The following is a 113,486-nucleotide window of genomic DNA, read 5'->3' as shown; positions in this document are numbered from 1 at the left end:
TCGTTGGTCACGATGAGGGTCTTGTGCATCGCGACCGACCCTATCCAAAGGCCCCGCACACCGGCCCCGACCCGCCCCTTCACCCGCCCGGGCCGCCGCCCGCTCAGGCCGCCCGCGCCTCCACCCGCTCAGGCGGCCCGCCCCTCCGCCCTCGCCAACGCCCCGGCGGCCTCTTCCCGGCGGCGGGGCCATGTCCGGCGCAGCGCCGCCCCGACCGCCAGGCTCTGCACGCCCATCGAGAGCGCCAGCGCCAGACAGATCCCCGGCAGCCCTAGCGCCGACAGCGCGTACGCCAGCGGCAGCTGGACGGCCGTGCCCAGCAGGGTCACCCGCAGCAGCGCCGGCGCTCCCCCGCCACCCTCGAAGACGCCGCCCACGGCGATGAACCCGGCCATGAGCAGCAGATACGGCCCGATGCAGCGCAGGAACAGCGTCCCCTCGCGCGCGACGGCGGGCCCGGCGCCGAAGGCGGTCATGATCCAGGGGGCCGCGGCGCACAGCAGCAGGGCGGCCGCCGCGGCGACCGCCCCGGAGAGGAGCACGGCCTGCCGTCCGATCGCCCGGCGCTCCTCCCGGCCCTGGCCCCGGGTGTGCGCGGTGTGGATGGCGGCGGCCTGACGGACCGCGTAGAAGGCCATCGTCGCCACGTACATGACCTTGTAGGCGATCGCGTACGCGGCGACCGCCGTCACCCCGAGCCGCGCCACCACCGCGACCAGGGCGAGCGCCCCGCCCTGGCGCAGGGTGAAGTCGGCGGACATCGGCAGTCCGGTCGCCAGCGTGCGCCGCAGGGACGCCGGGGCGGTGAGCGTGGGTGCCGCCCGGACCGCCGTCCGCAGTACGGGGTCGCGGCGCAGGGCGGCCAGCCCGGCGACCAGGGCCACGCCCCGGCACAGCACCGTGGAGGCGGCGGCCCCCGGCACGCCGTGGAGGTGGATGAACAACGGGTCGACGACCAGGATCAGACCGTTGGCGAGCAGGGCCAGGCGCATCGGCGTCCGGGTGTCGCCCATGCCCTTGAGGATGCCGTCGACGAGCTGCTGGGCGAAGAAGACGGCGACGCCCGGCATCGAGATCGCGAAGTACGAGACGGCGAGGGGCAGGGCCGCACCGCCGTGGCCGCCGAGCACCAGGCGGGCCAGCGGGCCGCGCAGCAGGAAGCCGCCGGCCGCGATCACCGGCGCGAGCACCGCGCACAGCGCCCAGCCGCCGCGCACCGCCGCCCGCATCGCGCCGGGATCCCGCGCGCCCCGGGCGTGGGCCACCAGCACGGTCGTCCCCGAGGCGAACACCAGCGCCACGCCGAGCAGCACGTTCTCGGCGTTGGTGGCGACCGCGACGGCGGCCACCGCGGGCCCGCCCAGCCGGGACACCCACAGGGTGTTGACGATCCCGGCGGCCACGGAGGCCAGGAGCGAGAAGTACACCGGACGGGCGAGCGCCGCCAGCTGTCCGCGATGACCGTCCACGACGCGTCCCCCTGGGAAGAACGGCACGCCTCCGGCCGGCGTGCCTGCTGACCGGCGCCCTTCGTTCCGGGTCCGCCGTGCCTGTGGTCGAGCTACCTCTTGTCGAGTTACCTCTAATCGAGGTAACTCGACAAGAGGTAGCATGCGGAGGGGACCACCGCAAGGGAGGACCATGCTGGAACTGTCGATCCTCGGCTTCCTCGCCGAGGAGCCACTGCACGGGTACGAGCTGAAGGAGCGCATCACCGCCCTGACCGGCCATGTCCGCCCGGTCAGCGACGGCGCGCTGTACCCCGCCATCACCCGTCTGGTCACCGCGGGCAAGCTCGACCAGCACACCGAGGACGGCGCCGGCGCGGCTCCCCGCCGGGTGCTGACCCTCACCGCCCAAGGGCGCGCGGACCTGCTGGAACGCCTCCGCCGACCGAAGCAGGCCGAGATCACGGACCACGTCCGTTTCAACACCGTCCTGGCGTTCCTGCGCCATCTTCCCGACCCCGCCGAGCAGCGGGCCGTCCTCCAGCGGCGCCTGGACTTCCTCGAGACGCCCGCGAGCTTCTTCTACGCCGACGGCGAGCCGGTGCGCGCGGAGCGGGCCGGCGACCTCTTCCGGCGGGGCATGCTGCGGGTCGCACGGGCCACGGGCGAGGCGGAGCGCGCCTGGCTGCGCGAGGCGATCGAGGAGCTGACGGCGCCGGGCGGGGCCGGGGCGACCGACGCGTCGTGACCGCGCCGGACGGGGGCGTCAGCCGAGCCGGCTCCTCAGGTAGGCCTGCCAGTCGGCCGTGAACCGCGGGAGCGACGTGTGCAGGACGTCCTTCAGCGCGCCCTCCACCGCCCCCGGCCGCTCCTCGTGCTCCCCGACGGCCCGGTAGAACGCGTCGAGCCGCGGCTCTCCCCAGCGCTCGGCGATCATCCGGCAGGCCAGCCAGCCGCCCTCGTACGCCTCGGCCAGCCGGCTCGCGTCGCCGGAGAACGCGAAGTCGCCGTCCGCGGGCAGCGCCGACGGGACGCTCCCGGTCATGACGGAGTGCTGGAGTTCCGGCGCGACCTCGGGCGGCGTGCGCCCGGTGCCGCGGTACCCGACCCAGTCGGCGTACCCCTCGGACAGCCACAGCGGGGTCGCGGCGCCGGTGTGGGCCCGGGTGGCGACATGGGTCGTCTCGTGGGTGAGGACCACCTGCCGTCCGACCCGGCCGAGCATGCCGTACGCGTCGGGGTTGACGACGACCCGGTCCGCTGGCGTCCTCGCCCGCCCGCCCGTCTCGCCCGTCGTCACCGCGGCGATCCCCCGGTAGGCGGCGGCCGGCGAGCCGAGCAGCCCCGCCATGCCCGCCAGCGACCTGGGCACCAGGACGACGACGCGGCCCGCCCAGGCCGTGTCCCAGGCCGCCGACACCGCGGGGACGGCGTCGTCGGCCAGTTCCGCGAAGGACCGCAGCCGCCCCCCGGACTGCCCGACGCCCAGCACCAGGCTGTGCTCCCCCCGCACGACGTTCACCGTGCCCTGGTCCCACAGCTGCTGGCCGGTCTCCTTCGCCGGCTTCTCCGACGTCACCGACCACCGGCCGCCCGCGCCCAGGGCCAGGCGCACGGTGCGCTTCACGACCACCGGGGCCCGGTCGTAGTCCGCCACCCGGTAGCTCAGCTCGGCGTCCGCGGTCGCGGTGTCCTGGCCGCGCCGCAGCGCCGTCACCCGGTAGGACCAGGCCGCGAGCGGGACGGCCCGCACGGCGGCGAACCCGGCGGCGTCGCCGGTGGCCGCGTAGGCGCGCGCATCATGGTCGAGGACGGCGGCGGCCCGCCGGTCGAGCAGCTTCTGCACCTCGGCCCGCGCGCCGTCGGCCGGGGCCCGGCCGCCGCAGGCGACCAGGGAGGCGAGGAGCGCGACGACCACCGGCCAGGGCCCCACGGCCCGGCACGCGCGCACCCGCCCTCGACCGGTCATCCACCCGATCGTACGGCGGCCGGGGCGTGCGCGGCGCGGGTCAGGGCCTGGTGACGGACGAGACCGGCATCATGCCGACCGGGTCGTAGCGCACCGGCGCGCCCGGATAGGGGGCGTGGATGACCTGCCCGTTGCCGACGTACATGCCGACATGGCTGGCGTCGGAGCGGTAGGTGACGATGTCGCCGGGCCGGGCCTGAGAGAGCGGGACCCGCCGGCCGGCGTGCGCCTGGGCCTGCGAGGTGCGCGGCAGCGAGACGCCGGCCTGCGCGTACGACCACTGCATGAGGCCCGAACAGTCGAAGCCGGAGGGCCCGTTGGCGCCCCAGACGTAGGGCTTGCCCAGCGCGGAGCGGACGGCGGCCAGTGCGGCGGCCGCCCGGCCGGACGCCGGGACCTCGCCCGAGAGGGCGGGCAGGCCCTCGCGGCCGGAGCGGGAGGCACGGTCGTAGGCGGCGCGTTCCCCGAGCGACAGGGAGTCGAGCAGCTTCCTGGCCCGGGCGAGTTTCTGCTCCACGGCCCGCTTGTGGCCGACCACCGCCTTGCGGCTCCTCTCCAGGTCGGCGAGCTTGCGGGCGGCCTCCGAGCGCTCCTGGTCCAGCTCGCGCAACGCGCCCTGAAGTTCCCTCAGTTCACCGGCCTGATGGGAGGTGATGCGGTCCAGCACGGACGCTCTGGCGAGGTACTCCTCCGGGTCGTCGGAGAGCAGCAGCGCCAGGGACGGGTCGAGTCCGCCGGAGCGGTACTGGGCGCCGGCCAGCGAACCCAGCCGCTCGCGCAGGCCGTTGACGCGCTCCTGCTGCCGGGCGATGCGGTCCTGGGCGTCCGTGACCTGCCTGCGCAGGGCGTCGGCGCTCTCGTCGGCCTTGTTGTAGGCCTCGGTGGCCTTCTCGGCCTCCTCGTAGAGACGGTCCACCTCGGCACGGGTGCCGTCGTGCGGTGCGGCCGTGGCCGGTACGGCGGACACGGCGCCGAGGGCGGCGGCCGCGACGGACAGCACGCTCAGGGCGCTGCTCGCGCCCCGGTCGAACCCGGACTGTGCAAGGCGGCGATGGGACCCCACGAGAAGCCGCGCTCCTTCCACCGGTGGACAGGGAAACGCGGCAGACAGTAGCCCCGCGACAGGGGGTCGGCCAAAGACCCCGGCGGGCACGCACAGTGACGCCCCGCCGCTGACGCAGGTCACCGGCGGGGCGTGGGGTCACTCCTCGTCGTCATGATTCGCCCGTTCGGGCGGCGTGGCGTCCTGATCCGGAAGCCGGACCGGACCCCGCTGCGGCGTCGGTCAGACGCGGACGCCGAACATGAACGGGCCGCCGATCGTGCCCATCGACTCGTAGCGCACGACGGTTCCGGTGCGCGGCGCGTGGATGATCTGGCCGTTGCCCGCGTACAGACCGACGTGGTGCAGGTCGTTGAAGAAGAACACCAGGTCGCCGACCTTGAGGTCGCTCTGCGAGTAGATGCGCGTGCCGTAGTTGGCCTGCGCCTCCGAGGTCCGCGGGATGCCGACGCCGGCCTGTCCGTAGGCCCAGGAGGTGAGGCCCGAGCAGTCGTACATGGCGGTGCCGGTGGAGCCGTAGTGGTACGGCTTGCCGAGCTGGCTCTGTGCGGCCTGGAAGGCGGCCATGGCCCGGCCGGAGCCGGTGGGGGCGTCGCCGAGGTCGACGCGCTGTCCGGCGTCCCGGCTGGCGCGGGTGTCGGCGGCGGCGAGGGCCGCCTTCTCCTTGGCCGTCAGTGTGTTGAGGAGCTTGCGCGCCTCGGCGAGCTTGGCCTGGACTTCCTTCTTCTTCTTGCCCAGTTCGGTGCGGGTGGTGGCGAGGTCCTTGAGCTTGCCGGTGGCCTCGGTGCGCTGCTGGGCGAGCTCGCGCTGCTTCTCCTGGATCTTCTTGAGCGCCGCGACCTGCTGGGCGCTCAGCTGGTCGGCGGTCGACGCCTTGTCCAGGAAGTCGTCCGGGTCCGAGGAGAGAAGGAGCTGGAGGGAGGGGTCCATGGACCCGGTGCGGTACTGGGCGGCGGCCGCGAGCCCCATGGAGTCGCGCAGCTCGTTGAGGTCCGCCTGACCGCGGGCCACGTTGTCCTGGATGGTGGAGATCTCCTTCTGGAGCTTCTCCTGCTTCTCCTGGGCCCCGTTGAACGTCTCGGTGGCCTGCTCCGCCTCTTCGTAGAGCTTGTCGACCTTGCTCTTGACCTCGTCCTTGCTGAGCTTCTCGCTGGGCGCCGCGTTGGCGGCCTGGGAGCTGAGCACGACGGCAGCGGCGGCTGCGGTGGTCAGGACGGTCACGCGTGCGCGACTCGGCTGCTTCGGTCGACGGTGGGACGCCACGGAGACGGGCTCCTTCTTTTGAGTGATCACCCGTGTGGAGGTTCGAGGCCTGACCTTAGTGACCTCGCTGTGATCAGTTCAAATCCTCAGAAGAAAAAAACCCATCACGCAACGCAGTTTTTTCACTCAACTCACGAGCAGTAGTGCGTGGTTGACACTACGTTGCGTGACGATTGCGTCAATACGGGCATTAAACCTGCGAACGTCGACCTTCAGGACAGGCGCTTCAGAAGCACCGCCGAAGCCACCGGCCGGGCGCCCACCTTGGCCACCCCGTCGGCCACCTCACGGTCGGTCGAGGCCACGATGACCGGGCGGCCGGAGGGCTCGGCACGCACCAGCTGGCGGATCAGCTCGTCGGCCGTGACGCCCGGCTTGGAGAACAGCACCCGCACCCCGCGCGGCGGCGCGAGCAGCACCGGAGCGGCCAGTTCGGCCCCGTCGAAGACACAGGTGACCTCGGCGCCGGTCTGCGCGGCGAGCTGCGAGAGCTGCCCCAGCAGGCGCAACCGCTGCTTCTCCAGCGGCATCTGCGGATAGCCGGTCTTGGTGACGTTGTAGCCGTCGACGACGAGGTGCGCCTGCGGCAGCGCGAGCAACTGGTCGAGAATGGCCGGATCGTGCTCCGACAGGGCCCGGGCGGCGATGTCCTTGGGCGTCATCCGGCCCGGCTCGACCGCGTCGACGGTCTCCGCCGGCCGCACCGACACAGGAGGCAGCGCCAGTTCCCGGCGCAGCCCCTGGGCCGCGTCCAGCACGGTGTCCAGCAGCAGCCGCACCCGCATGTCCTCCACGCTGCGGCCCTCGCGCGCCGCCCGCCGGGTGGCCTCAAGGGCCGCCTCCGCCTCGCCCAGCCGCGACTTCAGCCGCCGGGTCTCGCTCTCGGCGGCGGACACCTGGGCGTGCGCCTCGGCGCGCGCGGTCTCCGTCTCGGCCTGCACCCTGCGCAGCGCGGCCTCGCCCCGCTTGACGTCGCTGAGGGCCGAACGCAGCTTGCGGTGCAGCGACTCGGCCTCCTTCTTCGCCGCGTCCAGCTCGGCGCGCAGCCGCTCGGTGTCTGCGCGGGTCTGCTCCCGGGCCCGGTCCAGCTCCTCGCGCAGCCGTTCCAGTTCGGCCCGGCTCTCCTCGTCGGCCCGTTCCGCGTCGGCCCGCTGGGCCTCCTCGCCGGCCGCGGTGACCAGCTTCACCCAGCCGGCGGGCCGCAGCACGTAGGCCGCGGCCGCCACGTCGAGCGGGTCCGCGGCCGGGGTCGGCGAGCCGGAGTCGAGGGCGCCGGACAGCTCCGGCTGGGCCTCTCTGTACTTCTCGGCGATGCGCTGTCTGAACAGCGGATCGGTCTCCAACGCGGCCGCCATCGCGGTCCCCGCGAACTTGGCCCGTCGATTGGGGGCGAACCGGGCGTACTGCCGCAACTGCGCGGGCAGTTCGCCGACCGTCAGCCCGCCGAAGCCGTCGGAGACGATCGTGACGACCCTGCGCCGCACGCCGTCCGGCAGCGGACGGTCGAGCATCTCGGCGGCGCCGTCGCCCGGCCCCCCGCCTGCGCTCTCCACCATCCGTCACACCCCAATATCCGTGCGGGCCCTCCCCCGCTCTCGCCGTCGCTCGAGCGGGGGGACCCCACCGTCAGGAACCGGCGCCCGGCCGGTCCACGAGTTCCACCTGGTCCACGGCGTTGCACCAGCGGCACCGCACCGACTCGATGGTCTCACTGACCACGTCGCGCTCCTCGACCTTCGGCTCACCGGCGAGGTCGAGGTGCACGTACTCGACGACCTTCGACGAGCGCGTCACGTCGAACCTCGTGAGGTTGCCGCAGAGCGTGCAGCGCCACCGTGTCGTGGCGGTCGGCAGGGGAACCGTCATCGTGACTTTCCGCTCCTTCTAGTGTCCCGCTTCTGGCGCCGGGGTCGGGCCGGAGGCTCCCCCGTGCGTGTGGCTCGTAACCCTACGGCCTGGCGGGTACTCGCCGCCCGTCCGTCCACGGGGGCCGTCCGGCGGCGAGGCGGCCCGCGGGAGTGCGTCCCGTTACGTCATGCTTTGTAGCCATGACCAGCAACTGGAGCGGGCCGGTCCGCAGGGCGCTCCGCACCTCCCCGGCGCCGGTGACCCACGGCCTGATCGCCCTGTGCTGTCTGATCTTCGTGATCGGCCCCGCCTCGGGCCTCAACCCGGCGTACGGCGCGGGCGGCGGGCTGCCGGCCGCGCAGCGCGCCTACTTCCGCCGCTGGGGCGTGGTGCCCGCCGAACTCTTCGACGGCGTTCCCGGCGCCGTCCTGAGCCCGGCCACCGCCCTCTTCGTGCACGGCAGCTGGGTGCACCTGCTGGGCAACATGCTCTTCCTCTTCGTCTTCGGGGCCATGACCGAGCGCCGGATGGGCCGCGTGCAGTTCACGCTCTTCTACACCTGCTGCGGCTCCCTCGCCCTGCTGGGCTACGCGGCCGCCAACGCCGAGTCGTCGCAGTCCCTGGTGGGCGCCTCGGGCGCGATCTCGGCGGTGCTCGGAGCGTTCCTGTACCTGTTCCCGCGGGCGCGGGTGACCAGTCTCCTGCCGTTCCTGTTCTTCCTGCCGCTGCGCTTCCCGGCCTGGGTCGTGCTGCCCTTCTGGGCGGGCCTGCAGTGGGTGGGGGCGGGGCGGGCCCCGCACGGGCCCGGGGTGGCGTACCTGGCGCACCTGGTCGGGTTCGGCCTGGGGCTCCTCTACGCGTGGGCCCGCTTCGGCGAGCGCCGCGGCACCGGGGACGGCCCCGGAAGGGCGGCGGGGGGAGACGGGCGGGCGACTAGAGTGAAGCCCGCCCCAGCTCCGGCCCCCGAGGGAGAGAACCAGCCGTGATCACCGCGATCGTCCTCATCAAGACCAGCGTGGACCGGATCCCCGAGATCGCCGAGCGGATCGCCTCGCTGGACAGCGTCAGCGAGGTCTTCTCCGTCACCGGGACGTACGACCTCATCGCGATGGTCCGGGTGAAGCAGCACGAGGACCTCGCCGAGGTCATCCCCGGCAGCATCAGCAAGATCCCCGGGGTGGAGGGGACGGACACGCACGTGGCGTTCCGCACGTACTCGCAGCACGACCTGGAGGCGGCGTTCGCCATCGGGCTGGACTCGTAGGCGAGGTCTCGCTCCGCGGGTCCGGGGGGTCGAGCGCGCAGTTCCCCGGGCCCCTGAGAGGGGACGACCCCCACGTCGGGGTCATCTCGGCCTTGCTGTCGGCCCAGCCGCCGGGGTGGTCGCCGAGCGGCTGCGGCCGCGGGTCCGTGGGGGGGGGCGAGTGCGCAGTTCCCCGCGCCCCTGAGAGGGGACGACCCCCACGTCGGGGTCACCTCGGCCTCGCTGTCGGCGCACTGCCGCCGGGGCCATGCCGTACGGGAGCGACCGCGGGTCCGTGGGGGGGGGCGGGGCGCGCAGTTCCCCGCCCCCCTGGAGGGGGTGACCCCCACGTCGGGCGTCTGTTCAGTTCACCGACGGGACGCAGCGGCCGTTCTCCGTGTGGTACTGCCACTTCGCGCCCTCGGTGACCAGCTCGCGGACCGCCGTCACGAAGCGGTCCACGTGCTCCTCGGGGGTGCCCGCGCCGAAGCTCACGCGGATGGCGTTGAGGGACTTCTCCCCCGGGGCCGCCTCGGGGGCGCCGCACTCGCCCTGGGTCTGCGGGTCGCCGCCCAGGAGGGTGCGGACCAGGGGGTGGGCGCAGAAGAGGCCGTCGCGGACGCCGATGCCGTACTCGGCGGAGAGGGCGGCGGCGAAGTGGGAGCTGTTCCAGCCCTCGACGACGAAGGACAGCACGCCGACCCGGGGGGCGTCGTCACCGAAGAGGGACAGGATCCGCACCTCGGGGACGTCCGCCAGTCCCGCCCGCACCGTGGCGATCAGGTGCTCCTCGCGGGCGACCAGGGCGTCGAAGCCCGCCTCGGTCAGCGCCTTGCAGGCGGAGGCGATGGAGTACGCGCCGATCACGTTCGGGGAGCCGGCCTCGTGGCGGGCGGCGCTCTCGTGCCACTCCACGTCCACTCCCCCGTCCTCGCGCCGGGTCACCTTGCGGCTGGCGCCGCCGCCCGCGAGGTAGGGGTCGGCCAGGGTGAGCCAGTCGGCGCGGCCGGCCAGGACGCCGCTGCCGAAGGGCGCGTACAGCTTGTGGCCGGAGAAGGCGACCCAGTCCACGTCGAGGTCACGGACCGACACCGGGTGATGGGGGGCCAGCTGGGCGGCGTCCAGGACGATCCGGGCGCCGTGGGCGTGCGCGGCCGCCGTCAGCTCGCGCACCGGCCACAGCTCGCCGGTGACGTTCGAGGCGCCGGTGACGCAGACCAGGGCCGGGCCGTGCGGGTCGCGCGCGGCGAGGGCGCGCTCCAGGGTGTCGACGGCCTGGCGCGGGCTGCGCGGGGCGTCGAGGTAGGTGACGTGGGCGTTCTTCCAGGGCAGCAGCGAGGCGTGGTGCTCGGTCTCGAAGACGAAGACCTGGCAGCCGGCGGGGAGCGCGGAGGCGAGCAGGTTGAGGGAGTCCGTCGTCGAGCGGGTGAAGACCAGCTGGTCGTCCGGGCGGCAGTCGAGGAACTCGGTCACGGTGCGGCGGGCGTTCTCGAAGAGGTCCGTGGACAGCTGCGAGAGGTAGCCGGCGCCGCGGTGGACGCTGCCGTAGTAGGGGGCGTAGGCCGCCACGTCGTCCCAGACGCGCTGGAGGGCGGGGGCGCTGGCCGCGTAGTCGAGTGCCGCGTAGGCGACCTCGCCGCCGGTCACGAGGGGAACGGTGACGTCCCGGCCCAGAACGGGCAGCGGGGCACAAAGGGTGCGGGCGGCGGCAAGGGTGGAGACGGACATGGCGAACTCCCGTGAGAGGCAGGGGGAACCGCCGTGCGGGCGGACAGGGCTCCGGCACGGAGGAAGGGGAAAAGAGGTGCAGGGGATGCGGGGCGGGGCTCTGCGCCCTAGCGCATTCGCTTGCTCACGGGAGACTCCCTCGAACGACCCAGGACCCCTGGTTTCGCGAGGGGTCCGCGCTTGCCGTGGACCTTGCTGTCCACGGCCTGGTCTTCACCCGGGGCACCCCGCCACGGACGGAGGGTTGCCGGACAGTCGGCCGGGGCCTCATGACTGTCACTCATGACCTGGTACAGGAAACTACGTCAGGTGATCGTCGTCCCGCAACCCGTGTCCGGATCGCGGGACGCCCGCCGCCGCCGGCGTCACGCGTTGCTGGCCGCCACCCAGCGCTCCAGCGCCCGCTTGGCCGCGCCGGAGTCGATGGACTCGGCCGCCCGGTCCATGCCGGCCCGCAGCTGCCCGGCCAGCGGCCCGGCGCCCGGTTCCAGCGCCACCAGGGCCGCCGCCGAGTTCAGCAGGACGGCGTCGCGCACCGGGCCCGTCTCGCCCTCCAGCAGCCGGCGGGCCACCTCCGCGTTGTACGAGGGGTCGCCGCCGCGCAGCGCCTCGACCGGGACGAGGGCGAGGCCCACGTCGCGCGGGTCGAAACTCTCCTCGGTGACCTTGCCGTCGCGCACGACCCACACGCGCGAGGTGGCCGTGGTGGTCAACTCGTCGAGACCGTCGTCGCCGCGGAAGACCAGCGAGGAGTTGCCTCGCTCGGCGAAGACGCCGGCGACGACCGGCGCCATGCGGGGGTCGGCGACGCCGACGGCCTGGGCGGCCACCCTGGCCGGGTTGGTCAGCGGACCGAGCACGTTGAACACCGTGCGGATGCCGAGCTGCCCGCGCGCGGCACCCACATGGCGCAGCGCCGGATGGAACTTGACCGCGAAGCAGAAGGTGATCCCGGCCTCCTGGGCGACCTCCTCCACCCGCTTCGGGGTCAGCTCCAGATTGACGCCGAGCTTCTCCAGGACGTCCGAGGCGCCGGACGCGGAGGACGCGGCCCGGTTGCCGTGCTTGACGACCGTGGCGCCCGCGCCGGCGACGACGATCGCCGACATCGTGGAGATGTTGACGGTCTTCGCGCCGTCGCCGCCCGTGCCGACGATGTCGACGGTCGGGCCCGGCACCTCGATCAGGTTGGCGTGCTCGTACATCGCGCGGACCAGCCCGTTGATCTCGGCGACGGTCTCGCCCTTGGCGCGCAGCGCCACCACGAACCCGGCGATCTGGGCGTCGGTCGCCTCTCCGCGCATGATCCGGTCCAGCGCCCAGAACGTGGCGTCCGCGTCCTGGTCGCGGCCGTACAGCAGGCCGTTCAGCACCTCGGGCCAGGAACGGCCCGCCGCGGTGTCGCCTCCAGCGGGGGTCACAGCGCTCATAGCCGCTCCTGCGTGTGTCGTCGTGAGTCGTGCGTCATACGTCGTGCGTCGTGCTTCATACGTGGTGCGTCGTGCGTCGCCGGCCGGTGGGCGGCGCGAACCCCACCCTATCCAGCCGCGGGCACGGCACAGGGCCCCGTCCGACAACCGGACGGGGCCCTGTGCGTGGCGTGGCGACGCCCCGGGCGATCAGTGGTGGCCGTGGCCGCTCGTGATCTCCTTGTACTCCTCGACGGTGGGCTTCGGGATCTGCTGGTCCTCGCCGAAGTACGCTTCGCTGATCTTGGCGCGGAGCTTCTCCTTGCCCGTGACCTTGCGCTCGACGCCGTTGTCGTCGACGGTGGCGCCGATCGCGGCCGGCGCGTACTGCTCGTGCGCGGTCAGGGTGTGCAGCTGCTCCTGGCTGAGCGGCTCGTGGATCTCGATGAACTCACCGTGCGGCAGGCGCTTGATGGTGCCGGTCTCGCGACCGTGCAGCACCTTGTCCTTGTCGCGACGCTGGAGGCCGAGGCAGATCCGCTTGGTGGCGATGTACGCGATGGCCGGTCCGGCGAAGAAGAAGATCCGGACGAACCAGGTGATCGCGTTGATCGACAGGTGGAAGTGGGTGGCCCAGAGGTCGTTGCCACCGCCCACCAGCATGATCATGTACATCGTGACCCAGGCGACGCCCAGCGCCGTACGGGTCGGGGCGTTGCGCGGGCGGTCCAGGATGTGGTGCTCGCGCTTGTCGCCGGTGATCCACGCCTCGATGAAGGGGTAGAGCGCCAGCAGGGCGAGCAGGACGCCGAACAGCACCAGCGGGATGAACACGCCCAGGACCAGGGTGTGGCCCCAGAAGTTGATCTCCCAGCCCGGCATGAAGCGGATCAGGCCCTCGGCGAAGCCCATGTACCAGTCGGGCTGGGCGCCGGTCGACACCTGGTCCGGACGGTAGGGGCCCATGGCCCAGATCGGGTTGATCTGCGCCACGGCCGCGATGGCCGCGATCACGCCGAAGACCAGGAAGAAGAAGCCTCCGGCCTTGGCCATGTACACCGGCAGCAGCGGCATGCCCACGACGTTCTTGTTGCTCTTGCCGGGGCCCGCGAACTGCGTGTGCTTGTGGTAGAAGACCAGGATCAGGTGGCCCACCATCAGGCCCAGCATGATGCCCGGCAGCAGCAGGATGTGGATCGAGTAGAACCGCGCCACGAAGTCGTGGCCGGGGAACTCGCCGCCGAACAGGAACATCGAGATGTACGTGCCGACGATCGGCGTCGACAGGATCGCGCCCTGCGTGAAGCGCACACCGGTGCCGGAGAGCAGGTCGTCCGGGAGCGAGTAACCGGTGAAGCCGGTGAACATGCCCAGGACGAACAGCAGGAAGCCGAACAGCCAGTTGACCTCACGCGGCTTGCGGAACGCACCCGTGAAGAACACGCGCATCATGTGCACGAACATGCCGGCGAGGAAGATCAGCGCCGCCCAGTGGTGGATCTGCCGGATGAGCAGACCGCCGCGCACGTCGAAGGAGATGTGCAGGGTCGAGCTGAACGCCTCGGACATCAGCTGTCCCTGGAGCGGGACGTAGCTGCCGTGGTACTCCACCTCGTTCATCGACGGGTGGAAGAACAGCGTCAGATACACACCCGTCAGGATGATGATGATGAAGCTGTACATGCACACTTCGCCCAACATGAACGACCAGTGGTCGGGGAAGATCTTGCGCATGTTCGCCTTGGCGAGGGAGTAGATCCCCAGCCGGCCGTCGGCCCAGTCGGCGATGCGCTCGCCGGCCGGGGCCTTCCCGCGTTCGCGGGTCACGGCGCTGTCGTGGTTCTCTGTCGTGCTCATCCGCGCTCCCAGAAGGCAGGACCGACGGGCTCTTCGAAGTCGCCGAGCGCCTGAAGGTAGCCCTCGTCGTTCACGCCGATGCGCAGCTGCGGCAGGGCGTGACCGGCGGGGCCGAAGATCACTCGGGCACCGTCGGAGAGGTCGAAGGTGGACTGGTGGCAGGGGCACAGCACGTGGTGCGTCTGCTGCTCGTACAGGGAGATCGGGCAACCGACGTGGGTGCAGATCTTCGAGTACGCCACGATGCCCTCGTGCGACCACTCGAGTTCGCGCTTGTCCTTGATGTTGTCCGGCTGGAGCCGGACGATCATCAGGGCCGCCTTGGCGATCTCGTTCTGGAAGTCCTCGTCGTGCTCCTCCAGGCCCTCGGGCTTGGCGAAGGTGAGAGAACCGACGGCCACGTCCGACGGACGCAGCGGCTCGTTCGTGTTCATGTTGACGAGCAGCTTGCCCTTGGCCCACAGCGTGTGCCGCAGCTTGTCCTCGGGCAGCGGGCCGAGGTCGCGCAGCAGCATGACACCGGACAGCGGCACGAGGGCGACGGCGCCGAACAGCGTGTTGCGGATCAGCTTGCGCCGGCCCATCGCCGATTCCTTGGCGCCCTGCTTGAAGTCCGCGTGGACCTTCGCACGGACCTCGGGGTCGGCGGCGATCGGGTGGCGCTCGTCGGCGACCTCGACGTCCGACATCAGGGTGCGGGCCCAGTGGACCGCGCCGGCGCCGATGGTGAACAGCGCCGTGCCCAGGGTCAGGCCCAGCGCGAAGTTCAGCGCGCTGAGGTGGCCGATCGGGAACACGAAGATCGACTTGTCGGCGGGGATCGCCACGTAGGAGGCGATGAACCCGACCGTGGCCAGCATCGACAGCGTGAACAGGAAGGCGACCGCACGCTCGGACCGCTTGGCGGCCCGCTCGTCGATGTCCTGGACGCGGTGCTCGTGGGGCGGCAGGCCGGGGTCCGCGAACGGGTTCTTCTCGTCCGCGACGCCTACCGCGCCGTGCTCGTGGTGTCCTGCGGACTGCTCGGCAGGCAGGTTCTCTTCTGGAATGTCTTGGCTACTCATGACTTCTTGGCCTTTGCGGTCCGAGCGGCGACCCAGACGGCGACCGCGATCAGTGCGCCGAGACCGAAGATCCAGGCGAACAGGCCCTCACTGACCGGCCCGAGACCGCCCAGCTCCAGACCACCGGGGTTGTCGGTGTCGCTGCTGTTGACCGCGTGCAGGTACGCGATGATGTCCTTCTTGTTCTGCTCCGACAGCGTGGTGTCGGGGAAGGAGGGCATGTTCTGCGGGCCGGTCTGCATGGCCTCGTAGAGGTGCTTCGGGTCCACGTCCTCCAGGGTCGGAGCGAACTTGCCCTTGGTGAGGGCGCCGCCCTTTCCGGTGAAGTTGTGGCACTGCGCGCAGTTGGTGCGGAACAGTTCGCCGCCCTTGGCGATGTCCGCGCCCTCCGGACCGTACTCGGCCTTGGTGGGAACGGCCGGGCCGGAGCCGAGGGAGGCGATGTACGCGGCGAGCTGGTCGATCTCGGCCTGCGTGTAGATGTTCTTCTTCTTCACCACCTGCGGGCCCTGGGAGGTCGCCGCCGGCATGCGGCCGGTGCCGACCTGGAAGTCGACGGCCGCGGCGCCCACGCCGACCAGGCTCGGACCGTCGGAGGTGCCCTGACCGCCGGTGCCGTGGCAGCTGGCGCAGCCGACGGCGTAGAGCTTCTTGCCCTCGTCGATCGTGAGGGACTGGGCGCTGTCGTCTGCCTGCGCCTTGCTCGCGGGCGCGAACGCGGCGTACAGCCCCCCTGTGCATGCCAGCGCGAGGAGTAGGACGACGAGCGCCGCCAGCGGATGGCGTCGTCGTGCGGAGAGCTTTTTCACGGATTACCCCGGTGTCAGGATCTTCTGCGTCGATGCTTGTGGAGGTGCGGGAGCGGGCCCCGGCTACTTGATCAGGTAGATCGTGGCGAAGAGGCCGATCCAGACGACATCGACGAAGTGCCAGTAGTAGGACACGACGATGGCCGCGGTCGCCTGCTCGTGGGTGAACCTCTTGGCCGCGTAGGTGCGCCCGAGGACGAACAGGAAGGCGATGAGGCCGCCCGTCACGTGCATGCCGTGGAAGCCGGTGGTCAGGTAGAACACCGAGCCGTACGGATCCGAGGAGAGCGAGAGCCCGTCCTTCTTCACCAGCTCGGTGTACTCGTAGATCTGACCGCCGATGAAGATCGCACCCATGATGAAGGTGACGATGAACCACATCCGCAGCTTCTTCACGTCACCGCGCTCGGCGGCGAAGACGCCGAGCTGGCAGGTGAGCGAGGAGAGCACCAGGATCGTGGTGTTGGTGGCCGAGAACGGGAGGTTCAGGGCCTCGGCCATCTCCTTCCAGTGATCAGGACCCGTCACCGATCGCAGGGTGAAGTACATCGCGAAGAGGGCCGCGAAGAACATCAGCTCGGAACTCAGCCAGATGATGGTTCCGACGCTGGTGAGGTTCGGTCGATTGACCGACGGGTGCGCGTGCCCGGTGTCTACTGTCGTTGCTGTCGCCACGACCGACATTATGTCGGTCCCTTATCCCGCCCTCACTCCGGGGGGTGCCGTTCGGAGTGTTCGCACCGTGTGTACTGCCCGTATGGCCCATCGAAGCCGTGTTCCAAGCGGTGTTGGGGCGGTGGGTGAGGGAGTAGCATCCGCGGCATCGGTTCTGTCCGTACGACACTGATGTCACGGAGGAAGCATGCAGGCGACCGCCACGGTGCTGGTCTACAGCGACGACTCCAACACGCGGGAGCAGGTACGGCTCGCGACCGGCCGCAGGCCCGCGCCGGATGTCCCCGTGGTGGAGTTCCTGGAGTGCGCGACGCCCGCCGCCGTGCAGCGGGAGCTGGACCGGGGCGGCATCGACGTCGTCGTCCTGGACGGCGAGGCCGCTCCCATGGGGGGCATGGGGCTGTGCCGTCAGCTCAAGGACGAGGTGTTCCGGTGCCCGCCGGTGCTGCTGCTGATCGGGCGGCCCCAGGACGCCTGGCTCGCCACCTGGAGCCGGGCCGACGCGGCCGTGACGCTGCCTGTGGAGCCCGTGGAGTTCGCCCAGGCCCTCGCGTCCCTGCTGCGGACGAAGAGGCTCCAGCAGAGCGCGTAGCGCCTGCGGGGCGGGACACGGCGGCGGTGCGGACCGGGGTCCGGGGCCGTCCGCCGCGTCCGCCCGCGCAGCCGTGCCGGTCACGGCCCCGCGTCCCCGGCGGCGCGTGCACGGCGCCTACACGGCCGCCGGGCTCAGCCGCGCCGTCTCCTGGCCGGTTCGCTGCTTGCCGCCGGTCAGCGCGCTGCCGGTGGTCCACTTCTTCCAGTCCAGGTTCCAGTCGCCGAAGCCGTTGCCGAACGTCTCCATCGTGTCGCCGTTGCTGTTGACGACCTGGACGACGTCGCCCTGGCGGATGTGGTCGAAGAACCACTGCGCGTTGGACGTGCTCATGCCCGTGCAGCCGTGGCTGACGTTCTCGTAGCCCTGGGAGCCCACGGACCAGGGGGCGGCGTGGACGTACTCGCCGCTCCAGGTGACGCGGGTGGCGTAGTAGACGGGCAGGTCGTAGGAGTCCGCGGAGCCCTCCGCGATGCCGACGGTGGTCCCGCGCATCCGTACGAAGTACTCCTTGCCCAGGACGACCTTGACGCCGTTGCGGGTCTCGAAGCCGGGCTTGCCGGTGGTGACGGGGATCTGCTGGATCTCCTGGTTGTTCTTGAACACCGACAGGGAGTGCGCCGCGGCGTCCGTCACGGCGATGACCCGGTCTCCGATGGTGAGTTTCAGCTCCTTGGCCGGGCCGCCCCACAGCCGGTCGCTGATCTTGATGCCGTCCAGGTTGCTGCGCACGCGGACGGTGGCGTGGGCGGGCCAGTAGTCCTTGGGCCGGTAGTGGAGTTCCTTGTCGTCCACCCAGTACCAGGCGCCCTGCACGGACGGCGACGAGGTGACCTTGAGGCCGCGTTCGACCACGGCCCGCTGGGCGGGGTCCTTCACGGGCTGGTCGAGCTTGGCGGTGACGGGCTGGCCGACGCCGTACTCGCCGGCGTCGGGGCCGAACTGGACCGCCAGCCGCTTCTTGCTGGTGGGCTTGCCGGTGTCGAAGGCGAGGACCCGGCGGCCGGGCGCGCCGTCGTCGTCCTCGGTGCTCACCCGGACGGTGTAGTGGGCTCCTGCGGCCAGCGGCTCGGTGCTGTGCCAGCGACTGCCGTCGGCTGCGAGTTCGCCCGCGAGGTAGCGGCCTGTGGCGTCCACGGCGGTGACGTCCGTGATGCGGTCGTCGTCCTCGGCGGTGATCTGCAGGGGCTTGTCCGGGTCGGCCTTCTCGCCGTCCCCGTCGGGGGTGTTGAAGGAGATCTGGTCCGTCGCGTCGTAGGGGCGCGCGGAGAGCGGGTCGTCGTCCGAGCCGCAGGCGCTTGCGACCGCGCCCAGGGCGATCACCAGCAGGGTGCAGCCGACGACGGTGCGAGGGCGTGGTTGGTGGCTCATGGCTTCACGCTAGGGAGCCGGGTCGGCGGCGGCGCGCTGAGTGACACGGACGGCGGACCCCCGGTACGGCAAAAGCGTGAGCCCGGACCCTCCTGACGGAGTGTCCGGGCTCACGTGGGGTGGTGCGCGTGTTACTGGGTGCGGTTCTCACCGCGGTAGTACTCGAAGACCCAGCCCCACAGACCGATCATGATCACCGGGACGGAGAAGTAGAGCACCCACCAGCCGACCGCGACACCGAGGAAGGCCAGGGCGCCGCCGACGGCGAGTGACAGCGGCTGCCAGCTGTGCGGGCTGAAGAAGCCCACCTCGCCGGCGTCGTCCGCGACGTCCGCCTCCTTGTTGTCCTGCGCGCCCGCGTCGACCCGCCGGGCGGTGAAGCCCAGGTAGAAGCCGATCATGATGCACAGGCCGAAGGCCAGGAAGAGGGCCGTGGTACCGGCCGGCTCCTTCGACCACACGCCATAGACGACCGCCATGGCGAGGACGAAGACGCTCAGCCAGACGAACATCTTGCCCTGGATCTTCACTTGCCGGCCTCCTTGCTGCCCGCGATGGCGCTGGCGCCGTGGCCGCTGTGCTCCAGCTGCTCGAGCGCGGCGATCTCCGGGTGGTGCAGGTCGAACGCCGGGGATTCACTGCGGATCCGCGGCAGGGTGATGAAGTTGTGGCGCGGCGGCGGGCAGGAGGTGGCCCACTCCAGGGAGCGGCCGTAGCCCCACGGGTCGTCGACGCCGACCGGCTTGCCGTACTTGGCGGTCTTCCACACGTTGTAGAAGAACGGCAGGACGGACAGGCCGAGGACGAACGAGCTGATCGTCGAGATCGTGTTCAGGGCGGTGAACCCGTCGGCGGCGAGGTAGTCCGCGTAACGGCGCGGCATGCCCTCGGCGCCCAGCCAGTGCTGGACCAGGAAGGTGCCGTGGAAGCCGACGAACAGCGTCCAGAAGGTGATCTTGCCGAGGCGCTCGTCGAGCATCTTGCCGGTCATCTTCGGCCACCAGAAGTGGAAGCCGGAGAACATCGCGAAGACGACGGTGCCGAAGACGACGTAGTGGAAGTGCGCCACCACGAAGTACGAGTCCGACACGTGGAAGTCCATCGGCGGCGAGGCCAGGATGACGCCGGTCAGACCGCCGAAGGTGAAGGTGATCAGGAAGCCCGTCGCCCACAGCATCGGCGTCTCGAAGGACAGGGAGCCCTTCCACATGGTGCCGATCCAGTTGAAGAACTTCACGCCGGTCGGCACGGCGATGAGGAACGTCATGAAGGAGAAGAACGGCAGCAGCACGCCTCCGGTGACGTACATGTGGTGCGCCCACACCGTCACGGAGAGACCGGCGATCGAGATCGTCGCGGCGACCAGGCCCATGTAGCCGAACATCGGCTTGCGGGAGAAGACCGGGATGACCTCGGAGATGATGCCGAAGAACGGCAGGGCGATGATGTACACCTCTGGATGGCCGAAGAACCAGAAGAGGTGCTGCCAGAGCAACGCGCCGCCGTTGGCCGGGTCGAAGACGTGTGCCCCGAATTTCCGATCCGCCTCCAGCGCGAACAGCGCGGCGGCGAGGACGGGGAAGGCGAGCAGGACCAGGACGGCCGTCAGCAGCACGTTCCACACGAAGATCGGCATGCGGAACATCGTCATGCCGGGAGCGCGCATGCAGATGATCGTGGTGATGAAGTTGACCGCGCCGAGGATGGTGCCGAAGCCGGAGAAGGCCAGGCCCATGATCCACAGGTCGGCGCCGATGCCCGGCGAGCGGACCGCGTCCGACAGCGGGCTGTAGGCGAACCAGCCGAAGTCGGCGGCGCCCTGCGGGGTGAGGAAGCCGCCCACGGCGATCGTCGAGCCGAACAGGTAGAGCCAGTAGGCGAACATGTTCAGCCGCGGGAACGCCACGTCGGGCGCGCCGATCTGAAGCGGCATGATCCAGTTGGTGAAGCCGGCGAACAGCGGCGTCGCGAACATCAGCAGCATGATCGTGCCGTGCATCGTGAACGCCTGGTTGAACTGCTCGTTCGACATGATCTGCAGGCCCGGACGGGCCAGCTCGGCGCGCATGAGGAGCGCCATGACGCCGCCGATGCAGAAGAACGCGAACGACGTGACCAGGTACAACGTACCGATGGTCTTGTGGTCGGTGGTCGTCAGCCACTTCACCACGACGTTGCCGGGCTGCTTGCGCCTGACCGGCAGCTCGTTCTCGTACGAGTCCTCAGCTGCGGAGGCACCCTGGGGTTCGTTGAGGATGCTCACAGGACGTTCGACTCCCGGTTCTTCTCGGGGCCAGTTTGCTCGATGCCGGCCGGAACGTAACCGGTCTGCCCGTTCTTGGCGAGGTCCTTCAGGTGCTGCTCGTAACGCTCCGGAGAGACGACCTTCACGTTGAAGAGCATCCGGGAGTGGTCGACGCCGCACAGCTCGGCACACTTGCCCAGGAAGGTGCCCTCGCGGTTGGGGGTGACCTGGAACGAGTTGGTGTGACCCGGGATGACGTCCTGCTTCATGAGGAACGGCACCACCCAGAAGGAGTGGATGACGTCACGCGAGGTGAGGACGAAGCGGACCGTCTTGCCCTTGGGGAGCCAGAGGGTCGGACCCGGGTTGTTGGTCTGCGGGTTCCGCTCACCGGGGGTGCCGCAGGTGTAGACGCCGCCCGCGTCGGACGGGAAGTCCTTCTTGTACCGGTCCGGGATCGCGGCCAGGTTCGCGTCGGTCTTCGCGTTCCCCTGGGAACCGTCGACCTTCTCGATGTAGTTGAAGCACCAGCTCCACTGGAAGCCGACCACGTTGACCGTGACGTCGGGCTTCTTTTCGAGGCTCAGCAGCTTCGACTCGTCCCGGGCGGTGAAGTAGAACAGCACCGAGACGATGATGATCGGCACGACCGTGTACAGCGCCTCGATGGGCATGTTGTACCGGGTCTGCGGAGGGATTTCGACCTTTGTGCGGCTGCGCCGGTGGAAGAAAGCACTCCACAGGATCAGGCCCCACACCAGCACGCCGGTGGCCAGCGCGGCGGCCCACGAGCCCTGCCACAGGGAGAGGATCCGCGGAGCCTCTTCTGTGACCGGGGTGGGCATGCCAAGGCGGGGGAAGTCCTTGTATGTGCAACCGGTGGCGGTCGCCAGGACCAGGCCCGCGGTCATTGCCTGCAGCAGCTTCCGCCGCATCGGGCGCCGCGGCGAGCGGTCGGAGCCGTTGGGACTCACGTAGCGCCTTCCCGAGAGTCTCGCCCGCGCGGTTGGCTGCGGCCTGCCTTCTCGCTGGTCGGTCGCCGCCCTGCGTCGGGCAGGGGTTTGGATGTTTATGCGGACCAAACCCTAGCCGACGCCCTCCGGGGGGTCGCGGGGAGGGTGGCATACGCGCCGCGGGTCACCCCGAAGGGGTGGGAAGAGGGCCCGCCGGCGCCTAATAGCTCGTCAATGCGGCTTGTGCGGCGGTTGCGCGACGACGGCGGCCGCCGCCCCGGGCGGTGCCGGGGTGCGGACCGGAGCCGCCCGCGCCCCGGTCCGGCCGCCGCACGTTCTACGGTGGCGGTGTGTCCTACTTCGACGCCGCATCCGCCGCCCCCCTGCATCCCGTCGCCCGTCAGGCGCTGTTGGCCTCGCTCGACGAGGGGTGGGCAGACCCCGCACGGCTGTACAGAGAGGGGAGGCGGGCGCGGCTGCTGCTGGACGCGGCGCGCGAGGCGACGGCCGAGGCGGTGGGCTGCCGGCCGGACGAACTGACCTTCACGTCCTCCGGAACCCGGGCCGCGCACACCGCGGTCGCGGGCGCGACGGCCGGACGGCGACGGGTCGGACGTCACCTGATCGTGTCAGCCGTCGAACACTCCTCGGTACTGCATTCGGCCGAGGCGTTCGAGGCCGCGGGCGGCGAGGTGACCCGGGCGCCGGTGACCAGGACCGGCGCGGTCGCCGTCGAGTCGTACGTCGAGGCCCTGCGGTCCGACACCGCGCTGGCCTGTCTGCAGTCGGCCAACCACGAGGTGGGCACCGAGCAGCCGGTGGCGGCGGTGGCCGAGGCGTGCCGGGAGGCGGGCGTGCCGCTGCTGGTGGACGCGGCGCAGTCGCTGGCGTGGGGGGCGGTGGAGGGGCCCTGGTCGCTGCTGACCGGCAGTGCCCACAAGTGGGGCGGGCCGTCGGGGGTGGGGCTGCTCGCGGTCCGCAAGGGGACGCGGTTCGCCGCTCAGGGGCCGGTGGACGAGCGGGAGTGGGGGCGGGCGGCCGGGTTCGAGAACCTTCCGGCGATCGTGGCCGCGGCGGCGTCGCTGCGGGCGGTGCGGGCGCAGGCGGCGGCCGAGGCGGCGCGGCTGCGGGACCTGACGGCACGGATCAGGGAGCGGGTGGCGGACGTCGTCCCGGACGTGGAGGTGGTCGGGGACCCGATCCGGCGGCTGCCCGGGATCGTCACGTTCTCCTGCCTCTACGTCGACGGGGAGGCCCTGCTGCACGAGTTGGACCGGGCCGGCTTCTCCGTCTCGTCCGGTTCGTCGTGCACCAGCAGCACGCTGACGCCCAGCCATGTGCTGCGCGCGATGGGGGTGCTGAGTGAGGGGAATGTGCGGGTTTCCCTGCCGTGGGGAGCCGCCGGGGAGGACGTGGAGAGATTCCTCGCGGTGCTGCCGGATGCGGTGGCGGGGGTGCGGGACAAACTCGGGGCGCCGGCGCCCGCCCCCGCGTCGGCCGCGGCGGCGGACCCGGAGGGCGCGGGACGCGAGGGGCTCGTCGTGGACGCGCTGGGCAGGCGCTGCCCGATCCCCGTCATCGAGCTGGCGAAGGTCATCGGGGACGTGCCCGTCGGCGGCACGGTGCGGGTGCTGTCCGACGACGAGGCGGCCCGGCTCGACATCCCCGCCTGGTGCGAGATGCGCGGGCAGGAGTACCTGGGCGAGGAGCCGGCGGACCGCGGCACCGTCTACACGGTCCGCCGGACGTCCTGAGTCAGGCCAGGTGCTTGCGGACCTCGGAGGCGGCCTCGTCGCCGTAGGCGGCCGCGAAGCGGTCCATGAAGTGGCCGCGGCGCAGCTGGTACTCCTGGGTGCCGACGGTCTCGATGACGAGGGTGGCGAGCATGCAGCCGATCTGGGCGGCGCGCTCCAGGGAGACGCCCCAGGCCAGACCGGAGAGGAAGCCGGCGCGGAAGGCGTCGCCGACGCCGGTGGGCTCTGCCTTGCGCTCCTCCTGCGGGCAGCCGACCTCGATCGGGTCCTCGCCGTCGCGCTCGACGCGCACGCCGCGCGCACCGAGGGTGGTGACGCGGTGGCCGACCTTGGCGAGGATCTCGGCGTCCGACCAGCCGGTCTTGGACTCGATGAGGCCCTTCTCGTACTCGTTGGAGAACAGGTACGTCGCGCCCTCCAGCAGTATCCGGATCTCCTCGCCGCCCATCCGGGCGATCTGCTGCGAGAAGTCGGCGGCGAAGGGGATCGAGCGGGAGCGGCACTCCTCGGTGTGGCGGAGCATCGCCTCCGGGTCGTCGGCGCCGATCAGGACCAGGTCCAGGCCGCCCACCCGGTCGGCGACGGTCTTCAGCTCGATGAGCCGGGCCTCGCTCATCGCGCCCGTGTAGAAGGAGCCGATCTGGTTGTGGTCGGCGTCGGTGGTGCACACGAAGCGGGCCGTGTGCAGGGTCTCGGAGATGCGGACCGACGCGGTGTCGACGCCGTGCCGGTCCAGCCAGGCCCGGTATTCGTCGAAGTCCGCGCCCGCGGCGCCGACGAGGATCGGACGGGTGCCCAGCTGCCCCATGCCGAAGGCGACGTTCGCTCCCACGCCGCCCCGGCGCACGTCCAGGTTGTCGACCAGGAAGGAGAGCGAGACCGTGTGCAACTGGTCCGCGACGAGCTGGTCGGCGAAGCGGCCGGGGAACGTCATGAGGTGGTCGGTCGCGATGGAGCCGGTGACTGCGATGCGCACGGCGTGGACTCTCCTGAGGGGAGGGGGATTGACAGTTCACGCTACCCGCTCCGCTCGCGCCACTGAAGCACACGAAACTACCCGATAGTAGATCTTTCTTCGCAGGCCGCACGTGCATACGGTTCGGTTATGACGAACCTCGAGGTCCACGCTCCCCGGCCGGCCGAGTCCGACGGCGACCTGGCGTCGCTGCGCGGCGACTGCGCCCGGACGGCGCTGCACTGGGCGGCCCCGGAGAAGATCCTTTCCCGTCCGGTCTCCCCCTCACTCATCCACGGCGTGAACGTTCCCGCGACGTCCGCACGGCTGCTGGAGGCCATGCCCGACTACGGCAACTAGGGGAACCGCCCCGGCGGCCCCTTCCAACGCTCCGCTTCCCCTCCCGCTCCCCCGAGCCCTCCGTTTCTGCGGCACGGCGCTCGGAAGGGAACCGTGCGCTCCCCCGCCACGTCCCATCGGCATCCCCCGTCGAGGGGATGCCGGGTACGACAGCAGGGCAGCCGAAGGAGCGATGCGGTGAACACCGAGCGACCCGAGAACGACGACGCCGCGCGCGAGCCGGGAACGACGGGCTCCGAGCGGGCGACGGGCGGGACGGATCCGGACACGACGGATGCGGCCGGGACCCGTGCGCCCGGTGCGGACGGGACCGGTGCGGACGAGACCGCTGCGGAGCGGGCCGTGGCAGGGGGGGATACGACGCGGAACGACCGCGCCGGGGAGGCCGCCGCCGGAGAGCCGGCGGTGGAACTCACCAAGGGCGCCGTACCACCCGCGGAGCGGGACGCCCCGGGCGCGGACGCCCGGCCCCGGCCCGCCGACGAGCCGCCCGCCGCCCCTTCCGAGGCCGCCGCCCCCGGGAGCGCCGGGCCGGCCGGCGAGAACGCCGAGAGCGCCGACGGGACGGCCGACGAGCCCGTGGTGTCGCACCCCGTGGCTTCTCACGCCGGCGACGGCGAGTCCTCCGGCGGCTCCCGGCGCCGCTCCCCCGTGCTCATCGCCGCCGTCGCGGCCGCCGTGCTGCTGGTGGGCGGGGGCGGGGCCTATCTCACCTCCGACGCCCTCGGCGGCTCGGACGGAGGGTCCGGCGCCGGGGCCACCTCCGGTGACGGCAAGCCCTCCGCGCTCGCTCTGGACGACTACTCACGGGGTACGGGTATCCCCGAGAACGGCACCGGCGGGGCCGCCAACGGCATCGCGCCCGGTGAGCCGAACCCCTACGGGGTGACGTACAAGGCCGCCGGTCCCCTGCCCGACGGTCCCGGGTCCGCGCCCGTGTACTGGGCGCGGGGCGAGGTCGCCGCGAAGGACGTGGCCGCGCTGGCGAAGGCGCTCGGCGTCGAGGGGACCCCGGTCGCCGACGGGACGGGGTGGAAGGTCGGCGCCGGGAACGACGGCTCCGGTCCGGTCGTGCGGGTGAACCGGCAGGCGCCGGGCATGTGGACGTTCACCCGGTACGCCCCCGGCAGCGACAACTGCGTGCGCGGCAAGGTCACCTGCCCCCCGACACCGGTGGCCCCGGGGGACACCGCCCCGGTGAGCGAGGCGGCGGCGAAGAAGGCGGCGGCCCCCGTGCTCAAGGCGGTGGGCCAGGAGGGCGCCGAGGTCGACGCGAGCCAGGTGATGGGCGCCCTGCGGGTGGTGAACGCCGAGCCGGTGATCGGCGGCCTGCCCTCCTCCGGCTGGACGACCGGGGTCCAGGTCAGCGCCCAGGGCGAGATCGTCGCCGGGAACGGGCAGCTCAAGGCGCCGGTCAAGGGCGCCGCGTACCCCCTGCTGAGCGCCCGGGAGGCGCTGGACGCGCTGAACGCGGCGCCCGGCGGCGGCCACCGGATGGGCATCGGCGGCTGTGCGAGCCCGGTGCCGCTGAAGGACCGGCTGGAGAGCCCGTGCAAGACGCCGAAGGCCCCGGCGCGGCAGACCGCGACGGTCGAGGACGCGGTGCTCGGACTGGCCCCGCACACCTCCGGCGGACGCCAGGTGCTCGTGCCGTCCTGGCTGTTCGAGGTGAAGGCGGCGGGGACCGAGGCCGCCTACACGGTGACGCAGCCGGCCGTCGAGCCCGCGTACCTGAAGCCGGCGACCACGCCCCCGCCCGCTCCGACGCCGAGCGGCTCGTCCGGGGCGTCCGGTGAGCGGACCGTGCGCGTGACCGGCTACACCGTCGAGGGCAGGGAGCTGACCGTCGGCTTCAGCGGCGGGGTGTGCGCCGACTACAAGGCGACGGCGGTGGAGAGCGCGGGTGAGGTGAAGGTCACCGTGACGCAGACGCCGTGGCCGGACAAGGTCTGCATCATGATCGCCAAGGAGTACCACCAGGTGGTGCAGCTGGACGAGGCACCGGGCAGTCGCAAGGTGGTCGGCTCGGACGGCAGGGCGATCCCGCTGGAGAAGGCGGGGGCCCGGCTGCCGCAGGCCCGGTAGCGCCGGCCGCGGCGCCCGCGAACCGGCTACGGCGGTGCAACGCGAAGGCGGCGGTCCCCCTCGGAGGGGGACCGCCGCCTTCGCGTCGTCCGGCCGGCCGTCGTGCGGCGGGCGGGCCGGCCTAGTTGAAGGAGTCGCCGCAGGCGCAGGAGCCCGTCGCGTTCGGGTTGTCGATCGTGAAGCCCTGCTTCTCGATCGTGTCGACGAAGTCGATCGACGCGCCGCCCAGGTACGGGGCGCTCATGCGGTCGGTGACGACCTTGACGCCGTCGAAGTCCTTGACGACGTCCCCGTCGAGGGAACGCTCGTCGAAGAAGAGCTGGTAGCGCAGGCCGGAGCAGCCGCCGGGCTGAACGGCGACACGCAGGGCCAGGTCGTCGCGGCCTTCCTGGTCGAGCAGGGCCTTGACCTTCGCCGCGGCGGCGTCGGACAGGATGATGCCGTCGGTGACGGTGCTGGTCTCGTCCGATACGGACATCTACATCTCTCCCGGGTTGTACGGAGACTGCTTGCCGACGGTTGCAACCGTCGGGGCCGCGGATTCATTCCGGGCCGGGCCGTCGTCTTCGGCGTTCCCTTCTCATGCTCGCACACACGGTTGCGGGCGGAAAACGCCTCACGGGGATTCACGTCACACCGACGCTATGACCATCGTCAAAGTGACGTGAAGCGGGTTATGATAGATAACGTCAATTCGACGAAAAGTAGAAAGGGTGCGTGTCGTGACCACCGCCCAGACCACGGAGCTCGACGTACAGCCGACTCCGCTCGCCCTGTTGCTGCTCGGCCGCGAGGCCGACCCGAAGAGCGAGCGGGGCGTCGAGTGCCCCGGCGACCTGCCCTCGCCCTCCGACCCGGACCTGGTCGAGCGCGCCCGCGCCGCCAAGGCGAAGCTCGGTGACAAGGTCTTCGTGCTCGGCCACCACTACCAGCGCGACGAGGTCATCCAGTTCGCCGACGTCACGGGCGACTCCTTCAAGCTCGCCCGGGACGCGGCCGCCCGCCCGGAGGCCGAGTACATCGTCTTCTGCGGTGTGCACTTCATGGCCGAGTCCGCCGACATCCTGACGTCGGACGACCAGAAGGTGGTCCTGCCCGACCTCGCCGCCGGCTGTTCGATGGCCGACATGGCCACCGCCGAGCAGGTCGCCGAGTGCTGGGACGTGCTGACCGAGGCCGGCATAGCCGAGCAGGTCGTGCCCGTGTCGTACATGAACTCGTCCGCGGACATCAAGGCGTTCACGGGCAGGCACGGCGGCACGATCTGCACCTCCTCCAACGCCCAGCGGGCCCTGGAGTGGGCCTTCGAGCAGGGCGAGAAGGTGCTGTTCCTGCCCGACCAGCACCTCGGCCGCAACACCGCCGTCCGGGACATGGGCCTGTCCCTGGACGACTGCGTCCTCTACAACCCGCACAAGCCGAACGGCGGGCTGACCGCCGAGCAGCTGCGCGACGCGAAGATGATCCTGTGGCGCGGCCACTGCTCGGTGCACGGCCGCTTCAGCCTGGAGTCGGTCGACGACGTCCGCGCCCGGATCCCCGGCGTGAACGTGCTCGTGCACCCCGAGTGCCGGCACGAGGTCGTGGCCGCCGCGGACTACGTCGGCTCGACCGAGTACATCATCAAGGCGCTGGAGGCGGCCCCGGCCGGCTCCAAGTGGGCCATCGGCACCGAGCTGAACCTGGTGCGCCGGCTGGCGAACCGTTTCGCGCCCGAGGGCAAGGAGATCGTCTTCCTCGACAAGACGGTCTGCTTCTGCTCGACGATGAACCGGATCGACCTGCCCCACCTGGTCTGGACCCTGGAGTCGCTCGCCGAGGGCAAGCTGGTCAACCGCATCGAGGTCGACCAGGAGACCGAGGCGTTCGCCAAGCTGGCGCTGGAGCGCATGCTCGCGCTGCCGTAGCGGGACCCCGGCGGACCCGGTTCACTCCGACGGCGACATCCGGTCGGGATGGGCCGGGTCCACGCCGAAGACGGTGCCGTCGGGGGTGAGCACGGTCAGGGAGCCCCCGTCGGGGAACACCCCTGCCGGGGAGAAGCCGAGCGCGTTGACCTGCTCGGCCCTCGCCGACGACTCCCACAGCAGCGCGCCCGTCCGGACGTCGACGGCGGCGACCCGCCCCGAGGCGCTGGCCGTGAACACCACGCGGCCCCGCCCGTCGGCGACGGGCGTGCCGGGCTGCTGAAGCGTCGTGGAGGTCCGCCACAGCCGCTCGCCCGTCCGCGCGGAATGGGCGACCGTGCGGCCCGTCGAGTCGGCGAAGCACAGCACCCCGCCCACCAGAGCGGCCCGGCCGCGGGGACCGCCCGGCAGCGCCTTCCTGCGCACCGCGCCGGTGCCGGGGTCGATCATCATGACCTCGCTGTACGCACTCCCCCCGTAACCCGGACGGACCCGCGCGGAGATCACCGCGAAGACGAGTTCGCCGTCGACCGCGCCGAGCGGAGTGAGATCCCCGTCCGGCACCGCCAGCTTCCGGAAGGCGCCGTCCGCCGGGTCGACGGCGTAGAACACGTTGCGCGTGGTCGCTCCCCCGTCGGTGCAGCCCGCGTACGGCGGCAGGCCCTCGAAGCTGAGGAAGCGGCAGCCGTACCCGTCGCCCGCGGGCAGGGTCGCCCGCCACCGGACGGCGCCCCCGGACAGTTCGCGCGCCGTCACACGGTCGCCGTCCGGGGCCAGCAGCAGATCGCCGACGACGGCGCTCTCGACGCCGCTCGGATGCATCCCGTGCGACCAGAGCCGCGCACCGGTGGCGGCGTCCAGCGCCACCGCGGTGACGACCGTGTCGTCGCGCGTGCTGTTCAGCACCGACTCGCTGACCACGACGACGCCCTTGTGCACTCCCAGGACGACGCTGTCGTAGTCCGCCGCCTTGTGCGACGCCGCGGAGCCCGCGCGCCAGGCGAGACGGCCCGTCGCCCCGTCGACCCGGACCGGCAGGGTCCCGTTGCCGCCGCAGTACAGGGCGCCCTCGGCGCCCACACAGGACACGGAGACGCCGCCGCTCTGGGCGCCGGAGCCCAGCGGCTTCGCCGTCCCGCTCGCGGCCGTCCCGAACACCGAGGTCCGCCACGGCCGCCAGCCCTTGGGCAGCGGGTCCCAGCGCGGCGCGTCGTCGGTGGTGCCGGCCGACGCCTGCGACTTCCCGCCCCCCGCGAACGGGTCGAACACGAGGTAGCCGGTGAGCGCCAGGACGAGGGCGCCCGCCACGCCGGCCAGGACCGGCCGGCGGCGCAGGCGGACGCGGCGGCCGGGACGGCGCGCGGCGACGGCCGGGCCGGGCTCCTCGTCCGGCGCGGGCGCGGGCGGCAGGCGCAGGGTCACCGTGTGCGCGTCGCCGTCCGCGGGCTCGGGCAGCGCCCGTGCGAAGTCCTCGGCCAGTTCTCCGAGGCCGGGCCGGGAGCCTGCGTCCTTGGCCAGGCAGCGGGTCAGGACCGCGCGCAGCGGCTCGGCCACCGCCCGCACGTTCGGTTCCTCCTGGAGCACCCGCCATGCCGTCAGGTACGGGCTGTCGGCGTCGAAGGGGCCGCGTCCGGTCGTGGCGAACACCAGCAGCGCGGCGAGGGAGAACACGTCCGAGGCGGGGCCGACCGAGCGGGCGTCGGTGAACTGCTCCGGAGACATGAACGGCGGGGTGCCGATCATCTTGCCGGTCTCGGTGAGCGTCTGGTTCTCCGCGGCGCGGGAGATCCCGAAGTCGATGACGCGTGGCCCGTCGTGCGCCATGAGGACGTTCCCGGGCTTGAGGTCGCGGTGGACCACGCCGGCCCGGTGGATCTCGCGCAGGGCCTCCACCAGGCCGAGGGCGAGCCGGCGCAGTTCCCCGCCCCGCATCGGGCCGTGCTCGCGGATGCGGGCGGCGAGAGTGCGGCCGGGCACGTACTGGGTGGCCATCCAGGGCCGGACGGCCTCCGGGTCGGCGTCGACGACGGGAGCGGTGAAGGCGCCGCTGACCTTGCGGACGGCCTCGATCTCCTGGCGGAAGCGGGCGCGGAAGACGGGATCCTCGGCGTACTGGGCGTGCACGACCTTGACGGCGACCTCGCGCCCCGAGCGGGACCGGCCGCGGTAGACCACGCCCATGCCTCCGGCGCCGAGCCGGCCGACGATCCGGTATCCGCCGAGCGTCTTCGGGTCGTCCTTGTGCAGCGACACCGCTCCGATCCTCTCCCCCGCAGAGCAGTTCAGGCACCCAGCATAAGGAAGCCCGCCGTCGCCGGGCGAGGCGGCGCCACCGCCGGCGCCTCACTCCGCGCGCGGACGCACCAGCCCCGACTCGTAGGCGACGACCACGAGTTGCGCCCGGTCGCGGGCGCCCAGCTTGGCCATGGCCCGGTTGACGTGCGTCTTCACGGTGAGGGGGCTGACCTCCAGGCGCTCGGCGATCTCGTCGTTGGAGTGGCCGCCCGCGACCTGCACCAGGACCTCGCGCTCGCGCACGGTCAGCGCGTCCAGCCGGGCGGAGCGGACGGGGTCGTCGTCCGCCCCGCCCTGGGCGAGGAAGCGGGCGATGAGGCCCTTGGTGGCGGTGGGCGACAGCAGCGCCTCGCCGCCCGCGGCGATCCTGATCGCGCTGAGCAGTTCCTCCGGCTCGCTGCCCTTGCCGAGGAAGCCCGAGGCGCCGGCCCGCAACGACCGCACGACGTAGTCGTCGACCTCGAACGTCGTCAGGATGACCACCCGCACCTGGGCGAGGGAGGGATCGGCGCTGATCAGGCGGGTCGCGGCGAGGCCGTCCGTGCCGGGCATGCGGATGTCCATCAGCACGACGTCGGCGCGCTCGCTCCTCGCCAGCGCGACCGCCTGCGCGCCGTCGGCCGCCTCGCCGACCACCTCCATGTCGGGCTCGGAGTCGACGAGCACGCGGAACGCGCTGCGCAGCAGCGCCTGGTCGTCGGCGAGCAGGACGCGGATGGTCATACGAGGTCCTCTGCGGTGCCGGGCGCCGCGGAGCGGGCGCGGGTCTTGACGGGCAGGACGGCGTGGACGCGGAAGCCGCCTCCGTAGCGCGGGCCGGTGGTGAGGGTGCCGCGCAGCGCGCAGACGCGTTCGCGCATGCCGAGCAGACCGTGGCCGCCGCCGCCAGGCGCGCTCTCCTCGTCGGCCGCCCGCCCGTCGTCCAGGACCGTGACCTCGATGTTCGGCCCCACGCGCACCACGCTGACCTCGGCCTTCGCCTCGGGACCCGCGTGTTTTTGCACGTTGGTGAGGGCTTCCTGGACGACCCGGTAGGCGGCCAGTCCGACGGCTGCGGGGAGTTCGGCGCCCTCGTCGGTGCGGGCCACCTCGACCCGGAGGCCGGCGCTGCGGAAGGTGCCGACGAGCTCGTCGAGGCGGTCCAGGCCGGGGGCGGGCTCGGTGGGGGCCTCGGGGTCGCCGGACTGGCGCAGCAGGCCGACGGTGGCGCGCAGTTCGTTGAGCGCGGAGCGGCTGGCCTCGCGGACGTGCGCGAGGGCCTCCTTGGCCTGGTCGGGCCGCTTGTCCATGACGTGCGCGGCGACTCCGGCCTGCACGTTGACCAGGGCGATGTGGTGGGCGACGACGTCGTGCAGATCGCGGGCGATGCGCAGGCGCTCCTCGGCGACCCTGCGGCGGGCCTCCTCCTCGCGGGTGCGTTCCGCGCGCTCGGCGCGGTCCCGGATGGCCTGGACGACGGCGCGGCGGCTGCGGACCGCGTCGCCGGCGGTGGCCCCGATGCCGGTCCAGGCGAGGATGCCGAGGTTTTCCTGGGCGTACCAGGGCAGCGGTCCGGCGATCATGGCGGCGCCGGTGAGCACCGTCATGGTGACCAGACCGGCGCGCACGGTGGTGGGGCGGTCGGTGGCCGCCGCGACGGTGAACAGGGCGACGACGGCGGACATGGCGACGGGGGCCCGGGGGTCGCCGGTGACGGACTCGGTCACGGAGGCGGCGCCGGTGAGCGCCAGGACCGTCATCGAGGCGCTGCGGCGGAAGACGAGGGCGACGGCGCTGAAGGTGATCAGCAGCAGGCTGAGCGGGTCGGGGCTGCGCACGCTCCAGCTGACGCCCTGCTCCCCGTGCGGATCGACGAAGGAACCCGCGAGCATGCACAGCAGCACGCCCGCCGCGAGGGAGGCGTCCAGTGCCAGCGGGTGGGCCTTCAGCTGGTGCTGGGCCCGGGCGAGGGGGGTCACCGAGGTGTCACTGTCCAGTTGCCGTCGCTTTCCTTGCCGTGGCCGGGGGCGGCGGCGCCCCCGAGCCCCCGCGGCTCCTCAGCGGGAGGCCCCGGACCGTCTGCTCACCCGGGGATCAGGCCGTCGTCGCTCAGCATCTCCCGGACTTCCTCCAGGCTCGCGTCCGGGGACGGGAGGATGAGTTCGGAGGGTTCCAGGGCGTCGTCCGCCAGGGGCTCGCCGAGCCGGCGCACGGCGTCCAGGAGGGCTGCGAGGGTGCGGTGGAAGCCCGCCTCGTCGCCGCTCTCCATCTCCGCGAGCAGCTCGTCGTCCAGCTTGTTCAGTTCGACGAAGTGGGAGTCGGCCAGCTTCCACTGGCCCTCTCCCATGATCCGTACGATCACGTCGCCCTCCTCGGCTCCGGGCCCCGGCGCCGGGCTACTGCTTGTCGAAGCGCGGGGTGTCCTGCGGCTGCTGCCGGGACTGCGACGGGCTCGTGCCGCCCTCGATGGCCTGCTGTCCGGAGGACGGGCCCCCGGCGAGCTCGGCCTTCATGCGCTGCAGCTCCAGCTCCACATCCGTACCACCCGACAGCCGGTCCAGCTCGGCCTGGAGGTCGTCCTTGGCGATGCCGGTCGGGTCGTCGAGGGCGCCGGACGCCATCAGCTCGTCGAGCGCGCCGGCCCGGGCCTGGAGCTGGGCGGTCTTGTCCTCGGCGCGCTGGATGGCCAGGCCGACGTCGCCCATCTCCTCGGAGATGCCGGAGAAGGCCTCGCCGATGCGGGTCTGGGCCTGGGCGGCGGTGTAGGTGGCCTTGATGGTCTCCTTCTTCGTGCGGAAGGCGTCCACCTTGGCCTGGAGGCGCTGGGCCGCGAGGGTGAGCTTCTCCTCCTCGCCCTGGAGCGTGGAGTGCTGCGTCTCCAGGTCGGTGACCTGCTGCTGGAGCGCGGCCCGGCGGGAGAGCGCCTCGCGGGCGAGGTCCTCACGGCCGAGGGCGAGCGCCTTGCGGCCCTGGTCCTCCAGCTTGGTCGACTGCGACTGCAACTGGTTCAGCTGCAGTTCCAGGCGCTTGCGCGAGGTCGCGACGTCGGCGACGCCGCGACGGACCTTCTGGAGGAGCTCCAGTTGCTTCTGGTATGAGTAGTCGAGGGTTTCGCGCGGGTCCTCGGCCCGGTCAAGGGCCTTGTTCGCCTTCGCGCGGAAGATCATCCCCATACGCTTCATGACACCGCTCATGGGCTTCGCGCGCCCCCTTCTGACGGACTCCGGCTCTCAGGTCTGCGACAGAACCCACAGTACGGGCCCTGCGTCCATTGACGCACTGTTCGGGGACGGATGTGCTCCTCCCCAAGGACGACTGGCCGGACCCGTGATCCGGCGTGAGGAGTAGGTGACCCTCAGGGTGAGCGGTACCTCACCCTGTGCCCCCTCTTCCTCCCCGTCGTCCGGTCTGTCCCTTCTACAGACGACTGGTGTTGCCGGATCGTTCCCCTGCGGGCTGGGGTCCATGCCCGCGAGCCCTTACCCTTGGGTTTTGTGTTCCGTAGCCGTGCCAAGGAAGAGAAGGCCCCCGCCGACGCGGTGGTGACCGACTCCAAGCAGCCCCGCGACCCCCAGGCGAAGAAGGGTCGGCCCACGCCCAAGCGCAGTGAGGCCCAGTCCCAGCGCCGCAGCGTCGCCAACACCTCGACGTCGCGCAAGGACGCGGCCAAGCGCCAGCGCGACGAGCGCCGCGCCCAGATGGACCGGCAGCGCCAGGCGCTGGCCGGCGGGGACGAGCGGTATCTGCCGGCCCGTGACAAGGGTCCGGTCCGCAAGTTCGCGCGCGACTTCATCGACTCCCGGTTCAACGTGGCGGAGTTCTTCCTGCCGATGGCCGTGGTGATCCTCGTGCTGAGCGTGGTGCGGGTGGGCTCGCTGCAGACCGTCGCGCTGCTGCTGTGGCTGGTCGTGATCGTGCTGATCGTGCTGGACTCGGTCGTCACCGCCTTCCGGCTGCGCAAGCGGCTGACCGAGCGCTTCGAGGGGCACAACCGCCGCGGCGCGGTGGCGTACGCGCTGATGCGCTCGCTCCAGATGCGCCGGCTCCGGCTGCCGAAGCCGCAGGTCAAGCGTGGAGCGCGGCTCTGAGCACTGCGGCTTTCTCCGGGGGGGCGGCCAAGGCCTGGCTCAGCAGGCTGGGCGGGCTGCGTGACGTCGTACGTCAGGAGCTGGTGGCCCGGCAGCTCGACGAGCAGATAGCGGGGCGGTACCCGGTCGGCCGGCGGCTGCGGGTGCTCGACGTGGGCATGGGCCAGGGCACGCAGGCGCTGCGGCTGGCCCGGCTGGGCCACGAGGTGACCGGCCTCGAACAGGACGCGACGATGATCGCCGCGGCCCGGGAGGCGCTGTCCGGGGAGCCCGAGGGCATCCGGGAGCGGATGCGGATCATCGAGGGCGACGGCCGGGACACCGGCGTCCACTTCCTGCCGGGCAGCTTCGACGTGGTGCTGTGCCACGGCGTCCTCATGTACGTCGAGGAGCCGGACGCGCTGCTCGCGGGGCTCGCCAGGATGCTGGCCCCCGGCGGGCTGCTGTCGCTGCTGGTGCGCAACGCGGACGCGCTGGCGATGCGGCCGGGCATGTCCGGGAACTGGGCGGGCGCGCTGGACGCGTTCGACACCGTCTCCTACCGCAACCGGCTCGGGCTGGACGTGCGGGCGGACCGGCTGGCGACGCTGACCGGCACGCTCGCCGGGATCGGGGCGCCGTTGCAGGCCTGGTACGGCGTCCGGATCTTCACGGACACGGCCGCGGACGCGGCGGAGATCCCCGAGGACGTCGAGGTCCTGCTGGCCGCCGAGGAGCGGGCCGGGCGCACCGACCCCTACCGGCAGGTGGCGGCGCTGCTCCACCTGTGCGGCGTGCGCGGCTGACGCACGCCGCGGGCCGGCCGGCGCGTCGCACACGCCTCGCCCGCCTCACGCATCGCCCGTCCGGGTGCGCCGCGCGCTCGTTCGGGTGAACGGGGACGGAGCGGCCGGGGCCGGACCGGGCGATGCGGCAGGCGGGCCCGGACCGGACCTGTGGGCCCGGTCCGGGTGCGACGCCCTACGCCTCGCCGGCCTGAAGGCTCATCGGACCGTAGATCTCGGTGGAGTCCTCGAAGAGCCGGACCTGGTCGGCGCCGCCTTCGAGCAGGTCCTTCCAGACCTCCCCGATCCAGGACTCGGCGTCCCCCTGCGTGGTGAACTCCTCTGGCTGCACCGCGGGTTGGACCTCCGTCCCGTCGGACTTCTCGAACCGCCACGTCCATGCCGCCATGTACGCCTCCCAGCTGTGACCACGTGCAGAGCAGAAGCCGGATCAAGGTCCGGCTTCCGCTCCGCAGCCTAGCCGGATGCGCAAGACCGGGGAGGACGCGCGAAAATCAGCTCCGTGGAAGTCACTTTGCTCGGTACCGGCGCCCCGGCGGGCCTGCCCCGCCCCGACTGTTCCTGCGCCGTGTGCGCGACCTCGCTCGGCGGGCACGCGCGGGCGGCGACCTCGTTGCTCGTGGACGGCGCCCTGTTGCTCGACCTGACGCCGGGTGCGGCGTTCGCGGCCGCGCGGGCCGGGCGTTCGCTGGGCGGGGTGGGCCAGGTCCTGCTGACGCACCCGCACGACGGTCCGCCGGTGGAGGTGCCGGCGGGGCTGCCGCAGCCCGCGCGCGCGTCGGACGGGCGGGACCTGGCCGTGCTGACGGGGCATCGGGTGCGGGCGGTGGCGGTCGACGCTCCGGGCACCGGCTACGCGGTGACGGGCCCGGACGGGCAGCGGCTGCTGTATCTGCCGCCCGGCGGCGCGCCGGCCGGTCTGGAGGAGGGCTCGGAGCCGGCCGAGCGCTACGACATGGTCCTCACGGACGTGGTCGGGCGGCCCGACGGGCTGGCGAAGCTGCGGGCGGTCGGCGCGGTGGGCCCGACCACGGACGTGGTCGCCGTCCATCTGGACCACGACGTGGCGCCGGGCGCGGAACTGCGGCGGCGGCTCGCGGCGGCGGGGGCGCGTGCGGTGCCGGACGGCTCGACGCTGACGGTGGGGGTGTACGAGGACGTGCCCGACGTGCCCCGGCGCACGATGGTGCTGGGCGGCGCCCGGTCGGGGAAGTCGGTGGAGGCCGAGCGGCGGCTGGAGTCCTTCCCCGACGTGCTGTACGTCGCCACCGGGGGCGTCCGGGGCGGTGACGCCGAGTGGGCCTCGCGGGTGGCCGCGCACCGCGAGCGGCGCCCGGGTTCGTGGCGGACGAAGGAGACCTGCGACCTGGCGCCGCTGCTGGCGGAGGAGGGCCCGCCGCTGCTCGTCGACTGTCTGTCGCTGTGGCTGACGGACGCCATGGACGCCGTCGGCGCGTGGGACGACGCGGTGTGGGCGGACGGCGGTGAGCGGGCGCTGCGTTCTCGCGTCGCGGAGTTGGCCGAGGCGGTCCGCTCGACGCGGCGCACGGTGGTCCTGGTGTCCAACGAGGTGGGTTCCGGGATCGTCCCGGCGACGGCGTCCGGCCGGCGGTACCGCGACGAGCTGGGCCGGCTGAACGCTGCGGTCGCGAACGAGTGCGAACAGGTCGTCCTGGTGGTCGCGGGCCAGGCGCTCGTCCTCCGCGGCTGACCCGCCGACCGGCCGCCGGCTGCGGCGTGGGGCGCGAGCCGGCAAGCCGCTCGGCCCGCGCGTGGAGCGCAGCCGGGGGCGTTCAGGGGCGGCGGGCGATGATCCGGCAGGTGTTGGAGAAGCGGGTGCGGCTCAGGGCCGGGGCCAGGAGGTGGTCGAGGGCCGCGGCCGGGGCCGTCAGGGATCCTGCCGCCCGGGGCAGGCGGGTGCGCCGGGCGTAGAGGGCGGTGGCGGCCGCCAGGTCCCGTGGGACGTGGGCGGCGCGGCGGTCGGTGACGACGATCTCGCAGCCGCGTCTTTCCAGTTCGGATCGGAGGTTGGCGGGCGGGATCAGATGGAGGTGGCGGGGCTGGTCGTAGGAGTGCCACCACTTGCCCAGGACCTGCGCGAACGCGCTGGCGGGGTCGGGGACTTCGAGGAGCAGATGGCCCCCCGGCCGCAGGGCCGTCAGCGCCGCCGCCAGCTCCCGGCGCGGGTCGGGGACGTGTTCCAGGTGGTGGAGCATGCTGACCACGTCGTAGCGGCCCCGCACCCGGGCCAGGATCCGAGGGGCCGTCAACTGGCCCACGTGGGCCTCGTCGAGCCGCCCCGCGGCCCTCGCCCGCTCGGCCCTCGGGGTCGGGTCGGTCCCGTCGAAGGCCGTGTAGGCGAACAGCTCCCTGGCCGCCGCGGGGAAGGGCGCGTCGCCCGTGCCGACGTCCAGCCAGCTCTCGGGTTCGCCGAAGCGCAGCATCGTGCGGGCCGTGGCCCGCAGGCGCGCGTGGTCGACGGGCCCGTTCTCCTCGGCGGCGTACAGCTCCAGTCCTTCGGGGGTCAGGCGCGGGTTCTGGAAGGCGTGCGCGCAGTCCTCGCACTCGTCGACGACGAACGTGCCGGGCCGGCGCAGCCGCAGGTCCGGGGCGCGCAGCCGGGTGTGCAGGCGCTTGGAGCCGCACCAGGGGCAGTCGTCGCGGCGCGGCTCGTGGACGGGCCTGAGAGGCATGCGCGGCTCCGGGAGGAGGAGAGGGGGGAGGGAGGGGCGGGAAAGGGGGCGGGGACCAGGTGGGGGGACGAAGGGCTATATGCGGCGAAACGGAACGTATGGGATACCGGTGCGGGGTGCAACGACGTCGCGCCGGTGTGGTGGCGGCGTGACGCCGAACAGTTCGATCGGTGCCGGTACTGTTCGGCGAATGAGCTCGCTTAATCTCGACGACTTCACCGATCTGATCGAGCGCCCCGACGGCGGGACGCGCCGTGACGCGGAGGCGCGCAGGGAGCGTCAGGTCGTGCCGCCCGGATCGCTGGGGCGGCTGGACGACCTGGGTGAGTGGCTGGCGGCGGCGCAGGGCTCGTCGCCGGTGCGGCCCGTCGAGCGGCCGCGGGTGGTGCTGTTCGCCGGCGACCACGGCGTCGCCGGGCTCGACGTCTCCGCCCGGCCCGCGGGCAGCGCCGCGGAGTTGGTGCGGCAGGTGCTGGACGGCGGCCGTCCGGTGTCCGTGCTGGCCCGCCGGCTCGGCGTGCCGGTGCGGGTCGTCGACATGGCGCTGGACTGCGACCCGGAGGCGTTCCCCCCGGACGTCGTACGGCACCGGGTGCGGCGCGGCAGCGGCCGTATCGACGTCGAGGACGCGCTGACGATCGAGGAGGCCGAGGTGGCGTTCCTGGCGGGCGTGGCCGTCGCGGACGAGGAGGCGGACTCCGGCACCGATCTGGTCGTGCTCGGCGACGTGAGCGTGGGCGGGACGACGGCCGCGGGCGTGCTGGTCGCCGCGCTGTGCGGGACCGACGCGTCGGTGGTGACCGGGCGCGGCGGCGAGGCGATCGACGACCTGGCGTGGATGCGCAAGTGCGCCGCCGTCCGGGACGCGCTGCGGCGGGCGCGGCCGGTGCTGGGCGAGCAGTTGCAGCTCCTGGCGACGGTGGGCGGCGCCGACCTGGCGGCCATGACGGGCTTTCTGCTCCAGTGCGCGGTGCGGAAGTTGCCGGTGGTGCTGGACGGGGTCGTGACGGCCGCGTGCGCTCTCGTGGGGCAGCGGATCGCCTTCCGGGCGCCCGACTGGTGGCTGGCCGGTCATCGCAGCGGTGAACCGGGGCAGGCCAAGGCACTCGACCGGATGGCCCTGGAACCGCTGCTTGACCAGGGCGTGAGGGTCGGCGAGGGAGCCGGAGCGCTGCTCGCGCTGCCGCTGGTGCAGGCGGCGGCCGCGCTGGCCGCGGAGCTGCCTGAGCGGCCCGAGAAGGCCGAGAAGGCCGGGGCCGCTGAAACCGTCGAGGCCGCTGAGGCCGTCGGAGCCGCCGGGGCGGCTGGGACCGCCGGGGCGGCCGACGGGAGGTCCGGGGGGCTCGCGGCGGAGTCACCGGCGGAGTAGCACTACGGGCCAAAAGGGACAGGCGGCGGCAAAAGAGCGGTTTCCCGGAAGTGCACCCATATGATCACCGATCATGGGCAACACCCGGGGCGCCGCCGCCTTCGCCGTCTGGTATCTGCGGGCCGTCGCGTTCGTCAACTTCCTCAGTGCGGTGTGGGTCTCCCTGGGGCAGGACGTGCGGCGGCACAACCAGGAGGACCTCTTCACGCCGTACCTGCTCACGGCGGGATTCGCGTCCGGGGCCTTCACCGCGTTCCTGGCCGTCACCATGGGGCGGCGCAAACGGGCCGCGTGGATCCTGAACCTCTGTCTGAGCGGGGCGTTCCTGGGCCTGTTCGCGCCGGCCATGGCCTTCCCGGAGATCCGGGAGCGGCCCCAGAACTGGGTGTCGCTCGCGCTGACCGCCGTCTTCGTCGCCGCGCTGGTCGCCGGGCGGCGCGAGTTCTACGCGAAGGGCGACCGGGCCAACCCCGGACTCGCCGCGGCCGTCGGGGCCGGCGGGCTGCTGGCGGCGTCGCTGACGGCCGCGCTGCTGGTGACGGTCACCGACCGGTCGTCAGCGCCGTCCACGTTCCTCGAACGCTGGCGCTACGGCGCGCTGCGGCTGGTCTCCGTCTCCGCCGACGACCACCGCGCCGCCGGGATCCTCACTCCGACCTGGGTCGACGTCGCCGTCAACATCCTGAGCACGGCGCTCGTCCTGGCCGTCCTGTACGCGGCCTTCCGCTCCCGGCGGGCCGTGGACCCGCTCACCGAGGACGACGAGAAGCGGCTGCGGGAACTGCTCGACCGGCACGGCGAGCGGGACTCGCTGGGGTACTTCGCGCTGCGGCGGGAGAAGAGCGTGCGCTGGTCGCCGACCGGGAAGGCGGCCGTCGCCTACCGCGTGCTGGGCGGGGTGTCGCTGGCCTCCGGGGACCCGCTGGGCGATCCGGAGGCCTGGCCCGGCGCGATCGAGCCGTGGCTCGCCGAGGCGCGGGCGCACGGCTGGATCCCGGCCGTGATGGGGGCGGGCGAGGAGGCCGGGACGGTCTACGCCCGGCACGGGCTGGACGCGCTGGAGCTCGGCGACGAGGCCGTCGTCGACGTCGCCGAGTTCACCCTGGAGGGGCGGGCCATGCGGACTGTCCGGCAGGCCTGCAACCGGGTGCGGCGGGCCGGCTACACGGTGCGCGTCCGCCGCCACGAGGACATTCCGGCCGAGGAGATGGCGGCCCTCGTACGGCGTGCCGACGACTGGCGGGACGGCGCCACCGAGCGCGGCTTCAGCATGGCGCTGGGCCGCCTCGGGGACCCGCGCGACGGGCGCTGCGTGATGCTGGAGTGCGCCGACGCCGGGGGCGAGCTGCGGGCGCTGCTCTCGTTCGTGCCCTGGGGGCCGCACGGCCTGTCCCTGGACCTGATGCGCAGGGACCGCGACTGCGACAACGGACTGATCGAGTTCATGGTCATCGAACTGCTGCGGCAGGCCCGCCTGCCGCGGGACGGCCGGGTGCCGGGCGGGGTCCGGGAGGCCTCGGGGGCCCGCGCGGCCGGACACGGCGGGGAGGCCGGGCACGGCGGGGCGGGGCCGGAGGCCGGGGGGATCCCGGTCACGCAGGTCTCGTTGAACTTCGCCGTGTTCCGCTCCGTGTTCGAGCGGGGCTCGCGGCTCGGCGCAGGGCCGGTGCTCAGGCTGTGGCGGTCGCTGCTCGGCTTCTTCTCGCGCTGGTGGCAGATCGAGTCGCTGTACCGCGCCAACGCGAAGTACCGGCCCGTCTGGGAGCCGAGGTTCCTGCTCTTCGAGAAGAGCGCGGACCTGCCCCGGATCGCCCTCGCGGCGGCAAGGGCGGAGGGGTTCCTGGAGGCGCCGGGGCTGCCGAAGTGGCTGCACCGCAGGCGCCTGGGGACCCGTCGGTGAGGCGGGCCGTCCGCTGGGCCCGGGCCGAGTGGGGGCCGTTGTACGCGGCCGTGCGCGAACCGCGGGCGGCCCGGTGGTGGCGGGCGGCGCCGATGACGCTGGGGGCGGTGTGCCTCACGTCGGCGACCCAGGTGGTGCAGAACCGGCCCTGGGGCTATCAGCCGGTGCAGGACCTCGGGGCGGTGCGGGCCGTCGACCCCCTGTGGCTCGCCCTGCTGCGGACCCCGCTGTCGCTGTTCGTCCCGGCGCTGGACCTGCCGGTGTGGGGCGCGCTGGCACAGGTCCTGCTGGTGTTCGGGATCGCCGAGCTGTGCCTGGGCTGGTGGCGGACCCTCGTCATCGCCTACGCCGCCACCCTCGCCGGGACGCTGTACGCGCGCGTGGGCATCGCGCTCGGTCCGCACGGCCCGCTCGGGCTGCCCGCCTCGGACGCCCTCGTGGTGGACACCGGGCCCTCCGCGGCCGTGGTGGGGCTCGCGGTGTTCCTGGGCTGGCGCTACCGCGCGTACGCGACGGCGGCCGCGGTGATCGTCGCGATGGCCGTCGAGGTGGCCCTGAAGGGCAACCTCGCGGGCAAGGAGCATCTGGCGGCGATCGCGGCCGTCCTGGCGCTGTGCGGGGCCGCTCAGGTCCGCCGCCGTCAGCGCCGCTCGGCGGAACCGGTCAGCTCCGCGTCCGTCTTGCCGCCCAGCCATTCCCCCACCAGCCGGCGCGGGCGGGCCCAGCGCCGGTCGTGACGGTAGGCCCGCAGCGTGGCCCGCGCCCGCGCGCGGGGGCGGCGCCGGTAGAACCTGCGGGCCCAGGGCGAGCCCGGGCGGGCCAGCCGGACGAGGCCGATCAGTCCGACGAAGGGCACGAACACGCTGAAGACGGCCGTCATCACCTTGCCCTTGGTCAGCACGGCCAGCGAGAAGAGGATGTTGACGGCGACCGTCGCGAGGACGCTGCCGCGGTCCTGCAACTCCTCCTGACTCATGTCGTTGACGCCGAACGGCGCGAAGCCCACCAGCAGCAGTCCGCCCAGCGCCGCCGTGAGGACCACGGCCTCCACGCTCTTGCGGCCCGCCTCCGTCCAGTACACGTCGTCCAGGTGCAGGATCAGCGCGAACTCGTCGAGGACCAGCCCGGCCCCGATGCCGAAGACCACCGCGCAGGCGCCCGAGCCGAAGCCGTGCCGCCCGCTGGCCACCGCGCCGAAGCCGCCCGCGACGGTCAGGACGACGCCCGGCACCACGTGGTGGATGTGCACGCCGCCGGAGCTGATGTTGCCGAAGGGACCCTTGCCGGCCCGGATCAGCCGGGTGATGACCCGGGTGATCAGGAAGGTGAGCACGAACGCGGCCAGCGCGAGCAGCAAGGGCAGCTTGCCCGGTTCGACGACGTTGCGGTGCAGCCATGCGCCCATGCCCTCAGTCTCACGGGCGGCAGGGCGGGCTGCCTCGCGGGCGGGGCGTCCGGGCTACGCTGCGGCCGTGTCCACGACCTCGCCCTTCGACGGCCTCCGCTTCGCCTTCGGCACCCTGACCGCGCTGCCGGTCAGGGTGTCCCGCTGGGACCGGGCGGCCGCCCGCGGGGGCATGCTCGCCGCCCCGGCGGTCGGCCTGGTGGTCGGCGGCTGCGCGGCCGGACTCGGACTGCTGCTGCTGCGGCTGGGCGCGAGCCCGCCGCTGGCCGCCGTCGCCTCCGCCGCCGTGCCCGCCGTCCTCACCCGCGGGCTGCATCTGGACGGGCTGGCCGACACCGCGGACGGCCTGGGCAGCGGGAAGCCCGCCGAGGACGCGCTGCGGATCATGAAGCAGTCGGACATCGGCCCCTTCGGCGTGCTCACGCTCGTCCTGGTGCTGCTGGCGCAGGCGGCCGCGCTGGCCCAGCTCTACGGCGCCTCGTGGGCGCTGGGCGCGCTGGGCGCCGTGGTCTCGGCCGTCGCCGCCCGCCTCGCGCTGACCCTGGCCGCCCGCGACGGGGTGCCGCCCGCGCGACCGGAGGGGCTCGGCGCGGCGGTCGCGGGGGTGGTCCCGGTGCGCGGCGCCCTCCTCGCGGCCGGCGCCGTCGCCCTGGCGGCGGCGGGCGCGGGAGCGTGGTGGGGGCCGTACGGGGGCGGCGGCGACGCCGTCGTCCTGATCGGGCCGGCGGAGGCCGCGGGCGGCGCGCCCTTCGAGCCGTACGACGCCATGGGGCCGGTGCTGGCCGTCCTGGCCGCCCTCGTCGCGGCCGAGCTGCTCCTGCGGCACTGCACGCGCCGGTTCGGCGGGGTCACCGGGGACGTCTTCGGCGCTCTGGCGGAGACCGCGGCCACGACCGCCCTGATCGTGCTCTGCCTGGGCCGCTGAAGAGCCTGACCGTGCGTCAGCAGGCCTCGCGCCAGACGCCCAGTTCGTACTTCTTGCGCAGCGAACTCAGCTTCAGGCGGCGGGAGTCGGCGCAGAAGGCACTCGTGGGAAGTTCGTACTCGACATGGAAGACGGCCTTGCCCGCCTCGACGAACGGCGTCAGGTCCGCGCACTCGTCGTACTGGGCGCACTGTTCGTTCACCGCGAAGTCGAAGTCGCCGACGAGGGCGGGGATCTGGTCGAGGTCGTTCTTCAGGCCGACGGCCATGCCGCGCTGATGGGCGAGACGGGCGACGAGGCGGTTGTAGCGCAGCTGGTCGGCGGCCCCGAGGGGGAAGCCGGTGGTGTTGCGGTAGCCGTCCATGTTGTCCGGCTCGACGGCGTCGAACCCCTTGTCGCGGCACATGTCCAGGCGGGCCGCGAGCAGCGGTTCGAGGACGTCCGTCCTGCGGATGTCGAGCCAGCGCTCGCCCTTCCAGCCGTTGCCCTCGCCGATCACCGAGGCGGGGAACCTCTTCGCGTCGGGCCGCCAGTCCTCCCAGGCCCCGGTGGAGAGGTAGCAGACGACCCGGCGGCCGTCGTCGTGCAGGCCGGCCACGGTGGCCGCGTCGTGGTCGAAGCCGTCGATGTCGTAGACCGGCACGTCGACGGAGGTGTCCAGCGGGCCGCTGAGCTGCCACTGCCAGTCGAGGCCGGGAGCCGGCCGCCACCACGCGCCGGCCGTGGCGGCCGTGGCGGACGGGCCGGGGCGCGGACCGTCGTCCGGGGCGGCGGAGCAGCCCGCGAGCAGCAGGGCGAGCAGGGACAGCAGGACGGTCGGTCGTCTCACCGGACGGGCTCCAGGGTGGGCGGCAACGTACCCGGACCATGATCGCCCATGTCCGCGCCGGGCCGTACGGCGACGGCGGCCACCGGACATGGCGGGATCACGGAATGACGGAATGACGGAATGACGGAATGACGGCGGTTCACCCCGCTTCACCCGGACCCCGGGGCGGGAAACGGCGACGACGCCCCGGCGGGTGACCACTCGCGTGCATGAGCGAACGCACCCGCACGCGTACGCTCGTTCCGGGTTCGCCCCGCCGGTCCGCCGCGCCGGTGAGACGCACCCCGGAGCGACCGCGCCCACGGCCCGGATCTAGGGTCGGCCCTGGGCCCGGTCGACCCACACCCTCCGGCCACAGCAACAACACATCGGAAGCGAGATTTCACCACCGTGACTGCTCTCACTCTCAGCACCGCCGCGGCGCCCGGCCTGCGGGCCGACGCGATCGTGATCGGTGTCGCCAAGGGCGCGGCCTCCCCGTCCGGGAACCTGACCGTCGCCCCGGGCGCCGAAGCCGTCGACAAGGCGTTCGACGGCCGGCTCGCCGGCGTTCTGGAGACCCTCGGGGCCTCCGGCTCCGAGGGCGAGGTGACCAAGCTGCCCGCCCCGGCCGGCTTCAAGGCGCCTCTCGTGCTCGCGGTGGGGCTCGGCTCCGAGCCCGAGAAGGACGCCGCCTTCGACGCCGAGGTCCTGCGCCGGGCCGCCGGCGCCGCAGCCCGCACCCTCACCGGCGCCAAGAAGGCCGCCTTCGCCCTGCCGGTGACCGACGCCGCCGATCTCGGCGCGATCGGCGAGGGCGTGGTGCTCGGCGCGTACTCCTTCGACGCCTACAAGCAGACGGCGGCCGCCGACGCCAAGGCCAAGAACGACAAGGCGCCTCTCGCCGAGGCCGTCCTCCTCGGCGGCAAGCCGCGCGACGCCGCCCACAAGGCCGCGCTCGCCCGCGCCGTCGCCGTGGGCGAGGAACTCAACCGCGCCCGCGACCTGATCAACATGCCGCCGAACGACCTCGACCCCCAGGCGTTCGCCGCTCTCGCCCAGACGGCGGCCAAGGAGCACGGCATCAAGATCCAGGTCCTCGACGAGAAGGCTCTCGTCAAGGGCGGCTACGGCGGCATCCTCGGCGTCGGCGCCGGCTCCGCCTCGGCGCCGCGCCTGGTGAAGCTGTCGTACACCTCCTCCAAGGCGAAGAAGCACCTCGCCTTCGTCGGCAAGGGCATCACCTACGACTCGGGCGGCATCTCGCTGAAGCCCGCCGGACACAACGAGACGATGAAGTGCGACATGAGCGGCGCGGCGGCGGTCTTCGCCGCGGTCGTCGCCGCCGCGCGGCTGGGCCTGGAGGTGAACGTCACCGGATGGCTGGCGCTCGCCGAGAACATGCCGTCCGGCTCCGCCACCCGCCCCGGCGACGTGCTGCGCATGTACAGCGGCAAGACCGTCGAGGTCCTCAACACGGACGCCGAGGGCCGGCTGGTCCTCGCGGACGCGCTGTGGGCGGCCTCCGCGGAGAAGCCGGACGCGATCGTCGACGTCGCCACCCTGACGGGAGCGATGATGCTGGCGCTCGGCAGCCGCACCTTCGGGATCATGGCCAACGACGACGCGTTCCGCACGGCGGTGCACGAGGCCGCCGAGGAGGTCGGCGAGCCGGCGTGGCCGATGCCACTGCCCGAGCACCTGCGCAAGGGCATGGACTCCACGGTCGCCGACATCGCGAACATGGGTGAGCGGATGGGCGGCGGGCTGGTGGCCGGCCTCTTCCTGCGCGAGTTCGTGGGCGAGGGCATCACCTGGGCGCACCTGGACATCGCCGGGCCCGCGTTCAACGAGGGCGCCCCGTTCGGGTACACGCCGAAGGGCGGCACGGGCACCGCGGTGCGGACGCTGGTGCGGCTGGCCGAGCTGACCGCCGCCGGCGACCTGGGCTAGTTCCTGCGGAGGGGAGCTGTGCGGCTGATCACTCGGTCGTGTCCGTCGTACCGGCGGGCGCGGGCCGTACGTGGCTGGTCGCGCAGTTCCCCGCGCCCCTGAGCACTCTCCTCACCTCTGTCACAAGGGGGCGTGGGGTGCTCACACCCCGGCCCCGTGTCTCGTCGTGCTCCGACAAGTGCGAGGATGGGGCTCGGCAGGACAGGGCCCCCACCACAGGGCCGAGACTCAGCGGCCGGACACCAGCCGCCGACCGGTCACTGGAGACCGGCGTGGCGCACATGCATGGAGGACGTGACGTGGCGAACGACGCCAGCACCGTTTTCGACCTAGTGATCCTCGGCGGTGGCAGCGGTGGGTACGCCGCGGCCCTGCGCGGGGCGCAGCTGGGCCTGGACGTCGCCCTGATCGAGAAGGACAAGGTCGGCGGCACCTGCCTGCACCGGGGCTGCATCCCCACCAAGGCCCTGCTGCACGCGGGCGAGATCGCCGACCAGGCCCGCGAGAGCGAGCAGTTCGGCGTCAAGGCCACCTTCGAGGGCATCGACGTCCCCGCCGTCCACAAGTACAAGGACGGCGTCATCTCCGGCCTGTACAAGGGCCTCCAGGGACTCATCGCCTCACGCAAGGTGACCTACATCGAGGGTGAGGGCCGCCTGTCCTCCCCGACCTCCGTCGACGTGAACGGGCAGCGCGTCCAGGGCCGCCACGTGCTGCTGGCGACCGGCTCCGTGCCGAAGTCGCTGCCAGGCCTGGAGATCGACGGCGACCGGATCATCTCCTCGGACCACGCCCTCGTCCTGGACCGCGTGCCGAAGTCCGCGATCATCCTGGGCGGCGGCGTCATCGGCGTCGAGTTCGCCTCGGCGTGGAAGTCGTTCGGCGCCGACGTGACGGTCGTCGAGGGCCTCAAGCACCTCGTCCCGGTCGAGGACGAGAACTCCTCCAAGCTCCTCGAGCGCGCGTTCCGCAAGCGCGGCATCAAGTTCAACCTGGGCACCTTCTTCTCCAAGGCCGAGTACACCGCCGACGGCGTCAAGGTCACGCTGGCCGACGGCAAGGAGTTCGAGGCCGAGGTCCTGCTGGTCGCGGTGGGCCGCGGGCCCGTCTCCGCCGGCCTGGGCTACGAGGAGCAGGGCGTCGCGATGGACCGCGGCTACGTCCTGGTCGACGAGTACATGCGCACCAACGTCCCGACGATCTCCGCCGTCGGCGACCTGGTGCCGACGCTCCAGCTCGCGCACGTCGGCTTCGCCGAGGGCATGCTGGTGGCGGAGCGCCTGGCCGGCCTGAAGACCGTCCCGATCGACTACGACGGCGTCCCCCGGGTGACGTACTGCCACCCTGAGGTCGCCTCCGTGGGCATCACCGAGGCCAAGGCCAAGGAGATCTACGGCGCGGACAAGGTCGTCGCTCTGAAGTACAACCTGGCGGGCAACGGCAAGAGCAAGATCCTCAACACCTCGGGCGAGATCAAGCTCGTCCAGGTGAAGGACGGCGCGGTGGTCGGCGTCCACATGGTCGGCGACCGCATGGGCGAGCAGGTCGGCGAAGCCCAGCTGATCTACAACTGGGAGGCGCTGCCGGCCGAGGTCGCGCAGCTCGTCCACGCCCACCCGACGCAGAACGAGGCGCTCGGCGAGGCCCACCTGGCACTGGCGGGCAAGCCGCTGCACTCGCACGACTGACCCTCGGTCGAGACACGTCGAAGCGACGACCCAGACTTCCGCAACTCGTAAGGAGCAACCGAAACCATGGCGGTTTCCGTAACCCTTCCGGCGCTCGGCGAGAGCGTCACCGAGGGCACCGTCACCCGCTGGCTGAAGGCCGAGGGTGAGCGCGTCGAGGCCGACGAGCCCCTGCTCGAGGTGTCGACCGACAAGGTCGACACCGAGATCCCCTCCCCCGCCTCCGGCGTCCTGGCCTCCATCAAGGTCGCCGAGGACGAGACCGTCGAGGTCGGCGCCGAGCTGGCCGTGATCGACGACGGCACCGGCGCCCCGGCCGCCGCCCCGGCCCCGGCCGCCGAGGAGGTCGCTCCGCCGGCCCCCGAGCCGGCCCCGGCCGCCCAGCCCTCCACCGAGCAGGAGGCCCCGGCCCCGGCTCCCACCCCCGAGGCCGCCGCCGGCGGCGGCTCCGCCGAGGGCACGGACGTCGTCCTGCCCGCGCTCGGCGAGTCCGTCACCGAGGGCACCGTCACCCGCTGGCTGAAGTCGGTCGGCGACTCGGTCGAGGCCGACGAGCCGCTGCTCGAGGTCTCCACCGACAAGGTCGACACCGAGATCCCGGCGCCCGCCTCCGGTGTGCTGCTGGAGATCACCGTCGGCGAGGACGAGACCGCCGAGGTCGGCGCCAAGCTGGCCGTCATCGGCGCCCCGGGCGCGGCTCCGGCCGCCGCCCCGGCCCCCGCCGCCCCGGCTCCGGCCCCCGCCGCCGAGGCTCCCGCCCCGGCCGCCCCGGCCCCGGCTCCGGCCGCTCCCGCCCCGGCTCCGGCCGCTCCGGCGCCCACCCCGGCTCCGGCTCCGGCCGCGCAGGCTCCGGCGCCCGCCGCTCCGGCTCCGGTCACCCCGGCTCCCGCCTCCGCCCCGGCCCCGGCCGCGCAGGCGAGCGACGAGGGCGCGTACGTGACCCCGCTGGTGCGCAAGCTCGCCGCGGAGAACGGCGTCGACCTGGGCTCCGTCAAGGGCACCGGCGTCGGCGGCCGCATCCGCAAGCAGGACGTGCTCGCCGCCGCGGAGGCCGCCAAGGCCGCCGCCTCCGCCCCGGCCCCGGCCGCGGCGCCGGCCGCCGCGAAGAAGGCCCCCGCGCTGGAGGCCTCCCCGCTGCGCGGCCAGACCGTGAAGATGCCCCGCATCCGCAAGGTCATCGGCGACAACATGGTCAAGGCGCTGCACGAGCAGGCGCAGCTGTCCTCGGTCGTCGAGGTCGACATCACCCGCCTGATGAAGCTCCGCGCGCAGGCGAAGGACTCCTTCGCCGCCCGTGAGGGCGTCAAGCTGTCCCCGATGCCGTTCTTCGTGAAGGCGGCGGCCCAGGCACTGAAGGCCCACCCGGCCGTCAACGCCCGGATCAACGTGGACGAGGGCACGATCACCTACTTCGACACCGAGAGCATCGGTATCGCGGTGGACTCGGAGAAGGGCTTGATGACCCCGGTCATCAAGCACGCGGGCGACCTGAACATCGCCGGCATCGCGAAGGCCACGGCCGACCTGGCCGGCAAGGTCCGCGCCAACAAGATCACCCCGGACGAGCTGTCCGGCGCGACCTTCACCATCAGCAACACCGGCTCGCGCGGCGCGCTGTTCGACACGATCATCGTGCCGCCGAACCAGGTCGCGATCCTCGGCATCGGCGCGACGGTGAAGCGTCCCGCCGTCATCGAGACGGAGGAGGGCACGGTCATCGGCGTCCGCGACATGACGTACCTGACCCTGTCCTACGACCACCGCCTGGTGGACGGCGCCGACGCGGCCCGCTACCTGACCGCGGTCAAGGCGATCCTGGAGGCCGGCGAGTTCGAGGTCGAGCTCGGCCTCTGACCCCGTCGCTCCAGCAGCGAAGACGCCCCCGCCCGGTCCTCCGGGCGGGGGCGCTCTTGCGCACGTGCCCCGCCGCCCGCCCCGACACGGCGATGAGCGTCCGCCCGACCTGTGCTCGGCCTCTGAGCCGGGCCGGGTCCGACGCGCCCGCAGGGCCGGGAGGCCACCCGTTCCCGCTCGTGTAAGTCTCGTCTCACCTGCGTAAAAGCACCCCCGCGTGCCCTTCTGGAAAGCGCTCACGGCCGTATTGTCTAAACGTCAAACGCCCCCGGGGGCCCGTGCGGCCTCTCCTCAAAGGAGCTCTCATGACCGCGCCCGTCGTCCACTCGCTGCGCGAACAGATCCGCGAGCACATCGTGGAAGGGATCGTCAGCGGGCGCTGGCAGCCGGGCGAGCGGATCGTCGAGCGGCGGATCGCCACCGAGCTGGAGGTCAGCCAGACGCCGGTGCGCGAGGCGCTGCGCGAGCTGGAGTCGCTGCGGCTGATCGAGTCCGCGCCCAACAAGGGCGTCCGGGTGCGCAACCTGACGGCGGCCGACCTGGAGGAGAGCTATCCGGTGCGGGCCGGCCTGGAGGCGATCGCCGCGGAGCTGGCGGCCCGGAAGCTGGCGGAGGACTGCTCGGCGCTCGAACCGCACGTCGCCGCCCTCTACGAGGCCGACCGCGCGTCGGACGGCACCGCCCAGGTGCGGCACACCGTCGGCTTCCACCGGGAGCTGGTGCGGGCGGCCGGGAACTCGGTGCTGCTGCACACCTGGGAGGGCCTCGGCATCGAGGTCTTCACGGCGCTGTCCATCCGCTGGCTCGGGACCGTCCAGCAGTCGTACGCCGAGGAGCACGAGGAGCTGGTGCAGGCGTTCCGGCGGCGGGACCCGCGGATCGCGGAGCTGGTGAAGGCGCACGTTCTGGGCTGCGCGCCCCGCCCCTGACGCAACCGGGACCCGGACCGGGGCCGGCCGTGACCGACCGGAACCGGCCATGACCCACCGGAGTCGGCCATGACCGGCACAGTCGGTCGCTGCCGCACGCAGCCTGCTCCGGGCCCGGCCGGGACGGCGGAGCAGGGCCGACGCAGCCGAGCAGACCGACGCTCACCTGCGAAAACAAGGCGAATTCGCGGCACGGGGTGCCTGACCGAAAGGCACCGCGTGCCTACTTTCTCGTAATCGAGAGTTTTTTCCCATGAACCCTTTGATCGATCATCGATCAGGGAGTTACAGTCACCGACGGGCCGCGCCGCGGAGTCGTACAACGACGCCGTGGCAGACCCTCATGCCCTGTCCTGCCAAAGACCAAGGGCACCCCGAACCCCTACCGATGAGGGAACCCCCTTCGACTGAGGAAGGCGGCGACATGACCGACCCCAAGGCCATCCAGCCGAGCGCGCTCGACCAGCTCCCCGACCGGGACCCGGAGGAGACCGCCGAATGGCAGGCCTCCCTGGACGCGGTCGCCAAGGCGGCCGGGCCGCACCGTGCCGCATACCTGATGCGCCGCACGCTGGAGCGGGCCGAGGGCAACGGCATCGCGCTGCCGAAGCTGCTCGAGACCGACTACGTCAACACCATCCCGACGGCCGCGGAGCCCACCGCCCCAGGCGACCCGGAGATGGAGCGGAAGATCACCGCGTGGAACCGCTGGAACGCGGCCGCCATGGTGACCCGCGGCGCCAAGCACGGCGTCGGCGGCCACATCGCCACCTTCGCCTCCGCGGCCTGGCTCTACGAGACCGGCTTCAACCACTTCTTCCGCGGCAAGGAGGCCGACGGCTCGGGCGACCAGCTCTACATCCAGGGCCACGCCTCCCCCGGCATCTACGCCCGCGCCTTCCTCGACGGCCGGCTGACCGAGCAGCACCTGGACAACTTCCGCCAGGAAGCCGGCGGCCAGGGCCTCCCGTCCTACCCGCACCCGCGGCGGCTGCCCTGGCTGTGGGAGTTCCCGACCGTCTCCATGGGTCTCGGTCCGCTCTCCGCCATCTACCAGGCTCGCTTCAACCGGTACCTCACCAACCGCGCGATCAAGGACGTCTCCGCCTCCCACGTGTGGGCGTTCCTCGGCGACGGCGAGATGGACGAGCCGGAGTCGACCGCGGCGCTCGCCCTCGCCTCCCGCGAGGGTCTGGACAACCTGACCTTCGTCATCAACTGCAACCTCCAGCGCCTCGACGGACCGGTCCGCGCCAACTTCAAGATCGTGCAGGAGCTGGAGGCCCAGTTCCGCGGCGCCGGCTGGAACGTGATCAAGTCGCTGTGGGGCTCCGCCTGGGACGAGCTGTTCCAGCTCGACACCACGGGCGCGCTGGTCCGCCGGCTGCGCGAGGTGCCCGACGCGCAGGTGCAGACGTACCAGACGCGCGACGCGGCCTACATCCGCCAGGACTTCTTCGGCAAGGACCCGGCGCTCGCCGAGATGGCGAAGCTGCTGAGCGACGACAAGATCCTGGAGTGCTTCCACCTCTCCCGCGGCGGCCACGAGGCCCGCAAGGTCTACGCGGCCTACAAGGCGGCCGTGGAGTTCAAGGGTGCCCCGACGGTCATCCTGGCCCAGACGGTCAAGGGCCACACCCTCGGCGAGGGCTTCGCGTCGAAGAACGCCAACCACCAGATGAAGAAGCTCTCGGTGGACGAGTTCAAGACGATGCGCGACCTGCTGGAGCTGCCCATCTCCGACGCGCAGTTCGTCGACGGGGTCGTCCCCTACGGGCACCCCGGCGCCGACTCCCCCGAGGTCCGCTACCTCCAGGAGCGCCGCGCGGCCCTCGGCGGCCCGGCCCCGGCCCGCCGCACGCACGCGCTCGCCCCGCTGCCGGCCCCCGCCGACAAGACGTTCGCCTCCTTCGACAAGGGCTCCGGCACGCAGAACGTGGCGACCACCATGGCGTTCGTCCGCCTCGTCAAGGACCTGGTCCGCGACAAGGAGACCGGGAAGCGCTGGGTGCCCATCGTCCCCGACGAGGCCCGCACCTTCGGCATGGAGAGCCTGTTCCCGTCGCTCGGGATCTACTCCCCCAAGGGCCAGACGTACGAGCCGGTCGACCGCGACCAGCTGATGTACTACAAGGAGGCCCAGAACGGCCAGATCCTCAACGAGGGGATCACCGAGGCCGGTTCGATGGCCGACTTCATCGCCGCATCGACGTCGTACGCGACGCACGGCGAGGCGATGATCCCGTTCTACATCTTCTACTCGATGTTCGGCTGGCAGCGCACGGCCGACCAGATGTGGCAGCTCGGCGACCAGCTCGGCCGCGGCTTCCTCGTCGGCGCGACGGCCGGCCGCACGACCCTGACGGGCGAGGGCCTCCAGCACGCCGACGGCCACTCGCCGGTCATCGCCGCGACCAACCCGGCCGCGCTCAGCTACGACCCGGCGTTCGCCTACGAGATCGCGGCGATCGTCAAGGACGGCCTGCGCCGGATGTACGGCGAGGCGGCCCCGGGCGAGGACCCGAACGTCTTCTACTACCTCACCGTCTACAACGAGCCGATGCCGCAGCCGGCCAAGCCGGCCGCGCCCGGCGTCGACGAGGGCATCCTCAAGGGCCTGTACCGCTTCAACACGGCGGAGTCGGCCGGCGTGGAGGTCGTGGCGGCCAACGCCCCGCGCATCCAGCTGCTGGCCTCGGGCACGGCGATCCACTGGACGCTGAAGGCGCAGAGGATGCTCGCCGAGGAGTGGGGCGTGGCCGCCGACGTGTGGTCCGCGACCTCCTGGACCGAGCTGCGCCGCGACGCGCTGGAGGCCGACGCGGCCCTGCTGCGCGGCGAGGAGCGGACGCCGTACGTCCGCCGGGCGCTGCACGGCGCCGAGGGCCCGGTGCTCGCGGTCTCCGACTACATGCGCCAGGTGCCGGACCAGATCGCGCAGTGGGTCGAGCAGGACTGGTCCTCGCTGGGCGCGGACGGCTTCGGCCTGTCCGACACCCGCGAGGCGGCCCGCCGCCACTTCGGCGTGGACGCGGAGTCGGTCGTGGTGGCCGCACTGGCCCAGCTCGCCCGGCGCGGCGAGGTCAAGGCGACGGCGGTGAAGGAAGCCCGCGAGCGGTACGGCCTGTAGACGAGGGCCCGCCCGGCGCGGCACGAAGGGGGTACGGCCCGAGGCCGTACCCCCTTCGCCGTCCCCGGCACCGCGCCCCCTGCCCCGGGACGCGGACCCCTGGCACCGTGCGCGGGGCGGTGCGTTGTCGGAGTGCGTTGTCGGAGTGCGTTGTCGGAGTGCGTTGTCGGTGGGGCCCTGCATCATGGGCGCATGCGTGCTGCCCGGCTCATCAAGATGGTGCTGCTTCTGCAGTCCCGGCCCGCCATGACCGCCGCCGAGCTGGCGCGGGAGCTGGAGGTGTCGGAGCGTACGGTCACGCGGGACGCGCAGGCGTTGTCGGAGGCCGGTGTGCCGGTGTACGCGGAGCGGGGCCGGGCCGGCGGGTACCGGCTGGTCGGCGGGTACCGGACGCGGCTGACGGGGCTGGGGCGCGGTGAGGCGGAGGCGCTGTTCCTGAGCGGGGTGCCGGAGGCGCTGCGCGAGATGGGGCTCGCGGACGTCGCCTCGGCCGCGCGGCTGAAGGTCTCGGCGGCGCTGACGCCGTCCCTGCGGGACGCCCCGAGGGCGGCGGCGCAGCGGTTCCATCTGGACGCCCCCGCGTGGTTCCGGGAGCCGCGGACCCCGGCGCTGCTGCCGGTGATCGCGGACGCGGTGTGGGACGACCGCCGTGTCCGGGCCCGTTACCGGCGCGGGGAGCGTGAGGTGGAGCGGGAGCTGGAGCCCTACGGGCTCGTGCTCAAGGCGGGCGTCTGGTATCTGTGCGCCCGGGTGCGGGGCGACGGCGGCGGTACGTGGCGGACGTACCGGATCGACCGGTTCGTCGGCGCGGAGGATCTGGGGGACCGTTTCGGCCGCGACGAGGAGTTCGACCTCCCCGGCTTCTGGGCCGGGCAGGCCGAGCGCTTCGCACGGTCGATCCTGCGGACCGAGGTGGTCGTGCGGCTGTCGGAGGCGGGCGTGCGCGCGCTGGCGCACGCCGTGGACCCGGTGGCGGCCAGGGACGCGCTGGCGACCGCCGGGGAGGCGGACGACCGGGGGCGGGTGACGGTGACGCTGGGCGCCGAGTCGCAGGACGTGGCGCACGCGCAGCTCACGGCGCTGGGGGCGGAGGCCGAGGTGATCGCCCCCGAGTCCCTGCGGAAGCGGTTCGCCGAGGACGCGGCACGATTGGCGGAGTTGTATCGGCCGGTGTGAGAATCCCCGGCACTCCGGGTGCGTCCGGCACGGTCAGGCACGATGCTGGACGCGTGATGGACGAGACGGAGTTCTGGGAGCTGGTGGACGCCTCCCGCGAGGCCGCCGAGGGTGATCCCGAGGAGCAGGCCGACCTGCTGGTGGAGCGGCTGCTGGGGCTGGACCCGGAGTCCGTCCTCGACTTCGCCCGGCATTTCGAGTCCCGTTACAACCGCGCCTACCGCTGGGACCTGTGGGGCGCCGCGTGGCTGCTGCTGGACGGGGTGAGCGACGACGCGTTCGACTTCTTCCGGTGCTGGCTGATCGGGCAGGGCCGCGAGGTGTTCGAGGGCGCCCTGCACGGCGACCCCGACTCGCTCGCCGACCTGCTGGACGACTTCGACGAGGAGATCGACGGGGACGGCGAGGAGCTGGGGTACGCGGCCGACGAGGCCTACGAGCAGCTCACCGGGAACGTCGCCCCGGACCTCGGCATCCCGCCCGCGCCCGCCGAACCCGAGGGCACCCCGGTGGACTTCGAGAACGAGTCGGCGCTGGCCGAGCGGTATCCTCGGCTCTGGCAGCGCTTCAAGGAGTGACCCGCGCAAGGGAGCACCGGCCCCTGCCGTGCCCGCCCTGCCCCGCCTCCCCGTCCTGCCCGTCGTGGTTCACGCGGCGGACTTGCGGCGGCCGCCGTCCGACGGGATGTACGCCTGCGCCCGGCCGACGCGCACCGCGTGGTGCGGCGGCGCCCCGTTGGCCTGCTCCAGGGCCGACGCGGTGGCCGCGGCGGGGCCGAGGACGACCGCGGCGACGGCGCACAGCACGGCCCAGGGGCGGGTCGGCCGCCCGGCCCGAGGGGATTCGGCCGCCTCCGCGTCTCGGGCGGCCTGAGCGTCTTGGGCGGCCCGGGTGGATCGCGCGCACCGGGTGGATCGGGCGGACTGCTCGCGGCTGCCGTTCATGGTCCCCGCCTCCGGTCGGTTCGTGGTGGGCACGACCGTAGGGCGCGGGGATGGGAGGACCCTGAACGGCGGCTAAGGCGTTCCTGTGAGAGCCGTTCTGCCCTGGATGCGCGCCGCCGCCCGCCGGATCTCCGGGAGCAGGGCGTTGAGCGCCGCGCCGGGGCAGCTGGTCATGTAGGCGTCGCGGTGGCCGGCCAGGGCGGGCAGGACGACGGTGACCCCGGCCGCGTACCGGCTGTGACTGTTGCTGGAGGTGAGCCGGGCCTGCGCCCTCGGGTCGACGCCGGACAGACCGAGCTTCCAGGCGGTCAGGGCGGCGATCGCGTCCACCATCGCCTGCGGGACGGGGACGCCGGAGGTGAACGTGCCGAGCGCGGCGATGCCGGCCGTGCGGTGGTTGAAGCCCTGGGTGTGGGCGCCGGTGACGGGACGGTCCACCCCGCCCGCGCGGCCCTCGTAGATGGTGCCGCAGCGGTCGACGAGGAAGTTGTAGCCGATGTCGTCCCAGTCCCTGGCGCCGGTCTGGCCCGCGTACAGGTAGCGGATGATGCGGGGCGCGTCGGCACAGTCGTAGCCGTTGGGCGAGTCGGTGTGGTGGACGAAGACGGCGACGACCTTGTCGTCGTAGCGCGGGGGCGGTTGCGCGTGGCGGGCGAGGGCGTCCAGCCAGGCGGAGCGGGGCACGATGGGCGGCCGGGCGGCCCGGTGCGCGCCGGCGGCGCGCGCGTCGGCCGTCCGGGCGGGCGCTTCGACGCGGGCGGCGTGCTCGACGCCGCCCGCGCACAGGCCCAGCGCGGCCACGGCGGCGAGGCCCGGCAGACAGCCGAGCAGGACGAGGACCGGGCCCGGTATCCGCGCCGGGCGCCGTCCGCGTCGGCCGCGCGCGGTGCGCGATGCCGGTCGGAGGGCACACATGGTTCCACTGTCGGCGGGTTCCGGTCCGTCCGCGATGTGTGCTGTGCCACCTGGTGGAACCATCCTCCCGGTGCGCGCCGTTTTACGGGGTGAGCGCACGCGTGGCGGGGTGTCGGCCGTCACGCGCGCGTGGTCGGCGGGTACTGATCAGCGGGCGCCCGCCGCACGTACTAGGGGATCCGAGGGAAGGGGGGCCGCGTGGACCTGCTCGACATCCTGCTGGCGCTGGTGATCCTGGCCTACGCCGCTTCCGGCTACCGGCGCGGGCTGGTGGCCGGCTGCGTCTCGCTGGCCGGGTTCGTCGGCGGCGCGGTGATCGGCGTGTGGGTCCTGCCGTGGCTGATGGAGCTGGTGACGCCGGGCACCACGGCGGCGACGCTGACGGCGGTGTTCGCGGTCCTGGTGCCGGCGGTGGTGGGGCACGAGCTGGCGGGCCGGCTGGGGCTGCGGCTGCGGCGCGAGCTGGACCGGGGGCCGCTGCGGCTGGCCGACGGGATCGGCGGGGCGGCGGCGAACACGGTGGCGGTGCTGGTCGTGGCCTGGGTGGCGGCGAGCGTGCTGGGCGCGTCCTCGTCGCCGGTGGTCACCTCGTCGATACGGGACTCCCGGCTGCTGGGCGCCGTGCAGGACGCGATGCCGGACACCACGCCGAACTGGTTCTCGCGGGCCACGTCGGCGCTGACCGAGGCGGGTTTCCCGCAGGTCTTCAACCCCTTCGAGAACGAGTCGACGGCCGAGGTCGCCAAGCCCACCGGCGACAGCGTGACGGCGCGGGCGACGCGGGCGGCCCAGCGGAGCACGGTGAAGATCGAGGGGTCGTCGGGCGACCAGGGCCGCGAGGGCAGCGGCTTCGTCTACGCGGGCGAGCACGTGATGACCAACGCGCACGTGGTGGCGGGCATCGACCGCCCGACGGTGCGGATCGGCGGCGTGGGGCGGTCGTACCCCGCGCGCGTGGTGCTCTTCGACCCGGACCGGGACGTGGCCGTGCTGTACGTGCCGGAGCTGCGGGCGCCCGTCCTGAGCTTCGACGACGCCGCCTCGCGGGGCGACTCGGCGGTGGTCGCGGGCTATCCGCAGGACGGCGACCTGAACCTCCAGGCGGCCACGGTCGCGGGCCGGGTGAAGGCGACCGGCCGGAACATCTACAACGACGGCATCGTCACCCGCGAGATCTACTCGATCCGCTCCACGGTGCGCCCGGGGAACTCCGGCGGCCCGCTGCTGACCACGACGGGCCGGGTCTACGGCGTGGTCTTCGCGCGCTCCACCTCCGACGACGAGACGGGGTACGTGCTGACGGCGGCCGAGGTGGCCGACGACGCCGAGCGGGCGGCGACGGCGACGCGCGCGGTGGACACGGGCAGCCTGACGACGTCGTGAGCCGCGCGCCGGGTGACGTCAGACGGGCCGGCCCATGAACACGTCGTCCACGTACCGCCCGTCGAGCAGGAACTCGCCGGGGAGCACCCCCTCGACCGTGAACCCCTCGGACTCGTAGAGCCGGCGCGCGGGGGTGTTGTGGCCGAGGACGCGCAGGGTGAGACGGCGGGCGCCCTGGCGGCGGGTCTCCTCGAAGGCTTCGCGCAGCAGCGCCCGTGCGACGCCCCGGCCGCGCGCCTCGTCCAGCACGGCGAGGCCCTGGATCTGCCGGACGTGGGCGTTGCAGGCCAGCGGGGTGGGCGGCACCAGCCGGAGGTATCCGACGAGGCGGCCGTCCAGTTCCGCGACCAGGTAGTCCCCGGGGGCGTGCCGCTCGTCGAAGAAGGGCTCGTAGGGCGGCTCGGGCCGCGGCATCACCGCGTGCAGGGTGGACCAGGTGGCCCCGTCGAGGGCGGCCAGCGCGTCGTCGTCGGCGGGCAGGGCGGCGCGTATACGAGGGGGCTCGGAGGGCTCGGACATGGCGGTCACCCTAGTGCGGGCGATCGGCGGTCTGCCGGAGGATTTCCGCGGTCCGCGGGCAGGATGGACGCATGGAACGTACGCGAATCGCGGTGGCCGGGGCGTCCGGTCTGATCGGCAGCGCCCTGGTGCGCTCCCTTGCTTCGGACGGCCACGAGGTGCGGCGCCTGGTCCGCCGTGCGCCGCAGGGCGCGGACGAGGTCCGCTGGGACCCGGAGCGGGGCCGCGTCGACACGGCCGGGCTCGCCGGATGCGACGTCGTGGTCAACCTGGCCGGGGCCGGCGTCGGCGAGCGGCGCTGGAGCGAGGCGTACAAGCGGCGGATGCACGACGGCCGGGTGCACGGCACGGCCGCGCTGGCGAAGGCGGTCGCCGCGCTCGACGTCCCGCCGCGGGTGTTCGTCAACGGCAGCGCGATGGGCTACTACGGCGAGACGGGCGAGCGGATCGTGGACGAGGGCGCGCCGGCCGGGAGCGGCTTCCTTCCGGAGCTGTGCGTGGAGTGGGAGGCGGCCGCGGCGCCGGCGCGGGACGCGGGCGTGCGGACCGTCCTCGTCCGCACCGGTCTGGTGGTGGCGCGTGGCGGCGGGGCCTGGGGCAGGCTGTTCCCGCTGTTCACGGCCGGACTGGGCGGGCGGCTGGGCGACGGCCGGCAGTACTGGTCGTACATCGCCCTGCACGACGAGGTGGCGGCGATCCGGCATCTCGTCGACCGGGACGACCTGTCGGGGCCGTTCAACCTGACCGCTCCCGAGCCGCGGACCAACCGGGATATCACCGAGGCGATGGGGCGGGTGCTGCACCGGCCGACGCTGTTCCCGGTTCCGGCGCCGGTGCTGCGCACGGTGCTGGGCGAGATGGCCGGGGACGTGCTGGGCAGTGCGCGGGTGGTGCCGAAGCGGCTGCTGGAGTCAGGGTTCGTCTTCGCGTTTCCCGGGATCGAGGACGCGATCCGAGCCGCCTGATCCGCTTCGTGACCGGATGCGACCGTCGTGCGACCGTGCCCTGTCCATGCGCGACTGTTCCTGACCGATACCGGCCCTAACCTCGACCCGAACTCGGGTATCCGGGACGGCTGTTGGGGGCATGACGTCTCCAGCCGCCGCGCAACCTCGAGGAGGGGCACGTGCTTGAGCCCGCGTACCAGGCAGACGTCGTCGTGGTGGGGGCCGGAGTCGCCGGCCTCTCCGCCGCGCACCGGCTGAACAGCGCAGGAGTAACGACCGCGGTCCTGGAGGCAGCCCCTTACGTGGGCGGCCGCATGTCGACGGAGAAGATCGACGGGTTCCGGCTCGACCGCATCGGGCAGCTGCTGTCCACGGCGTATCCCGAACTGGCCTCCACACCGGGCCTCGACGCACTCGTCCTGCGTCCGTTCGCGCCGGGGGTCCTGCTGCACAGCGACGGGCGCCACCATCGCGCCGGCGCGCAGACGGGGACGGGGAGCGCAAGGGGCGCACTCCATGCCGTACGCGCCCTGGCGAGCGCTCCGCGGCCGGGCGGACTGCCCCGGCCGCGCGCCGGCGGCTCCCTGCCCGCGCAGGGCCGCCCGGCGCCGCCCCGGGTCCGGGCGGGCGCGCCGCTGGGCAGCGCCGTGGACCAGGCCCGGCTGGGCGCCGCGCTGACCCGGCTCGCCGTCACCCCGGTGGAGCGGCTGCTGCGCCGGCCCGAGTCGCCGGCCGCGCAGGCCCTCGCGGCCCGCGGTCTGCCCGCCCGCACCGTGGACGGCTTTCTGCGCCCGCTGCTCGCCGCCCTGCTGTGCGATCCGGATCTCGCCACCTCCAGCCGCTGCGCCGACCTCGCGCTGCGCGCCTTCGCAGCAGGCCGGCTGGCGGTGCCGGAGGGCGGGGCCGAGGTCCTGCCGGAGCTGCTCGCCCGGACGCTGCCGGCGGGCGTCGTGCACACCGGGGTGCGGGTCACCGCCGTCTCCACGACCTCGGTGACCACCGCCGAGCACGGCGAGTTCCGCTGCCGCGCCGTCCTGGTGGCCACCGACGCGCGCACGGCGGCCGAGCTGCTGCCCGGGCTTCGCGTGCCGGACTTCCATCCGGTGACGGTCGTCCACCACACGACGGACGAGCCGCCCCCGACCGGCGCCTCGCTGCTCCTGGACGCCGACCGGGGCGGCCCGGTCGCACACACCGCGGTGCTCAGCCAGGTCGACCCGAGCCGCGCGCCCGGCGGCCGCACGCTGATCTCGTCCACGGTCCTGGGCGCGCCCCCGCCGGGCGTCGACACCGCCGTCCGCATGCACCTGTCGCGCCTGTACGGCGTCTCCACCGCGCGCTGGGAGACGCTGGCCGTGCACCACACGGCCGAGGCCGTCCCGGCGATGCGGGCGCCGCACGATCTGCGGCGCGCGGTGCGGCTGCTGGCGGGCCTGTACGTGTGCGGCGACCACCGGGACACCAGCACCGTGCAGGGCGCACTGCACTCGGCGCGCCGGGCCGCCTCGGCGATCGTCTCCGACCTCGGCGCCGCCGGCTCCCTGAACGCGGCCGACCCCCGCCCCACGACACGCGAACAACCGGCGGCGGCCTGAACGCCACGGGCCCGGAACACCCTCCCCCGGGCCCGGCCCGGCCCGCCCATGAGACCCGGTCCCTCAGCCCAGCGTGGCCACCTTCTCCCGGTAGACGCGGGCCGGCGCCGCGTCCTTGTACGGCTCCAGCCTGCGTTCGAAGTCCCTGACGTACTCCAGGGCCCGTACGGAGCGCATCTCGGCGGCCTGTCCGGCGGCCTCCGCGGCGAGCTGGCAGGCCTGGTCGAGTTCGCCGAGGCCCAGCCGGGCCGAGGCCAGGACGACCCGGCAGAACACCCGGCTGCGGGCATGGGCGGCGGGACGCAGCTGCAACGAGCGTTCGGCGTGCTGTGCCGCCGCCCGGAACTGCTGGAGGTCGCGGTGGCAGTGCCCGAACTCATCGGCCAGCTGCGCCTCGTCGAAGAAGCGGGCCCAGTGCGGCACCTCGTCGCCGGACTTGACCGCCTCCAACGCCCGTTCGGCGCGCACCAGGGCCGCCGTGGAGGCGCGCACCTCGCCGAGCACCCCGTGCCCGCGCGCCTCCGCCGCGTGCAGCAGCGCCTGCACGACGGGCGGGGCGCCCGAACCGACGCCCTGCTGGGCCACCCGCGCGAGCTGCACCGCCTCGCGCCCGTGCCCCAGGTAGACGGCCTGACGGCTCATGGTGACGAGCACGAACGACCCGTACGCCCGGTCCGCGGCCGCCTGGGACAGCCGCAGGGCCTGGACGAAGTAGCGCTGGGCCAGGCCGTGTGCGGCGATGTCGAAGGACGTCCAGCCCGCGAGGCGGGTCAGATCGGCGGCCGCGCCGAAGAGCCGGCGGCCGGTCTGCTCCCCGTACGTCCCGCGCAGCATCGGCTCGCACTCGTGCTCCAGGTACCGCACGAGGGCCTGGCGGGCGTGACCGCCGCCGTACCTGTCGTCCAGGGTCCGGAAGAGTTCGCCGACCGAGCGGAGCGCGGCGATGTCGCCGCCCGTGACCCGCTGGCCGGGGCCGCGCTCGGCGCCCTGGCCGCGCTGCCGGGGCACGGCCGTCGGCCCGGCCCCCGTCCGGGCTGGGGCGGCGGCCGCGGGCTGCGCGCCGGAGGGGTGCTGGGGCGCGGCCGGGTGGGCGGGGGCGAGAGGGTGCGCGGGCAGGGCGTGCCTGCCGCCCGGACGGCCCTGGAGGGGCACCCGGGCCGGCGGCTCGGCGCGGGCGACCTTGTCGTCGGGCCGCCCGATCAGCCAGTCCCGGCTGGGCACGACGAGCCCCGCCGGGGTGAAGGCGATCTTGCGCAGCTCGGCGTGGCTGCCGGAGTCCTTGCGCCACAGGCCGCCGACGATGTCGATGGCCTCCTCGGGGGTGCCGGCGAACTCCAGGCCGGCGTAGACGGGGGCGCAGGCGTCCAGGCCGAGGTCCTGGGCGGTCAGGCGACGGCCCAGCCGCCGGGTGAAGACCTCGGCGATCAGGGCGGGGGTGGTGCCGCGGGGCTGCTGCCCGCGCAGCCACCGGGTGACGGACGTCTTGTCGTATCTGAGGTCCAGCCCGTGCTCGAGGCCGAGCTGATCGACGCGACGGGCCAGTCCCGCGTTGGAGAAGCCCGCTTCGGCGATGAGCGCGGCGAGCTGGCGGTTGGGAGTGCGCTGCGCGGGTCGTTCCGTCATCTGCGGTGCGGTCTCCTGCCTCCCGGGCCTGTGACGTGCCCGGATGAAGTGCGCTGATGCGGTGATCAGCCCTTTTGGCCTCTGAACGGCGCGAATGTAGCGGAGAGTAAGCACCCGGTCGCAAATCTCCGCTTTCATTCATCCGATCGTGTGAGGATTGGCCGTGGGGCTGACGCGGAGCGCGCGGACGTACAGTGGCTTGGGCGCGGGACGCGCCTGACGACTTTCAGGGAGGCGCTTGCCGTGAGCGAGTTGCGGTTCGTCCGGATGGGGTTCGGCGAGAACGCCGTCGACTACCAGGAGGGGTGGGACGAGCAGCGCCGGGTGCACGCGGCGCGGTTCGCCGACGAGATCCCGGACACCGTGCTGCTCCTGGAGCATCCCCCCGTCTACACCGCCGGCCGGCGCACGACCCCCGACGAGCGCCCCCTGGACGGCACGCCGGTCGTCGACGTGGACCGCGGCGGCAAGATCACCTGGCACGGCCCCGGACAGCTGGTCGGCTACCCGATCCTGAAGCTGCCGCGACCGGTCGACGTCGTCGCGCACGTGCGTCGCCTGGAGGACGCCCTGATCAGGGTGTGCGCTGAGTTCGGCGTGGAGACGTCCCGGGTCGAGGGCCGCAGCGGGGTGTGGGTGCTCGGCGACCCGGTGGAGCGGCGCCCCTCGCCCGGCGGGCTGTCGCTGGACTTCGACCCCCGGCTCACCGACGAGGAGTTCGACCCGCGGCTCAACGGCCCCGAGTACGCCCCGTCCAACGCGGGCCAGCGGCGCGAGGACCGGAAGATCGCCGCCATCGGCATCCGGGTCGCCAAGGGCGTCACCATGCACGGCTTCGCGCTCAACGTGAACCCCGACAACAAGTGGTTCGACCGGATCATCCCGTGCGGGATCCGGGACGCGGGCGTCGCCTCGCTGGCGGACGAGCTGGGCCGGGACGTCACGATCGAGGAGGTCCTGCCCGTCGTGGAGCGGCATCTGGCGGACGTCCTGGAGAACGCGGAGCCGAAGCCGCGCGAGATCGAGCGGGCCTCGGCCTGATCGCGGTCGGCACCGCCGCCGGACTTTCAAATCCACGGGCGTACGCTTAAGGACGCCGAAGAATCAATCGCTAGGGAGCCGGTCGTGTCCGCAGTCGCACCCGACGGACGCAAGATGCTGCGCCTGGAGGTCCGCAACAGCCAGACCCCCATCGAGCGCAAGCCCGAGTGGATCAAGACCCGGGCGAAAATGGGTCCCGAGTACACCGCCATGCAGAAGCTCGTGAAGAGCGAGGGCCTGCACACGGTCTGCCAGGAAGCCGGCTGTCCCAACATCTACGAGTGCTGGGAGGACCGCGAGGCGACCTTCCTCATCGGGGGCGACCAGTGCACCCGGCGATGCGACTTCTGCCAGATCGACACCGGCAAGCCCGAAGCGCTCGACCGGGACGAGCCGCGGCGCGTGGGCGAGTCCGTCGTCACGATGGACCTGAACTACGCCACCATCACCGGCGTCGCCCGCGACGACCTCGCGGACGGCGGGGCGTGGCTGTACGCCGAGACCGTGCGGCAGATCCACGCGCAGACGGCCGGGCGCGAGGCCGGGCGGACCAAGGTGGAGCTGCTCGCCCCGGACTTCAACGCCGTCCCCGAGCAGCTCGCGGAGGTCTTCTCCGCGCGGCCCGAGGTCTTCGCGCACAACGTCGAGACCGTGCCGCGGATCTTCAAGCGGATCCGTCCCGGCTTCCGCTACGAGCGTTCGCTGGGCGTCATCACGGCGGCCCGCGACTACGGCCTGGTCACCAAGTCGAACCTGATCCTCGGCATGGGCGAGACCCGCGAGGAGGTGAGCGAGGCGCTGCGCCAGCTGCACGAGGCCGGCTGCGAGCTCGTCACCATCACGCAGTACCTGCGCCCCTCGGTGCGCCACCACCCGGTGGAGCGCTGGGTCAAGCCGCACGAGTTCGTGGAGCTGAAGGAGGAGGCCGAGCAGATCGGCTTCTCCGGCGTGATGTCGGGCCCGCTGGTACGGTCCTCCTACCGTGCCGGGCGCCTGTACCAGATGGCGGTCGAGAAGCGCGGTTCCTTCGTCGCCACCCAGGCCGTCTGACGCGACGTCACCTCACTTGCGCCGTACGGCCGCAAGCCGAGTGTGTGAACTCGCGCACAAGCAGCTACCCGCCAGTAGTGACCGATTCGACGCGGTCCCGGCCGTCCCCGCAGATGAGGACGTACGCCGGGGCCGCGTCAGCGTTTCGGCCCCCCGCGCCGAGGTTTCATTCGGGTTTGACCGGTCGGTCACGCCCTGGTAACACCAAACAGTGACGCTGGTATCACGTCACGTAGGAACCGTCCCGAACCACCCGTGCCCGAACATTGTCCGAGGGGGACACCCGCCATGCAGGCCGCGCCCGTTCGCGCCACCGCGATCCCGACCTTCAGCACCGCACTGCGCGCCGTCGAGTCGCTGCTCCTGAGCAGCGGCCAGCGCACCGCCCGACGCAACGCCTGGACCTCCGTCCTGGAGGACCGCCGTCGCGCCAAGGACCGGGTCGAGGCGCAGCGCGTCCTCGAAGCGGTCACCTCCGCCCGCCGCTGACCCACCCCTCCCCGCAACTCCCCACACCTCCCCATCCCCTCCGCCCCGCTTCCCCGCCCCTCCCCTCCTGCCGTCGAAGGCGCTTCCCGGGACACGTAGACTTCGTGGCATGGCGAGAAGTGACAGCGCGGCGGACGCCGCTAACCCCGGGCGACTGAAGCAGATCGCCCTGACGTTCAAGATGACCCGCAAGGCCGACAAGACGATCGGTTTCGTTCTCGCGGGTGTCTTCCTCCTCACCTTCGGCGTCTTTCTCGCGATCGGCTTCCTGATCGGCCACCCGGTCTACCTGGGCATCTTCGGCGCCCTGCTCGCCTTCCTCGCGACGGCGATCGTGTTCGGCCGCCGGGCCGAGCGGGCCGCCTTCGGTCAGATGGAGGGCCAGCCCGGCGCGGCCGCGGCCGTCCTGGACAACATCGGCCGGGGCTGGACGACCACCCCCGCGGTCGCGATGAACCGCAGTCAGGACGTCGTCCACCGGGCCGTCGGCAAGGCCGGCATCGTCCTGGTCGCCGAGGGCAACCCGAACCGGGTGAAGAGCCTGCTGGCCGCCGAGAAGAAGAAGATGAACCGCATCGTCGCGGACGTCCCCGTGCACGACGTGATCGTCGGCACCGGCGAGGGCCAGGTCGAGCTGAAGAAGCTGCGGACCACCCTGCTGAAGTACCCGCGCGTCCTGGCGGGCCCCCAGGTCACCGCCACCAACGACCGGCTGCGCGCCCTGGGCGACCTGATGAGCAACATGCCGCTGCCGAAGGGCCCGATGCCCAAGGGCATGCGCCTGCCGAAGGGCGGCGGCGGCAAGGCCCGCTGAGCCCGCGCGCACGCAGCAAGCAGCACGCAGCACGCAGCACCAGGAAGGGGCGCCCGGATCACTCCGGGCGCCCCTTCCGCGTATCGCCTCCGCGCAAGCCCTACGTCCTCACCGCCCTCACGTACCGCCCGGCCTCGCGTGGATCACGCGAACCGCGCGGGCGGCCGACGGGCGGCTCAGCCGCGGACCTCCACCGTGCCGGCCAGCCGGTCGTGCAGACCGCGCCCGTCGCGGTCCCAGACGAGGGCGGGCACGGCCAGGCACAGCAGGACCGTGCGCACCGCGGAGCGCAGGGGGCTGACGGCGCCGGTGTCGACGGAGACCACCCGCAGCCGGAACAGGCGTTTGCCCGGAGTGAAGCCGATGGTGCCGACGGTCAGCAGGCTCATCACGAGGAAGACCAGCAGCGCCCAGTTGCTGGTCGCGGGCCGGTAGCCGTCGGTGATCAAGCTGTATGCGATCAGCACGCTGAGGCCCCAGTCCACGGCGAGCGCGCCCAGCCGCCGGCCGGGACGGGCGATCGAGCCCGGCCCCTCCTGCGGCAGTCCGAGCTGTTCGCCCCGGTATCCGAAGTCGACACCGGCGTCCTCGGCGGCCGCGCGGGGGCCGGAGAGCCACGAGCCGATTGCATCCCTGTTGTCCACGCGTCCACGGTACTGCGCGCGTTTCGCGATACGGACAGGTGGGGTACACCGGCCAGGGTCCGGTTAACTTGTGCGAAACAAATGGGTCACGCACGAGAAATCAGCCGTCCCTAGGGTCGACGACAGCGTGTGCCACCGCACTGGCCGCACGAACGAACTACCACCCCGGCTCGACGGCCGGGAGTAGGAGGAGCTGGATGTTCCAGAACGCCGACGAGGCCAAGAAGTTCATCGCGGACGAGGAGGTCAAGTTCGTCGACGTCCGCTTCTGCGACCTGCCGGGCGTCATGCAGCACTTCACGCTGCCCGTCGAGGCGTTCGACCCGGACGAGGAGCTGGCCTTCGACGGCTCGTCGATCCGCGGCTTCCAGGCCATCCACGAGTCCGACATGGCGCTGCGCGCCGACCTGTCGACCTCGCGCGTGGACCCGTTCCGCCGTGACAAGACGCTGAACATCAACTTCTTCATCCACGACCCGATCACGGGCGAGCAGTACTCCCGTGACCCGCGCAACGTGGCGAAGAAGGCGGAGGCCTACCTGGCGTCGACCGGTATCGCCGACACCGCGTACTTCGGCCCCGAGGCCGAGTTCTACGTCTTCGACAGCGTGCGTTTCCAGACGTCCGCGAACGAGTCCTTCTACCACATCGACTCCGAGGCCGGCGCCTGGAACACCGGCGCGCTCGAGGACAACCGCGGTTACAAGGTCCGCTACAAGGGCGGCTACTTCCCGACCCCGCCGGTCGACCACTTCGCCGACCTGCGTGCGGAGATCTCCCTGGAGCTGGCCGCGTCCGGCCTCCAGGTCGAGCGCCAGCACCACGAGGTGGGCACGGCCGGCCAGGCCGAGATCAACTACAAGTTCAACACGCTGCTCGCCGCGGCCGACGACCTCCAGCTCTTCAAGTACATCGTGAAGAACGTCGCCTGGCGCAACGGCAAGACCGCGACCTTCATGCCGAAGCCGATCTTCGGCGACAACGGCTCGGGCATGCACGTCCACCAGTCGCTGTGGACCAACGGCTCCCCGCTGTTCTACGACGAGGCCGGCTACGCGGGCCTGTCGGACACGGCCCGCTACTACATCGGCGGCATCCTCAAGCACGCCCCGTCGCTGCTGGCCTTCACCAACCCGACGGTGAACTCCTACCACCGCCTGGTCCCGGGCTTCGAGGCGCCGGTCAACCTGGTGTACTCGCAGCGCAACCGCTCCGCGGCCATGCGCATCCCGATCACGGGCTCCAACCCGAAGGCCAAGCGCGTCGAGTTCCGCGCGCCCGACGCCTCCGGCAACCCGTACCTCGCCTTCTCGGCCCTGCTCCTCGCGGGCCTCGACGGCATCAAGAACAAGATCGAGCCGGCCGAGCCGATCGACAAGGACCTCTACGAGCTGGCCCCCGAGGAGCACGCGGGCGTCGCCCAGGTCCCGACCTCGCTCCCGGCCGTCCTGGACCGCCTGGAGGCGGACCACGAGTTCCTGCTCGCCGGCGACGTCTTCACGCCCGACCTGATCGAGACGTGGATCGACTACAAGCGCACGCACGAGATCGCCCCGCTCCAGCTGCGTCCGCACCCGCACGAGTTCGAGCTGTACTTCGACGTGTGACCGGACCGGGCCCGTGGGCCCGTCGTGACGCCCCCGTTCTGTTTCTCAGGACGGGGGCGCCGTCGTATGGTTCTGGGCACTGCTGTTCGAGAACAGGTGACGGGGAGAGACGGGGATGCCCGAACAGGACGACGCGGAGCGGGAGTTCGACCTCAAGTGGGCCGACTCCGCCCCGCACAAGGAACCCTCGGCGCGGGCCCGGATGCTGGCCGCCCGGTGGAAGGAGAACCCGCCCGAGCCGGTGCCTTTCCGGGGCGACCCCGGTCCGGTGGCCCCGCGTCGCTCGTCGTGGCTGTCGACGGCGCTGGTGCTGGGGTGCGTGGTGGGGCTGATCGTGCTGCTGGGGTGGGTGCGCTTCCGGGCGCCGTATTAGAACATCGCGCGATGCCCGATACCGCCGGGGTTGTCGGCGGCGCGGTGTTATTTTTGTGGCCCTTCGCTCACCGTCGGTATCCGCGACGGCATCGAGAACGGTTGGTCCGGTGACAACAGCCCGCCCCGCGCGTACCGCCGTCGTCGTGACGGCGCTCCCTGTGGAGTTCTCCCCGCTGCGGGACCGTCTCGGGGCCGCCGGGGCCCGGCACACGGGGCAGCTCAGGGCCGGCAGCACCGTGGTGCAGACGTTCGCACTCGACGGCGCCTACGCCTCGTGGACGGTGCATCTGGCCCAGGTGGGCATGACGAACGTGGTGGCGGCCCTCGGCACGCACGGCCTTCTGGAGGTGCTGCGCCCGGACGTCGCGCTCCTGGTCGGGATAGCCGGCAGCCTCAAGGAGGACGTCCCGCCCGGCGACGTCGTGGTCGCGACCAAGGTGTACGAGATCCACGGCGCCAAGGTGACGGCGGCGGGCCGCGGCGCGCGTCCCGACGCGGTGGAGACCTCGCACGCCCTGAGGCAGACGGCCCTGTACGCGCGGGTCGGAGCCGCGTGCCACTACAAGCCGATCGCCTCGGGGGACGTCGTGCTCGACGCCGGCGACGGGGACATCCGAAGCCGGCTCGAGAGCACCTACCAGGACGCCGTGGCCCTGGAGATGGAGGGCTTCGGCTTCTGCATGGCGGCGCAGCGCCACCGTACGGAGGCCCTGGTCGTCCGCGGGATCAGCGACCGTGCGGACGGCGGGAAGGGCGCCGCCGACGCCGGGGGCGGCCAGCAGACAGCGGCGGCTCGCGCCGCTGAGGTGGCCGTCGCCGTTTTGCTGGAGCACCAGCCCGAGAGCGTGCGCCGGACGGGGGGTGGTGGCGACGACGGACACGGAGGCGACCACGGCACCACGGCCGGGAGCGGAGCCGGCGGCGGGACCGGGAGCGGAGCCGGCGGCTCAGGCAGCACCGGTGGCGACAGCGGGACCAGCGGCGGAAGCGGAGCCGGTGGCGGGGGCAAGGGCACCGTCGGGACCGGTGGCGGGGGCGGTTGGAAGAGGCCATGGCTCCGGCTTCGGACGCCGGGGTCCGGGACGCGATCGAGCCGCTTCAAGGGGCGGGCGAAGCTCGCCTGGCTCCCGGTCGCCGCGGCGGCGGTCACACTCGGGATCGTCCTTCAGTCGTGCGGCAACGGGGCGGCCGGGTCCGACGACGGCAGGCAGTCCTCCGCGTCCGTCGTCCCCGCCCTCGCGTCCTGTGAGCGGGCGGACGCCGCTCCCGTGCTCGTCGCCGCCTCCGCCGACAAGTCGGAGCCCATGCGGCGCGCGGCCCGGGCCTACGGCAACCGGGCCGCCGGAGGATCCTGCCTGACGGTGAAGGTGGAGGAGCGCAACTCCGGCGAGGCGATGCGCGCGCTCGTCGACGGCTGGAGCGAGTCGGACGGGACCGAGCCGGACGTGTGGGCGCCGGCCGGGAACACCTGGCTCTCGTTGGCGAGGGCCGGCGCGAAGGGGGCGAACGCGAAGCGGTTCCCCGCCCGGGCGCAGTCCATCGTGCAGAGCCCGCTGACCGTCGCCATGCCCAAGCCCATGGCCGACGCCCTGAACTGGCCCGAGGCCCGGTTCACCTGGGGGCAGCTGGCCCAGTGGGCGCAGCACGCCGACGGCTTCTGGGCGGCTCGCGGGAAACCGGAGTGGGGGTCGTTCAAGCTCGGCAAGACCAACCCGAAGTACTCCACGTCGGGTCTCAACGCGACCGTGGGCGCGTTCTACGCCAAGACGGGCACCAGCGGCGAACTGGGCGTCCCGCACATCGACAACGCCGAGAACCAGAAGTTCGTCAAGAGCATCGAGCAGGCCGCCGTCCACTACGGCGACACCACCCTGACCTTCCTCGCCAACCTCCGTGAGGCGGACCGGAGCAGTCCGCAGAAGGCCATGTCGTACATCTCCGCCGTCACGGTGGAGGAGAGCAGCGTGGCGGCATACAACGCGGGCTACCCCTGCGGCGCGCTCAGCGCGGACAAGGACTGCGCCAGGACGGCGCCGCCGGACACCCCTCTGGTCTCCTTCTACCCGAAGGACGGGGTGCCGTTCTCCGACCACCCGTACATCGAGCTGAACGGGATGGACTCCGCCCACAAGGCGGTCGCCGACGACTTCCTTCGCTACCTCCAGAGCCCGGCGGTCTTCGACGCGCAGTTCGCCCCCTACGGCTTCCGCACCCACACGGGCGCGATCCCCGCGAAGTCCGCGCTGCTCACGGAGGCCAACGGGATCCCCGAGGCCGAGTTCACCCACATGCCGATGCCCAGGGGCGACGTCCTGGCCCGTCTGCTGCGGCTGTGGCCCGATCTGCGCCGGCCCGCCAACGTCTGCATCCTCATCGACACGTCGGAGTCGATGAACAGGGTGATCCCGGGCACCGGCGACTCCAAGCTGGCGCGCCTCCAGCAGGCCGGGCCCCGGCTGTTCGGCGAGTTCACCGCCGCCGACCGGGTGGGTCTGTGGAAGTTCTCGGACGCCTTCACGCTCGGCGGCAGGAACGACTACAAGGAACTGGTGCCGCTCGGCCCGTACCGCGCGCGGATGGCGGGGAGCACCCGCGCGGAGCTGCTGGCCGAGAACGTCGGGAACCTGACGGCGGAGGGCGCGACCGGTCTCAACGACACCCTCGACGCCGCGCTCAAGGCCATGCGGGCCCATTACGACCCCCGGGCCATCAACGCGATCGTGCTGCTGACCGACGGGTTCAACGAGGACGGCGACAGCCTGTCCGACGCGGCGCTGGAGCGGGAGATCAAGGATCCGTCCCAGCAGCGGATCCGTGTCTTCACCATCGCCTACGGCAGCGAGGCCGATCCCAAGGACCAGCAGGGCAGCAGCGCGCTGAAGGAGATCGCCAAGGCCGGCGGCGGGAAGTACTACGACGCGAAGCGGGCCGAGACGATCGACCAGGTCATCACCAGCGTGATCTCCAACTTCTGACCCCGTTCCTTTGCCTCCCGAAGGAGGTATCGGGGTCTGCGCATGGCGGGCGCGGGCGCACAATGGGCGGTGGGACGAGTGCCTGACTGCGGGGTGGTGCAGATGCGGAGCCGTTTCCGGAGCGACCGCGGACTGACCGTGCGGATGACGGTCACCCTGTTCCTGCTCGGACTGCTGTACGTGGGGTTCGTCGTCGCGCTGATCGTGCTGCTGAAGTCGTGGCTGCTGGTCGTGGTGCTGATCGCCGCCATGTTCGTCGCGCAGTTCTGGTTCTCCGACCGGATCGCCCTGTTCGCGATGCGCGGGCGGGTCGTGGAGCGGGAGGAGTATCCCGAGCTGCACGCCGTCGTGGACAGGCTGTGCGCCCTGTCGGACATGCCCAGGCCGGTCGTCGCCGTCTCGGCCATGGACATGCCTAACGCGTTCGCCACCGGGCGCAGTCCTCGCAAGGCCGTGGTGTGCGTGACGACGGGGCTGCTGGACCGGCTGGACCCGGCGGAGCTGGAGGGCGTGCTCGCGCACGAGCTGTCGCATGTCGCGCACAAGGACGTCGCCGTGATCACGGTCGCCTCGTTCCTGGGCGTGATCGCGGGACTGATCGTGCGGTTCGCGTTCTACTCGCAGGTCTTCGGCGGCGGCCGCCGGGACCAGAACACCGCCGCGGTCTTCGCCGCCGTGATGGGGGTCTCGGCCGCCGTGTACGCGCTCAGCTTCCTGCTGATCAGGGCCCTGTCGCGATACCGGGAGCTGGCCGCCGACCGCGCCGCCGCGCTGCTCACCGGACGGCCCTCGGCGCTGGCGTCCGCGCTGGCCAAGGTGTCCGGCGACATCGCCCGCATCCCGACCAAGGACCTGCGCACCGCGCAGGCCTTCAACGCGTTCTACTTCACCCCGGCCACCGGCAGGGAGCCCGGCATCGAGCGCTTCTTCTCGACCCACCCGACCCTGGAGCAGCGCCTCGGCCGGCTGGAGCGGATCTCCGCCGAACTGGGCGAGCCTGCCGCGCCCGGGAAGGCCGGCTGAACGGCATGGGGCTGCTGGACATCCTGCTCGGCCGGACCAGACCGGTCGTCCCGGACCTCGACCGGCTGTTCGCGCTGCCGTCGGCGGCGGTGACGCTGGAGGCGGCCGCCGGGTTCACGCCGACCGGCCGGGGCGCGGTGTGTTTCGCCACCGTCGAGGGCCCGGCGTTCGAGCAGACGCACCGCGAGGTCCAGGCCCTCCTCGACGCGGACACCGAGCGCACCGGCCCCGCGGTGCGGCTCGTGCGGGACGACTACGGCTACTCCTGGCTCGTCTCGCACCGCGCGCCCGGCGAGTTGCCGGCGCTGGTCAACGATCTGCACGCGGTGAACAGCGCGATGGAGGCGGGCGGCTTCGGGCCGCAGCTGCTGTGCTCCCTGGCCGGGTTCGAGGAGGGGGCGGCGGGCGGCGCGGGAGGGCGCCGGCTGGCGCTCGTGTATCTGTACAAGCGCGGTTCGTTCTACCCGTTCGCGCCGCAGCCCGGCACGGGCCGACGGCGCGACAACGCGCTGGAGTTGCAGGTGAAGGCGGCGCTCGGGAACGACCTGCGTATCGAGCAGGACCTGAGCCGATGGTTCCCGGTGTGGGGCGCGCCGGGACTGTAGGCAGTCCGGGGCCCGGCGCCCCCTCGGGGCGCGCCGGGCCGACGGACGGTTCCGCAGGGTCGCGGCCGGGTCACTTGCCGCGTTCGCGCTCCTGGCGGCGGGACTCCAGGGGGCGTTCACGGCGGTAGCGGCGCTCCCACCGGGCCTGCGTGTCACGGCGCTGACGGTAGGCCTTGTACGAGGTGGGTGCGGGCGCCGCGCTCGGGGCGGGTCCCGCGGACGGCGTCGACGTCGCCGACGTTCCGAGGCCGTAGCGCACGTACAGGAAGAGGACGGCGACGGCGGCGAGCCAGTACAGCGGGTTCCCGAACCCCAGGACCACCAGGACGACGGCCGCGGAGAGGACGACGGTACCCATGGTGTGCCTCCTTCCTGGGCGGCAGACGGTGACCGAGCGTTGCGACAGGGGCGCTGCCGCGTCTCCAGGGTAGGGAAACGGTCACTCACCGTGCACCTGGTTTTCCGTGGGCCCGGTCGCGCGAGGCGAGGCCGGCCCGGTCGCGGGCGGCTCTCAGACCCCCGGGGCGGCCGACACCACGCCCGCCGCGACGGCTCTGCACAGGGCCGTGTGGTCGGCGGTGGTCTGGGCGGCGTAGGCCAGGGCGAACTCGGCGACGGCGCGTTCGAAGGTGTCGGCGCCGCCCAGGTAGCCCGCGATGGCGAGCCGGTCGCCGGACCGGGCATGGGCGCGGGCGAGCGCGGCCCCGCACAGCCGGGCGTAGGCCAGCAGCTCGGCCGGGGCCGTCCCGGCGGTGTCGGCACGGCACTTCGTGTCGCGCAGCCGCCGCCAGTGGAAGGCGCGGCCCTGCGGCCCGGTCATCCAGCCGAGGAAGACGTCGGCGCCGGCCTGGAGCAGCCGCTGGCCGGCGACGACCCGACGGCCCGGATGCACGAACGGGCCGGTGGGCAGATGCTCCTCCAGGACGGACTGGCGGGCCTCCTTGAGCTGCAACAGGAGCAGGTCCTCGGCGTCGCGCCCGGCCAGCAGCACGACGAAGCACCGGGTGCCGACCCCGGCGACGCCGACGACCTTGCGGGCGGCGTCGACGAAGCGGTAGCGGTCCAGCAGCAGGCGGCGTTCGTCGGTGAGGGTGGACCGGTAGTCGCTGAAGATCTTGCGGAGGGCCGCGCTGTCGGAGGCTCCGGCCGGCTCGAGCGCCGGCGGGTCGTGGACGATCCGCCGGCGTCCTTCGACGACCTCGGTGAGCCTGCCGAGCGGCCGCAGGCCGGTGCGGCGGCGGGCGCGGGTGAGGCTGGCGTCGGCGCGTGCGCGCTGCCGGGCGGAGCCCACGAGGGGCAGCAGGCGCTCGGCGTCGACGCGTTCGTGCCAGACGGCGAGTTCGCCCAGCCGGGCCAGCCGGCGCATGGCGTCGCGGTAGGCCGCCGCGGACTCCAGGGCGGCGCGGTGCACCGTGCTCTCGCGGTGCCCGTTCTCGCGGGCGGCCACGGCGACGGAGGCGGCGAGCCGTTTGACGTCCCACTCGAAGGGGCCGGGGAACGTCTCGTCGAAGTCGTCGAGGTCGAACAGCAGGGCCCCTTCCGGGGAGGAGTACACCTCGAAGTTCAACAGGTGGGCGTCGCCGCACAGTTGGACGTTCAGTCCGGTGTGCGGCTGTGACGCCAGGTCGGCGGCCATGACGGCGGCCGAACCGCACAGGAAGGCGTGGGGCGAAGCGGCCATCCGGCCGTGGCGCACGGGCAGCAGCTCGGGCAGCCGGTCCCGGCCCTGCCGCTCCAGCACGGCGACGGGGTCCGCCCGGTCGACGGGCGGGAGCCAGGAGGCGTGGGCGGACCTGGGGACGCGGCCCCGGGCCGCCTTGCCGCGCCGGGCGCGCTCGGCCGGGGTGGTCATCCGCGTCGCCTTCGCACCACGTCAGCCTCCCGTCCCACAGACGTCGCCGGGGCCTCTGTTCGCAGTGAAGGCCGCGGCGGGCACCCCCGCACGGCGAATACGCCGAACGGGGGACCCGCCACGACCGGGAACGGCCCCGGACGCGTCCCACGGGACGCCCGGCGGGCGGCCGCCCGCACGGCCCCCGGGCGCCGGTGACGTCGTCGCGCGTGAGGGCGGTTGTCAGTGGGGTCGGGGAGGATGCGGGCAGGGGCCGGCGACGGACGGCAGGGCGTCGGACCCGCCGGGCGCCGGGGCGGCCGGACACGACGGGCGAGGGCGGGCGGAGGCCGGGATGGGCGAGGCACAGCGGTACATCGGCGGGGCGGAACGGCGGGCGAGGCTGGCCCTGCGGCACCGGCTCGCCCCGGAGGCGCGGGCCGCGACGCCCGAGGAGGTGGCCGACTCGCTCGTGGCGCTGCACGGCTCCGACCCGGGGGCGGTCTATCTGGCGGTCGGCGCCCGCCTCGCCGACGCGTCGGCCACCGTGCCGGAGACGGACCGGGCGCTGTACACGGACCGCAGCCTCGTGCGGATGCACGGGATGCGGCACACGGTCTTCGTGTTCCCGGCGGAGTCGACGGCCGTCGTGCACGCCTCGACGGGTCTCGCGGTGGCGGCGCGCGAACGGGCCAAGCTGGTGAAGGACATGGCGACGGCGGGAGCCCCGGACGCGGTCTGGCTGAAGGAGGTCGAGGAGTCCGCACTGGCCGCCCTGGCCCGGCTCGGACAGGCGACGGCCGCCGAACTGGCCCGCGAGGAGCCCCGGCTGCGGGAGCAGTTCGCGTACGCGGCCGGGAAGCCGTACGAGGGCGTCCACACCGTCGTGTCCCGGCTGCTGAGGGTGCTGGGCGTCGAGGGCAAGGTGATCCGAGGACGTCCGCTGGGCTCGTGGACGTCCAGTCAGTTCCGGTGGGCCCTCGCCCCCGAGCATCCCGAACTCCCGCCGGAGCAGGCGCAGTCCGAGTTGCTGCGGCGCTGGCTGGCGGCGTGCGGCCCGGCCACGGAGGCCGACCTGAAATGGTGGACCGGCTGGCGCGTGACGGACGTACGGCGGGCGCTGAAGGCGATCGGGGCGCGGGCGGTGGCCCTCGACGAGGGCACGGGCCACGTCGTCGACGGCGATGCGGATGCCGCGCCCGCGCCCGCGGCTCCGTGGGCGGCCCTGCTGCCGGCGCTGGATCCGACGGCGATGGGCTGGCAGGGCCGGGACTGGTATCTGGCGCCCGGGTTGCGTCCCGCACTGTTCGACTACAGCGGCAACGTGGGGCCGACGGTGTGGTGGGACGGCCGGGTCGTCGGCGGCTGGGCCCAGCGCGCGGACGGGGAGATCGTGTGGCGGATCCTGGCCCCGGAGGGCGTCGGCCGCGAGGCGTCGGCGGCGATCGAGGCGGAGGCGGAGCGGCTGGCGGCGTGGGTCGGCCCGACCCGGGTGACGCCGAGGTTCCGGACGCCGCTGGAGAAGGAGCTGACGAGCTGAGAGGCGCCGGCGCCGGGAGAGCGGCGCCGGGCCCCGTCCGCACGACGGCGCCCGGCACCCGGCTCGACGGCTCAGCAGCTCACCGGCACGTCGGCCGACCGGCTCACCGGCTGTAGCGCATCAGGGCCCGCACCATGTGGCACGTCGTGTCCGACGGCGGGTGCACGCCGATGAGTTGCGCCGTGCTGCGGATCTTCTCGTTGCGGGCCTGGTTCGGCATGTAGACGCCGAGGTCGAGCAGCGCGATGGCGAGACGCATCGCCTTGAGACGACGGTTGTGCGTGACGTACCACTCGCGGGGCCTGCCGGGCGGCAGCGGCCGCTTCTCGACGGGCACGCAGGGCAGGTCGAGCGGGACGGAACGCTTCGCGGTGGACTGGGTCGCGGACGGCTTCGGCTTCAGTGCGGCAGCGGGCACAGGCATCCTCCTGTCGCGGTCAGGGTCCGGTCCGGCGCCTCCGGCGGACCCTCGAACACTGCTTCTATTCTACTGCCCACCACTGACAAAAGCCCCTGATCACATGGGCTTTGAGGCCGGTTTCGGGCTACCGTGGCGGGCATGGAGATCTGGATCAACCCCGCCTGTTCCAAGTGCCGCAGCGCCCTCACGCTCCTCGACGCGGAGGGCGCCGACTACACCGTCCGCCGCTACCTGGAGGACGTGCCGAGCGAGGCCGAGATCGCGGAGGTGCTCGACCGTCTGGGCCTGGAGCCGTGGGACATCGTCCGCACCGGCGAGGCCGCCGCCGGGGAACTCGGCCTGAAGGACTGGCCGCGGGAGGCGAGCACGCGCGGACGCTGGATCGGCGCCCTGGCCGCGCACCCGAAGCTCATCCAGCGGCCGATCATCACCGCGGACGACGGCACCGCCCTCGTGGCCCGCACGGACGAGGCGGTGCGGGACGCACTGCCCCGCTGAGCCCGAACGGGCCCCCCGGCGCCGGACCGGCCTTCGCACCACGGGAGTGACCGCCCTCCCCGGCGGAGCAACCGCCCCTCGCCCGACGGGAGTCGAGGGCCCCGGCGCCCTGTGACGCACGTCACCAGCAATCACCCCCGCGACAACTGAGCAGCCTCGTTCGGTATCTCGTACATAGCGGCGTACGCTCCCCTATCCGTCAGGAGGCGCGCATGTCGCGCAGGAGAACAGTCGCTACGAAGAAGAAGATCGCGCTGCTCGTCAGCGCGGCGGCGGTCGCGGGCGCCGGGGCCTTCGTGATGGCGAACACCTCGAACGCCGCCCAGACGCCGCAGAACGCGACGCCGCTGTCGGCCGCGAACTCGACGGTCTGTCAGGGACTCGCCACCGCGCTCGGCAACAACCAGAAGTTCATCGACGGTCAGCGGGCCGCTCCGGACGCGCAGTCCGAGGCGCGGATCGCAAACCGCGAGGCGGTCATCGCGCAGATCAAGGTCCAGCAGAAGGCGTCCGGGTGCGCCGTCGGGGAGTCGGCTCAGGACTCCCAGGCGGGCGGCTCCCAGGCAGGCGGGGCACAGCAGGGCGGGGCGCAGCAGGGCGGGGGGCAGGCTCAGCCCTCGCAGGCGGCCTCCGCCCCCACCGGGAACGGCGGCAACGCCGGGAACAACGGCGCGGCGGGAAACGGTGGCGCCGCCTCCGGCCGCCAGGTCTGCAACGGTTCGACGGTCACCCTGTCGGGCGAGGCCGGCGCCCCGGCGGCGTCGAGCAACCAGTTCCCGGCCGGGACCAAGCTGAAGGTCACCAACCTGGACAACAACAAGTCCACGACCGTCGAGGTGACCTCGGTCTCCGGCAGTTGCGCCCTGCTCAACAACGCGGCCTTCGAACAGGTCCGTGAGCCCGGCAAGTTCCTCATCCGGCGGGCCCTGATCGAGAAGGTGGGGTGAGGCTCAGCCGCCGAGGAAGGCGATGAGCCGGCGGCCCGCGTCCTCGGGGAGGGCGGACGGCAGCGCGTGGTGAGAGACGTCCGGGACGACGATCGTCTCCAGATCGCGCACCGCCGCCCCCGCACGGGCCGCCGGCCCGTGCGCGAGGGGGCCCGGCCCGCCCGGGAGGAGCCGGGGGCGCGGCGAGGTCCTGCTGTTCGCGGCCACGAGCAGCAGGACCGGCGCGTCCAGCCCCCGCAGGTCCTCGGGCCGCGGGCGCGGGCCGGTGACCGGGCGTCGCGCCGGGAATCCCGCGGCCGCCTCCTGGAGCCGCAGGCAGTCGGGGTCCAGGCCCGCCCCGCCGGTCTCCCACTCCAGGAAGGCGCGCACCCGGCGCGGGGTGGGGCGCAGCAGCATCGGCAGGGCGCGCAGCAGGTACGTCGTCGCGAACCCGGCGAAGCACTGGGTCGGGTCGAGGAGGAACAGGCGACGCACCCGCTCGGGGGCGCGCAGCGCGAGGCGGAGCGCGAGCCAGCCGCCGTAGGAGTGGCCGCCGACGTCCGCGCGGTCGACGCCGAGGCCGGTGAGCACCGCGTCCAGCCAGGCGTCGAGGTCGGCGAGGGTGCGCACCCCGTCGCCGGTGCTGCGGCCCGCCGCCCCGACGAGGTCGAGGGCGTACACCCGCCGCACCCGCGCGAGGCCGGCCGCCTGGGCGTACCAGGACGCCGAGGTCGCTCCCCCGCCGCCGGGCAGGAGCAGCACCGGGGGCGCGTCGCGCGGGCCGCAGGCGTTGACGTGCGCGGCGCCGTACGGGGTGGGGACTCGGACGGCCTCGCGGTCGGCCGGCCATCTGGCCATGACGGTTTCGTAGGCCGCCTGGAAAGCCTCGTCGTCGTACGCGTTCATGAAGCCCTGCCCCCTGCCTTCCGATATCATCTCGCCCAGCGAGAGACTCGCCGAGCGAGATGATAGCCGAGGGAGCACCGCCGTATGCCGACCGACGACCCGCACCTGGAGACCGTGCACCTGCTGCGCGCGGCGACGGTCGAACTCGGGCTGCACAGCGCCCGGTTCGCGCAGCGCAACGGGATGCACCCGACGGACGTGCGCGCGCTGATCGTCCTCATGGACGCGCGCCGGGCCGGCGAGGAGACCACGACGGGGCGGCTCGGGGCCGCGCTCGGCCTGAACTCGGCGGGCACGACGGCCCTCGTCGACCGGCTGGAGCGCGCGGGGCACGTGCGGCGGGTGCGCGGCGCCGCGGACCGCCGCCGGGTCGTCGTCGAGGTCGACGAGCGCGCGGTGGAGCTGGGCCGGGCCTTCTTCGGTCCGCTCATCGCGCGCGTGAGCGGCCTGCTGGAGGGATACGACGAGCGGCAGCGGGCCGCGATCCACGGCTTCCTGGAGGGCGTGCGCCGGGCCGCGGCCGAGGCGGACCGACGCCCCGGACGGCCCCCCTCCCGGCCCGCCCCTCCCCCGGCGGCGTCCTCGTCGCGTGAGGCCGGCCACACGAGCGCCAGGTAACACGGGGTTCACATTCGAGCAATGACCGGGAAATCGCCTGTTGACAAGCTTCCGGGCAAACAGGCGGCGCCCCAGTGCCGCAGCGCCGCAGCACCCGCACGTGCGTCAGACACACCCCGAAGGAAGTGGCCCGTGACCTTCAAGGCTGAGTACATCTGGATCGACGGCACCCAGCCGACGGCGAAGCTCCGTTCCAAGACGAAGATCATCGAGGGCGCTCCCGCCGGTCTCGACGCGCTGCCGATCTGGGGCTTCGACGGGTCCTCCACGAACCAGGCCGAGGGCCACGCCTCGGACCGTGTCCTCAAGCCGGTCTTCACCTGCCCGGACCCGGTCCGCGGCGGCGACGACATCCTCGTCCTGTGCGAGGTCCTCAACATCGACATGACGCCGCACGAGTCCAACACCCGTGCCGCGCTCGCCGAGGTGGCCGAGCGGTTCGCCGCCCAGGAGCCGATCTTCGGCATCGAGCAGGAGTACACGTTCTTCCAGGACGGCTACCCGCTCGGCTTCCCCAAGGGCGGCTTCCCCGCCCCGCAGGGCGGCTACTACTGCGGCGTCGGCGCGGACGAGATCTTCGGCCGCGAGGTCGTCGAGGCGCACCTCGACAACTGCCTCGCCGCCGGTCTCGGCATCTCCGGCATCAACGCCGAGGTCATGCCCGGCCAGTGGGAGTTCCAGGTCGGTCCGCTGGCCCCGCTGGAGGTCTCCGACCAGCTGTGGGTGGCCCGCTGGCTGCTCTACCGCACCGCCGAGGACTTCGGCATCGCCGCGACCCTCGACCCCAAGCCGGTCAAGGGCGACTGGAACGGCGCCGGCGCGCACACCAACTTCTCCACCAAGGCGATGCGCGAGGGCTACGACGCGATCATCACCGCGTGCGAGTCGCTCGGCGAGGGCTCCAAGCCGCTCGACCACGTCAAGAACTACGGCGCCGGCATCGACGACCGTCTGACCGGTCTGCACGAGACCGCCCCGTGGAACGAGTACTCCTACGGCGTCTCCGACCGCGGCGCCTCGGTGCGCATCCCGTGGCAGGTCGAGAAGGACGGCAAGGGCTACATCGAGGACCGCCGCCCGAACGCCAACGTCGACCCGTACCTGGTGACCCGGCTGATCGTGGACACCTGCTGCACCGCGCTGGAGAAGGCCGCCCAGGTCTGATCCCCGCACGTCCCACGAGGGGCGCCCGCCGACGGTCCGGCGGGCGCCCCTCGCCGTCGTCATGGGGCCGGCGCCGTGCCGGGGCGCGTCCACGCTGTGAGAGGAGACTCCTGCGACGGGCGGGCGTCTGCTTCAATGGGGGCATGGCCGGCTACCAGAAGAACACCGCGACGGGTCGCCTCGACCTCGAGCCGTTCTGGCCCTCCCGTCAGCACCACGACTTCGACCGGGTGTGTTGCCGCGCGACGAACGCGCGGGCCCTCTAAAGCCGTTCACCCGGCCTTCGGCCAGCGCGCACGACGTACGTCCTCGACGAGCCCGATCACGCATCGCGGCCGTCGTCCTTCCCGACGAACTCCTCGCGCGAAAGAGCTGACGTCTCATGGCGACCACCCGTACCCTCTCCTCCGCTCCCGCCCTCCCCGCCACCGCCGCCCCGGCCGGCGCCGCCCGTCACCGGCTGCGCGCCGTCGACCGGGACGAGGTGGTCGACGTCGCGGACTTCCTGCCGCCGGGCGCGACCTGGCTGCCCGCCCCCCAGCACACCCTGCCCGCCCTGCCGGGCCGGCCGCCGATGGTCGGCTACCTGGTGCTCGTCCCCGCCGACCAGCAGCCGCCGTTCCCGCCCGTGGCGGTGCCGGAGCGGCCCGCGGCCGACGAGGCCGGGCCCGCCGGACGCCCGCTCGTGCGGATCGACACCGTGCAGCGCACCGCCGAGGTGGACGGACGCCGACTCGACCTCACCTACCTGGAGTTCGAACTGCTCGCGCACCTCGTGGCGCACCCGAACCGGGTGCACACCCGCGACCAGCTCGTCACCACCGTGTGGGGCTACGGCCACGTCGGCGACGGCCGTACGGTCGACGTCCACATCGCCCGGCTGCGCCGCAAGCTGGGCGCCCAGTACCGCCAGTCCATCCAGACCGTGCGCCGCGTCGGCTACAAGTACACCCCGCCGACCCCCCGCTGACCCGCCCCCTCTGCCGACGGCAGAGGGCGGTTGGCTTCCGGCCGTGCAGCGGGCACAGTCACCGGCATGAGACTTCTGGTGCTGGGCGGAACGGAGTTCGCGGGACGGGCCGTCGTGGAGGCGGCCCTCGGACGCGGGTGGGACGTGACGGTCCTCAACCGGGGACGGCAGGCCGCCGCCCCGGGCGTCCGGTCGCTGACCGGCGACCGGACCGCGCCCGGCGGCCTGGCCGCGCTCGACTCCCCCGGCGAAGGCGACTGGGACGCCGTCGTCGACACCTGGTCGGCGGCCCCGCGCGCGGTGCACGAGGCGGCGCGGCTGCTGCGCGGCCGCGCCCGCCGGTACGTGTACGTGTCCAGCTGCTCGGTGTACGCGTGGGCCCCGCCCGCCGGCTACACCGAGGACGCGCCGGTCGTCGGGGACGCCGCGCCCGACGCCGGGCAGAGCGACTACGCGCGGGACAAGCGCGGCGGCGAACTGGCCGCCCTCGACGGATTCGGCGAACGCGACAGCGTCCTCGTACGGGCCGGGCTGCTCCTCGGGCCGTACGAGAACGTGGGCCGGCTGCCCTGGTGGCTGACCCGGATCGCCCGCGGCGGCCCGGTCCTCGCGCCCGGCCCGCACGACCTGCCCCTGCAGTACGTCGACGTCCGCGACCTCGCCGAATGGATCCTGGGCGCCGTCGAGCAGGAGCTGAGCGGGCCGTACAACCTGATGAGCCCGCAGGGCCACACGACGATGGGCGGACTGCTGGAGGCGTGCGTGCGCGCCACCGGCTCGGACGCCGAACTGCGCTGGACGGCGCCGCGGACCGTGCTGGACGCGGGCATCGAGCCGTGGACCGAGCTGCCCGTGTGGGTGCCGCCGGGCACCGACCTGCACGACGCCCTGCACGCGGCCGACGTCTCACGGGCGGTGGCGGCGGGTCTGTCCTGCCGTCCGGTCGGGGAGACCGTCGCCGACACCTGGAGCTGGCTGACGTCGATCGGCGGTGTCGCGCCGCAGCGTCCGGACCGGCCCCGCAGGACGCTGGACCCGCAGGTCGAGGCGAGGGTCCTCGCGGCGGGCGCCGGCGCCGCGGGCACGGGGGGTGTATCTGGCACCACCCCCTGAGCGGGGACCCCGGCCCAGTGACCGCCGCCCGGCGGTCCGCGAGACTGACGCCATGAACGCCAACACGCAACGCGGCAGCATGGGCACGCAGGTCCGGGCGGTCGCGCTCGCCTCCGGCCGGTCCCTCGTCCTGGCCCTGGTCTGCCTGCCCGAGGCCATCCTGTGCTACACGGTCGCCGTCGTCTCGATCGCGCTCGTCCCCGTCGTGGGGGTCGGGCTGGTCACGACACCGTGGGCGCTCACCTGGGTGCGGTCCTTCGCCGGCCGGCGCCGGACCCTCGCGGCGAAATGGTGCGGCATACGCATCCCCGCCGCCTACCGGCCGGTGCCGCGGGACGCCAAGCCGTGGGTGCGCGCGGCAGCGATGCTCCGGGACCCGGCGACCTGGCGTGATCTGCGGTGGCTCCTGGTCGACATGACGGCCGGATACCTCACCGCGCTGCTGCCGGCCGCGCTGGTCCTCTACGCGGTGGAGGGCTTCGCCCTGGCGGCGGGGATGTGGCGGGTCTACCGGAACGCGACCGGCGACACCTACTGGTACGGCTTCGTGCCGGTCACCGACCAGACGTCGGCCTTCGGCGCGGCGGCCCTGGCCTGCGTGCTCCTCACGCTCGCCTACTTCCACACCCCGCGACTGCTGACGAACCACTTCCGCCTCACCCGGGCCGTACTCGCTCCCAGCCAGGCCGAACTGGCCGAACGCGTAAGGGTGTTGACCGAGACCCGGCGGGACGCCGTCGACTCGTCCGCCGCCGAGCTGCGGCGCATCGAGCGCGATCTGCACGACGGCGCCCAGGCGCGGCTGGTGGCGATGGGCATGGACCTCGGAACCGTCGAGATGCTCGTCGACAAGAACCCCGAGAAGGCCAAGGAACTCCTCGCGCAGGCCCGCCGGTCCTCCGCCGAGGCGCTCGGCGAACTGCGCGACCTGGTGCGCGGCATCCACCCGCCGGTGCTGGCCGAGCGCGGACTGGGCGACGCGGTGCGGGCCCTGGCGCTGCGGCTGCCCATCGCGACGGAGGTCGAGGTGGAGCTCGCGGGCCGGGCGCAGGCGCCGGTGGAGTCGGCCGCCTACTTCGCGGTGAGCGAGGCGCTCACCAACGCGGTCAAGCACTCCGGCGCCGACCGGATCTGGGTCGACGTGCGGCACTCGGACGGCAGTCTGCGGATCTCGGTCACCGACAACGGCAGGGGCGGCGCGGTGATCGGGGCGGGCTCGGGCCTGACCGGACTCGAACGGCGGCTCGGTACATTCGACGGTGTCCTGGCCGTCGGCTCGCCCGCCGGCGGTCCCACCATGGTGACCATGGAGATCCCTTGCGTGTTGTCCTAGCCGAAGACCTCTTCCTGTTGCGGGACGGTCTCGTCCGGCTGCTGGAGGCCTACGACTTCGAGATCGCCGCCGCCGTCGAGTCCGGGCCCGAACTGGAGCGGGCCCTCGCCGAACTGGAGCCGGACGTCGCCGTGGTCGACGTCCGGCTCCCGCCCACGCACACGGACGAGGGGCTCCAGTGCGCGCTGGAGGCCCGCCGCAGGAAGCCGGGGCTTCCGGTGCTCGTGCTCTCCCAGCACGTCGAGCAGCTGTACGCGCGCGAACTGCTCGCCGACGGCAGCGGAGGGGTCGGCTATCTGCTGAAGGACCGGGTCTTCGACGCGGAGCAGTTCGTGGACGCGGTGCGGCGGGTCGCCGCGGGCGGCACGGCGATGGACCCGCAGGTGATCCAGCAGTTGCTGGCCCGGCGGGCCAACGACGGCCGCGGGCCCGTGGACCGGCTCACCCCGCGCGAACGGGAGGTGCTGGAGCTGATGGCGCAGGGCCGGTCGAACGGGGCTATCGCGGGCAGCCTGGTGGTCACCGAGCGGGCCGTCGCCAAACACACCGCGAACATCTTCGTGAAGCTGGGCCTGGAGGTCTCGGACGACGACAACCGCAGGGTGCTGGCGGTTCTGGCCTATCTGGACCGCGGTCTGTGAGTGGTCAACTGCGGTTAACTGTGCGGGCTTTGGAGAGGTTTTGTCGTTGTGGGCTCTCATGAATTTCTGAGCGGGCTGAACACCTGTGGGGCGTGATGCGTAAGGGAGGAAGCAGCTTCAGCTTCACTCCTGTCGGGCGCCTCGATGCTGCCCCGCAAGGAAGTCAGAGGAGTTCCATGGGACGCAACACACGTAAACGCCGTTCGTCGATGGCCACGAAGGCCGTGGCAGCATCGGCGGCCCTAGCGCTCGGTGGGGGCGGGCTGATCTGGGCGAACTTCTACGCTTCGGCGCACGAGTCGAACAGCTCGGGCCAGAACGAGACCAAGGCCGCCAACGCGGCCGTGCAGGTCGCCACCATCTCCTGCCCGGACGTGGGGCAGAAGCTGACGAGCGTGCCCAACGGGGCCAAGCAGGGCGTCGCGAGCGAGCTGGCCAACCTCGACAAGCAGATCACCGAGGCCTACGCCCGGCTCGCCTCCACCCGCCAGGCCCAGGCCGGTGACCCCGGCTTCGTGCAGAACGCGATCGTCGGCCCCCTCAAGGAGAAGCGGGGCGCGACGATCGACCGGATCCGCATCAACATCCAGCGCTCGGGCGGCCAGTTCGACAACTCGCTGAGCCAGCTCGCGGCCTGCACCACACAGGTGGCGAACAACACGAACGCCGGTCAGCAGAACGGCGGCCAGAACAACGGCGGCCAGCAGCAGGGCGGCCAGCAGAACGGCGGCCAGCAGCAGGGCGGCAACGGCGGCCAGCAGCAGAACGGCGGCCAGAACAACGGCGGTCAGCAGAACAACGGCGGCCAGAACAACGGCGGCCAGCAGCAGGGCGGCAACGGCGGCCAGGGCGGCAACGGTCCCGTCGCCTCAGACTTCGTCGACATCACGAAGGTCCAGGCGAACGTCAAGGCCAAGCCCCGCAAGAACAACCGTGCCTCGAACGGCACGTTCAGCGCCTCCTGCGGCGTGAACGCGAACAAGAACTTCAACACCGACAACGTGATCGTGGCGCCGGGCGTGACCAACGGCGCGCACCACACGCACGACTACGTCGGCAACCAGAAGATCAACGCGTTCTCCAGCAACAACACGTTCCTCCAGGGTGGCACCAGCTGCTCGAACAAGAGCGACCTGTCGTCCTACTACTGGCCGGTGCTGCGTCTGCAGAACGGCACCCAGGAGTTCGACCAGAACCGGGACGGCGGTGGCAAGGAGGGCAACGTCGGCAAGATCCTGACCGCCAAGCAGGCGGAGATCAAGTACGTCGGCAGCCCGAAGAGCAAGGTCGTCGCGATGCCGCAGTTCCTGCGGATCATCACGGGTGACGCCAAGACCACCACCAACGGCCTGGCGAACGCCAACGCGCACTGGAGCTGCACCGGCTTCGAGAACAAGGTGCAGCTGACCGAGCAGTACCCGATCTGCCCCCGGGGCAGCAGCGTGGTCCGCTCGTTCGCCTTCCAGAGCTGCTGGGACGGCAAGAACGCCGACAGCGCCAACCACCGTTCGCACGTGGCCTTCGCCGACGCCAACGGCAACTGCCAGAACGGCTTCAAGGCGATCCCGCAGCTGACGATGCGCCTCGTCTACGACGTTCCCGCGCCGGTCGTCCAGAACGGACAGGTGAAGAACGCCTACGCGGTCGACGGCTTCCCGGAGCAGCTCCACAAGCCGTCCACCGACCACGACGACTTCATCAGCATCACCAAGAACAACCTGGCGAACAAGATCGCCAGCTGCATCAACCGCGGCCAGCGCTGCCAGTGACACGCTGACGCGGTGACCGCACGGAAGAGCCGGCGGTGGGAGATCCCACCGCCGGCTCTTCGCCGTCCGCACCGCGGGCGGACGGTCAGTGACCCGAGTGCGCGGAGTGGTCGGTCCCCTCCTCGATGTCCCCGCCGAGCGTGGTGCGCAGCGCGGCGACCGTGGCGTCCTCGCCGACGGCCACCCACTTGCGGCCGACGAGGTAGTGGCCGCCGTAGTCCTTGGCCGTGTTGATCCACTCGCGCAGTCCGCGGTCGGTGGCGAACGTGGCGAGGATGAATTTGCCGTCGTGGTTCTTGCAGATCGCCTGGCGGATCTCGTCCGCGTCGGTCTGCATGTCGGGGGTGCACTTCACCTCGGCGGCCAGCTGCTCCAGGCTGCCGGTCGCCACGCCGGGGATGGACGCCTGCGCCTTCCCGGAGCCGCCGGAAGAGCATCCCGCCAGCAGCAGCGCCGCAGCGGCGGCCGCCGTCGCGAGCATCGGTCGGGTCATCTTCATCTGTTCCTCCAAGCGAGAGCCTCGCCCTGGATACGGCTCCCGCGCGCGGTGCGCTCAAAATACCGGTGCAGGCCGGGAGACACGCGTGCGAAGGTGAGCCGGTGAACCACGACTGGGAAGACCGCGTGAGCGCCGCCTGGGCCTCTTTCGACGACTACCCGGAGGCGAGGGCGGCGGACTTCCGGGCGCTGATCGACGCGCTCGTCGCCGAACTGCCCGGGGACAGCCCGCTGGGACTGTTCGAGCGGGCCTGCGCCTGGGACTCCACCGGCCACTCGGACCGGGCGGCCCCGCTCTACCGCGAGGCGCTCGCCCGCGGCCTGAGCGACGTCAGCGGTTACAAGGGCAGACGCGCCAAGATCCAGCTCTCCAGCTCGCTGCGCAACATCGGCCGCGCCCAGGAGGGCGTCGAGCTGCTGACCCCCGAACTGACGGCGCCCTCCGACGAACTGGACGACGCCGTGCGCGCCACGCTGGCCCTGTGCCTGTCGAGCCTCGGCCGGGACCGCGAGGGCCTGTCCCTGGTGCTCGGCGCCCTGGCCCCCCATCTGCCGCGCTACCAGCGCTCGATGGCCCACTACGCCCGCGCGCTCGTCACCGGCTGACCGCCGCCGCGACGCGTCGCCGGCCCGCCGGGACGGCCCTGCGCCCCGGCGGCCGGGCCCGGCGGGGCGGGCGGCGGGCCCGGCGGGGCGGGCGGCGGGCCCGGCCGGGTGGTGACCTATCGCGCGTCTCGCTCGTTCTGGTGGGCGTGCAGCCACAGGATGTCGCCCCACGCCCCGCAGCCCGATCCGCAGCCGACCGGACCGTCGACGCCGAGCAGGCCGAAGCAGCGCTCGTCGAGCACTACCCGCGTCTGGTCCGGCTCGCCTATCTCGTGCTGCCGCCCGGCCTCGGCCGCGGCCGGCGCGTCCTGACCGCGCACGCCCTCGTCCAGCGCGCCCTGCCGCGCGGCCGGGCGTCCGCTCCCGTCATCCCGGCCCAGTCCACCGGCCGCGACGGCGACCCCGGGTACGCCTACGTCCGTCTCCAGGTGGTCCGCTCGGCGCTGGAGGCGGGACGTCCGCTGACGCTGCGCTCCCTGACCAGGCGGGCGCAGCTGCCGGCGCTGTTCCCTCAGGTGTGGGGGCTGCGCCTGTTCCCCCGGCCGGGCGGCGCCGACGAACTCGCCCTCGACCAGCGGCTCGCCGCGCTGTCCGGCCCGGCGCGGGCCGCCTACGTCCTGCGCGGTCTGGAGCGGCTTCCCGACGGCGACGTGCGCGAGGTGCTGACCGGGGCCGGCGTCGAGAAGGCGGAGGCCGCCCTGCGGGAGGCCGCCGGGGTGCCGGCGGCGCAGTACGCGCTGCTCGCCGAGTCCGGCGAGTTCGACCCCTGCGTCCTCCAGGCCCGGCCCACCGATCTGATGCGCCGCCGTCGGCACACCAGGGCAGCGCTCGCCGCGGCGGCCGCGCTCGCGGTGTGCGGCGCGCTGGTGGCGCTGCCCGGCGACGGCTGGGGGCCGGACGGCGCGGCCGCTCCCGCGTACGCGCGCAACCCGGCCGCCGAGGCCGCCCTCGACCCCGGACGGCTGGTGCGGATCTCCCCGGCCGTCTGGAGGACCTCCGCCCGCACCGACTTCTCGGTGTGGCCCGCGCGCGGCGCGCTGGTCCGCGACACCGCGCTGCTGCGCCGCGCGCTCGCCGTCTGGGCCCGGCCCGGGGAGACCGTCCAGGTCTCCGCGACCCCCGAGACGCCCACCGGGGGCCCGGCCGGCCCGCCGCAGCTGCTCTACGCCGGAGAGGTCGCCAACGCGCGCGTGGTGATCCTCTACGACGGACTGCGCATCGCCCGCTACGCGGAGCCCAGGGACGGCACGGCGGGCGCGGCCCTGGACTTCGCGCGGGTCGACGGCGCGACCGGCGCCGAGGCGGCCGCGCTGGTGCTCGACCGGGCCGACGGCAACGTCCGCTATCTCACGGCCCCGTGGGTGACAGGGGCCGCCGAGCGGGACCTGTCGAAGCCGGGCGCCGGGACGATGGAGCTGGCGCTGGCCGACGGGATCACCTCTCCGCTGGCCAGCCCGGCCACCCGGACCACCGCGTGCACCACGTGGAACGTGCTCCAGCTGACGGACGCGTCCGGAAGCCATCTGCTCAGCGACCTCGGGGAGCTCGTGCCCGCCCGGCTCACCGCGGGGCGGCCGACCGGGGCCGCGGACGCGAGCGGCGCGCAGGCGCTGCGGACGTGGGCGCCGTTCGCGTGCTCGCTGGCCGACGCGCGCGGGCAGGGCGTCCGGACGGTCAACGCGTGGGGTTACGCGCGCCAGCCGCTGCCCGACGGGAGCGGTTCGGCGTCCTGGGTGTGCACCAGGGCCGAGACGTGGCGGGGTGACGGCAACCGGGTGCTGGCCCAGTTCCACACGCCGGGCGGCCTCTTCGGGGCGGCCGTGGCGAAGGCCGGTGACGTGCCGGCGTGCGGTCCGCGCGATCCGCATGTGCTGGCCGGGGTGCTGTGGAAGTCCAAGGGCGGCCACTGGTACCTCCTGGCGGCCGGCGACAAGGACACGGAGTCCGTGCGCGCGACCGGCGGGGTGCGCGGCTCGGGGCGGGGGAACCTGCTGACGCTGGCGGCGAAGCAGGGCGCGCAGGCCGGTCTGGAAGGCGAGTCGAAGAACGGGCGGCCGATCAGCGGACTGCGCTGACGGTCCGCTCGCGCCCGTTCCCGGGTGGGCGGCCCGGGCCGGCCGGGCGACCGGCCGGCCCGGCGGATCAGGGGGAACACCCGGAGCGGTCCGGTCCGTTCGAGTCCGGATTCGATCGGTAAGGTGTTCGCATGACTACCGGGGTTCGTCGCAGAATGGGAGTCGAGGAGCGTCGGCAGCAGTTGATCGGCGTCGCCCTCGAACTGTTCGCCCAGCGTTCGCCGGACGAGGTCTCGATCGACGAGATAGCCGCCGCCGCGGGCATCTCGCGCCCCCTCGTCTACCACTACTTCCCCGGCAAACTCAGCCTGTACGAGGCCGCGTTGAAGCGGGCCTCGGAAGATCTGGCGAGCCGTTTCACCGAGCCGCACGAGGGGCCGCTGGGCGCCCGGCTGCTGCGCGTGATGCACCGGTTCTTCGACTTCGTCGACGCCCACGGACCCGGCTTCTCCGCCCTGATGCGCGGCGGTCCGGCGGTCGGCTCGTCGACGACGAACGCGCTCGTCGACTCGGTGCGCCAGATCGCCTACGAGCAGATCCTGTCGCATCTGGGCGTCACCGATCCGCCGCCGCGGCTGGAACTGGTCGTCCGCTCCTGGATCTCGCTCTCCGAATCGACCGCGCTGATCTGGCTGGACGGGCGGCGCATCCCGCGCGAGGAGCTGGAACGCCAGCTCGTGCACGACTTCGCCGCGCTGACCGCCGTCAGCGCGGCCTACGACGACGAGCTGCGCACCCTGCTGCGGCCGGTGCTGGGCGGCGAGCCCGCGGACGGCCCCTTCGGCGACCTGGCCACCCGGCTGATCGCCCTCGCGTCCTGAGCGCTCAGGCCTCGAACTTGCGGTACGACGGGTCGAGGTCGCGCACCTCGGCGGACACGTGCAGGCTCACGCCGTCGGCCGGCGCGATGTGCTTGCGCAGCAGTTCCAGGGCGGCTTCGGTGAGCCGGGCCTTGGTCTCGTCGGTCCGGCCGGCCAGCAGGGCGATCGTGAGATTGACGATCGCCGGGCCTGCGTCGCCGTCCGCCGCGACGGCTCCGACGACGTCCGCCTCGGTGCGCAGGACCCGCGTCTTGCACGCCTCCAGTCCGGCGGCCGCCGTCTCCACGACGACGGGGTGCAGTTCGAGCGCGAACGCGCGCCAGTCGACGTGGTCGAGCCCGGAGGAGACTTCGACGGTGATCTGCGGCATGGGCACTCCAGTTCTAGAAAGACCGGGCCCACTTTAGGACGTCACGACGGGGTACGGGGCGCCAGTCTCAGGGCCAGCATCGCGACGTCGTCGTCGCGGTCGTGGCCGAAGCAGCTCAGCAGCGTGTCGCACAGGGCGTCCAGGCCCGGCATGGCGCCGGTGGCCGCCGCGCGCAGCTGCTCCATCGACACCGCCAGGTCGATGCCCCGCGTCTCGATCAGTCCGTCGGTGACCATGAGGAGCCGGTCGGCGGGCTCCAGGAACAGTTCGGTGGGCGGCGGGTGGGGCAGGCCGGGGCCGAGCAGCGGGCCGGCCGCCTTCACGTAGTCGGCGCTGCGGCCGTCCCGCACGATCAGTGGCGGGATGTGGCCCGCGTTGGCGACCCGGGCGCGGCCGGTGTCCGGGTCGAGCAGGACCAGGCAGACGGTGGCGGTGACCCCGGGGTGGTAGAGGCGGAGCATCCGGTCGAGGCGTTCGGCGAGCACGGCCGGGTCGCTCTCGTCGACGCAGTAGGCGCGCAGCGCGTGCCGGATCTCGACCATCACGGTGGCCGCCTCCAGCGAGTGCCCCACGACGTCGCCGACGACGGCCAGCACGCCGTCCCCGGTGCGCAGGGCGGCGTAGAAGTCGCCGCCGATCTCGGTCTCGTGGGAGGCGGGCACGTACCGGACGGCGACGTCGACGCCGGGCAGTTCGGGCAGCTTGTGCGGCCGGGGCAGGAAGCTGTGCTGCAGGGTGAGGGCCACGTGCCGCTCGGCCCAGTACATCAGCAGCGGCTCGGCGGCGAGCGCGGTGGCCTGGGCGAGCCGGGCCAGCAGGGACTCGCGCGCGGGCTCCACCCGGCGCGCCGCGCGGGTCGGGGTGGCCACACAGACCGCGCCCCGGCCGTCCTGGGTGGGGATGAGGACGAGGCGGGCGTCGTGCCGCGTGTCGGGGCGGGAGAAACCGGCCGGCCACAGCGGCGCGGAGGCGGTGGTGATCCGCACCCCCGCCTGCCCGTGGGTGAGACGCCGCAGCAGCGTGACGAGGGCGCGGTGGGCGTCCGGGTCCGGCAGCGCGAGCGGGGTGGCGCCGCGGGGCGCGCCGCGGTACAGCTCGTCGTCCGGCCCGAGGACGAAGACGGCGGCGGGCGCGCCGGTGAGCCGGGCGGCGCCCTCGGCCGCCGCGTCGGCGAGTTCCTGCGGGGAGCGGGCCGACTGGATGGCCACGACGGCCTCCGACAGCAGGGTCAGCCGCCGTGCCGCCGCCTGGTCGTCGGCCCGCAGCCGCGCGGCGCGCACCGCCGCGCGGACCGCCGCGTCGATCTCGCCGGGCGGGGCGGGCAGGGTCAGACGGGGCTCGCCGCCCGCGTCCGGTTCCTCCGCCGGGTCGCCGGGGTCGTCCGGATCCTTCCCGGCCGTGGACTTCCCGGCGGTCGAGAAGTGCACGACGGGCACTCCGGCCATGTGCGGTCTGGCCTTGATCCGGCGGCGCAGTTCGAAGCCGCTCATGTCCGGCAGGTCCACGTCGACGAGGGCGATGTCGGGCAGTCCGCCCCGGCGCGCCCGCACGTCCAGTTCGGCGAGCGCCTCGTGGCCGGTGCCGACGGCGACGACCTGGTGGCCGGCGCGGCGCAGCACGGTCCGCAGGGCGAAGCGGCCCGCGGCCGTGTGGTCCACGACGAGCACCGTCGTGTCTGTCCGTGTGCCGTCGACGTTCATCAGGTCAGCCTCGGACTCGCCGGATGGAGCAGGCCGGGTTCGAGGCCTGCTCCACCACGGTAGTGCGGGTGTCTAGTGCGTCGTGCGGGTGAACACCGCCACGGTGCGGGCCGGGACGGTGAACGTGCCCGACTGCGCGGTGTAGGAGGCGGTGCGCACGGCCGGGTCCGCGCCGGACGCCTGCACCGGGTGCAGCCGGTAGTCGGTCCCGGCGAGCGCGGCGACGGTCTGCCGCTGGGCGTCGGGCGTCGCGTTGAACACGACGACCAGGTCGCCCAGGCGCATGGTGACGACGCCGGGGGTCTCCTTTTCGCCGGACAGCGGGAAGGAGAGCGCCGACTGCACCTGCGCGGCCGTTTCGAGGGAGAACGCCTTCTCCGTCGTCCGGATGCGCAGCAGGTCGCGGTAGGCGGCCGAGGCGGCGGTGATCTGCGGGCAGCCCACCCGGACGGTGTCCAGCAGGGGCCTGGCGTAGGGCCACTTGGCGGCGTTGTCGGCGGCCGGGGGCAGTCCGCGGCCGAAGCCGTTGCCGTCGGCGCAGTTCCAGTGGATGGCGTTGAACCAGTCGCCGCTGTCGAAGGAGTTGCGGTCGAGGGACTTGGAGCGGAGCAGGTCGCTGCCGGCCTGTGACAGGGCCGGGCCCTGGGAGAGCGCGGCGGTGGCCATGGCGAGGACCTGCATGCGGGAGCGGTCGTCGGCGGAGGCGCCGGCCGGGAGCTTGTAGGCCAGGGCGTCGAACAGCGACTCGTTGTCGTGGGCGTCGACGTAGGCGAGGGCGTCGCCGGGCGCCTTCGCGTAGCCGGCCGGGGCGCCGTTGTAGTCGACGTCGGCGCCGGTCACCTCCTTGCCGTCGGTGTCGGTGAAGCGATAGTCGGCGAGGTTTCCGGTCAGGCCGACCTTGAGGAGGTCCTGGTAGTGCAGGAGCCGGGCCTTCTGCTGTGCCGGGGTGCCGTTGGCGGTCGAGGAGTTGGGGTCGGTGTAGAGGCCGGAGGCGAAGCCCTGCACGCCGGGGTCCTCGTCGAAGGGGCCGCCGCCGCGGACGGCGTCGCGCGCCCGGTCGGAGAAGGTGGCGACGCCGGTTCCCGCCATGTTCTTCTGCGTGGCCTGCACGAAGCGGGCGTCGTCGGCGACCTCACCGAAGTTCCAGCCCTCCCCGTACAGGATGATCTTCTTGCCGTCGACGCCGTCCCGGGCGGGGGTCAGGGCGTCCAGGGCCTTGCGCACGGCCAGGATGTTGGCCTTCGGGTGGTGGCCCATGAGGTCGAAGCGGAAGCCGTCGACCTTGTACTGCCGGGCCCAGGTGACGACCGAGTCGACGACGAGCTTGCCCATCATGGCGTTCTCGGTGGCCGTGTTGGCGCAACAGGTGCTGGTGGCGACGGACCCGTCGGCGAGGAGCCGCTGGTAGTAGCCGGGGACGATCCGGTCCAGGACGCTGGTCGGCGCCTGGCCGCTCGCCGCCGTGTGGTTGTAGACGACGTCCATGACGACGCGCAGTCCGTCGCCGTTGAGCGCCTGGACCATTCTGCGGAACTCGACGGTGCGGGCCGTGCCGTCGGGGTCGCCGGCGTAGGAGCCCTCGGGGACGGTGTAGTGGTAGGGGTCGTAGCCCCAGTTGTAGGCGTCCTTCGCGGCGGTCGCGGACACGCACTCCTGCTGCTTCTCGGAGGCCGCCGGGTAGGAGGCGAGGTCGCAGGCGGGTACGGCCTGGTCGGCCTTCCTCTCGGCGATGGTGGCGATGTCGAAGACGGGCAGCAGGTGGACGTACGAGGTGCCCGCCGCCGCCAGCTCACGCAGGTGCTTCGAGCCGTCGCCGCCGCGGTCGGTGAAGGCGAGGTAGCCGCCCCGGTCCTTGGCCGGGACGGTCGGGTCGGCGACGGAGAAGTCCCGGACGTGCAGTTCCTGGATGCGGGCGTCGCGCAGCGGGACGGCCTTCGGCTTGGCGAGCTTCGACCAGCCGCCGGGGGCCAGGGCCGGATCGTCCAGGTCGACGACGAGGCTGCGCGCGGAGTCGGCGGTCAGGGCGAGCGAGTAGGGGTCGGTCACCTTGTTGACGACGACCTGGCGCACGGTGGGCGCCCACACCGTCACGGCGTACCGGTAGGGCTTGTTCTTCCAGCTCTTCGGGCCGGTGACGGACCAGACGCCGGTGGCGTCGTCGCGGCGCATGGCGACCGTGGAGCCGTCGAGCTCCAGGGCGACGTTCTGCGCCGTCGGGGCCCACACGGAGAGAGTGGGGCGGCCGTCGCGGAAGACCGGGCCGAGCTTCGCCGAGGCGGCGGCCGCGTACAGGTCGTCCAGCACGCCCGCGGTCTGCACGCCGGTCGCGGCCAGGACGGCGCCCTGGACGGTGCGCTGGGTGGCGACGACCTGGCCGGTCAGCGCCTCGCGCACCCGGCCGCGGTCACGCGGGTCGACGGACCAGGCGGTGTAGTCCTTCAGGTGGGGGTACTTCGCCTTCTGGGCGTCGGTGAGCGCGCTCTTCGTGAGCCGCAGCCATCCGGCGTCGCCGGTGAGCCTGCCGTCCTTCACGGTGATCGCACCCGTGCGGCTGTAGAGCAGCTGGGTGGAGGCGGCTCCCTCCGCGCCGTTCCAGGCCACGGTGTCCCGGTCGATCCAGACCGCCTTGGAGGCGGTGAGGTCGAGGGCCGCGGCGGATCCGGCCGGCTGCGGGAGCAGGTACTTCTCCTGTCCGTTCAGCAGCCACACCTCGTGGCCGTTCGCGGTGAGGTCCAGCGACCGGTCGGCGGCGAGGTCCTTGTCGTCGCCCTTGTGGACGATATAGCTCAGGCTGGTGGCGCCGGCGGCGAGGGGCACCTCGAAGACCGCGCCGTAGGCGTCGGTCCGGGCCGGCGGGAGCGGCTTGGACCACTCGGTGGGGTTCGCGGCGCCCGTCCAGACGTGCAGGCCCCAGCCGTCGTAGTCGCCGTCGGCGCGGTGGTAGTGCAGGACGGCCTTCGCGGTGTCCTGGGCGGGATAGTCCGGCCGCTGCGTGACGACCGCCTCCTTGCCCTGCTCGATCCAGACCTCGCCGGTCTTGCCGACGTCGACGGTGCGGTCGGCGGCGACGTCCTTGTTCCCTTCCTTGTCGATGACGAGGAAGCCGACGCTCGACGCGCCCGGCTTCAGCTTGACGTAGGCGAAGGCGCCGTACGCGTCGCGGCCCGCGAACGGGTGACTGGCGGGCCAGGTGGTCGCCTCGCCGTCGGCGAGGTCGCCCCAGGCGTACAGGCCCCAGTCGTCGTAGTCGCCGTCGGTGCGCTTGTAGTGGACGACCGCATAGTCGCGCGAGGACGCGGTGGGGATCTCCTCGGCGGGCGGCGTGCCGGTGGTGGAGGCGGCGGTGGCGGCGGAGGTGCGGCCCGCCCGGTCCACGACGACGGCCTTGTAGCGCAGGGGCGTACCGGGCGGCACGCCGGCGCCGATGGTCTGGGTGACCCGGTAGGGGGCGTGGTCGGCGGAGCCGAGGATCTGCCACTTCCCGGTGCCGGCCTGGGCCGCGAAGACGACGCGCGCGAGCTGTCCGCCCCCGACGTCCGCGCCGAGTTCGACGGTGCCGGTGGCGCCCGCCGCGGGGGCGTGCAGGGTGATCGTCGGCCGGGCCGCGGGGACGGCCGGCCGGCGGTCGGCCTTGAGGACGACGGCCGAGTTCGCGGGCACGCTCACCGTGATCTTCCGGTCGGCGCCGGAGGTGACGGTGTTCTTCGTGCCGTGGATCCCGTGGAACGCGGTGTTCGCCGAACCGGTCGCGAACGTCGCCTGCTTCGCCGTGCCGGCGTTGTTGAAGGCGACGACGTACTCGGTGGCGTCCTTGCCGGTCCCGTTGCGGGAGAAGGCGTAGACGCCGGGGCCGTCGTCCGCGTGGCGCTCGGTCTGGACGCCGTCGGCGAGGGCGGGGTTGGCCCTGCGGAGCGCGGCGAGGGCCGCGATCTGCCGGTAGAGCGGGGCGGAGGTGTCGTAGGCGTCGCTCGCGTGGGTGCGGGCGGTGCCGATCTCGTCGTCGTCGAGGTAGTCGGCGACCTTCGAGGCGAACATCGTCTGGCGGGCGTCCTTGTCGCCGCCGGATCCGGCGAAGCCCTGCTCGTCACCGTAGTAGACGACGGGGTTGCCGCGGCTGAGGAACATCAGCTCGTTGGCGAGCCGGTCCTTGGCGAGGAGTTCGGCGTCGGAGGCCTTCGGGTTGTCCTGGTCCAGGAAGTAGCCGAAGCGGCCCATGTCGTGGTTGCCGAGGAAGGTGACCTGTTCGTAGGCGTTGGCCTTGTCGGTCGTGTACTTGTAGTCGTCGGCGAAGACGGAGGCGAGCTTCTTCGCGCTGCCGCCCTGGGAGGCGTACTGGCGGGCCGCGTCCTGGAAGGGGAAGTCGAGGGTGGAGTCGAGGCGGCCGCGGGTGACGTAGGGGGACGTGACGGACGTGTCGGCGGAGTAGACCTCGCCGAACATGAAGAAGTCCTTGCGCCCGTGCCGGGCCGCGTACGCGTCGAGGGCGGTCGCCCACTGCGTCCAGAACTCCATGTTCACGTGCTTGACGGTGTCGATCCGGAAGCCGTCGATCCCGAAGTCGCGGACCCACTTCTCGTAGATCTTCTCCATGCCGCTGACGACCTCGGGACGCTCGGTCCACAGGTCGTCGAGTCCGGAGAAGTCGCCGTAGTTCGCGGACTCGCCCGCGTAGGTGGAGTCGCCCCGGTTGTGGTACATCGTGGGGTCGTTGAGCCAGGACGGCACCTTGGCGTTCTTCTTCGCGGCCGGGACGGCCGGCGTGCGGGGGAAGGAGCCGGCGCCGACCGGCGGGAAGGGCTTGGCGCCGTCGGCGTAGTCCGCGTCGTCGAAGGGGCGGCCGTCCTTCGTCAGATACGGGAACGCGCCCTTGGAGAGATAGCCGTAGGACTTCTCCGCGTAGTCGACGACGTCGGCCGTGTGGTTGGTGATGACGTCGAAGAAGACCTTCATGCCCTTGGCGTGGGCCTTGGAGATCAGGGTCTCCAGGTCCTTGTCGGTGCCGAAGTGCGGGTCGACCTTGGTGAAGTCGGTGATCCAGTAACCGTGGTAGCCGGCCGAGGCGTCCTTGCCGGCGCCCTGGACGGGCTGGTTCTTGAAGATCGGCGCCATCCAGATGGCGGTGGTGCCGAGGCCCTTGATGTAGTCGAGCCGCTTCGTCAGGCCCTTGAGGTCGCCGCCCTGGTAGAACCCCTTGTCGGTGGGGTCGTAACCGGTCGACAGCCGCGAGCCGGTCAGCCCGCCCTTGTCGTTGGACGCGTCGCCGTTGGCGAAACGGTCCGGCATGACGAAGTAGAACTGCTCACGGGTGGAGTCGTGCCGGGACGGCTCGGCGGCGAGCCGGGCGTCCGACGGCGGTGCGGGCGGGGTCTGAGCCCGCGCCACGAGGGGTTGCGCAAGCGATACGGCCAGTGCGGCGGCGAGGACGGCTGCGCGCAGCCGGAGGCGGCCGAAGCGGCCCGCCTGCCCTCTCGGTATCAGGTCCACGGTTGTGAACTCCTAGCGATTACGGCGTACTCGGGTCCGACCCCGCGCGCGTTTCGGCCACGATGCCGAACGCCCGCGTGACCGTATCGCTCACGCAAGGGTTGCAGCAAGAGTCTTGCAACATGCGGAAAGGGGTTTCAGCAGCTGGACTTGCCCGCGTAGATCGCGAGGGCCGTGCCGGCGCCCAGCGTCGCCGTGAACTGGCCCGAGCCGTTCACCGTGACGCTCGTGTTGTTCTGGACGTCGCAGTACGTTCCCGCGGCCAGGGAGGTGCTGAACGTCCGGCTCAGGGCGGAGGTCTCGTGGTTGATGGCGACGAAGCCCTTGCTGCCGCGGCCGAAGGCGATGGCGTCGTTGCCGTCGTCCCACCAGTTCGAAAGCCCTTGCCCGCGCGTGGCGTTGTGGAAGCCGACCATCGACTTGATCTCCGGCCAGGCGTGCTGGCACTTCCAGCCGTCCTGCCAGCAGGCGTTGACAGCACCGCCGCCGGGCGGTCCCGCGTCGGCGTTCGACCACTCGTAGCCGGAGTTGACGTCCGGTGCGCCGTAGGGGTGGGCGAGCATGAAGACGTTGGCGAGCGTGTAGGTGGAGCCGTCCTTGTAGTTCAGGGTGGAGCCGTTGCGCTCGGTGTCGTGGTTGTCGACGAAGACGCCCGCGACCGAGCCGCTCATGTAACCCCAGCCCTCGCCGTAGTTCTTCAGGTAGGCGAGGTTCTCGTTGTTGAAGACCCGCTTGAGGTCGTAGGCGTAGCGGAACTCCTGGACGTCGCCGTTGCCGGTGTACTCGGTGGGCTGGACGGCCTCCCCGCTGCCGTAGATGACCTCCTGCTTCCAGTACACGCCCGGGTTCGTCAGCCGCGACTTGATGTTCGCGAGGTCGGCGGCGGCGATGTGCTTGGCCGCGTCGATGCGGAAGCCGTCGACGCCCAGGCCGAGCAGGTCGTTCAGATAGCCGGCGATGGTCTTGCGGACGTAGTCCTCGCCGGTGTCGAGGTCGGCCAGCCCGACGAGTTCGCAGTGCTGGACGTTCCAGCGGTCCGCGTAGTTCGAGATCTGCGAGGTGCAGTCGTCGAAGTCGTAGGAGGAGTACAGGCCCGGGTAGTCGTACTTCGTGTACGCCGAGCCGCCGGTCCCGGTGCCGCTGCCCGCCGCCATGTGGTTGATCACGCTGTCGGCGACGACCTTCACGCCCGCCGCGTGGCAGGCGTTCACCATGTTCCGGAACGCCGTGCGGTCGCCGAGCCGCCCGGCGATCCGATAGCTGACGGGCTGGTACGACGTCCACCACTGCGAGCCCTGTATGTGCTCGGCGGGCGGGGAGACCTGCACGTATCCGTAGCCCGCGGGACCGAGGGTGTTCGTGCACTCCCTGGCGACGGAGGCGAAGTTCCACTCGAAGAGGACGGCGGTGACGTCCTTGACGCCGGGTGGGGCGGCGGAGGCGGGGGAAGCGCCGGGGACGACGACCGCGGCCAGGGCGGCGGCCAGGGCGAGAGCGCCCGTAAGGGGTCTGCTGTGCGACATGTGGGGTTCCTTCGTCTTTGAAGGCTCTTGCTGCAATCTTTCAGAAACCTTGCAGTGGCGTGATGTTAAGGTCCCGCGGCCGAAAAGTGCAGAGGCCGGTGTGAAGGATCTGCAAGAAGTCGCGGGCGGACCCTGGTTGAATCCCCCGGTGACCACCGACACCGGCGGCCCGGCCGTCCCGCACCCGCTGCTCGGGCGCCTCCTCGACACCGCCGAAGGGCGCTTCCCGCCGGCCGACGGCGGCGTCACGGTCCTGCCCGCCCTGACCGGCGGACTGGAGTGCTCGGTCGCCTTCACCGGCCACGCCGTCGTCGCCACCGCAATGCCCGCCGAGCGGGTGCGCGCCCACCGCCCCGACGGGTTCGGCGGCTCCCTGTCCCCGGACTTCCTGCGCGCCCTGGCCGGGCCCGGAGGCTGGATCGGCGTCGTCGACGCCACCCTGGCGGCCCGTGGCGCCGGCGGTCCCGCCCGGCTGCGTCCGCTCGCCGGTGCCGACGGCCACCCACGGGTGCGCTTCGCCCGTGAACTACGCGTGGACGTCCGGGTGTTCGGCGACGAGCGCGGGCTGGTCACCCTCGCGGCGGGCCTCGCCGGCCGCACCGAGGTGAGCGTCGAACTGCACCGCCCCGAGGGCGGCGCACCCGGACGGGGCAGATCGCTGCTGGGCGACGCGCTGACGCTGGTCCCGCGGGGCGAGCCCGTCTTCGCGGCGGTCGCCCCGGGCAACGCCCGCTCCCTGCGGGCCTTCCTCGCCGCCGGGTTCGTCCCGGTCGGGTCCGAGGTCCTGCTCCGCCCCGAGCGCGGCCGGGCATGACGACGGACGACCCGGACGCCGGGACACCCCTGACGACGCGGAGCAGCTACGACGCGGTGGCCGAGCGCTACGCCCGCGAGATCGGTGACGAACTCGACGGCAAGCCCCTCGACCGCGCCCTGCTGGACGCCTTCGCCGAACTGGCCGCCGGCGGCCCGGTCGCGGACGTCGGCTGCGGTCCGGGCCATGCGACGGCCCGTCTGGCCGCCCTGCACGACGTGCGGCCGCTCGGAGTGGACCTGTCCCCGGCGATGTGCGCCGTGGCGCGACACAGGACCGGTCTGCCGTTCCTCGCGGCGGACATGCGCGCCCTGCCGATCCGCCCCGGCACCCTGGGCGGCGTCCTGTGCCTGTACGCGGTGATCCACCTCGACGAGGCCGGACGGGCCGCCGCCTACGCCGAGTTCGCCCGCGTGCTGCGCCCCGGCGCCCCCGTGCTCGTCGCCTTCCACACCGGCGATCCGGACCTGCGTGCCGGGCAGGCCGCCCACCTCGACCGGTGGTGGGGCCGCCGCGTCGACCTGACCTTCCGATACCTCGACCCGGCCGGGGAGACGGCGGCCCTGGCCCGGGCCGGCCTGGCGCTCACCGCGCGCCTGGACCGGGAACCGCACCCCGGGGCCGAGCATCCGAGCCGGCGCACCTACCTCCTGGCGCGACGCGACGCGTGACCGGTGCGCGGGCGCGCGCCCACGCCGAAGGCCCGCCGCCCGGGGAGGGGCGACGGGCCTCGGAGTTCAGGCGGTCACGCGGTCACGCGATGCGGGCGGTCAGGTCGTCCGGCCGGGCCCGCGGTCCCACCCTTCACGCGGTCGTGAACCAGACCGTCGTGTCGGCCGGCAGCTTCGCCTCGCCGGCGTCCGTCTCGGTCACCTCGCCGCTCGCGAGCAGCACGCGCCCGTACGCCGGGGTCGTCACCGACTCGCCCGTCGTGTTCGCGACGCACACGAACTCCCCGCGCCGCAGGGCGAGAACGCCCTCGGGGGCCTTCAGCCACTCCACCGAGTCGCCCGCGCCCAGGTCGGGGAGGGCACGGCGGACGCGCAGGGCCGAGCGGTACAGCTCCAGGGTCGAGCCGGGGTCGCCCGTCTGGGCCGCCACGCTCAGCTCGCCCCAGCCGGCCGGCTGCGGGAGCCAGCTGCCGCCGTCGCCGAAGCCGTAGGACGAGCCCTCGCGCGTCCACGGGATCGGCACCCGGCAGCCGTCGCGGAAGCCGTCCTGGCCGGCGCCGCGGAAGTACGCCGGGTCCTGGCGGACCTCGTCGGCCAGGTCGACGACGTCGGGCAGGCCGAGTTCCTCGCCCTGGTAGACGTACGCGGAGCCGGGCAGCGCCAGCATCAGCAGCGAGGCCGCGCGGGCCCGGCGCAGGCCCAGCTCGCGGTCGCCGGCGGTGCGGATCTGGGTGCCGAGACCGGGCGGGTTGGCGAACCGGGTGGCGTGGCGGGTGACGTCGTGGTTGGACAGGACCCAGGTGGCCGGGGCGCCGACCGGGCGCATCGACTCCAGGGTGCGGTCGATGACCTCGCGCAGCTCGGCCGCGTCCCACGCGGTGCTCAGGTACTGGAAGTTGAAGGCCTGGTGGAGCTCGTCGGGGCGGACGTAGTTCGCGGTGCGCTCGATCGTGGGGGTCCACGCCTCCGCGACGAAGATCTGCTCGCCGGAGTACTCGTCCAGGATGAGCCGCCACTGGCGGTAGATCTCGTGGACGCCGTCCTGGTCGAAGAACGGCATGACATCGTTGCCCAGCAGTTTCAGCTGGTCGCGGGCGCCGAGGTCGGGCAGGCCCTCGGCCTTGACCAGGCCGTGGGCCACGTCGATGCGGAATCCGTCGACGCCCATGTCCAGCCAGAAGCGCAGGATGGAGCGGAACTCGTCGCCGACGGCCGGGTGGTTCCAGTTGAAGTCGGGCTGTTCGGGGGCGAAGAGGTGCAGGTACCACTCGCCGGGGGTGCCGTCCGGCTCGGTGACGCGGGTCCACGCGGGGCCGCCGAAGATGGACTCCCAGTCGTTGGGCGGGAGTTCGCCGTTCTCGCCCTTGCCGGGGCGGAAGTGGTAGCGGTCGCGCAGGGACGAGCCGGGGCCTTCCGCGAGCGCCCGCTTGAACCACTCGTGCTGGTCGGAGGAGTGGTTGGGCACCAGGTCCACGATGACGCGCAGGCTCAGCTCGTGGGCGTCGCGGATCAGGGCGTCGGCGTCGAGCAGGTTGCCGAACATCGGGTCCACCGCGCGGTAGTCGGCGACGTCGTAGCCGGCGTCGGCCTGCGGGGAGGCGTAGAAGGGGCTGAGCCACACGGCGTCCACGCCGAGATCGCGCAGGTACGGAAGGCGGGAGCGGACGCCTTCCAGGTCTCCCATGCCGTCGCCGTCGCTGTCGGCGAAGCTGCGGGGGTACACCTGGTAGATCACCGCGTCCCGCCACCAGTCGCGGGGCTTGGCGACGGTGACGACGGCCGAGGTGGGGGCGGGGGCCGGGGCTGCGGGCTGCTGGCTCATGGCGTCCTTGGTACCTAACGGAGTCATCGGGTCAGAGTGGGTGAGGGGTGGGGCGACGGAGGTGGAAGGGCTGACGAGGCGGCCGCGGTCACAGCGGGGTCGGATGGTGACCGCGGCCGCCCCGGGTTCTTTCGGGGGACCTGGCAGACGGGGGCGCGTCACCCCTTGGTGCCGCCCGCGGTCAGACCGGTCACCAGGTTCTTCTGCACGAGGTAGAAGAACACGGCCGCGGGTATCGCGATCAGCACGGCGGTGGCGGCCATCAGGTTGCGCTGGGCGTCGTGCTCGCTGACGAACGACTGAAGGCCGACGGCGAGCGTGTACTTGTCGTCGCTGAGCATGAACGTCGAGGCGAAGGCCACCTCGCTGAACGCGGTGAGGAAGTTGTAGAAGGCGGCCACCGCGAGGCCGGGCTTGGCCAGCGGGAGCACCAGCCGGAAGAAGGTGCCGAACGGGGTGAGCCCGTCGACGCGTCCCGCCTCGTCGATCTCGAAGGGGATGGTGTCGAAGTACCCCTTGAGCAGCCAGGCGCTGTACGGGATGACCGTCGTGCAGTAGACGAGGATCAGGCCGAAGTAGTTGTCGATGAGCTGGAGGTCGGACAGGATCTGGTACATCGGCACCATGAGCACGGCGACCGGGAACATCTGGGTGACCAGCAGCACCCACATGAACTTCTTGTAGCCGGGGAAGCGCATGCGCGAGACGGCGTAGCCGGTGGTGGCGGCGATGAGCACGCCGATGGCGGTGGTGCCGAGCGTGACGACGAGGGAGCTCTTCAGCCAGTTGAAGAACTCGGTGTGCTGGAGCACGAACGAGTAGTTGGAGAACGTCATCTTGTCCCAGATGCCGCCCGGGTGCAGGTAGTCGTCCTTGTCCGGGCCGAGGGACAGGTAGACCAGCCAGGCGATCGGGAAGAGCGCGATCAGGCTGGCGACGGTCAGGACGCCGTGGGAGGCGATCGTTGCGGCGAGGCCGTTCTCGCCGCGCCGGCGGGACCGGCGCGGGGCCTTCGGGGGACGCTGTCCGGCGACCGGGGCAGGTGTCTCGGTGGTGGTGGTGCTCATGGGAACTCCTGCCTCAGATCGCGAGCTGCTGCTCGTTGCGGTTCAGCCAGCGGCGGTAGAACGAGGTGAAGACGATCAGGATGGCCAGCAGCAGGATGCCGTAGGCGGCGGACTGGGCGAAGTCACGCGGCTGCTGTCCGAAGCCGAGGTAGTACGCCCAGGTGACGAGGATCTGCGCGTCGGGGGCGGTGTTGCCGAACAGCAGGAAGATGACGGCGAACTGGTTGAACGTCCAGATGATGCCCAGCAGGACGACGGTCGAGCTGACCGAGCGCAGACCGGGCAGGGTGACGTAGCGGAAGCGCTGCCAGGCGCTCGCTCCGTCCATCTCGGCGGCCTCGTAGAGGGAGGCGTCGATCGACTGGAGGCCGCCGAGCAGCGAGATCATCATGAACGGCACACCGCACCAGGTGTTGACCATGATCGCGGCGAACCGCTGCCAGAAGGTGTCCTCCAGCCACAGGGGCGAGGGCAGGTGCAGGGCGTCGAGCGCGGAGTTGATGATGCCGCCGTCGGCGAGCATGAAACGCCAGCCGAAGACGGTGACGAACGTGGGCACCGCCCAGGGCAGCACCAGGATCACCCGGTAGAGGGTACGTCCGCGCAGCTTCTGGTTGAGGAGCAGGGCGAGGCCGAGGCCGATGCCGTAGTGCAGCGCGACACAGGCCGCCGTCCACACGATCGTCCAGATGAAGTGCGACCAGAAGCGGTCGTAGGCGGTGGGGCCCCACAGGATGTCGGCGTAGTTGTCCAGGCCGATGAACTTGTAGGTGGCGTCGATGTGGTTGACGCCGATCGTGCGCGCGGTGTTGAGGCTGTTGGCGTCGGTCAGCGTCAGATAGAGGCCGTACACCAGGGGGTACAGCACGAGGACGCCGAGGACGACCGCCACCGGGGCGATCATCACGTAGGCGTACCAGTGCTTGTGGTAGCCGCGCTTCAGGCGTCCGGCGAGCCCGGGCCCCGGCTCACGGTCACCGCGGCGCTTGCCGGTCGCGCGGTCGATGGCGACTGTCATGGTTCGACACCTTCTGGATCTTCACGCTGGATCGTCGACGGGGATACGGCTCACAGGCCGGTGGCCGCCGGATCCTCCCCACCGTGCGGGGCGGATCCGGCGGCCACGCGGACTCACTTGCTGAAGTCCGGCACCAGCTTGGCGATGGCGAGTTCGGCGTTGCTCAGGCCCTTGTCGAGGCTCTCCTTGCCGCCCGCGATCTTGGGCAGTTCGGTGTCCAGCGGGCCCCACAGGGAGCTGTACTCCGGCAGCGCCGGGCGCGGCTGGGCCGCGGACAGGACGGTCTGGTAGCCCGCGATGCCCGGGTCGGCCTTGACGGCGTCGGTGTAGGCATCGTCACGGGTGGGCAGCGTGGAGTTCTTCTGGGCGATGGCCGACTGCGACGCGGCGGAGGTCATGAAGTTCACGAACTTCAGCGCGGCGGCCTGGTGGGCCTTGTCCGAGCCGGCGTAGACCGACAGGTTGTGGCCGCCGGTCGGGGCGCCCGCCTTGCCGGCGGAGCCGGCCGGGACGGTCGCGATGCCGAGGTTGGCCTTGTCCTTGAAGGCGCCGCCCTTGTAGAAGTTGGTGATCTCCCACGGGCCCTGCACGATCGCGGCGACCTTGCCGTTGACGAACGCGTCCTGGATGTGGGCGTACGCGTCGGCCGTGGTGTCGGCCTTGTGCAGGCCCTTGCCGTCGAAGAGGCCCAGCCAGGTGCCGTAGGCCTTCTTCGCCGCCGGCGAGGCGACGGTGATCTTCTTGGCCTTGGCGTCGACGGTGTCGGCGCCCTCGCCGTAGAGGAAGGACTGCGCGTAGTAGGCCTGGGTGGAGCCCCAGTAGCCGTCGACGCCGGTCTTGTCCTTGACGGTGGCGGCGGCGGTCTTCAGCTCGTCCCAGGTCTTGGGGGCGGTGGTGATGCCGGCCTTGGCGAAGAGGGCCTTGTTGTAGACCAGGGCGAGGGTGTCCGTGACCAGCGGGACGCCGTACGTCTTGCCCTCGTACTTGGCCTGCTCCAGCAGGTTCGGCTTGAACTTGGACTGGTCCTTCAGGGCGTCCGTGCCGTCCAGCGGCAGGAAGTAGCCCTTCTTGGCGAAGGCCGGGGTCCAGCCGACCTCGGAGCGCAGCACGTCCGGGGCGCCGGAGGCGCCGGCGGCCGTGTCGAACTTGTTCTGTGCCTGGTCGAAGGGCACGTTGACGTACTTGACCTTGACGTCCTTGTTGGCCGCCTCGAACTGCTTGACCAGGGCCTGGTACGTGGGCGCCTCATTGGTGGCGTTGGAGGTGTCCCACCAGGTGATGGTGACCGGCCCGGACGAGTTGTCGCTGCCGCTGTCGTCTCCGCCGCAGGCCGTCGCCGCGAGGGCGAAGGACGCCACCAGCGCGGTGGCCGCTATGCCACGCCGCATGAGTTTCTCCTTGAGGGTGAAAGCCCGTATAGCTGCAGGCGGCGGTCCCGTCCGCCGTCCTGCCGACTTGCCGACCGCGCCGTTGCTGCCGCCGGGCGACGTGAACGTAACAGCGTTGCAAGCGGCACGAAAGACCTTGCAGCAAAAAAGTGCAAGACATCTCTGAAGTTATCCGCGCGTGACGCGCGCGTGACCTCTCCTCGACCGCCGTGAGACCGTTGTTGTCGCGGTTGACCGGCCTCACAGCGGGGCGGGCGGCCACTGTGCAAGACTCTGAAAGCTCTTGCCATCACTTTCACGAGGGAGCGCGATGACGCAGCAGCCCGGCGCGGCCCGTTCACCAGGCCGCCCACGGCGACCGATCGGTGTGCAAGGCAGCGCCCGACCGGTACAGTCCACCCCTGTGACCACACGGCTTGCCGACATCGCCGCGCAGGCGGGGGTGAGCGAAGCGACCGTCAGCCGCGTCCTCAACGGCAAGCCTGGCGTCGCCGCCACCACCCGTCAGTCCGTGCTCGCCGCTCTGGACGTCCTGGGCTACGAGCGCCCCGTCCGGTTGCGCCAGCGCAGCGCGGGCCTGGTCGGCCTGATCACGCCGGAGCTGGAGAACCCCATCTTCCCGGCCCTGGCCCAGGTCATCGGCCAGGCGCTGACGCGTCAGGGCTACACCCCCGTGCTCGCCACCCAGACCCCGGGCGGCTCCACGGAGGACGAGCTGACCGAGATGCTGGTCGACCGGGGCGTCGCCGGCATCATCTACGTCTCCGGTCTGCACGCGGACACCACGGCCGACATGGAGCGCTACGAGCAGTTGCGCGCCCAGGGCGTCCCCTTCGTCCTCGTGGACGGCTTCTCCCCGAAGGTGCAGGCCCCTTTCATCTCCCCCGACGACCGGGCGGCGATGACCCTCGCGGTGACCCACCTCGTCTCCCTCGGCCACACCCGGGTGGGCCTGGCCCTCGGCCCCAAGCGCTTCGTGCCGGTGCAGCGCAAGATCGAGGGCTTCGTCCGGGCCATGCAGGAGCAGCTGGGGCTCAGCCCGGAGACGATCGAGACCGAGCTGGTCCAGCACTCCCTCTACACCCTGGAGGGCGGCCAGGCGGCGACCACCGCCCTGATCGACCGCGGCTGCACGGCGATCGTGTGCGCCAGCGACATGATGGCGCTGGGCGCGATACGAACGGCCCGGCAGCGCGGGCTCGCGGTCCCCCGGGACGTCTCGGTGGTCGGCTTCGACGACTCCCCGCTGATCGCCTTCACCGACCCGCCCCTGACGACCGTGCGCAAGCCGGTCCCCGCGATGGGCCAGGCCGCCGTCCGCACCCTCCTGGAGGAGATCGGCGGGACGCCCGCGCCGCACAGCGAGTTCGTGTTCATGCCGGAACTGGTGGTGCGCGGCTCGACCGCCTCGGCTCCCGGGGACCGCGTCCGGCCCTGAGCCCGCGACCACGGCCCCCGGCGGGCGGTCGTCGTCCGCGCGGCGCGGAGGCGGGGGCCGCCGGCCCGATGCGCCGGAAGCACACTGCAAATAACACCAAAGGGGTCTTCACGCCGTAGAACGTGCGCACCGTGCCCTACCGAGGGATGATCGGGCGAAGAGGGCCTTTCTGGCAGACTTTGCGTCCATGGGTGAACCGACTGTGACACCACTGGAAGGCCGTGCACAGGCCGTTCCGCAGCCCGTCACGGCCCGCACACGACAGCGCCGCCCCGGCCGTCCGCGCACCCCGCGCCGACCGCGCCTCTGGTTCGAGATCCTGCTCATCGCGGTGAGTTACTGGACGTACTCCCTCGTGCGCAACGCGGTCCCGGAGCAGCGCGGCGCCGCCCTGCGCAACGCCGACTGGATCTGGCACGCCGAGCGCACCCTCGGCGTCGCGTGGGAGGAGTCCGTCAACCACGCGGCGAACTCGGTGACCTGGCTCATCGTGGGGATGAACTACTACTACGCCACCCTGCACTTCGTCGTCACCCTGGCCGTCCTGGTCTGGCTCTACCGCAGCCATCCCGGCCGTTACGGGGCCGCCCGCCTGGTGCTCTTCGCGACCACGGCCGTCGCCCTGGCCGGCTACTACCTCTATCCCCTGGCGCCGCCCCGACTGATGCCGGGCGGCGACTTCGTCGACACGGTGGCGGCCCACCGGACGTGGGGCTCGATGGCGTCCGGCGACCTCAAGCACATGTCGAACCAGTACGCGGCGATGCCGTCCATGCACATCGGCTGGTCGGTGTGGTGCGGTCTGACGGTCTTCGCCCTGGCCCGTCTGCCCTGGGTGCGCATCCTGGGGCTGCTGTACCCGGTGGGGACCCTCGTCGTCATCGTCGCCACGGCCAACCACTTCTGGCTGGACGCGGTGGGCGGCCTCCTGTGTCTCGCCTTCGGCTTCGCCGTGGCGCGCCTCTGGTACGGAGCGCTGCCGTACGCCCTGCCGAGGAGCGTGCCGAGGAGAGGGCCGGCGAAACGAGCGGACCGGCCCGGAGCGCGCACCGGCGCCGGACCCTGACGGCGGAGGTCTCGGCCGGTCCGAACCCCGGACCGGACGGCGGGATCCGCGGCCCGTGCCGGGAGTGTCAGGGGGCGGGCGCGGGCCGGCCGGAGGTGCGGGCCGGGCCGTCCCCGGGCGACGCGGCCGCCCTGAGCGCCGCCACGAACGCCTCCAGCGCGGGCTGCGCCGGCGCCGTCTCCCGCACGACCGCCTGCACGGTCCGCACCGGCACGGGATCACGCACCTCCCGTACGACGACCCCCGGATGCCGGCTGCCCAGCCCCAGCCGCGGCACCAGGCTCACGCCCAGCCCGGCGGCGACGAAGCCCTGGGCGGTCATGTAGTCCTCGCTCTCGACGACGAACCGCGGCCGGAACCCGACGGCCGCGCACGCGTCGAGCTGGGCGTCCAGACAGGGCCCCGGCCACTCGCTGCCCACGAAGTCCTCCTCGGCCAGCTCCGCCAGCCGCACGCTCCGCCGCCCGGCCAGCCGGTGCCCGCGCGGCAGGACGGCGAGGTAGGGATCGTCGAGCAGCGGCACCAGCCGCACTCCCGCGGCCCCGTCCCCGCGCACGACCAGCGCCAGATCGGCCCGCCCCTCCCTGACCTCGGCGAACGCGTCCTGCGGCGCGCTCACACGCAGCTCCAGCCGCACCCCGGGATGCAGCTCCCGCAGCCTGGCCACCGCCGGCGCGACCAGCCCGGCCCCCGCGGTGGCGAAGTACCGCACGGACAACCGCCCGCTGCGTCCCGCGAGCAGATCGGCGAGGGCGGCCTCGGCCTCGGCGAGCTGCCGTCCGACGGCGTCCGCGTGCTCCGTGAGCAGCAGCCCGGCGGCCGTCGGCCGCACCCCGCGCCCCACCCGCTCCAGCAGCTCGGCCCCCGCCTCCTTCTCCAGAGCCGCGATCTGCTGACTGACGGCGGACGGCGTATAGCCCAGCGCGGCCGCCGCCCCCGTCACCGACCCGCTCGCCACGACCGCCCGCAGCACCTGCATCCGCCGCACATCAAGCATGCAGACCAGCTTAACGAACCATCAAGAACCTTTCACTTGTCCTCACAGGTCGATGCGGTCACCGTGGACGGCATGCCCCTCCCCTCGACTCTCCGCATGGCAGCGCTCGCCCTCTTCTGGGGCTCGGGCTTCCTCTGGATCAAGCTGGCCCTCACCCACGGCCTGACCCCGGCCCAGATCACCATCGCGCGCTGCGCCCTCGGCGCGGTTGTCCTCCTCGTCCTGGCCCGCCGGGCCGGCCAGCGCCTCCCCCGCTCCCGGGCCACCTGGGGACGCCTCGTCGTGGCGGCCTTCTTCTGCAACGCTCTGCCGTTCGCCCTCTTCGCCGTGGGCGAGCAGCATCTCGACTCCGGCCTGGCGGGCGTCCTCAACGCCACGACCCCGCTGTGGTCACTGCTCATCGGCATGACCACCGGGGCCGAACGGATCACCCACCCCGCCCGCCTCGCGGGTCTTGTCCTGGGGTTCGCCGGGACGGTGCTGATCTTCGCCCCCTGGCAGCGGGGCGGCCTCCTCACCTGGCCCGCCGCCGCCCTGCTCGCGGCGGCCGCCAGCTATGCGGTGGCCTTCGCCTACATGGCCCGCCACCTCACGACGCGGGAGACGCCCCTGGCGATGTCGGCGGCCCAGCTCCTGACGGCGACGGGCCTGAGCACCCTCGCCCTTCCCGCGGCCGGCCCCCTGCACCCGGACGTCACCGCCCTGCTCGCCGTCACCGCCCTGGGCGTCCTCGGCACCGGCGTGACCTTCTACCTCAACTACCGCCTGATCACGGACGAGGGGCCGACCGCCGCGGCCACCGTCGGCTACCTGCTCCCGGTGGTCTCCGTGGCCCTGGGCGCGGCGCTCCTGGACGAACACGTCGGCCCCCGCGTGCTGACCGGCATGACGGTCGTCCTCCTGGCGGTGGCCCTGACCCGCACCGGCGGCAGGGCGGGGAGCGTCCGGACGGCGGCAGCGGGCGCCGCCGCCGCACCGCTTCCCCTTCCCCGGCCGGCACAGCGGGGCGAGATCCGACTCGGCGCCCGCCCCGAAAAGCCCTGACCCCCGGCAACCGCCGCGCGCACGGCGCCTAGCCCCCGTAGAACAGCTCGTCCACGACGCCGCGCGCCAGGCGGGCGGTTCGGCGGTAGTCGTCGAGCATGTCGCCCACCCGCCCGGGTCCGTATCCCAGGTAGCGGCCCACGGCGACGAGTTCACGGGGGTCGGTCGGGAAGGTGTCCCCGGCCCGTCCGCGCACCAGCATCACCGCGTTGCGCACCCGCGTGGCCAGCACCCAGGCCTCGTCCAGCGTCACCGCGTCGTCCTCGGTGACCAGCCCGGCGTCGCGGGCGGCGGCGAGCGCCTCCCGGGTGCGGGTGGTCCGCAGGCCCTCGACCGACGCCCCGTGCCGCATCTGCATCAGCTGCACGGTCCATTCGACGTCGGAAAGACCGCCGGGCCCCAGCTTGGTGTGCAGCTTCGGGTCGGCGCCGCGGGGCAGCCGCTCCGACTCCATCCGCGCCTTCAGCCGCCGGATCTCCCGCACGGACTCCTCCGGCAGCCCGCTCCCCGGATACCGCAGCGGGTCCGCGAGCGCGAGGAACCGGCGCCCCAACTCCTCGTCCCCCGCGACGGGTTCGGCCCGCAGCAAAGCCTGCGCCTCCCAGACGAGCGACCACCGCCGGTAGTAGGCCTCGTAGGACTTCAGCGTCCGCACCAGCGGGCCGGACTTGCCCTCGGGGCGCAGGTCCGCGTCGACGAGCAGCGGCGGATCGGCGCTCGGGATCTGAAGCAGCCGACGCATCTCGGAGACGACCTTGTTGGCCGCGTCGGCCGCCTCCCGTTCGTCGACGCCTTCGCGGGGCTCGTGCACGAACAGCACGTCGGCGTCGGAGCCGTAGCCCAGCTCGTGGCCCCCGAAGCGTCCCATGCCGATGACGGCGAAGCGCGTCGGGAGGGTGTCGCCCCAGCCCTCCCGCACGACCGCCTGGAGCGTCCCGGCCAGGGTGGCGGCCGTGAGGTCCGACACGGCCCCGCCCACCAGGTCCACCAGGGCGCCCTGATCGGCCTCGGCCGGCTGCCCCTCGGTGCCGTAACTGCCGACGATGTCCACCGCGGCCGTGCGGAACAGCTCGCGCCTGCGCACCCCGCGCAGCGCGGTCACCGCCTGCTCGGCCCCGTCGGCCCGCCGCACCGCGGCGAACATCTCCTGCTCCAACGGGCCGCGGGCGCGCGGCTCCAGCCGCCCGCTCTCCCCGTCGCCCAGCAGCGCCACCGCTTCCGGCGCCCGCA

At 72.7% G+C, this 113,486-nt stretch carries 101 protein-coding genes and 1 riboswitch (2 of these 102 running past the window's edge); of the genes, 53 read left to right on the top strand and 48 right to left on the bottom strand.

Features of this window, described 5'->3' with window-relative positions; translation table 11 throughout:
- Positions 1–29, bottom strand: partial view of a glycosyltransferase family 4 protein gene (locus tag ACGFSH_RS04355; RefSeq protein ID WP_393344831.1) — the 5' portion only. The gene continues 1,114 nt to the left of window position 1, outside the view; only the first 29 of its 1,143 coding nucleotides appear in the window; its start codon is at positions 27–29; its stop codon lies off the left edge, out of view.
- Positions 30–128: 99 nt separating this feature from the next.
- A complete protein-coding gene (locus tag ACGFSH_RS04350; RefSeq protein WP_393344830.1) occupies positions 129–1,469 on the bottom strand; it encodes an MATE family efflux transporter in 1,341 nt (446 codons plus the stop codon).
- A 172-nt stretch (positions 1,470–1,641) separates the two neighbouring features.
- Here ACGFSH_RS04350 and ACGFSH_RS04345 point away from each other — a divergent pair, with 172 nt between their 5' ends.
- Positions 1,642–2,196: a PadR family transcriptional regulator gene (locus ACGFSH_RS04345; RefSeq protein ID WP_393344828.1), complete on the top strand. Its 555-nt coding sequence runs from the start codon at positions 1,642–1,644 to the stop codon at positions 2,194–2,196.
- Positions 2,197–2,214: 18 nt separating this feature from the next.
- Here ACGFSH_RS04345 and ACGFSH_RS04340 read toward each other — a convergent pair whose 3' ends face one another.
- The 5 genes from ACGFSH_RS04340 to ACGFSH_RS04320 all read right to left on the bottom strand — a co-directional run bounded on the left by ACGFSH_RS04340 (position 2,215) and on the right by ACGFSH_RS04320 (position 7,609).
- Complete coding sequence (locus ACGFSH_RS04340) at positions 2,215–3,417, bottom strand: hypothetical protein (protein ID WP_393344826.1); 1,203 nt, start codon at positions 3,415–3,417, stop codon at positions 2,215–2,217.
- Positions 3,418–3,457: 40 nt separating this feature from the next.
- Positions 3,458–4,480, bottom strand: a complete 1,023-nt coding sequence (locus ACGFSH_RS04335) for an NlpC/P60 family protein (protein WP_393344825.1) — start codon at positions 4,478–4,480, stop codon at positions 3,458–3,460.
- Between the two features lie 222 nt (positions 4,481–4,702).
- Complete coding sequence (locus ACGFSH_RS04330; RefSeq protein WP_393344823.1) at positions 4,703–5,743, bottom strand: NlpC/P60 family protein; 1,041 nt, start codon at positions 5,741–5,743, stop codon at positions 4,703–4,705.
- Between the two features lie 212 nt (positions 5,744–5,955).
- Positions 5,956–7,299, bottom strand: coding sequence for an NYN domain-containing protein (locus ACGFSH_RS04325; RefSeq protein ID WP_393344821.1), 1,344 nt, complete (start codon positions 7,297–7,299; stop codon positions 5,956–5,958).
- A gap of 70 nt (positions 7,300–7,369) precedes the next feature.
- Entirely contained in the window at positions 7,370–7,609 is a 240-nt protein-coding gene (locus tag ACGFSH_RS04320; RefSeq protein WP_095756136.1) for a hypothetical protein, read from the bottom strand.
- Between the two features lie 182 nt (positions 7,610–7,791).
- Here ACGFSH_RS04320 and ACGFSH_RS04315 point away from each other — a divergent pair, with 182 nt between their 5' ends.
- Together ACGFSH_RS04315 and ACGFSH_RS04310 are read left to right on the top strand one after the other, a co-directional pair.
- Entirely contained in the window at positions 7,792–8,577 is a 786-nt protein-coding gene (locus ACGFSH_RS04315; RefSeq protein WP_393344819.1) for a rhomboid family intramembrane serine protease, read from the top strand.
- Positions 8,574–8,855, top strand: a complete 282-nt coding sequence (locus ACGFSH_RS04310) for an Lrp/AsnC family transcriptional regulator (protein ID WP_069771225.1) — start codon at positions 8,574–8,576, stop codon at positions 8,853–8,855. The genes ACGFSH_RS04315 and ACGFSH_RS04310 overlap by 4 nt, the downstream gene beginning before the upstream one ends.
- A gap of 342 nt (positions 8,856–9,197) precedes the next feature.
- Here ACGFSH_RS04310 and ACGFSH_RS04305 read toward each other — a convergent pair whose 3' ends face one another.
- The 6 genes from ACGFSH_RS04305 to ACGFSH_RS04280 form a co-directional block, all read right to left on the bottom strand.
- Positions 9,198–10,562, bottom strand: coding sequence for an aminotransferase class V-fold PLP-dependent enzyme (locus tag ACGFSH_RS04305; protein WP_393344817.1), 1,365 nt, complete (start codon positions 10,560–10,562; stop codon positions 9,198–9,200).
- 171 nt (positions 10,563–10,733) lie between these two features.
- A riboswitch (SAM riboswitch) is annotated at positions 10,734–10,850 on the bottom strand.
- A 77-nt stretch (positions 10,851–10,927) separates the two neighbouring features.
- Positions 10,928–11,992: an anthranilate phosphoribosyltransferase gene (gene trpD / locus ACGFSH_RS04300; RefSeq protein ID WP_393344815.1), complete on the bottom strand. Its 1,065-nt coding sequence runs from the start codon at positions 11,990–11,992 to the stop codon at positions 10,928–10,930.
- A gap of 189 nt (positions 11,993–12,181) precedes the next feature.
- Positions 12,182–13,828: a cytochrome bc complex cytochrome b subunit gene (locus ACGFSH_RS04295; RefSeq protein ID WP_393344813.1), complete on the bottom strand. Its 1,647-nt coding sequence runs from the start codon at positions 13,826–13,828 to the stop codon at positions 12,182–12,184.
- The gene (locus tag ACGFSH_RS04290; protein ID WP_393344811.1) at positions 13,825–14,892 is read right to left on the bottom strand and encodes a Rieske 2Fe-2S domain-containing protein; all 1,068 of its coding nucleotides are present in this window, start codon (positions 14,890–14,892) and stop codon (positions 13,825–13,827) included. Before ACGFSH_RS04290 ends, ACGFSH_RS04295 begins: the two co-directional genes overlap by 4 nt.
- Positions 14,889–15,701, bottom strand: coding sequence for a c-type cytochrome (locus ACGFSH_RS04285; RefSeq protein WP_329409067.1), 813 nt, complete (start codon positions 15,699–15,701; stop codon positions 14,889–14,891). Before ACGFSH_RS04285 ends, ACGFSH_RS04290 begins: the two co-directional genes overlap by 4 nt.
- A 63-nt stretch (positions 15,702–15,764) precedes the next feature.
- The gene (locus ACGFSH_RS04280) at positions 15,765–16,385 is read right to left on the bottom strand and encodes a heme-copper oxidase subunit III (RefSeq protein WP_069771220.1); all 621 of its coding nucleotides are present in this window, start codon (positions 16,383–16,385) and stop codon (positions 15,765–15,767) included.
- Between the two features lie 178 nt (positions 16,386–16,563).
- On the opposite strand from ACGFSH_RS04280, the gene ACGFSH_RS04275 reads away from it, so the two are divergent.
- A complete protein-coding gene (locus tag ACGFSH_RS04275; protein WP_329409070.1) occupies positions 16,564–16,968 on the top strand; it encodes a hypothetical protein in 405 nt (134 codons plus the stop codon).
- A gap of 117 nt (positions 16,969–17,085) precedes the next feature.
- Here the strand turns inward: ACGFSH_RS04275 and ACGFSH_RS04270 are convergent, their stop codons facing one another.
- The 4 genes from ACGFSH_RS04270 to coxB all read right to left on the bottom strand — a co-directional run bounded on the left by ACGFSH_RS04270 (position 17,086) and on the right by coxB (position 21,558).
- Positions 17,086–18,339 carry an Ig-like domain-containing protein gene (locus ACGFSH_RS04270; RefSeq protein WP_393344808.1) on the bottom strand — a complete coding sequence of 418 codons (1,254 nt, stop codon included), beginning with the start codon at positions 18,337–18,339 and terminating at the stop codon, positions 17,086–17,088.
- 131 nt (positions 18,340–18,470) lie between these two features.
- Positions 18,471–18,869 carry a cytochrome c oxidase subunit 4 gene (locus ACGFSH_RS04265; protein ID WP_393344806.1) on the bottom strand — a complete coding sequence of 133 codons (399 nt, stop codon included), beginning with the start codon at positions 18,867–18,869 and terminating at the stop codon, positions 18,471–18,473.
- Positions 18,866–20,602: a cytochrome c oxidase subunit I gene (ctaD, locus tag ACGFSH_RS04260; protein WP_393344804.1), complete on the bottom strand. Its 1,737-nt coding sequence runs from the start codon at positions 20,600–20,602 to the stop codon at positions 18,866–18,868. Before ctaD ends, ACGFSH_RS04265 begins: the two co-directional genes overlap by 4 nt.
- Positions 20,599–21,558, bottom strand: coding sequence for a cytochrome c oxidase subunit II (gene coxB / locus ACGFSH_RS04255; protein WP_393344802.1), 960 nt, complete (start codon positions 21,556–21,558; stop codon positions 20,599–20,601). The genes ctaD and coxB overlap by 4 nt, the downstream gene beginning before the upstream one ends.
- A gap of 329 nt (positions 21,559–21,887) precedes the next feature.
- On the opposite strand from coxB, the gene ACGFSH_RS04250 reads away from it, so the two are divergent.
- Entirely contained in the window at positions 21,888–23,291 is a 1,404-nt protein-coding gene (locus tag ACGFSH_RS04250; protein WP_393344800.1) for a cysteine desulfurase/sulfurtransferase TusA family protein, read from the top strand.
- Position 23,292: 1 nt separating this feature from the next.
- Here the strand turns inward: ACGFSH_RS04250 and ACGFSH_RS04245 are convergent, their stop codons facing one another.
- The gene (locus ACGFSH_RS04245; protein WP_393344798.1) at positions 23,293–24,267 is read right to left on the bottom strand and encodes a carbohydrate kinase family protein; all 975 of its coding nucleotides are present in this window, start codon (positions 24,265–24,267) and stop codon (positions 23,293–23,295) included.
- A gap of 129 nt (positions 24,268–24,396) precedes the next feature.
- Here ACGFSH_RS04245 and ACGFSH_RS04240 point away from each other — a divergent pair, with 129 nt between their 5' ends.
- Complete coding sequence (locus tag ACGFSH_RS04240) at positions 24,397–24,606, top strand: hypothetical protein (protein WP_329409085.1); 210 nt, start codon at positions 24,397–24,399, stop codon at positions 24,604–24,606.
- A gap of 177 nt (positions 24,607–24,783) precedes the next feature.
- Positions 24,784–26,691 carry a hypothetical protein gene (locus ACGFSH_RS04235; protein WP_393344796.1) on the top strand — a complete coding sequence of 636 codons (1,908 nt, stop codon included), beginning with the start codon at positions 24,784–24,786 and terminating at the stop codon, positions 26,689–26,691.
- Positions 26,692–26,812: 121 nt separating this feature from the next.
- Here ACGFSH_RS04235 and ACGFSH_RS04230 read toward each other — a convergent pair whose 3' ends face one another.
- The gene (locus tag ACGFSH_RS04230; RefSeq protein ID WP_190147980.1) at positions 26,813–27,169 is read right to left on the bottom strand and encodes an iron-sulfur cluster assembly accessory protein; all 357 of its coding nucleotides are present in this window, start codon (positions 27,167–27,169) and stop codon (positions 26,813–26,815) included.
- Positions 27,170–27,413: 244 nt separating this feature from the next.
- Between ACGFSH_RS04230 and nadA the strand changes: the two genes are divergently transcribed.
- Positions 27,414–28,598 carry a quinolinate synthase NadA gene (gene nadA / locus ACGFSH_RS04225; RefSeq protein ID WP_393344794.1) on the top strand — a complete coding sequence of 395 codons (1,185 nt, stop codon included), beginning with the start codon at positions 27,414–27,416 and terminating at the stop codon, positions 28,596–28,598.
- A 21-nt stretch (positions 28,599–28,619) separates the two neighbouring features.
- Here the strand turns inward: nadA and ACGFSH_RS04220 are convergent, their stop codons facing one another.
- The 5 genes from ACGFSH_RS04220 to ACGFSH_RS04200 all read right to left on the bottom strand — a co-directional run bounded on the left by ACGFSH_RS04220 (position 28,620) and on the right by ACGFSH_RS04200 (position 34,066).
- Positions 28,620–30,851, bottom strand: coding sequence for a PQQ-binding-like beta-propeller repeat protein (locus ACGFSH_RS04220; RefSeq protein WP_393344792.1), 2,232 nt, complete (start codon positions 30,849–30,851; stop codon positions 28,620–28,622).
- A 90-nt stretch (positions 30,852–30,941) separates the two neighbouring features.
- Positions 30,942–31,616: a response regulator gene (locus ACGFSH_RS04215; protein ID WP_393344790.1), complete on the bottom strand. Its 675-nt coding sequence runs from the start codon at positions 31,614–31,616 to the stop codon at positions 30,942–30,944.
- The gene (locus tag ACGFSH_RS04210) at positions 31,613–32,851 is read right to left on the bottom strand and encodes a sensor histidine kinase (RefSeq protein ID WP_393344788.1); all 1,239 of its coding nucleotides are present in this window, start codon (positions 32,849–32,851) and stop codon (positions 31,613–31,615) included. The genes ACGFSH_RS04215 and ACGFSH_RS04210 overlap by 4 nt, the downstream gene beginning before the upstream one ends.
- A 104-nt stretch (positions 32,852–32,955) precedes the next feature.
- Complete coding sequence (locus tag ACGFSH_RS04205) at positions 32,956–33,234, bottom strand: hypothetical protein (protein ID WP_393344786.1); 279 nt, start codon at positions 33,232–33,234, stop codon at positions 32,956–32,958.
- A gap of 34 nt (positions 33,235–33,268) precedes the next feature.
- Positions 33,269–34,066, bottom strand: coding sequence for a PspA/IM30 family protein (locus ACGFSH_RS04200; protein WP_393344784.1), 798 nt, complete (start codon positions 34,064–34,066; stop codon positions 33,269–33,271).
- Between the two features lie 300 nt (positions 34,067–34,366).
- Between ACGFSH_RS04200 and ACGFSH_RS04195 the strand changes: the two genes are divergently transcribed.
- Both ACGFSH_RS04195 and ACGFSH_RS04190 read left to right on the top strand, forming a co-directional pair.
- Complete coding sequence (locus tag ACGFSH_RS04195) at positions 34,367–34,960, top strand: DUF3043 domain-containing protein (protein ID WP_393344782.1); 594 nt, start codon at positions 34,367–34,369, stop codon at positions 34,958–34,960.
- An 83-nt stretch (positions 34,961–35,043) separates the two neighbouring features.
- On the top strand, positions 35,044–35,745 hold the full coding sequence (locus tag ACGFSH_RS04190) for a methyltransferase domain-containing protein (protein ID WP_393344780.1): 702 nt from the start codon (positions 35,044–35,046) through the stop codon (positions 35,743–35,745).
- A 175-nt stretch (positions 35,746–35,920) separates the two neighbouring features.
- On the opposite strand, the gene ACGFSH_RS04185 is transcribed toward ACGFSH_RS04190, so the two are convergent.
- Positions 35,921–36,133, bottom strand: coding sequence for a hypothetical protein (locus tag ACGFSH_RS04185; RefSeq protein WP_393344779.1), 213 nt, complete (start codon positions 36,131–36,133; stop codon positions 35,921–35,923).
- A gap of 114 nt (positions 36,134–36,247) precedes the next feature.
- On the opposite strand from ACGFSH_RS04185, the gene ACGFSH_RS04180 reads away from it, so the two are divergent.
- Positions 36,248–37,456 (top strand): bifunctional adenosylcobinamide kinase/adenosylcobinamide-phosphate guanylyltransferase, encoded by a 1,209-nt coding sequence (locus ACGFSH_RS04180; protein WP_393344777.1) that lies wholly within the window; start codon positions 36,248–36,250, stop codon positions 37,454–37,456.
- Between the two features lie 82 nt (positions 37,457–37,538).
- On the opposite strand, the gene ACGFSH_RS04175 is transcribed toward ACGFSH_RS04180, so the two are convergent.
- On the bottom strand, positions 37,539–38,438 hold the full coding sequence (locus ACGFSH_RS04175) for a class I SAM-dependent methyltransferase (protein ID WP_393344775.1): 900 nt from the start codon (positions 38,436–38,438) through the stop codon (positions 37,539–37,541).
- A 190-nt stretch (positions 38,439–38,628) separates the two neighbouring features.
- Here ACGFSH_RS04175 and cobT point away from each other — a divergent pair, with 190 nt between their 5' ends.
- The 3 genes from cobT to ACGFSH_RS04160 all read left to right on the top strand — a co-directional run bounded on the left by cobT (position 38,629) and on the right by ACGFSH_RS04160 (position 42,444).
- Complete coding sequence (gene cobT, locus ACGFSH_RS04170) at positions 38,629–39,807, top strand: nicotinate-nucleotide--dimethylbenzimidazole phosphoribosyltransferase (protein ID WP_393344773.1); 1,179 nt, start codon at positions 38,629–38,631, stop codon at positions 39,805–39,807.
- Positions 39,808–39,880: 73 nt separating this feature from the next.
- Positions 39,881–41,707 (top strand): phosphatidylglycerol lysyltransferase domain-containing protein, encoded by a 1,827-nt coding sequence (locus tag ACGFSH_RS04165; protein ID WP_393344771.1) that lies wholly within the window; start codon positions 39,881–39,883, stop codon positions 41,705–41,707.
- Positions 41,704–42,444, top strand: coding sequence for a hypothetical protein (locus ACGFSH_RS04160; RefSeq protein WP_393344769.1), 741 nt, complete (start codon positions 41,704–41,706; stop codon positions 42,442–42,444). Before ACGFSH_RS04165 ends, ACGFSH_RS04160 begins: the two co-directional genes overlap by 4 nt.
- Here ACGFSH_RS04160 and ACGFSH_RS04155 read toward each other — a convergent pair.
- Positions 42,348–43,112: a hypothetical protein gene (locus tag ACGFSH_RS04155; protein WP_393344767.1), complete on the bottom strand. Its 765-nt coding sequence runs from the start codon at positions 43,110–43,112 to the stop codon at positions 42,348–42,350. The genes ACGFSH_RS04160 and ACGFSH_RS04155 overlap by 97 nt on opposite strands.
- Positions 43,113–43,179: 67 nt before the next feature.
- Between ACGFSH_RS04155 and ACGFSH_RS04150 the strand changes: the two genes are divergently transcribed.
- Positions 43,180–44,037 (top strand): adenosylcobinamide-GDP ribazoletransferase, encoded by an 858-nt coding sequence (locus ACGFSH_RS04150; RefSeq protein WP_393344765.1) that lies wholly within the window; start codon positions 43,180–43,182, stop codon positions 44,035–44,037.
- 16 nt (positions 44,038–44,053) lie between these two features.
- Here the strand turns inward: ACGFSH_RS04150 and ACGFSH_RS04145 are convergent, their stop codons facing one another.
- Positions 44,054–44,866, bottom strand: a complete 813-nt coding sequence (locus tag ACGFSH_RS04145) for an endo alpha-1,4 polygalactosaminidase (RefSeq protein WP_393344763.1) — start codon at positions 44,864–44,866, stop codon at positions 44,054–44,056.
- A 390-nt stretch (positions 44,867–45,256) separates the two neighbouring features.
- Here ACGFSH_RS04145 and ACGFSH_RS04140 point away from each other — a divergent pair, with 390 nt between their 5' ends.
- From ACGFSH_RS04140 to ACGFSH_RS04110, 7 genes are all read left to right on the top strand, one after another.
- Positions 45,257–46,798 (top strand): leucyl aminopeptidase, encoded by a 1,542-nt coding sequence (locus ACGFSH_RS04140; RefSeq protein WP_393344761.1) that lies wholly within the window; start codon positions 45,257–45,259, stop codon positions 46,796–46,798.
- Between the two features lie 299 nt (positions 46,799–47,097).
- On the top strand, positions 47,098–48,486 hold the full coding sequence (lpdA, locus tag ACGFSH_RS04135; RefSeq protein WP_393344760.1) for a dihydrolipoyl dehydrogenase: 1,389 nt from the start codon (positions 47,098–47,100) through the stop codon (positions 48,484–48,486).
- 66 nt (positions 48,487–48,552) lie between these two features.
- Entirely contained in the window at positions 48,553–50,340 is a 1,788-nt protein-coding gene (sucB, locus tag ACGFSH_RS04130) for a 2-oxoglutarate dehydrogenase, E2 component, dihydrolipoamide succinyltransferase (protein ID WP_393344758.1), read from the top strand.
- A 305-nt stretch (positions 50,341–50,645) separates the two neighbouring features.
- Positions 50,646–51,269: a GntR family transcriptional regulator gene (locus ACGFSH_RS04125; protein ID WP_393344756.1), complete on the top strand. Its 624-nt coding sequence runs from the start codon at positions 50,646–50,648 to the stop codon at positions 51,267–51,269.
- Positions 51,270–51,693: 424 nt separating this feature from the next.
- A complete protein-coding gene (gene aceE / locus ACGFSH_RS04120) occupies positions 51,694–54,399 on the top strand; it encodes a pyruvate dehydrogenase (acetyl-transferring), homodimeric type (protein WP_393344754.1) in 2,706 nt (901 codons plus the stop codon).
- A 192-nt stretch (positions 54,400–54,591) separates the two neighbouring features.
- Positions 54,592–55,575 (top strand): helix-turn-helix transcriptional regulator, encoded by a 984-nt coding sequence (locus ACGFSH_RS04115; RefSeq protein ID WP_393344752.1) that lies wholly within the window; start codon positions 54,592–54,594, stop codon positions 55,573–55,575.
- Positions 55,576–55,631: 56 nt separating this feature from the next.
- A complete protein-coding gene (locus tag ACGFSH_RS04110; protein WP_393345478.1) occupies positions 55,632–56,153 on the top strand; it encodes a DUF4240 domain-containing protein in 522 nt (173 codons plus the stop codon).
- Positions 56,154–56,222: 69 nt separating this feature from the next.
- Here ACGFSH_RS04110 and ACGFSH_RS04105 read toward each other — a convergent pair whose 3' ends face one another.
- A complete protein-coding gene (locus tag ACGFSH_RS04105) occupies positions 56,223–56,552 on the bottom strand; it encodes a hypothetical protein (RefSeq protein ID WP_393344750.1) in 330 nt (109 codons plus the stop codon).
- A gap of 39 nt (positions 56,553–56,591) precedes the next feature.
- A complete protein-coding gene (locus tag ACGFSH_RS04100) occupies positions 56,592–57,434 on the bottom strand; it encodes a peptidoglycan recognition protein (protein WP_393344748.1) in 843 nt (280 codons plus the stop codon).
- 198 nt (positions 57,435–57,632) lie between these two features.
- Between ACGFSH_RS04100 and ACGFSH_RS04095 the strand changes: the two genes are divergently transcribed.
- A complete protein-coding gene (locus ACGFSH_RS04095) occupies positions 57,633–58,817 on the top strand; it encodes a MarP family serine protease (protein ID WP_393344746.1) in 1,185 nt (394 codons plus the stop codon).
- Positions 58,818–58,835: 18 nt separating this feature from the next.
- On the opposite strand, the gene ACGFSH_RS04090 is transcribed toward ACGFSH_RS04095, so the two are convergent.
- Positions 58,836–59,336: a GNAT family N-acetyltransferase gene (locus ACGFSH_RS04090; protein ID WP_393344744.1), complete on the bottom strand. Its 501-nt coding sequence runs from the start codon at positions 59,334–59,336 to the stop codon at positions 58,836–58,838.
- A 71-nt stretch (positions 59,337–59,407) separates the two neighbouring features.
- On the opposite strand from ACGFSH_RS04090, the gene ACGFSH_RS04085 reads away from it, so the two are divergent.
- The gene (locus ACGFSH_RS04085) at positions 59,408–60,301 is read left to right on the top strand and encodes a TIGR01777 family oxidoreductase (protein WP_393344742.1); all 894 of its coding nucleotides are present in this window, start codon (positions 59,408–59,410) and stop codon (positions 60,299–60,301) included.
- A gap of 161 nt (positions 60,302–60,462) precedes the next feature.
- Positions 60,463–61,878 carry an NAD(P)/FAD-dependent oxidoreductase gene (locus tag ACGFSH_RS04080; RefSeq protein WP_393344740.1) on the top strand — a complete coding sequence of 472 codons (1,416 nt, stop codon included), beginning with the start codon at positions 60,463–60,465 and terminating at the stop codon, positions 61,876–61,878.
- Positions 61,879–61,941: 63 nt separating this feature from the next.
- Here the strand turns inward: ACGFSH_RS04080 and ACGFSH_RS04075 are convergent, their stop codons facing one another.
- On the bottom strand, positions 61,942–63,501 hold the full coding sequence (locus ACGFSH_RS04075; protein ID WP_393344738.1) for a regulator: 1,560 nt from the start codon (positions 63,499–63,501) through the stop codon (positions 61,942–61,944).
- A gap of 243 nt (positions 63,502–63,744) precedes the next feature.
- Here ACGFSH_RS04075 and lipB point away from each other — a divergent pair, with 243 nt between their 5' ends.
- From lipB to ACGFSH_RS04055, 4 genes are all read left to right on the top strand, one after another.
- Complete coding sequence (gene lipB / locus ACGFSH_RS04070) at positions 63,745–64,542, top strand: lipoyl(octanoyl) transferase LipB (RefSeq protein WP_393344736.1); 798 nt, start codon at positions 63,745–63,747, stop codon at positions 64,540–64,542.
- 84 nt (positions 64,543–64,626) lie between these two features.
- Positions 64,627–65,592 carry a lipoyl synthase gene (lipA, locus tag ACGFSH_RS04065; RefSeq protein WP_393344734.1) on the top strand — a complete coding sequence of 322 codons (966 nt, stop codon included), beginning with the start codon at positions 64,627–64,629 and terminating at the stop codon, positions 65,590–65,592.
- A 288-nt stretch (positions 65,593–65,880) separates the two neighbouring features.
- The gene (locus ACGFSH_RS04060) at positions 65,881–66,081 is read left to right on the top strand and encodes a hypothetical protein (protein ID WP_393344732.1); all 201 of its coding nucleotides are present in this window, start codon (positions 65,881–65,883) and stop codon (positions 66,079–66,081) included.
- Positions 66,082–66,190: 109 nt separating this feature from the next.
- Positions 66,191–66,895 (top strand): DUF4191 domain-containing protein, encoded by a 705-nt coding sequence (locus ACGFSH_RS04055; RefSeq protein WP_393344730.1) that lies wholly within the window; start codon positions 66,191–66,193, stop codon positions 66,893–66,895.
- Between the two features lie 176 nt (positions 66,896–67,071).
- Here ACGFSH_RS04055 and ACGFSH_RS04050 read toward each other — a convergent pair whose 3' ends face one another.
- Positions 67,072–67,539, bottom strand: coding sequence for an RDD family protein (locus ACGFSH_RS04050; RefSeq protein ID WP_393344728.1), 468 nt, complete (start codon positions 67,537–67,539; stop codon positions 67,072–67,074).
- A 197-nt stretch (positions 67,540–67,736) separates the two neighbouring features.
- Here ACGFSH_RS04050 and glnA point away from each other — a divergent pair, with 197 nt between their 5' ends.
- The 5 genes from glnA to ACGFSH_RS04025 all read left to right on the top strand — a co-directional run bounded on the left by glnA (position 67,737) and on the right by ACGFSH_RS04025 (position 74,124).
- On the top strand, positions 67,737–69,146 hold the full coding sequence (glnA, locus tag ACGFSH_RS04045; protein ID WP_393344726.1) for a type I glutamate--ammonia ligase: 1,410 nt from the start codon (positions 67,737–67,739) through the stop codon (positions 69,144–69,146).
- Between the two features lie 115 nt (positions 69,147–69,261).
- The gene (locus ACGFSH_RS04040; protein ID WP_393344724.1) at positions 69,262–69,519 is read left to right on the top strand and encodes a hypothetical protein; all 258 of its coding nucleotides are present in this window, start codon (positions 69,262–69,264) and stop codon (positions 69,517–69,519) included.
- Between the two features lie 145 nt (positions 69,520–69,664).
- Positions 69,665–72,496, top strand: a complete 2,832-nt coding sequence (locus ACGFSH_RS04035) for a substrate-binding domain-containing protein (RefSeq protein ID WP_393344722.1) — start codon at positions 69,665–69,667, stop codon at positions 72,494–72,496.
- 102 nt (positions 72,497–72,598) lie between these two features.
- Positions 72,599–73,519 carry a zinc metalloprotease HtpX gene (gene htpX / locus ACGFSH_RS04030; protein ID WP_393345476.1) on the top strand — a complete coding sequence of 307 codons (921 nt, stop codon included), beginning with the start codon at positions 72,599–72,601 and terminating at the stop codon, positions 73,517–73,519.
- 5 nt (positions 73,520–73,524) lie between these two features.
- Positions 73,525–74,124 carry a hypothetical protein gene (locus tag ACGFSH_RS04025; protein ID WP_393344720.1) on the top strand — a complete coding sequence of 200 codons (600 nt, stop codon included), beginning with the start codon at positions 73,525–73,527 and terminating at the stop codon, positions 74,122–74,124.
- 70 nt (positions 74,125–74,194) lie between these two features.
- Here the strand turns inward: ACGFSH_RS04025 and ACGFSH_RS04020 are convergent, their stop codons facing one another.
- Positions 74,195–74,482, bottom strand: coding sequence for a hypothetical protein (locus ACGFSH_RS04020; RefSeq protein ID WP_393344718.1), 288 nt, complete (start codon positions 74,480–74,482; stop codon positions 74,195–74,197).
- 153 nt (positions 74,483–74,635) lie between these two features.
- The gene (locus ACGFSH_RS04015) at positions 74,636–75,976 is read right to left on the bottom strand and encodes a DUF2252 domain-containing protein (RefSeq protein WP_393344716.1); all 1,341 of its coding nucleotides are present in this window, start codon (positions 75,974–75,976) and stop codon (positions 74,636–74,638) included.
- A 334-nt stretch (positions 75,977–76,310) separates the two neighbouring features.
- Here ACGFSH_RS04015 and ACGFSH_RS04010 point away from each other — a divergent pair, with 334 nt between their 5' ends.
- Positions 76,311–77,495 (top strand): winged helix DNA-binding domain-containing protein, encoded by a 1,185-nt coding sequence (locus ACGFSH_RS04010; protein WP_393344714.1) that lies wholly within the window; start codon positions 76,311–76,313, stop codon positions 77,493–77,495.
- Positions 77,496–77,598: 103 nt separating this feature from the next.
- On the opposite strand, the gene ACGFSH_RS04005 is transcribed toward ACGFSH_RS04010, so the two are convergent.
- A complete protein-coding gene (locus tag ACGFSH_RS04005) occupies positions 77,599–77,913 on the bottom strand; it encodes a hypothetical protein (protein ID WP_351355877.1) in 315 nt (104 codons plus the stop codon).
- Positions 77,914–78,054: 141 nt separating this feature from the next.
- Here ACGFSH_RS04005 and ACGFSH_RS04000 point away from each other — a divergent pair, with 141 nt between their 5' ends.
- The gene (locus ACGFSH_RS04000) at positions 78,055–78,414 is read left to right on the top strand and encodes an arsenate reductase family protein (protein WP_393344712.1); all 360 of its coding nucleotides are present in this window, start codon (positions 78,055–78,057) and stop codon (positions 78,412–78,414) included.
- A gap of 212 nt (positions 78,415–78,626) precedes the next feature.
- Positions 78,627–79,361 carry a hypothetical protein gene (locus ACGFSH_RS03995; protein ID WP_393344710.1) on the top strand — a complete coding sequence of 245 codons (735 nt, stop codon included), beginning with the start codon at positions 78,627–78,629 and terminating at the stop codon, positions 79,359–79,361.
- Positions 79,362–79,364: 3 nt separating this feature from the next.
- On the opposite strand, the gene ACGFSH_RS03990 is transcribed toward ACGFSH_RS03995, so the two are convergent.
- The gene (locus tag ACGFSH_RS03990; RefSeq protein WP_393344708.1) at positions 79,365–80,246 is read right to left on the bottom strand and encodes an alpha/beta fold hydrolase; all 882 of its coding nucleotides are present in this window, start codon (positions 80,244–80,246) and stop codon (positions 79,365–79,367) included.
- A gap of 84 nt (positions 80,247–80,330) precedes the next feature.
- On the opposite strand from ACGFSH_RS03990, the gene ACGFSH_RS03985 reads away from it, so the two are divergent.
- The 8 genes from ACGFSH_RS03985 to ACGFSH_RS03950 all read left to right on the top strand — a co-directional run bounded on the left by ACGFSH_RS03985 (position 80,331) and on the right by ACGFSH_RS03950 (position 87,854).
- Complete coding sequence (locus tag ACGFSH_RS03985; RefSeq protein WP_393344707.1) at positions 80,331–80,864, top strand: MarR family winged helix-turn-helix transcriptional regulator; 534 nt, start codon at positions 80,331–80,333, stop codon at positions 80,862–80,864.
- 132 nt (positions 80,865–80,996) lie between these two features.
- Positions 80,997–82,028 carry a glutamine synthetase gene (gene glnII, locus ACGFSH_RS03980; RefSeq protein ID WP_393344705.1) on the top strand — a complete coding sequence of 344 codons (1,032 nt, stop codon included), beginning with the start codon at positions 80,997–80,999 and terminating at the stop codon, positions 82,026–82,028.
- A 143-nt stretch (positions 82,029–82,171) separates the two neighbouring features.
- On the top strand, positions 82,172–82,294 hold the full coding sequence (locus ACGFSH_RS03975; protein ID WP_393344703.1) for a hypothetical protein: 123 nt from the start codon (positions 82,172–82,174) through the stop codon (positions 82,292–82,294).
- Positions 82,295–82,410: 116 nt separating this feature from the next.
- Positions 82,411–82,998, top strand: a complete 588-nt coding sequence (locus tag ACGFSH_RS03970) for a winged helix-turn-helix domain-containing protein (protein ID WP_393344701.1) — start codon at positions 82,411–82,413, stop codon at positions 82,996–82,998.
- Between the two features lie 66 nt (positions 82,999–83,064).
- Positions 83,065–84,111 (top strand): NAD-dependent epimerase/dehydratase family protein, encoded by a 1,047-nt coding sequence (locus ACGFSH_RS03965; RefSeq protein ID WP_393344699.1) that lies wholly within the window; start codon positions 83,065–83,067, stop codon positions 84,109–84,111.
- A 52-nt stretch (positions 84,112–84,163) separates the two neighbouring features.
- Complete coding sequence (locus ACGFSH_RS03960; RefSeq protein WP_393344697.1) at positions 84,164–85,444, top strand: sensor histidine kinase; 1,281 nt, start codon at positions 84,164–84,166, stop codon at positions 85,442–85,444.
- Positions 85,429–86,085, top strand: a complete 657-nt coding sequence (locus tag ACGFSH_RS03955) for a response regulator (protein ID WP_393344695.1) — start codon at positions 85,429–85,431, stop codon at positions 86,083–86,085. The genes ACGFSH_RS03960 and ACGFSH_RS03955 overlap by 16 nt, the downstream gene beginning before the upstream one ends.
- Positions 86,086–86,261: 176 nt before the next feature.
- On the top strand, positions 86,262–87,854 hold the full coding sequence (locus ACGFSH_RS03950) for a DUF1996 domain-containing protein (RefSeq protein ID WP_393344693.1): 1,593 nt from the start codon (positions 86,262–86,264) through the stop codon (positions 87,852–87,854).
- Between the two features lie 85 nt (positions 87,855–87,939).
- On the opposite strand, the gene ACGFSH_RS03945 is transcribed toward ACGFSH_RS03950, so the two are convergent.
- A complete protein-coding gene (locus ACGFSH_RS03945) occupies positions 87,940–88,353 on the bottom strand; it encodes a hypothetical protein (RefSeq protein WP_393344691.1) in 414 nt (137 codons plus the stop codon).
- A 101-nt stretch (positions 88,354–88,454) separates the two neighbouring features.
- Between ACGFSH_RS03945 and ACGFSH_RS03940 the strand changes: the two genes are divergently transcribed.
- From ACGFSH_RS03940 to ACGFSH_RS03930, 3 genes are all read left to right on the top strand, one after another.
- Positions 88,455–88,958, top strand: a complete 504-nt coding sequence (locus tag ACGFSH_RS03940; protein WP_393344689.1) for a tetratricopeptide repeat protein — start codon at positions 88,455–88,457, stop codon at positions 88,956–88,958.
- A 146-nt stretch (positions 88,959–89,104) separates the two neighbouring features.
- A complete protein-coding gene (locus ACGFSH_RS03935; protein ID WP_393344687.1) occupies positions 89,105–91,033 on the top strand; it encodes a hypothetical protein in 1,929 nt (642 codons plus the stop codon).
- Positions 91,034–91,164: 131 nt separating this feature from the next.
- Positions 91,165–91,854: a TetR/AcrR family transcriptional regulator gene (locus tag ACGFSH_RS03930; protein WP_393344686.1), complete on the top strand. Its 690-nt coding sequence runs from the start codon at positions 91,165–91,167 to the stop codon at positions 91,852–91,854.
- Between the two features lie 4 nt (positions 91,855–91,858).
- On the opposite strand, the gene ACGFSH_RS03925 is transcribed toward ACGFSH_RS03930, so the two are convergent.
- The 4 genes from ACGFSH_RS03925 to ACGFSH_RS03910 all read right to left on the bottom strand — a co-directional run bounded on the left by ACGFSH_RS03925 (position 91,859) and on the right by ACGFSH_RS03910 (position 100,931).
- Complete coding sequence (locus ACGFSH_RS03925; protein ID WP_393344685.1) at positions 91,859–92,224, bottom strand: 5-carboxymethyl-2-hydroxymuconate Delta-isomerase; 366 nt, start codon at positions 92,222–92,224, stop codon at positions 91,859–91,861.
- Between the two features lie 41 nt (positions 92,225–92,265).
- The gene (locus ACGFSH_RS03920; protein WP_393344683.1) at positions 92,266–93,924 is read right to left on the bottom strand and encodes a SpoIIE family protein phosphatase; all 1,659 of its coding nucleotides are present in this window, start codon (positions 93,922–93,924) and stop codon (positions 92,266–92,268) included.
- Positions 93,925–93,996: 72 nt separating this feature from the next.
- A complete protein-coding gene (gene pulA, locus ACGFSH_RS03915; RefSeq protein ID WP_393345474.1) occupies positions 93,997–99,402 on the bottom strand; it encodes a pullulanase-type alpha-1,6-glucosidase in 5,406 nt (1,801 codons plus the stop codon).
- 143 nt (positions 99,403–99,545) lie between these two features.
- Entirely contained in the window at positions 99,546–100,931 is a 1,386-nt protein-coding gene (locus tag ACGFSH_RS03910) for an alpha-amylase family protein (RefSeq protein ID WP_393344681.1), read from the bottom strand.
- Positions 100,932–101,079: 148 nt separating this feature from the next.
- Here ACGFSH_RS03910 and ACGFSH_RS03905 point away from each other — a divergent pair, with 148 nt between their 5' ends.
- Positions 101,080–101,745, top strand: a complete 666-nt coding sequence (locus ACGFSH_RS03905; protein ID WP_393344679.1) for a hypothetical protein — start codon at positions 101,080–101,082, stop codon at positions 101,743–101,745.
- On the top strand, positions 101,742–102,416 hold the full coding sequence (locus tag ACGFSH_RS03900; protein ID WP_393344677.1) for a class I SAM-dependent methyltransferase: 675 nt from the start codon (positions 101,742–101,744) through the stop codon (positions 102,414–102,416). The genes ACGFSH_RS03905 and ACGFSH_RS03900 overlap by 4 nt, the downstream gene beginning before the upstream one ends.
- Positions 102,417–102,549: 133 nt before the next feature.
- On the opposite strand, the gene ACGFSH_RS03895 is transcribed toward ACGFSH_RS03900, so the two are convergent.
- The 4 genes from ACGFSH_RS03895 to ACGFSH_RS03880 form a co-directional block, all read right to left on the bottom strand.
- Positions 102,550–104,238 (bottom strand): glycoside hydrolase family 13 protein, encoded by a 1,689-nt coding sequence (locus ACGFSH_RS03895; protein WP_393344676.1) that lies wholly within the window; start codon positions 104,236–104,238, stop codon positions 102,550–102,552.
- A gap of 158 nt (positions 104,239–104,396) precedes the next feature.
- On the bottom strand, positions 104,397–105,305 hold the full coding sequence (locus ACGFSH_RS03890; RefSeq protein ID WP_393344674.1) for a sugar ABC transporter permease: 909 nt from the start codon (positions 105,303–105,305) through the stop codon (positions 104,397–104,399).
- A gap of 13 nt (positions 105,306–105,318) precedes the next feature.
- A complete protein-coding gene (locus tag ACGFSH_RS03885; protein ID WP_393344672.1) occupies positions 105,319–106,323 on the bottom strand; it encodes a carbohydrate ABC transporter permease in 1,005 nt (334 codons plus the stop codon).
- A 113-nt stretch (positions 106,324–106,436) separates the two neighbouring features.
- Complete coding sequence (locus tag ACGFSH_RS03880; protein WP_393344670.1) at positions 106,437–107,711, bottom strand: extracellular solute-binding protein; 1,275 nt, start codon at positions 107,709–107,711, stop codon at positions 106,437–106,439.
- 403 nt (positions 107,712–108,114) lie between these two features.
- Here ACGFSH_RS03880 and ACGFSH_RS03875 point away from each other — a divergent pair, with 403 nt between their 5' ends.
- The gene (locus ACGFSH_RS03875) at positions 108,115–109,149 is read left to right on the top strand and encodes a LacI family DNA-binding transcriptional regulator (RefSeq protein ID WP_393344668.1); all 1,035 of its coding nucleotides are present in this window, start codon (positions 108,115–108,117) and stop codon (positions 109,147–109,149) included.
- A 187-nt stretch (positions 109,150–109,336) separates the two neighbouring features.
- A complete protein-coding gene (locus ACGFSH_RS03870; RefSeq protein ID WP_393344666.1) occupies positions 109,337–110,215 on the top strand; it encodes a phosphatase PAP2 family protein in 879 nt (292 codons plus the stop codon).
- A 67-nt stretch (positions 110,216–110,282) separates the two neighbouring features.
- Here ACGFSH_RS03870 and ACGFSH_RS03865 read toward each other — a convergent pair whose 3' ends face one another.
- On the bottom strand, positions 110,283–111,212 hold the full coding sequence (locus tag ACGFSH_RS03865) for a LysR family transcriptional regulator (protein WP_393344664.1): 930 nt from the start codon (positions 111,210–111,212) through the stop codon (positions 110,283–110,285).
- Between the two features lie 72 nt (positions 111,213–111,284).
- Here ACGFSH_RS03865 and ACGFSH_RS03860 point away from each other — a divergent pair, with 72 nt between their 5' ends.
- Complete coding sequence (locus ACGFSH_RS03860; RefSeq protein WP_393344662.1) at positions 111,285–112,256, top strand: DMT family transporter; 972 nt, start codon at positions 111,285–111,287, stop codon at positions 112,254–112,256.
- 28 nt (positions 112,257–112,284) lie between these two features.
- Here the strand turns inward: ACGFSH_RS03860 and ACGFSH_RS03855 are convergent, their stop codons facing one another.
- A protein-coding gene (locus ACGFSH_RS03855; protein WP_393344660.1) for a bifunctional [glutamine synthetase] adenylyltransferase/[glutamine synthetase]-adenylyl-L-tyrosine phosphorylase crosses the window boundary here: on the bottom strand, positions 112,285–113,486 show its 3' portion. The gene runs 1,795 nt beyond the window's last position; the window shows 1,202 of its 2,997 coding nt (coding positions 1,796–2,997); the start codon falls outside the window, past its right edge; it ends in the stop codon at positions 112,285–112,287.

The organism is Streptomyces sp. NPDC048481 (assembly GCF_043200075.1).
Classification (GTDB): domain Bacteria; phylum Actinomycetota; class Actinomycetes; order Streptomycetales; family Streptomycetaceae; genus Streptomyces.
Note: the sequence above shows the minus strand (reverse complement) of the source record. Positions and strands in the feature narration are given on the sequence as shown.

Coding starts and splice junctions, on each gene's coding strand:
- ACGFSH_RS04345 (WP_393344828.1), top strand. CDS start 1,642: ATGCTGGAACTGTCGATCCTCGGCTTCCTCGCCGAGGAGCCACTGCAC.
- ACGFSH_RS04340 (WP_393344826.1), bottom strand. CDS start 3,417: ATGACCGGTCGAGGGCGGGTGCGCGCGTGCCGGGCCGTGGGGCCCTGG.
- ACGFSH_RS04325 (WP_393344821.1), bottom strand. CDS start 7,299: ATGGTGGAGAGCGCAGGCGGGGGGCCGGGCGACGGCGCCGCCGAGATG.
- ACGFSH_RS04320 (WP_095756136.1), bottom strand. CDS start 7,609: ATGACGGTTCCCCTGCCGACCGCCACGACACGGTGGCGCTGCACGCTC.
- ACGFSH_RS04315 (WP_393344819.1), top strand. CDS start 7,792: ATGACCAGCAACTGGAGCGGGCCGGTCCGCAGGGCGCTCCGCACCTCC.
- ACGFSH_RS04305 (WP_393344817.1), bottom strand. CDS start 10,562: ATGTCCGTCTCCACCCTTGCCGCCGCCCGCACCCTTTGTGCCCCGCTG.
- trpD (WP_393344815.1), bottom strand. CDS start 11,992: ATGAGCGCTGTGACCCCCGCTGGAGGCGACACCGCGGCGGGCCGTTCC.
- ACGFSH_RS04295 (WP_393344813.1), bottom strand. CDS start 13,828: ATGAGCACGACAGAGAACCACGACAGCGCCGTGACCCGCGAACGCGGG.
- ACGFSH_RS04290 (WP_393344811.1), bottom strand. CDS start 14,892: ATGAGTAGCCAAGACATTCCAGAAGAGAACCTGCCTGCCGAGCAGTCC.
- ACGFSH_RS04280 (WP_069771220.1), bottom strand. CDS start 16,385: ATGTCGGTCGTGGCGACAGCAACGACAGTAGACACCGGGCACGCGCAC.
- ACGFSH_RS04275 (WP_329409070.1), top strand. CDS start 16,564: ATGCAGGCGACCGCCACGGTGCTGGTCTACAGCGACGACTCCAACACG.
- ACGFSH_RS04270 (WP_393344808.1), bottom strand. CDS start 18,339: ATGAGCCACCAACCACGCCCTCGCACCGTCGTCGGCTGCACCCTGCTG.
- ACGFSH_RS04240 (WP_329409085.1), top strand. CDS start 24,397: ATGACGAACCTCGAGGTCCACGCTCCCCGGCCGGCCGAGTCCGACGGC.
- ACGFSH_RS04230 (WP_190147980.1), bottom strand. CDS start 27,169: ATGTCCGTATCGGACGAGACCAGCACCGTCACCGACGGCATCATCCTG.
- ACGFSH_RS04215 (WP_393344790.1), bottom strand. CDS start 31,616: ATGACCATCCGCGTCCTGCTCGCCGACGACCAGGCGCTGCTGCGCAGC.
- ACGFSH_RS04200 (WP_393344784.1), bottom strand. CDS start 34,066: ATGAGCGGTGTCATGAAGCGTATGGGGATGATCTTCCGCGCGAAGGCG.
- ACGFSH_RS04185 (WP_393344779.1), bottom strand. CDS start 36,133: ATGGCGGCATGGACGTGGCGGTTCGAGAAGTCCGACGGGACGGAGGTC.
- ACGFSH_RS04175 (WP_393344775.1), bottom strand. CDS start 38,438: ATGCCTCTCAGGCCCGTCCACGAGCCGCGCCGCGACGACTGCCCCTGG.
- cobT (WP_393344773.1), top strand. CDS start 38,629: ATGAGCTCGCTTAATCTCGACGACTTCACCGATCTGATCGAGCGCCCC.
- ACGFSH_RS04165 (WP_393344771.1), top strand. CDS start 39,881: ATGGGCAACACCCGGGGCGCCGCCGCCTTCGCCGTCTGGTATCTGCGG.
- ACGFSH_RS04155 (WP_393344767.1), bottom strand. CDS start 43,112: ATGGGCGCATGGCTGCACCGCAACGTCGTCGAACCGGGCAAGCTGCCC.
- sucB (WP_393344758.1), top strand. CDS start 48,553: ATGGCGGTTTCCGTAACCCTTCCGGCGCTCGGCGAGAGCGTCACCGAG.
- ACGFSH_RS04125 (WP_393344756.1), top strand. CDS start 50,646: ATGACCGCGCCCGTCGTCCACTCGCTGCGCGAACAGATCCGCGAGCAC.
- aceE (WP_393344754.1), top strand. CDS start 51,694: ATGACCGACCCCAAGGCCATCCAGCCGAGCGCGCTCGACCAGCTCCCC.
- ACGFSH_RS04115 (WP_393344752.1), top strand. CDS start 54,592: ATGCGTGCTGCCCGGCTCATCAAGATGGTGCTGCTTCTGCAGTCCCGG.
- ACGFSH_RS04110 (WP_393345478.1), top strand. CDS start 55,632: ATGGACGAGACGGAGTTCTGGGAGCTGGTGGACGCCTCCCGCGAGGCC.
- ACGFSH_RS04100 (WP_393344748.1), bottom strand. CDS start 57,434: ATGTGTGCCCTCCGACCGGCATCGCGCACCGCGCGCGGCCGACGCGGA.
- ACGFSH_RS04090 (WP_393344744.1), bottom strand. CDS start 59,336: ATGTCCGAGCCCTCCGAGCCCCCTCGTATACGCGCCGCCCTGCCCGCC.
- ACGFSH_RS04085 (WP_393344742.1), top strand. CDS start 59,408: ATGGAACGTACGCGAATCGCGGTGGCCGGGGCGTCCGGTCTGATCGGC.
- ACGFSH_RS04075 (WP_393344738.1), bottom strand. CDS start 63,501: ATGACGGAACGACCCGCGCAGCGCACTCCCAACCGCCAGCTCGCCGCG.
- ACGFSH_RS04060 (WP_393344732.1), top strand. CDS start 65,881: ATGCAGGCCGCGCCCGTTCGCGCCACCGCGATCCCGACCTTCAGCACC.
- ACGFSH_RS04055 (WP_393344730.1), top strand. CDS start 66,191: ATGGCGAGAAGTGACAGCGCGGCGGACGCCGCTAACCCCGGGCGACTG.
- glnA (WP_393344726.1), top strand. CDS start 67,737: ATGTTCCAGAACGCCGACGAGGCCAAGAAGTTCATCGCGGACGAGGAG.
- ACGFSH_RS04040 (WP_393344724.1), top strand. CDS start 69,262: ATGCCCGAACAGGACGACGCGGAGCGGGAGTTCGACCTCAAGTGGGCC.
- htpX (WP_393345476.1), top strand. CDS start 72,599: ATGCGGAGCCGTTTCCGGAGCGACCGCGGACTGACCGTGCGGATGACG.
- ACGFSH_RS04025 (WP_393344720.1), top strand. CDS start 73,525: ATGGGGCTGCTGGACATCCTGCTCGGCCGGACCAGACCGGTCGTCCCG.
- ACGFSH_RS04020 (WP_393344718.1), bottom strand. CDS start 74,482: ATGGGTACCGTCGTCCTCTCCGCGGCCGTCGTCCTGGTGGTCCTGGGG.
- ACGFSH_RS04015 (WP_393344716.1), bottom strand. CDS start 75,976: ATGACCACCCCGGCCGAGCGCGCCCGGCGCGGCAAGGCGGCCCGGGGC.
- ACGFSH_RS04010 (WP_393344714.1), top strand. CDS start 76,311: ATGGGCGAGGCACAGCGGTACATCGGCGGGGCGGAACGGCGGGCGAGG.
- ACGFSH_RS04000 (WP_393344712.1), top strand. CDS start 78,055: ATGGAGATCTGGATCAACCCCGCCTGTTCCAAGTGCCGCAGCGCCCTC.
- ACGFSH_RS03995 (WP_393344710.1), top strand. CDS start 78,627: ATGTCGCGCAGGAGAACAGTCGCTACGAAGAAGAAGATCGCGCTGCTC.
- ACGFSH_RS03990 (WP_393344708.1), bottom strand. CDS start 80,246: ATGAACGCGTACGACGACGAGGCTTTCCAGGCGGCCTACGAAACCGTC.
- ACGFSH_RS03985 (WP_393344707.1), top strand. CDS start 80,331: ATGCCGACCGACGACCCGCACCTGGAGACCGTGCACCTGCTGCGCGCG.
- ACGFSH_RS03975 (WP_393344703.1), top strand. CDS start 82,172: ATGGCCGGCTACCAGAAGAACACCGCGACGGGTCGCCTCGACCTCGAG.
- ACGFSH_RS03970 (WP_393344701.1), top strand. CDS start 82,411: ATGGCGACCACCCGTACCCTCTCCTCCGCTCCCGCCCTCCCCGCCACC.
- ACGFSH_RS03965 (WP_393344699.1), top strand. CDS start 83,065: ATGAGACTTCTGGTGCTGGGCGGAACGGAGTTCGCGGGACGGGCCGTC.
- ACGFSH_RS03960 (WP_393344697.1), top strand. CDS start 84,164: ATGAACGCCAACACGCAACGCGGCAGCATGGGCACGCAGGTCCGGGCG.
- ACGFSH_RS03950 (WP_393344693.1), top strand. CDS start 86,262: ATGGGACGCAACACACGTAAACGCCGTTCGTCGATGGCCACGAAGGCC.
- ACGFSH_RS03945 (WP_393344691.1), bottom strand. CDS start 88,353: ATGAAGATGACCCGACCGATGCTCGCGACGGCGGCCGCCGCTGCGGCG.
- ACGFSH_RS03930 (WP_393344686.1), top strand. CDS start 91,165: ATGACTACCGGGGTTCGTCGCAGAATGGGAGTCGAGGAGCGTCGGCAG.
- ACGFSH_RS03925 (WP_393344685.1), bottom strand. CDS start 92,224: ATGCCGCAGATCACCGTCGAAGTCTCCTCCGGGCTCGACCACGTCGAC.
- ACGFSH_RS03920 (WP_393344683.1), bottom strand. CDS start 93,924: ATGAACGTCGACGGCACACGGACAGACACGACGGTGCTCGTCGTGGAC.
- ACGFSH_RS03910 (WP_393344681.1), bottom strand. CDS start 100,931: ATGTCGCACAGCAGACCCCTTACGGGCGCTCTCGCCCTGGCCGCCGCC.
- ACGFSH_RS03900 (WP_393344677.1), top strand. CDS start 101,742: ATGACGACGGACGACCCGGACGCCGGGACACCCCTGACGACGCGGAGC.
- ACGFSH_RS03895 (WP_393344676.1), bottom strand. CDS start 104,238: ATGAGCCAGCAGCCCGCAGCCCCGGCCCCCGCCCCCACCTCGGCCGTC.
- ACGFSH_RS03890 (WP_393344674.1), bottom strand. CDS start 105,305: ATGAGCACCACCACCACCGAGACACCTGCCCCGGTCGCCGGACAGCGT.
- ACGFSH_RS03885 (WP_393344672.1), bottom strand. CDS start 106,323: ATGACAGTCGCCATCGACCGCGCGACCGGCAAGCGCCGCGGTGACCGT.
- ACGFSH_RS03880 (WP_393344670.1), bottom strand. CDS start 107,711: ATGCGGCGTGGCATAGCGGCCACCGCGCTGGTGGCGTCCTTCGCCCTC.
- ACGFSH_RS03870 (WP_393344666.1), top strand. CDS start 109,337: ATGGGTGAACCGACTGTGACACCACTGGAAGGCCGTGCACAGGCCGTT.
- ACGFSH_RS03865 (WP_393344664.1), bottom strand. CDS start 111,212: ATGCTTGATGTGCGGCGGATGCAGGTGCTGCGGGCGGTCGTGGCGAGC.
- ACGFSH_RS03860 (WP_393344662.1), top strand. CDS start 111,285: ATGCCCCTCCCCTCGACTCTCCGCATGGCAGCGCTCGCCCTCTTCTGG.